The organism is Pseudomonas sp. BN607, assembly GCF_029871175.1.
In the GTDB taxonomy this organism is placed as follows: Bacteria; Pseudomonadota; Gammaproteobacteria; order Pseudomonadales; family Pseudomonadaceae; genus Aquipseudomonas.
In genome coordinates, this window is record NZ_SSOE01000054.1 from 56,168 (window position 1) to 154,069 (window position 97,902).

108 protein-coding genes, 5 tRNA genes and 1 pseudogene (1 of these 114 running past the window's edge) are annotated in these 97,902 nt (G+C 60.8%); 69 read left to right on the forward strand and 45 right to left on the reverse strand.

The features are described from left to right. Together E8E68_RS12925 and E8E68_RS12930 are read right to left on the reverse strand one after the other, a co-directional pair. Positions 1-184: the 5' portion of an SCP2 sterol-binding domain-containing protein gene (locus tag E8E68_RS12925; RefSeq protein WP_046614879.1), read on the reverse strand. 134 nt of this gene lie to the left of the window's left edge; 184 of the gene's 318 nt are visible here — the first part of the coding sequence; it begins with the start codon at positions 182-184; its stop codon lies off the left edge, out of view. Positions 185-240: 56 nt separating this feature from the next. After that, a complete protein-coding gene (locus tag E8E68_RS12930; protein WP_266033879.1) occupies positions 241-951 on the reverse strand; it encodes a histidine phosphatase family protein in 711 nt (236 codons plus the stop codon). A gap of 198 nt (positions 952-1,149) precedes the next feature. Between E8E68_RS12930 and sohB the strand changes: the two genes are divergently transcribed. Both sohB and E8E68_RS12940 read left to right on the forward strand, forming a co-directional pair. Next, positions 1,150-2,175 carry a protease SohB gene (gene sohB / locus E8E68_RS12935; RefSeq protein WP_266033876.1) on the forward strand — a complete coding sequence of 342 codons (1,026 nt, stop codon included), beginning with the start codon at positions 1,150-1,152 and terminating at the stop codon, positions 2,173-2,175. 154 nt (positions 2,176-2,329) lie between these two features. Beyond that, positions 2,330-2,403 (forward strand) — tRNA-Cys (locus E8E68_RS12940). Positions 2,404-2,503: 100 nt separating this feature from the next. On the opposite strand, the pseudogene E8E68_RS12945 reads toward E8E68_RS12940, so the two are convergent. After that, a pseudogene (locus E8E68_RS12945) lies at positions 2,504-3,552 on the reverse strand (tyrosine-type recombinase/integrase). 1 nt (position 3,553) lies between these two features. Then, positions 3,554-3,799 carry a DUF4224 domain-containing protein gene (locus tag E8E68_RS12950; protein ID WP_280341979.1) on the reverse strand — a complete coding sequence of 82 codons (246 nt, stop codon included), beginning with the start codon at positions 3,797-3,799 and terminating at the stop codon, positions 3,554-3,556. A gap of 114 nt (positions 3,800-3,913) precedes the next feature. Between E8E68_RS12950 and E8E68_RS12955 the strand changes: the two genes are divergently transcribed. Continuing rightward, the gene (locus tag E8E68_RS12955; protein WP_280341982.1) at positions 3,914-4,135 is read left to right on the forward strand and encodes a hypothetical protein; all 222 of its coding nucleotides are present in this window, start codon (positions 3,914-3,916) and stop codon (positions 4,133-4,135) included. 30 nt (positions 4,136-4,165) lie between these two features. On the opposite strand, the gene E8E68_RS12960 is transcribed toward E8E68_RS12955, so the two are convergent. The 5 genes from E8E68_RS12960 to E8E68_RS12980 are packed head-to-tail and all read right to left on the reverse strand — an operon-like array spanning position 4,166 to position 5,915. Continuing rightward, positions 4,166-4,642, reverse strand: a complete 477-nt coding sequence (locus tag E8E68_RS12960) for an SAM-dependent methyltransferase (protein ID WP_280341985.1) — start codon at positions 4,640-4,642, stop codon at positions 4,166-4,168. A 43-nt stretch (positions 4,643-4,685) separates the two neighbouring features. Then, entirely contained in the window at positions 4,686-5,090 is a 405-nt protein-coding gene (locus E8E68_RS12965) for a phage protein NinX family protein (protein ID WP_280341988.1), read from the reverse strand. Next, positions 5,087-5,341: a hypothetical protein gene (locus tag E8E68_RS12970; protein WP_280341990.1), complete on the reverse strand. Its 255-nt coding sequence runs from the start codon at positions 5,339-5,341 to the stop codon at positions 5,087-5,089. Before E8E68_RS12970 ends, E8E68_RS12965 begins: the two co-directional genes overlap by 4 nt. Further along, positions 5,338-5,589: a hypothetical protein gene (locus E8E68_RS12975; RefSeq protein WP_280341993.1), complete on the reverse strand. Its 252-nt coding sequence runs from the start codon at positions 5,587-5,589 to the stop codon at positions 5,338-5,340. The genes E8E68_RS12970 and E8E68_RS12975 overlap by 4 nt, the downstream gene beginning before the upstream one ends. Then, positions 5,586-5,915: a hypothetical protein gene (locus E8E68_RS12980; protein ID WP_280342127.1), complete on the reverse strand. Its 330-nt coding sequence runs from the start codon at positions 5,913-5,915 to the stop codon at positions 5,586-5,588. Before E8E68_RS12980 ends, E8E68_RS12975 begins: the two co-directional genes overlap by 4 nt. A gap of 136 nt (positions 5,916-6,051) precedes the next feature. Here E8E68_RS12980 and E8E68_RS12985 point away from each other — a divergent pair, with 136 nt between their 5' ends. Continuing rightward, positions 6,052-6,414, forward strand: a complete 363-nt coding sequence (locus E8E68_RS12985; protein ID WP_280341995.1) for a hypothetical protein — start codon at positions 6,052-6,054, stop codon at positions 6,412-6,414. A gap of 279 nt (positions 6,415-6,693) precedes the next feature. On the opposite strand, the gene E8E68_RS12990 is transcribed toward E8E68_RS12985, so the two are convergent. Next, positions 6,694-7,617: a DNA cytosine methyltransferase gene (locus E8E68_RS12990; RefSeq protein ID WP_280341998.1), complete on the reverse strand. Its 924-nt coding sequence runs from the start codon at positions 7,615-7,617 to the stop codon at positions 6,694-6,696. Between the two features lie 78 nt (positions 7,618-7,695). Between E8E68_RS12990 and E8E68_RS12995 the strand changes: the two genes are divergently transcribed. Together E8E68_RS12995 and E8E68_RS13000 are read left to right on the forward strand one after the other, a co-directional pair. After that, on the forward strand, positions 7,696-8,361 hold the full coding sequence (locus tag E8E68_RS12995; protein ID WP_280342001.1) for a DUF4145 domain-containing protein: 666 nt from the start codon (positions 7,696-7,698) through the stop codon (positions 8,359-8,361). Positions 8,362-8,486: 125 nt separating this feature from the next. Beyond that, positions 8,487-8,660: a hypothetical protein gene (locus E8E68_RS13000; protein WP_280342003.1), complete on the forward strand. Its 174-nt coding sequence runs from the start codon at positions 8,487-8,489 to the stop codon at positions 8,658-8,660. A 358-nt stretch (positions 8,661-9,018) separates the two neighbouring features. Here E8E68_RS13000 and E8E68_RS13005 read toward each other — a convergent pair whose 3' ends face one another. Further along, a complete protein-coding gene (locus E8E68_RS13005) occupies positions 9,019-9,621 on the reverse strand; it encodes an SAM-dependent methyltransferase (RefSeq protein ID WP_280342006.1) in 603 nt (200 codons plus the stop codon). A 304-nt stretch (positions 9,622-9,925) separates the two neighbouring features. Here E8E68_RS13005 and E8E68_RS13010 point away from each other — a divergent pair, with 304 nt between their 5' ends. Further along, positions 9,926-10,333, forward strand: a complete 408-nt coding sequence (locus tag E8E68_RS13010) for a hypothetical protein (protein WP_041166750.1) — start codon at positions 9,926-9,928, stop codon at positions 10,331-10,333. A 345-nt stretch (positions 10,334-10,678) separates the two neighbouring features. On the opposite strand, the gene E8E68_RS13015 is transcribed toward E8E68_RS13010, so the two are convergent. Together E8E68_RS13015 and E8E68_RS13020 are read right to left on the reverse strand one after the other, a co-directional pair. Next, entirely contained in the window at positions 10,679-11,092 is a 414-nt protein-coding gene (locus tag E8E68_RS13015; protein WP_280342009.1) for a hypothetical protein, read from the reverse strand. Further along, positions 11,089-11,301: a hypothetical protein gene (locus tag E8E68_RS13020; RefSeq protein ID WP_266031099.1), complete on the reverse strand. Its 213-nt coding sequence runs from the start codon at positions 11,299-11,301 to the stop codon at positions 11,089-11,091. The genes E8E68_RS13015 and E8E68_RS13020 overlap by 4 nt, the downstream gene beginning before the upstream one ends. A 547-nt stretch (positions 11,302-11,848) precedes the next feature. Between E8E68_RS13020 and E8E68_RS13025 the strand changes: the two genes are divergently transcribed. Together E8E68_RS13025 and E8E68_RS13030 are read left to right on the forward strand one after the other, a co-directional pair. Further along, positions 11,849-12,034, forward strand: coding sequence for a hypothetical protein (locus tag E8E68_RS13025; RefSeq protein ID WP_280342012.1), 186 nt, complete (start codon positions 11,849-11,851; stop codon positions 12,032-12,034). 52 nt (positions 12,035-12,086) lie between these two features. Next, positions 12,087-12,311: a hypothetical protein gene (locus tag E8E68_RS13030; protein ID WP_110743884.1), complete on the forward strand. Its 225-nt coding sequence runs from the start codon at positions 12,087-12,089 to the stop codon at positions 12,309-12,311. Positions 12,312-12,680: 369 nt separating this feature from the next. Here the strand turns inward: E8E68_RS13030 and E8E68_RS13035 are convergent, their stop codons facing one another. The 3 genes from E8E68_RS13035 to adhP form a co-directional block, all read right to left on the reverse strand. Then, positions 12,681-12,917, reverse strand: coding sequence for a hypothetical protein (locus tag E8E68_RS13035; protein ID WP_266031094.1), 237 nt, complete (start codon positions 12,915-12,917; stop codon positions 12,681-12,683). Between the two features lie 333 nt (positions 12,918-13,250). Next, entirely contained in the window at positions 13,251-13,457 is a 207-nt protein-coding gene (locus E8E68_RS13040; protein ID WP_266031093.1) for a DUF6434 domain-containing protein, read from the reverse strand. Between the two features lie 94 nt (positions 13,458-13,551). Continuing rightward, positions 13,552-14,562: an alcohol dehydrogenase AdhP gene (gene adhP / locus E8E68_RS13045; protein WP_266031092.1), complete on the reverse strand. Its 1,011-nt coding sequence runs from the start codon at positions 14,560-14,562 to the stop codon at positions 13,552-13,554. 424 nt (positions 14,563-14,986) lie between these two features. On the opposite strand from adhP, the gene E8E68_RS13050 reads away from it, so the two are divergent. Continuing rightward, positions 14,987-15,184, forward strand: a complete 198-nt coding sequence (locus E8E68_RS13050; protein WP_110743889.1) for a hypothetical protein — start codon at positions 14,987-14,989, stop codon at positions 15,182-15,184. A gap of 1 nt (position 15,185) precedes the next feature. On the opposite strand, the gene E8E68_RS13055 is transcribed toward E8E68_RS13050, so the two are convergent. Together E8E68_RS13055 and E8E68_RS13060 are read right to left on the reverse strand one after the other, a co-directional pair. Continuing rightward, complete coding sequence (locus tag E8E68_RS13055) at positions 15,186-15,599, reverse strand: DoxX family protein (RefSeq protein WP_110743890.1); 414 nt, start codon at positions 15,597-15,599, stop codon at positions 15,186-15,188. A gap of 104 nt (positions 15,600-15,703) precedes the next feature. Continuing rightward, positions 15,704-15,788 (reverse strand) — tRNA-Leu (locus tag E8E68_RS13060). Between the two features lie 341 nt (positions 15,789-16,129). Here E8E68_RS13060 and E8E68_RS13065 point away from each other — a divergent pair. From E8E68_RS13065 to E8E68_RS13075, 3 genes are read left to right on the forward strand one after another with little or no spacing between them, the layout of a single operon-like run. Then, positions 16,130-17,290: a PAS domain-containing sensor histidine kinase gene (locus E8E68_RS13065; RefSeq protein ID WP_266031090.1), complete on the forward strand. Its 1,161-nt coding sequence runs from the start codon at positions 16,130-16,132 to the stop codon at positions 17,288-17,290. A 5-nt stretch (positions 17,291-17,295) separates the two neighbouring features. Next, positions 17,296-18,741 carry an ATPase domain-containing protein gene (locus E8E68_RS13070; RefSeq protein ID WP_266031089.1) on the forward strand — a complete coding sequence of 482 codons (1,446 nt, stop codon included), beginning with the start codon at positions 17,296-17,298 and terminating at the stop codon, positions 18,739-18,741. A gap of 11 nt (positions 18,742-18,752) precedes the next feature. Continuing rightward, positions 18,753-19,106, forward strand: coding sequence for a response regulator (locus tag E8E68_RS13075; RefSeq protein ID WP_110743893.1), 354 nt, complete (start codon positions 18,753-18,755; stop codon positions 19,104-19,106). A gap of 42 nt (positions 19,107-19,148) precedes the next feature. Here E8E68_RS13075 and csrA read toward each other — a convergent pair whose 3' ends face one another. From csrA to E8E68_RS13115, 8 genes are all read right to left on the reverse strand, one after another. Next, positions 19,149-19,346 (reverse strand): carbon storage regulator CsrA, encoded by a 198-nt coding sequence (gene csrA, locus E8E68_RS13080; RefSeq protein ID WP_004375914.1) that lies wholly within the window; start codon positions 19,344-19,346, stop codon positions 19,149-19,151. Between the two features lie 253 nt (positions 19,347-19,599). After that, positions 19,600-20,622, reverse strand: a complete 1,023-nt coding sequence (locus tag E8E68_RS13085) for a DNA topoisomerase IB (RefSeq protein WP_266031086.1) — start codon at positions 20,620-20,622, stop codon at positions 19,600-19,602. 58 nt (positions 20,623-20,680) lie between these two features. Beyond that, on the reverse strand, positions 20,681-21,772 hold the full coding sequence (modC, locus tag E8E68_RS13090) for a molybdenum ABC transporter ATP-binding protein (protein WP_266031084.1): 1,092 nt from the start codon (positions 21,770-21,772) through the stop codon (positions 20,681-20,683). Position 21,773: 1 nt separating this feature from the next. Continuing rightward, on the reverse strand, positions 21,774-22,454 hold the full coding sequence (modB, locus tag E8E68_RS13095; protein WP_280342019.1) for a molybdate ABC transporter permease subunit: 681 nt from the start codon (positions 22,452-22,454) through the stop codon (positions 21,774-21,776). Continuing rightward, positions 22,454-23,212: a molybdate ABC transporter substrate-binding protein gene (gene modA / locus E8E68_RS13100; protein WP_280342022.1), complete on the reverse strand. Its 759-nt coding sequence runs from the start codon at positions 23,210-23,212 to the stop codon at positions 22,454-22,456. The genes modB and modA overlap by 1 nt, the downstream gene beginning before the upstream one ends. Before the next feature lie 102 nt (positions 23,213-23,314). Then, positions 23,315-24,391 carry a nitronate monooxygenase gene (locus tag E8E68_RS13105; RefSeq protein ID WP_266031079.1) on the reverse strand — a complete coding sequence of 359 codons (1,077 nt, stop codon included), beginning with the start codon at positions 24,389-24,391 and terminating at the stop codon, positions 23,315-23,317. Positions 24,392-24,445: 54 nt separating this feature from the next. Further along, positions 24,446-24,616 (reverse strand): hypothetical protein, encoded by a 171-nt coding sequence (locus E8E68_RS13110; protein WP_165944137.1) that lies wholly within the window; start codon positions 24,614-24,616, stop codon positions 24,446-24,448. A 7-nt stretch (positions 24,617-24,623) separates the two neighbouring features. Continuing rightward, positions 24,624-24,926, reverse strand: coding sequence for a DUF1883 domain-containing protein (locus E8E68_RS13115; RefSeq protein WP_003250918.1), 303 nt, complete (start codon positions 24,924-24,926; stop codon positions 24,624-24,626). Positions 24,927-25,085: 159 nt separating this feature from the next. Here E8E68_RS13115 and E8E68_RS13120 point away from each other — a divergent pair, with 159 nt between their 5' ends. The 8 genes from E8E68_RS13120 (at position 25,086) to E8E68_RS13155 (ending at position 32,731) form a co-directional block, all read left to right on the forward strand. Continuing rightward, positions 25,086-25,445, forward strand: coding sequence for a hypothetical protein (locus E8E68_RS13120; RefSeq protein WP_266031076.1), 360 nt, complete (start codon positions 25,086-25,088; stop codon positions 25,443-25,445). Between the two features lie 77 nt (positions 25,446-25,522). Beyond that, on the forward strand, positions 25,523-26,173 hold the full coding sequence (locus E8E68_RS13125; RefSeq protein ID WP_266031074.1) for a c-type cytochrome: 651 nt from the start codon (positions 25,523-25,525) through the stop codon (positions 26,171-26,173). After that, positions 26,170-27,084: a c-type cytochrome gene (locus E8E68_RS13130; protein WP_266031072.1), complete on the forward strand. Its 915-nt coding sequence runs from the start codon at positions 26,170-26,172 to the stop codon at positions 27,082-27,084. The genes E8E68_RS13125 and E8E68_RS13130 overlap by 4 nt, the downstream gene beginning before the upstream one ends. Before the next feature lie 233 nt (positions 27,085-27,317). After that, the gene (gene galU / locus E8E68_RS13135) at positions 27,318-28,157 is read left to right on the forward strand and encodes a UTP--glucose-1-phosphate uridylyltransferase GalU (protein WP_110743902.1); all 840 of its coding nucleotides are present in this window, start codon (positions 27,318-27,320) and stop codon (positions 28,155-28,157) included. A 187-nt stretch (positions 28,158-28,344) separates the two neighbouring features. Further along, entirely contained in the window at positions 28,345-29,700 is a 1,356-nt protein-coding gene (gorA, locus tag E8E68_RS13140; RefSeq protein ID WP_266031069.1) for a glutathione-disulfide reductase, read from the forward strand. Positions 29,701-30,112: 412 nt separating this feature from the next. Beyond that, positions 30,113-30,676, forward strand: coding sequence for an alkyl hydroperoxide reductase subunit C (gene ahpC / locus E8E68_RS13145; protein WP_003250537.1), 564 nt, complete (start codon positions 30,113-30,115; stop codon positions 30,674-30,676). 125 nt (positions 30,677-30,801) lie between these two features. Next, positions 30,802-32,379, forward strand: a complete 1,578-nt coding sequence (gene ahpF, locus E8E68_RS13150) for an alkyl hydroperoxide reductase subunit F (protein ID WP_266031067.1) — start codon at positions 30,802-30,804, stop codon at positions 32,377-32,379. A 163-nt stretch (positions 32,380-32,542) separates the two neighbouring features. After that, the gene (locus E8E68_RS13155; RefSeq protein ID WP_266031066.1) at positions 32,543-32,731 is read left to right on the forward strand and encodes a hypothetical protein; all 189 of its coding nucleotides are present in this window, start codon (positions 32,543-32,545) and stop codon (positions 32,729-32,731) included. Between the two features lie 4 nt (positions 32,732-32,735). Here E8E68_RS13155 and E8E68_RS13160 read toward each other — a convergent pair whose 3' ends face one another. The 3 genes from E8E68_RS13160 to nhaR form a co-directional block, all read right to left on the reverse strand. Further along, positions 32,736-33,383 (reverse strand): DUF480 domain-containing protein, encoded by a 648-nt coding sequence (locus E8E68_RS13160; RefSeq protein ID WP_266031064.1) that lies wholly within the window; start codon positions 33,381-33,383, stop codon positions 32,736-32,738. 162 nt (positions 33,384-33,545) lie between these two features. After that, positions 33,546-34,757, reverse strand: coding sequence for a serine/threonine transporter SstT (gene sstT / locus E8E68_RS13165; RefSeq protein ID WP_266031062.1), 1,212 nt, complete (start codon positions 34,755-34,757; stop codon positions 33,546-33,548). Between the two features lie 79 nt (positions 34,758-34,836). Further along, on the reverse strand, positions 34,837-35,730 hold the full coding sequence (nhaR, locus tag E8E68_RS13170) for a transcriptional activator NhaR (protein WP_266031061.1): 894 nt from the start codon (positions 35,728-35,730) through the stop codon (positions 34,837-34,839). A 134-nt stretch (positions 35,731-35,864) separates the two neighbouring features. On the opposite strand from nhaR, the gene E8E68_RS13175 reads away from it, so the two are divergent. Together E8E68_RS13175 and E8E68_RS13180 are read left to right on the forward strand one after the other, a co-directional pair. After that, positions 35,865-36,104 carry a hypothetical protein gene (locus E8E68_RS13175; protein ID WP_280342032.1) on the forward strand — a complete coding sequence of 80 codons (240 nt, stop codon included), beginning with the start codon at positions 35,865-35,867 and terminating at the stop codon, positions 36,102-36,104. Between the two features lie 28 nt (positions 36,105-36,132). Next, positions 36,133-36,885, forward strand: coding sequence for a TerC family protein (locus E8E68_RS13180; protein WP_110743910.1), 753 nt, complete (start codon positions 36,133-36,135; stop codon positions 36,883-36,885). A gap of 52 nt (positions 36,886-36,937) precedes the next feature. On the opposite strand, the gene E8E68_RS13185 is transcribed toward E8E68_RS13180, so the two are convergent. After that, positions 36,938-37,117 (reverse strand): hypothetical protein, encoded by a 180-nt coding sequence (locus E8E68_RS13185; protein ID WP_280342035.1) that lies wholly within the window; start codon positions 37,115-37,117, stop codon positions 36,938-36,940. 223 nt (positions 37,118-37,340) lie between these two features. Here E8E68_RS13185 and E8E68_RS13190 point away from each other — a divergent pair, with 223 nt between their 5' ends. Further along, a complete protein-coding gene (locus E8E68_RS13190; RefSeq protein ID WP_110743912.1) occupies positions 37,341-38,018 on the forward strand; it encodes a peptidase C39 family protein in 678 nt (225 codons plus the stop codon). 58 nt (positions 38,019-38,076) lie between these two features. Here E8E68_RS13190 and E8E68_RS13195 read toward each other — a convergent pair whose 3' ends face one another. Further along, entirely contained in the window at positions 38,077-39,360 is a 1,284-nt protein-coding gene (locus tag E8E68_RS13195) for an FAD-binding oxidoreductase (protein ID WP_110743913.1), read from the reverse strand. Positions 39,361-39,561: 201 nt separating this feature from the next. Here E8E68_RS13195 and E8E68_RS13200 point away from each other — a divergent pair. The 4 genes from E8E68_RS13200 to E8E68_RS13215 all read left to right on the forward strand — a co-directional run bounded on the left by E8E68_RS13200 (position 39,562) and on the right by E8E68_RS13215 (position 41,153). After that, positions 39,562-39,638, forward strand: a tRNA-Val gene (locus E8E68_RS13200). Between the two features lie 167 nt (positions 39,639-39,805). Continuing rightward, positions 39,806-39,882: transfer RNA gene (locus tag E8E68_RS13205), tRNA-Val, on the forward strand. Positions 39,883-40,014: 132 nt separating this feature from the next. Continuing rightward, positions 40,015-40,584 (forward strand): SPOR domain-containing protein, encoded by a 570-nt coding sequence (locus tag E8E68_RS13210; protein WP_003250559.1) that lies wholly within the window; start codon positions 40,015-40,017, stop codon positions 40,582-40,584. A 143-nt stretch (positions 40,585-40,727) separates the two neighbouring features. Continuing rightward, a complete protein-coding gene (locus E8E68_RS13215; protein ID WP_266031052.1) occupies positions 40,728-41,153 on the forward strand; it encodes a GTP pyrophosphokinase in 426 nt (141 codons plus the stop codon). A gap of 44 nt (positions 41,154-41,197) precedes the next feature. On the opposite strand, the gene E8E68_RS13220 is transcribed toward E8E68_RS13215, so the two are convergent. Further along, positions 41,198-41,560 carry a response regulator gene (locus E8E68_RS13220; RefSeq protein WP_110743914.1) on the reverse strand — a complete coding sequence of 121 codons (363 nt, stop codon included), beginning with the start codon at positions 41,558-41,560 and terminating at the stop codon, positions 41,198-41,200. A gap of 180 nt (positions 41,561-41,740) precedes the next feature. On the opposite strand from E8E68_RS13220, the gene E8E68_RS13225 reads away from it, so the two are divergent. From E8E68_RS13225 to E8E68_RS13235, 3 genes are all read left to right on the forward strand, one after another. Next, positions 41,741-43,291, forward strand: coding sequence for a PAS domain-containing protein (locus tag E8E68_RS13225; protein WP_266031050.1), 1,551 nt, complete (start codon positions 41,741-41,743; stop codon positions 43,289-43,291). 157 nt (positions 43,292-43,448) lie between these two features. Next, positions 43,449-43,973 (forward strand): hypothetical protein, encoded by a 525-nt coding sequence (locus E8E68_RS13230; RefSeq protein WP_266031048.1) that lies wholly within the window; start codon positions 43,449-43,451, stop codon positions 43,971-43,973. Between the two features lie 519 nt (positions 43,974-44,492). After that, on the forward strand, positions 44,493-44,891 hold the full coding sequence (locus E8E68_RS13235; RefSeq protein ID WP_280342047.1) for an NUDIX domain-containing protein: 399 nt from the start codon (positions 44,493-44,495) through the stop codon (positions 44,889-44,891). A 167-nt stretch (positions 44,892-45,058) separates the two neighbouring features. Here the strand turns inward: E8E68_RS13235 and E8E68_RS13240 are convergent, their stop codons facing one another. After that, positions 45,059-47,470, reverse strand: coding sequence for a TonB-dependent siderophore receptor (locus E8E68_RS13240; protein ID WP_280342050.1), 2,412 nt, complete (start codon positions 47,468-47,470; stop codon positions 45,059-45,061). Between the two features lie 374 nt (positions 47,471-47,844). Here E8E68_RS13240 and E8E68_RS13245 point away from each other — a divergent pair, with 374 nt between their 5' ends. After that, positions 47,845-48,117, forward strand: coding sequence for a PepSY domain-containing protein (locus E8E68_RS13245; RefSeq protein ID WP_110743920.1), 273 nt, complete (start codon positions 47,845-47,847; stop codon positions 48,115-48,117). Positions 48,118-48,171: 54 nt separating this feature from the next. Here the strand turns inward: E8E68_RS13245 and E8E68_RS13250 are convergent, their stop codons facing one another. The 3 genes from E8E68_RS13250 to E8E68_RS13260 all read right to left on the reverse strand — a co-directional run bounded on the left by E8E68_RS13250 (position 48,172) and on the right by E8E68_RS13260 (position 50,731). Then, a complete protein-coding gene (locus tag E8E68_RS13250) occupies positions 48,172-49,179 on the reverse strand; it encodes a zinc-binding alcohol dehydrogenase family protein (protein ID WP_266031043.1) in 1,008 nt (335 codons plus the stop codon). Positions 49,180-49,332: 153 nt separating this feature from the next. Continuing rightward, positions 49,333-49,569 carry a DUF1654 domain-containing protein gene (locus E8E68_RS13255; RefSeq protein WP_110743922.1) on the reverse strand — a complete coding sequence of 79 codons (237 nt, stop codon included), beginning with the start codon at positions 49,567-49,569 and terminating at the stop codon, positions 49,333-49,335. Between the two features lie 151 nt (positions 49,570-49,720). Further along, entirely contained in the window at positions 49,721-50,731 is a 1,011-nt protein-coding gene (locus E8E68_RS13260) for a LacI family DNA-binding transcriptional regulator (protein WP_266031041.1), read from the reverse strand. A gap of 139 nt (positions 50,732-50,870) precedes the next feature. Here E8E68_RS13260 and hisD point away from each other — a divergent pair, with 139 nt between their 5' ends. The 4 genes from hisD (at position 50,871) to E8E68_RS13280 (ending at position 55,438) form a co-directional block, all read left to right on the forward strand. After that, positions 50,871-52,184 (forward strand): histidinol dehydrogenase, encoded by a 1,314-nt coding sequence (gene hisD, locus E8E68_RS13265; protein WP_280342055.1) that lies wholly within the window; start codon positions 50,871-50,873, stop codon positions 52,182-52,184. Between the two features lie 64 nt (positions 52,185-52,248). After that, positions 52,249-53,004 (forward strand): SDR family oxidoreductase, encoded by a 756-nt coding sequence (locus tag E8E68_RS13270; protein ID WP_266031037.1) that lies wholly within the window; start codon positions 52,249-52,251, stop codon positions 53,002-53,004. 53 nt (positions 53,005-53,057) lie between these two features. After that, a complete protein-coding gene (locus tag E8E68_RS13275; protein ID WP_266031035.1) occupies positions 53,058-54,395 on the forward strand; it encodes an MFS transporter in 1,338 nt (445 codons plus the stop codon). A gap of 35 nt (positions 54,396-54,430) precedes the next feature. Next, positions 54,431-55,438, forward strand: a complete 1,008-nt coding sequence (locus E8E68_RS13280; RefSeq protein WP_280342058.1) for an alcohol dehydrogenase catalytic domain-containing protein — start codon at positions 54,431-54,433, stop codon at positions 55,436-55,438. 303 nt (positions 55,439-55,741) lie between these two features. Here the strand turns inward: E8E68_RS13280 and E8E68_RS13285 are convergent, their stop codons facing one another. The 4 genes from E8E68_RS13285 to E8E68_RS13300 all read right to left on the reverse strand — a co-directional run bounded on the left by E8E68_RS13285 (position 55,742) and on the right by E8E68_RS13300 (position 59,771). Then, the gene (locus E8E68_RS13285) at positions 55,742-56,731 is read right to left on the reverse strand and encodes an Ldh family oxidoreductase (protein ID WP_280342060.1); all 990 of its coding nucleotides are present in this window, start codon (positions 56,729-56,731) and stop codon (positions 55,742-55,744) included. A gap of 22 nt (positions 56,732-56,753) precedes the next feature. Beyond that, complete coding sequence (gene dctA, locus E8E68_RS13290) at positions 56,754-58,055, reverse strand: C4-dicarboxylate transporter DctA (RefSeq protein ID WP_280342063.1); 1,302 nt, start codon at positions 58,053-58,055, stop codon at positions 56,754-56,756. Between the two features lie 259 nt (positions 58,056-58,314). Then, on the reverse strand, positions 58,315-59,484 hold the full coding sequence (locus E8E68_RS13295; RefSeq protein ID WP_266031028.1) for a UxaA family hydrolase: 1,170 nt from the start codon (positions 59,482-59,484) through the stop codon (positions 58,315-58,317). 2 nt (positions 59,485-59,486) lie between these two features. Then, positions 59,487-59,771, reverse strand: a complete 285-nt coding sequence (locus E8E68_RS13300) for a UxaA family hydrolase (RefSeq protein WP_043199623.1) — start codon at positions 59,769-59,771, stop codon at positions 59,487-59,489. A gap of 135 nt (positions 59,772-59,906) precedes the next feature. On the opposite strand from E8E68_RS13300, the gene E8E68_RS13305 reads away from it, so the two are divergent. Both E8E68_RS13305 and E8E68_RS13310 read left to right on the forward strand, forming a co-directional pair. After that, the gene (locus E8E68_RS13305; protein ID WP_280342071.1) at positions 59,907-60,647 is read left to right on the forward strand and encodes a GntR family transcriptional regulator; all 741 of its coding nucleotides are present in this window, start codon (positions 59,907-59,909) and stop codon (positions 60,645-60,647) included. A 136-nt stretch (positions 60,648-60,783) separates the two neighbouring features. After that, the gene (locus E8E68_RS13310; RefSeq protein ID WP_280342074.1) at positions 60,784-62,892 is read left to right on the forward strand and encodes a TonB-dependent receptor; all 2,109 of its coding nucleotides are present in this window, start codon (positions 60,784-60,786) and stop codon (positions 62,890-62,892) included. A gap of 111 nt (positions 62,893-63,003) precedes the next feature. On the opposite strand, the gene E8E68_RS13315 is transcribed toward E8E68_RS13310, so the two are convergent. Next, the gene (locus tag E8E68_RS13315; RefSeq protein WP_110743924.1) at positions 63,004-64,092 is read right to left on the reverse strand and encodes an asparaginase; all 1,089 of its coding nucleotides are present in this window, start codon (positions 64,090-64,092) and stop codon (positions 63,004-63,006) included. Positions 64,093-64,482: 390 nt separating this feature from the next. On the opposite strand from E8E68_RS13315, the gene E8E68_RS13320 reads away from it, so the two are divergent. From E8E68_RS13320 to E8E68_RS13350, 7 genes are all read left to right on the forward strand, one after another. Then, a complete protein-coding gene (locus E8E68_RS13320; protein ID WP_266031021.1) occupies positions 64,483-65,442 on the forward strand; it encodes a sugar ABC transporter substrate-binding protein in 960 nt (319 codons plus the stop codon). Between the two features lie 20 nt (positions 65,443-65,462). Beyond that, positions 65,463-67,016 carry a sugar ABC transporter ATP-binding protein gene (locus tag E8E68_RS13325; protein ID WP_280342078.1) on the forward strand — a complete coding sequence of 518 codons (1,554 nt, stop codon included), beginning with the start codon at positions 65,463-65,465 and terminating at the stop codon, positions 67,014-67,016. Next, positions 67,013-68,008 (forward strand): ABC transporter permease, encoded by a 996-nt coding sequence (locus tag E8E68_RS13330; protein WP_266031018.1) that lies wholly within the window; start codon positions 67,013-67,015, stop codon positions 68,006-68,008. The genes E8E68_RS13325 and E8E68_RS13330 overlap by 4 nt, the downstream gene beginning before the upstream one ends. A 4-nt stretch (positions 68,009-68,012) precedes the next feature. Continuing rightward, positions 68,013-69,035 (forward strand): LacI family DNA-binding transcriptional regulator, encoded by a 1,023-nt coding sequence (locus E8E68_RS13335; RefSeq protein ID WP_280342087.1) that lies wholly within the window; start codon positions 68,013-68,015, stop codon positions 69,033-69,035. Positions 69,036-69,050: 15 nt separating this feature from the next. Continuing rightward, positions 69,051-69,959: a ribokinase gene (rbsK, locus tag E8E68_RS13340; protein WP_280342089.1), complete on the forward strand. Its 909-nt coding sequence runs from the start codon at positions 69,051-69,053 to the stop codon at positions 69,957-69,959. Next, positions 69,956-70,354 (forward strand): D-ribose pyranase, encoded by a 399-nt coding sequence (rbsD, locus tag E8E68_RS13345; RefSeq protein ID WP_266031012.1) that lies wholly within the window; start codon positions 69,956-69,958, stop codon positions 70,352-70,354. Before rbsK ends, rbsD begins: the two co-directional genes overlap by 4 nt. A gap of 117 nt (positions 70,355-70,471) precedes the next feature. Then, a complete protein-coding gene (locus E8E68_RS13350) occupies positions 70,472-71,470 on the forward strand; it encodes a nucleoside hydrolase (protein ID WP_280342094.1) in 999 nt (332 codons plus the stop codon). On the opposite strand, the gene E8E68_RS13355 is transcribed toward E8E68_RS13350, so the two are convergent. Next, the gene (locus tag E8E68_RS13355; protein WP_110743932.1) at positions 71,442-71,654 is read right to left on the reverse strand and encodes a hypothetical protein; all 213 of its coding nucleotides are present in this window, start codon (positions 71,652-71,654) and stop codon (positions 71,442-71,444) included. The two genes, E8E68_RS13350 and E8E68_RS13355, sit on opposite strands and share 29 nt — an antisense overlap. A gap of 276 nt (positions 71,655-71,930) precedes the next feature. Here E8E68_RS13355 and E8E68_RS13360 point away from each other — a divergent pair, with 276 nt between their 5' ends. Then, positions 71,931-72,251: an I78 family peptidase inhibitor gene (locus tag E8E68_RS13360; RefSeq protein ID WP_110743933.1), complete on the forward strand. Its 321-nt coding sequence runs from the start codon at positions 71,931-71,933 to the stop codon at positions 72,249-72,251. Between the two features lie 146 nt (positions 72,252-72,397). Here the strand turns inward: E8E68_RS13360 and E8E68_RS13365 are convergent, their stop codons facing one another. After that, positions 72,398-72,610, reverse strand: a complete 213-nt coding sequence (locus tag E8E68_RS13365; RefSeq protein ID WP_003250656.1) for a cold-shock protein — start codon at positions 72,608-72,610, stop codon at positions 72,398-72,400. Positions 72,611-72,772: 162 nt separating this feature from the next. Then, complete coding sequence (locus E8E68_RS13370) at positions 72,773-73,078, reverse strand: hypothetical protein (RefSeq protein ID WP_110743934.1); 306 nt, start codon at positions 73,076-73,078, stop codon at positions 72,773-72,775. A gap of 337 nt (positions 73,079-73,415) precedes the next feature. On the opposite strand from E8E68_RS13370, the gene thrS reads away from it, so the two are divergent. The 19 genes from thrS (at position 73,416) to E8E68_RS13465 (ending at position 94,557) form a co-directional block, all read left to right on the forward strand. After that, complete coding sequence (gene thrS / locus E8E68_RS13375; RefSeq protein ID WP_110743935.1) at positions 73,416-75,338, forward strand: threonine--tRNA ligase; 1,923 nt, start codon at positions 73,416-73,418, stop codon at positions 75,336-75,338. Then, positions 75,338-75,889: a translation initiation factor IF-3 gene (gene infC / locus E8E68_RS13380; RefSeq protein WP_016711338.1), complete on the forward strand. Its 552-nt coding sequence runs from the start codon at positions 75,338-75,340 to the stop codon at positions 75,887-75,889. The genes thrS and infC overlap by 1 nt, the downstream gene beginning before the upstream one ends. A gap of 62 nt (positions 75,890-75,951) precedes the next feature. Then, positions 75,952-76,146, forward strand: coding sequence for a 50S ribosomal protein L35 (gene rpmI, locus E8E68_RS13385; RefSeq protein WP_003250667.1), 195 nt, complete (start codon positions 75,952-75,954; stop codon positions 76,144-76,146). A 27-nt stretch (positions 76,147-76,173) separates the two neighbouring features. Continuing rightward, positions 76,174-76,530: a 50S ribosomal protein L20 gene (gene rplT / locus E8E68_RS13390; RefSeq protein WP_003250671.1), complete on the forward strand. Its 357-nt coding sequence runs from the start codon at positions 76,174-76,176 to the stop codon at positions 76,528-76,530. Positions 76,531-76,639: 109 nt separating this feature from the next. Next, complete coding sequence (gene pheS, locus E8E68_RS13395) at positions 76,640-77,656, forward strand: phenylalanine--tRNA ligase subunit alpha (protein WP_110743936.1); 1,017 nt, start codon at positions 76,640-76,642, stop codon at positions 77,654-77,656. 33 nt (positions 77,657-77,689) lie between these two features. Beyond that, positions 77,690-80,071, forward strand: coding sequence for a phenylalanine--tRNA ligase subunit beta (pheT, locus tag E8E68_RS13400; protein WP_266031006.1), 2,382 nt, complete (start codon positions 77,690-77,692; stop codon positions 80,069-80,071). 4 nt (positions 80,072-80,075) lie between these two features. Continuing rightward, complete coding sequence (ihfA, locus tag E8E68_RS13405; protein ID WP_003250679.1) at positions 80,076-80,378, forward strand: integration host factor subunit alpha; 303 nt, start codon at positions 80,076-80,078, stop codon at positions 80,376-80,378. Beyond that, positions 80,359-80,715: a MerR family transcriptional regulator gene (locus tag E8E68_RS13410; RefSeq protein WP_044046958.1), complete on the forward strand. Its 357-nt coding sequence runs from the start codon at positions 80,359-80,361 to the stop codon at positions 80,713-80,715. The genes ihfA and E8E68_RS13410 overlap by 20 nt, the downstream gene beginning before the upstream one ends. A 113-nt stretch (positions 80,716-80,828) precedes the next feature. After that, positions 80,829-80,905: transfer RNA gene (locus E8E68_RS13415), tRNA-Pro, on the forward strand. A 600-nt stretch (positions 80,906-81,505) separates the two neighbouring features. Next, entirely contained in the window at positions 81,506-83,203 is a 1,698-nt protein-coding gene (gene leuA, locus E8E68_RS13420; protein WP_280342108.1) for a 2-isopropylmalate synthase, read from the forward strand. Between the two features lie 12 nt (positions 83,204-83,215). Then, positions 83,216-83,950, forward strand: coding sequence for a helix-turn-helix transcriptional regulator (locus E8E68_RS13425; RefSeq protein WP_266034813.1), 735 nt, complete (start codon positions 83,216-83,218; stop codon positions 83,948-83,950). Positions 83,951-84,100: 150 nt separating this feature from the next. After that, entirely contained in the window at positions 84,101-85,576 is a 1,476-nt protein-coding gene (locus E8E68_RS13430; RefSeq protein ID WP_266034810.1) for a TolC family protein, read from the forward strand. After that, entirely contained in the window at positions 85,573-86,730 is a 1,158-nt protein-coding gene (locus E8E68_RS13435; protein ID WP_266034807.1) for an HlyD family secretion protein, read from the forward strand. The genes E8E68_RS13430 and E8E68_RS13435 overlap by 4 nt, the downstream gene beginning before the upstream one ends. Next, complete coding sequence (locus tag E8E68_RS13440) at positions 86,720-88,234, forward strand: MDR family MFS transporter (protein ID WP_266034804.1); 1,515 nt, start codon at positions 86,720-86,722, stop codon at positions 88,232-88,234. The genes E8E68_RS13435 and E8E68_RS13440 overlap by 11 nt, the downstream gene beginning before the upstream one ends. 279 nt (positions 88,235-88,513) lie before the next feature. Beyond that, positions 88,514-89,290: a DUF3050 domain-containing protein gene (locus E8E68_RS13445; RefSeq protein ID WP_266034802.1), complete on the forward strand. Its 777-nt coding sequence runs from the start codon at positions 88,514-88,516 to the stop codon at positions 89,288-89,290. Then, positions 89,287-89,634, forward strand: a complete 348-nt coding sequence (locus tag E8E68_RS13450) for a DUF4437 domain-containing protein (protein WP_266034799.1) — start codon at positions 89,287-89,289, stop codon at positions 89,632-89,634. Before E8E68_RS13445 ends, E8E68_RS13450 begins: the two co-directional genes overlap by 4 nt. A gap of 18 nt (positions 89,635-89,652) precedes the next feature. Then, positions 89,653-90,582, forward strand: a complete 930-nt coding sequence (locus tag E8E68_RS13455; protein ID WP_266034796.1) for a diiron oxygenase — start codon at positions 89,653-89,655, stop codon at positions 90,580-90,582. A 20-nt stretch (positions 90,583-90,602) separates the two neighbouring features. Then, positions 90,603-94,070 (forward strand): amino acid adenylation domain-containing protein, encoded by a 3,468-nt coding sequence (locus E8E68_RS13460; protein ID WP_266034793.1) that lies wholly within the window; start codon positions 90,603-90,605, stop codon positions 94,068-94,070. Positions 94,071-94,089: 19 nt separating this feature from the next. Further along, positions 94,090-94,557, forward strand: a complete 468-nt coding sequence (locus tag E8E68_RS13465) for an SRPBCC family protein (RefSeq protein ID WP_280342119.1) — start codon at positions 94,090-94,092, stop codon at positions 94,555-94,557. A gap of 63 nt (positions 94,558-94,620) precedes the next feature. Here the strand turns inward: E8E68_RS13465 and E8E68_RS13470 are convergent, their stop codons facing one another. Then, positions 94,621-94,884: an accessory factor UbiK family protein gene (locus E8E68_RS13470; RefSeq protein WP_266034850.1), complete on the reverse strand. Its 264-nt coding sequence runs from the start codon at positions 94,882-94,884 to the stop codon at positions 94,621-94,623. A 276-nt stretch (positions 94,885-95,160) separates the two neighbouring features. On the opposite strand from E8E68_RS13470, the gene E8E68_RS13475 reads away from it, so the two are divergent. The 4 genes from E8E68_RS13475 to E8E68_RS13490 form a co-directional block, all read left to right on the forward strand. Then, the gene (locus E8E68_RS13475; RefSeq protein WP_280342122.1) at positions 95,161-95,442 is read left to right on the forward strand and encodes a hypothetical protein; all 282 of its coding nucleotides are present in this window, start codon (positions 95,161-95,163) and stop codon (positions 95,440-95,442) included. 60 nt (positions 95,443-95,502) lie between these two features. After that, positions 95,503-95,676, forward strand: coding sequence for a hypothetical protein (locus E8E68_RS13480; RefSeq protein ID WP_266034784.1), 174 nt, complete (start codon positions 95,503-95,505; stop codon positions 95,674-95,676). Positions 95,677-95,856: 180 nt separating this feature from the next. After that, positions 95,857-96,573, forward strand: coding sequence for a hypothetical protein (locus tag E8E68_RS13485; protein WP_280342131.1), 717 nt, complete (start codon positions 95,857-95,859; stop codon positions 96,571-96,573). A gap of 339 nt (positions 96,574-96,912) precedes the next feature. Then, the coding region (locus E8E68_RS13490; protein ID WP_266034982.1) for an IS110 family transposase at positions 96,913-97,902 on the forward strand (990 nt) is incomplete at its 3' end.

Consider the following 97,902-nt stretch of genomic DNA (forward strand, 5'->3'; position numbering starts at 1 on the left):
CCAGGGTGCAGTTGGCATCCGGGTTCTCGCCTTCCTGCAGGTCGCAGGTGCCGTCCTTGACGATCAGGGCGTAGTGCTTGCCTTCGTCGGTGATGTTGAAGCCGAACACCAGGTCCAGGCCGGCGGCAGCGGATGGGTTGAACTTCTCTTGCATCTTTTTCACGGCATCAGCTACGGAGGTCATGGCGCATTCCTTATAGAGTGATTTACACGTCCCCGCAGGGACACAACTAGCCGGGCTTATCGGTAAGTGACGAGCTCCGGCGCCCTCAACAACTGCACATGGGCCTGGCTGTTGAAGGAAGCCAGTGCCACGTCGCGGCCGCGGAACTTCAGCTGGCTGAGCGACGTGTTGATGATCTGCCAGTTCAGCGCGAACGCCTGGCCTGGGGTAATGCGGGTAACCAGGTGGAGCAGGGCGGCAATGGTGCCGCCGGAGGTGAAAATGGCGACATTGTCGCCGCTGCCGGCAGTATCCAGCACGCGCTGCAGGGCACCTTGGACCCGGGCAGTGAACGCCTGCCAGGTCTCCAGGCCATCGTCAGCATGCTCGCCATCGTGCCAGCGCTGAACCATCAGCGCGAACAGGCGCTGGAACTCACTGCGGTGCTGGGCGGGATTGCGCAGCACTTGCAGGGCGTCGGGTTCTTCTGGCAACAGGCCGGGCAACAGTGCACGGATCACGCCGTCGGCATCGAACTCATTGAACGCTGCGTCGGTCTCAACAGCCGGCACCGGGCAGCCACTGACATGCAGTGCTTGTAGCGCAATGCGCGCGGTATCCTGCTGGCGCCGAAGGTCGCCGGCCACGCAGCGGTCCAGCCGTACACCAAGCTGGGCCAGGTGTTGACCCAAGGCCTGGCTCTGGCGCACACCCACGGGCGAGAGGACGTCGTAGTCATCGGCACCGAAGGAGGCTTGGCCATGTCGGATCAGGTAGAGGTTGCCCACGGAAGGTTCCGGCCTGTTGGAGGTTGCTGCGAGGTTAGGATGCGGCACACGGGCTGTCAACGAAAAAACATACAAGCGTTTGAAAAGGTCGTTTGAAAGATGTTGCCGGCGTTTGCATCGGCTGGCAGCACTCCAGGCGCAACGGTATGCTTGCAACAAATACGCGCCGCAGTGGCGCAGGCATTTTAAGGAGTCAACGTGGAGTTTCTTGCCGAATACGCAAGCTTTCTCGCCAAAACCGCCACCCTGGTCATCGCTATCCTGGTGGTGCTTTCTGCCATAGCCGGGTTGCGTGGCAAAGGGCGGCGCAAACCGGGTGGGCAATTGCAGGTCACCCGCCTGAACGAATTCTACAAGGACTTGCGCGAGCGCCTGGAGTCCGGCCTGCTCGACAAGGCCCAGCTCAAAGTCCTGCGCAAGCAACAGGCCAAAGCGGAAAAACAGGAAAAGAAAGGCAAGGGCAAGGCCGATGAAAAGGGCCGGGTGTTCGTGCTGGATTTCGATGGTGATATCAAGGCTTCGGCCACCGAAAGCCTGCGCAACGAAATCACCGCGCTGCTGACCCTCGCCACCCCGCGTGACGAAGTGGTGCTGCGCCTGGAGAGCGGCGGTGGCCTGGTGCACAGTTACGGCCTGGCCGCCTCGCAGCTGGCGCGCATTCGCCAGGCAGGCATCCCGCTGACCGTGTGCATCGACAAAGTGGCGGCCAGTGGCGGTTACATGATGGCCTGCATCGGCGAGAAAATCGTCAGTGCCCCGTTTGCCGTGCTCGGTTCGATCGGCGTGGTGGCGCAGTTGCCCAACGTCAACCGCTTGCTGAAGAAGCACGACATCGACTTCGAAGTGCTGACCGCCGGCGAATACAAGCGCACCTTGACTGTATTTGGCGAAAACACCGAAAAGGGCCGGGAGAAATTCCAGGAAGACCTGGACATCACCCACCAGCTGTTCAAGGACTTCGTCGCCCGCTATCGCCCGCAGCTGCATATCGACGAAGTGGCCACCGGTGAAGTATGGCTGGGCGTTGCGGCACTCAACCGCAAACTGGTGGACGCGCTGCAGACCAGCGACGAGTACCTGAGCGAGCGGGCGCGCAACGCCAACCTGTTCCACCTGCACTATGCCGAGCGCAAGAGCCTGCAGGAGCGTATCGGCGTGGCCGCCAGCGGCGCGGTGGAGAACACCGTGGTGGGTTTGTGGAGTAAACTCGGCCGCCTGCGCTAACACCTTGAACCCGTTGAAATTTTTTTTCGTTCAGGGGGTTGCAAGGTTAAAGGAATGAAGACATAATGGCGCCCATCGAAACGCAGCAAACTTTGAAAAAGGTTCAGCGTTTCAAGGAGATAGCAAAGCGAAAGCAGCTAGATCCGACCTTTGAGGCCGAGTAGCAAAGTGGTTATGCTCCGGATTGCAAATCCGTCTACGCCGGTTCGATTCCGACCTCGGCCTCCACCATTCGAAAGCCCCGCAGATCTAGGTCTGCGGGGTTTTTATTTGCGCGCCAGAAAGTACCGAAGTCCCAAAACTAATTGTGACCAGTCCCAAAACTTCCTCATTTGGAAGGCTTGGCGATAGCCCCGACGCGCCGATAAACGCGCTGGTAATTCCCTCTTTCGAGTGGCCCAACAGCACGCTTGCATCGCTCAGGTCGTTGATCTCCGAGGCCGCCTTCGGTCGGATGTCGCGGAACTGGAACTGGGCGATTCGGTTGGCCAGGTCCGGCTTCTTCTCCTGTTCGGCTTTCACCCTGGCAGCTTCGCGAGCCTCCGCCCACCGGTTGCGCAGCATGGGCCAGCTCATGCGCTTGCCGTGCTCGTTGACGATGAAGAACGGCGACAGGTGCTGGCTGGTGTATCGGATGATTCGGTCCAGCAGAAGGCCCAGGCTGTTCCTTACGCCATTCGCTTCCAGGACGATTCTCAGTCGCTTGCCGGTCTTGCCTTGGCTGACCAACAGGTAGATCCCTTCCATATCGTCCTTCCGCATGGACAGCACATCCGACGGCCGCTGGCCAGTCAGGTACGCCAGGTCCATCGCATCCTTCAGCTCCGGTGGAGCCTCCTCATACACCGCCTGCCACACCGTTTCGTTGGCGTAGAAGTCGCGCGGTTTCTCCTTGTTCTTCCTCACGCCCAGGCACGGGTTATCCCAGGTGGTGAGACCCCACTCCCTAGCCGTGTTGAATACGTGGGAGAGCAGGGCAATTTCCCTGTTCGCCCTGGTCTTCGCCGACCGCGAGTCGCGGTACTGCGCGATCATGGCCGGCGTGATGGCGTCGATGGGTGCCGAGTCGAACACGGCGCGCAGCTGCTTGAGCTCGTAGATATTGTCCTTCTGGGTCCTGGCGGCCTTGCCCGGGATAATCTTCAGCAGGTACTCGTCGAAGATTCCCACCATCGTCGTCAGCTCGGCCGGGGTGGCCTTGGCTTCGAAGTCGGCCCACTTCAGCTTGGCCTGAGCCAGGTCGGTACCGAGGGGGATTTCCTTGCCGGCCTGGTCGCGGTAGTAGTACCCAACCCACACTTTTCCGTTCTTTCTGGTGCGCTTGCGCCGGTATATGCCCGGCGGCAAGTCACGGTTCTCGATACTTCTGGGTCGCATTTCACTTTACTCGGGAGAAATCAGGGGGCCAGGCGGGCGCCGGGGGCGGGGCTGCAGCGACAGGCATGGTGTCGATCACCACGCCGCTGAGCTTCTGGCGGGCGTACAGGCGACCCACCAGGGGGCGGCCGCCGCGGCTCTCTACGAAATGCCAGCCTTTTTCTTTCAACCAGCGGCGCTGCCACGCCCGGGGTTTGTAGCCGGTGATCACCACCAGCTCTTCGTCCGAAAGGATCTCGGTTTCCATGCGATGGTCTCCACGCCGCCCATGGCGGCACAGGTGGGGAGGGGGTTTATTTGCGAAGGTCGTGGAAAAAATTAGTATCCTGACTCTTCAATTTGGTCTCAGGGATAAGCACCGATGGCAACTTCCAGTGAAGCTGTTGCGCAATTGATTAAAGTTATGAATTCAAGCCTTGGTGTTTCTGCCGAGCTCAAAATCGCTGCTGCTGAAGGACTTGGTTATGCGGGCGGTGATGTTGCTCGCGCAGCCCTTATCAAGGTCATGAACTCCAGTCTTGGCGTATCCAAGGAGTTGAAAGTCGCTGCTGCAAAAGCTCTAGGGCATGCGTCCCAAGATTGACTCTGACGGCAAACGTGAAGGAGCGGATTTTCAGTTGCGCTTCATGAAGGTGATCCAGTGCGTCTTCTCGCGTTTGCCGGACTTGTGCCCAAACAGGGGCTTTTCTTCGGTAAGGGCCAGCAGATCTCTCACTGGTACCTGAGTTTCGTTCCACTTGAAGATCAGGATGCCTTCGGACTCCAGTACCCGGAAGCATTCGGCAAAGCCTTGGCGAATGTCCTCTCGCCAGTCGCTGGTGAGCAAGCCGTACTTGGCGCGCATCCAGCTGTCCACTCCGGCCCGGGTTAGGTGCGGCGGGTCGAATACGACCATACGGAAGGTTGAGTCCTCGAAGGGCAGTTGGCGGAAATCCATGAGCACGTCGGGCTCAACCTTCAGCACGCGGCCATCGCACAGCAGGTGCTCTTCGTCACGGATGTCGCCGAACAGGGCGCGCTGGTCTTGCTTGTCAAACCACATCATGCGGCTGGCGCTGCAGGGGTCGAGCACCTTGGCTGCAGCACTCATCGCGGCCCCCTGTAGATCAGGTAGGCCATGTAGGCGAGGGCGATCATGGCATCAGCTCCTTGGGCACCTGGACGGTATCGCCAATGTGTAGAGCGACTATCGCCCTGCAGCCTGCGGCAAGGATTGTTGGACCGCCGGCTAAGCGGCTGAATCCAGTGGGCTGGTTGTAGGCGAATGCTCGGTACCGGGAGTTTGTGCCGTCCTGCAGCATGCCGAAGCCCTTGCAGTGCTTATCGAACAGCGGCCCGCCCACCGCCCAGTCTTCCCACGGGTTGTAGCGTTTGGTGTGCTCGGTAGCGGCGCCCTGGTACCGGGCGAACACCCGGCAGGGCACGCCGTTGTATCCGGGCGGTTCAAGGAACAGATCCAGCCCTTCGGCCTTGCCGACGGCCCACCCCAGCGCCTCGCCGGCCAGGTCGGCCGTCTTCACTTCGATCAGGTCGGTCATGCTTCGAACCCTCTGGCGCGCATTGCTACCGACATGCTCTTAACGGTCTGGGCATGCGATACCACTTCATCCCCTCGCATATCGGAAAGCTCGCCAGCGCGGGCGCAGTCCACAAACTGCTCGAGCTCCTGTACCTGGGCCGGGATATGGCCATCGGATGAACAGGTGACCTCGTATTCGTCGCCGTCGACGACTATGCGGCGTGGGTGGCGCCCAAGTCCTCGCACAACGATGGTGGTGAATTCGCTCACAGCTGATACCTCTCATCAATCCAGCGCCCAGGCGCCAGTGCGGGTGTAGGTTCGGGTTGTGTTTCGTGCGGGGAGAGCTGGCGCTGGTTGCCGGCCTGCAACTGGCTGTCGGGGATGCAGCTGATGCCGACCCCGTTGAGCAGGTAGCAGGTGACGCCGCGCTGGCTGTCGTGCTGCACGTCGATGACGTTCTCGGTTGCGCTGGTGCCGGTGGCCAGCAGCAGTAGGCAGAGGGCGAGGCGGGTCATGGCGTCACCACTCGACGACCCCACCAGCAAACCGGGCCGTCGTGGGTGTCATGGATGGCCAGACAGAACCAGCCTTCACCTTCAGGCTTACCAGGTTCCCAGTAGCCGCAGTGCGGCTCATCGGACTGGAAGTAGCGATCTGCGATCTCTTCCGGCGCGTCTGTTTCCAGGTGGACCATGACGAGCTGCAGGCTCTGCTGCGCGATCCAGGCCTTGCACTTCTCGCCGTCGCCCTCGTCGAAGTCGGACAGCTCCGGGTGTTCGTACATTCCGTATTTGTCGCGCACGACCGGCGCCGGCTGGATCAGGTTGATTTCTTCAGGGATGACGAGTCCTTGGCTGCCATATCGCGGCAGTGAGTAAAATAAAATGGTAAAGATTATGGTGCAGCAGTTTACAATCGGCTGTTCTGGCGCGTGATGTAATGCGAATCGGTAGCTGCCATCTTCGTGGAGAATGAAGTTGCGAAATTTTTATCTGGCCCAAAATTTATATCGATACCTCACACTTTTGATGCTACTGCTGTTGGCGCTTAGTGCAACTGTTTGGGTAATAGTAGGATCAGTGGGATATTGGGCCAAGCTAGGATGGATCCCTGCCGACGGAGCCGGCTGGGCGCAAGCGATCGGTGCATTCGTTGCTATCACGGTAGCAATTGCTGTTCCCTATCATCAGAATTATCAGCAGCGCGTCCAGCGTGACGAAGCAGATCGAAAAGCAAGGCTTGACGGTATCAATGCTACGTTAGCGCTTATGAATCATGTTAAAGGAGTTACTGGGCGACTGAGCAAAGTTCTCAGCAATCGCTATCGAGTGAGCGTTTGAGGGGATGCAGGGTCAAACTCGGTCGCTCATGACCTGAAACAAGCAGTGGCGATGCTGAGAGAAATTCCCGTAACCTCGATTTCAAATGAGGTGGTTCATTTTTTGGTGGGGCTTAGGGAGATTGCAAATTATGGGGAGTATGCGGCTGGTGTTGTGCTTCAAGGCGGATATTACGATGAATCTCCCATAATAAAAAGGCGAATGCGAACGTGGCTTTGATAGATCGCTGGATCGAAGAGCTGGATTTGCTAGAGCAAGATATTCGCGACCAATAAGCTCCTATGCAGCTCTGAGGAGAGCCTCAATCACTATCTGCCCTGCAAGTGGAGGCACAGCATTTCCTGCCATGTGCATAGTCAGTCGGTGGTTATCCGGCCTTAGGGTGTCAGCGGGGAACGACATCGCGGCCAGCGCCTCGTTTGCGCTCAGCATCCGCATGCGATCACCGTCGACCAAGGCCCAGCGGTCCAAGGTGGTGATGGTGCCGATTGGCCGGTTGATGTCGCGGCCGGTGGTGCCGGAGCCTTTGCCGTAGTAAGGCATGATGAACCGCTCGCCGAAGCGCTGGCGGCCGTTGCGCACCCGGTCAAGCGTGGCCTGGGCCCGGCTTGGCTTCTCGATCTGCGACCAACGTCCTGCTTCGAAGTCGAGGAAGCTGGCGGCGGGTACATGCCGTTCCTGCGGCAGTTGCAGCATCAGCGGGGCCTTGCTACGCGTCAGCACCATGAACAGGCGCACGCGGTGTTGCGGTACGCCGAGGTCGGCGCAGTCCAGGATGTGCGGCGCGGCCTGATACCCAAGCGCCTGAACGGCTTGCAGCCACGCCGGGTAGAGCACCCAGTCGGTGAACTCCGGCACGTTCTCGATCACTGCTGCCTGCGGCCGGTGGAACTCCAGAGCTGATACCGGCGCCCAAGCCGTCGATCGCGAAGCGTCATGCTCAGGATTGCCCGACTTCTTGCCGCGTGCCTTGGCGTGGCCCTGGCAGCAGGGCGAGGCAAGCAGGATGTCGTGGGCGGGCACCTGCTCCCAGCGCGCCTGGTGCAGGTCTTGGCAGACATGTTGCGTATCGGGATGGTTGGCGCTGTGCCATTCAACGGCCACCGGCCAGTGGTTTGCCGCCCAGAGAACCTGGACGCCTGCGGCGCGCGCGCCGGTGCTCCATCCGCCGAGGCCGGCGAACAGGTCGATTGCTGTATGCATTGATAGCCTGAAGTGGCGATGTGCCATGATTATAGGTTAGATTTGTGCCCCTGTGTTCACTTTCATGAAGAGAGCGATATGTCAGGCCACACTTACTCGACCGGCAATACCACTGGCAGCCAGTACAAAGCGTTGTGTGAAAAGTGCAAGATCGAGCAGCGCCACGTCGTAGAGGCATCTGCACGGAGCAGATGGGATTCTGATGATTGGAGTGGGATAACTGAATACGAGGTAATTCGTTGCTTGAATTGTGACTCGCTATCCTTCAGGAGAGAGTCGTCTGATAGTGAGGGCTATTTCTACGATCACGAGAATGAAGAATACATTAGTGATGTCAGCGTAGACCTTTATCCGAACCGAACCGCCGGTCGGTTCAAGATCGAGGAGCATTGGCAATTGCCGCCCGAGGTGAGGGCAATTTACGATGAGCTGATTACGGCTATGAACAGCGAGCAACCGATTTTGGCGGGTTTAGCTTTCCGGATCCTCATCGAGATGATCTGCAAAGAGCAAGCTGCAATCGGGAAGAATCTTTTCGCCAAAATTGATGACTTAAAAACCAAGGGCGTTCTAACGAATGCTGGCGCGGATATTCTCCATAAACTTCGATCTATGGGTAACGATTCCGCGCATGAAGCGAAGCCTAGTACTTCAAAGCAGCTGATTCTCGCCATGGATGTCGTTGAGAATCTGCTCCAGAGTGTCTACATCCACCCAGCTCAAGCGAAAGCTGCCTTCAAATAGTCACTGGGTTGTCCTTCCCCTTAATCTCTTAGGGGAAGGCGCTGGCGGGCAGCGTGTGGTGTCAGGTTTTGCGGCCGGAATCGTTTTTGGGTATAACGCCCGACCATTTCACAGGAAGGAACCTCATGAAACGCACAATCGTTGGCGCGATCCTGGTCGCTATCACTGCACTTTCTCTCGGCGGTTGCTGGGAGTCCGAAGCAGAGGTCCAGGAAAAGGAAAAGGATCAGCACTCCAAAGATTTCTGGGATATGGGCGGCCCAACTGACCGCAGCAAGAGTGAAGGCTTCAAGCCCTGACTCAACCTTCCCGTTAACGCCGCCGACACAAGGCGGCGTTTTCGTTTGTGCGGAAGGCGCTGGCGGGCAGCGCCGTCTGGGTGAATTTGGCAGGCAGGTGATATGCTTTGCCGCTTACCAAACAAGGAGAGTGGTATGCGGTTTAGAGAAAGGTTCGGAACCATGCAGGAATGGCTCACACCGAAGCGTTTGCGCCGTATCGGCTTTGCGCTGTTGGCGATATGGGGTGGCCTATCTGCGATGTATCCAGGCCAGCACCTTGCCTGGCTGGCTGTGCTCGCGTCATGCATTTTGGCGTCGGCGTATATCCCAAACCCTATCAGGAAGCGCTGAGGCTCTGGCGGGCAGCGCCGGAGGGTCAGGCGGAGATGATCGCGACGCAGGTATTAACCATGGTGCCGGAGGTCTTGAACGAAGCATCGGGCAGGTTGACGATGCTGCCGCTGCGCGATGAGACGATGCCGCGGAAGTCACGGGACAAGGCATCTTCGCGGAAGATCACCCCGGTAGGCATGATTGCCACCAGCAGCCCATGGGACTTGAGGAATTTCAAGGCGTGCATCACGTGGTAAATGTCGCTGCGCTTCTTGTCGAACGGTGGGTTCATCACGATTCGGTCATAGATGGGCTCAGGCTCGATGCTGAGGAAGTCGGCGCAGCGCACTGAGCGGAACGGCAGTTGCTCCAGGTGCTTGGCGTTATCAGACAGTAGCTCAATGCAGTCAACTTTCAGGCCGGCGATGGCCAGGGCGCTCGCGATGGCGCCGCGGCCGGCAGAAGGCTCCAAGGCTGACATGCCTTTTTCCAGCTGGGCGAACTCGAGCAGTCGATCAACCACTGGTCCTGGCGTTGGGAAAAAGCCGAAGTCCTTCGGTACCGCAACCTCTCCGGTAAGGATGATGTTCTCGATCGCCTCGACGGCGTCATCAGCGAACAGGTGGCTTTGGCTTTGGTGTTCCACTTGCCGCCGGCAGCCTTCAGAGTCTTGTCCAGGCGCGCATACAGGCCGCGACCCAGCTGGCCGCTAGTGATGAACAGCTTGTTACCCTCGGTGCGGGAAGCGCTGAGCAGCGCCATGACTTCGGTGTCGACTTTCATGTGTTTCTCCATTGCAGGCGCCGCCCTCGCCGGGGAGGCGTTATCGTTGAATAGGGGAAGGCGCTGGCGGGCAGCTGCTGGTGATATGCTTCGCCGCTCACCAAACAAGGAGGGTGGTAATGGGGTTGCGAGATCGAGGAAGATCGCCAAGATCAAGAGCTGCCGCGATGAAGACCCGAACGGCATCATTCATAGGGCTCGCGATTTGGATAGCGTTTCTTTGGCTGGGAAAGCCATCTGCGTCGTTGATCAGCTATTCCGTGCCGTTTGGAATTGCTCTGATCGCCACAGGCCCCCTCGAACTGATCCCAGATCGTTGGCACAGGCTTAATTTCCTCGTCAATGCCCTGGCAACTGGATTCTTCTTCGTCAGCATCATGTTTGCGATAGTGGCAATCTCTTTCGCCCTGTCATTGAGCAAAAGCGAGCGTTCGATTTTCTGCCTTGCTGGATGGGCAACGCTGTTGATTGTTTACCATTTCGCAATCCCTCGGCTGAAGCGGTCGCCTTTTCACCGACTCAGCGAGGATAGAGGGATGTACAGCCCTCCAACGGATGACGATAAACGGAACTGAGATCAGATAGGTCAATGCCGGAGCAGATTAGTCGCTGGCGGGCAGCGCCGGAGAGTCAGGCGGCGTATCGAGTTCGCAATGCTGCGGCAATACGAGCGTCCGACTGCGTTTCGGCGTATGCAATCGCAATCCGGTGCTTGTGCTCTCGCCACGCCTGATGAGCTTCGAGGGCACTGGCGTGATAGCCGAGAAACTCGTGACGACCAGTGAAAGGGTTCCTGCACTGAGCCACGAATCTCTGCCTAGCCTTGTGCCAAGAAACTCCGCGCCGGCCGTGCCTGACGCGTGCGGTGATGCGTTTCATGCTGCTTTCTGCTGATTCCAGGCGCCGACGGCGGCAAAGATCTAGGAGGCCTCTGCTTCGTCGAGCGTTGTGTCGGTAGGAATGGCGATCCAGCCGGCCGCCACCAGTTGATTTGGATTGGCCGTGGCCCGTAGGCCTAAGTAGGTCGCTTCGATCACGTCGGTCAGGTGCTCGGCGCGGTAGTTGCCTTGCGGCGCGACCTCGATCGACTTGTTGTACCGCTCGCCGAACTCAGTCCGACAAAGGACGCTGAGATAGATGGTCCACCGGTGCGGGATATCGCAGACGGCGTCGACGACCTGGCGCACGCGGATCTGCTTAAGGTTCTTCCAGTTGATCAGCACCTGCTGGCCGCTGGGGTCGATGTTCACCACGGCGGCGTGGTTGGCCGAGACCAGGGCTCGGCACGTCCGCTCCAGGCGTGCCCGCATGTTGTGGGGTTTGCGCTTGGTCATTGCCGCGTGTCTGTCTTGCTTGCCGCCCCGGCCTCGCAGGCATCGACAAAGCGCATCGCTGCCTTGTAGCTGTAGGCGAAGCCTTGCACGGCGCCGGTGGCGATCTCGATCTTGGAGTGTGCCTCGGCCCTCACTGACTTGCTGCGCTCGAGCAGGGCCGCGAGCACGGCAATCTTCTGCTCGAAAGCAGGGTGCATTGCTGTCTGCATGGGGTGATCCTCGGTAGGGTCAGGCGTGGTATTCGAAGGCCTCGGCCTCCCGAGCTTCACGACAAGCGCTGAGGCGCTGGTGGGCAGTGCCGGAGGTTCAGGCCGTAACTCGCTCGCCAATGACCTTGGTGCTGAAGGCGACCTCGTAGTTGAGGGTCAGCTCGAACGGGCCAGTGCACACGTCGCAGCTCATCTTTTTGGCGTCGTAGTCCTCGGTTTCGATGTGTATGACCGCGGCGCAATGCGGACACTTGCATTCGTCCCGAGAGTCGACGTTCGAGTCGTACTCTGCTTTGGCAAACTTGGCCAGGGCCTCTGCTTTGGCAGCAGCGTCGAGACGCTTCTGGCAAGGCTTGCAGGTGACACCATCTCCTGATGATCTGGCGGCAAATGCCGCGCCGCTTGGATTTCTATACAAAAATTGCTGAATTTTGTATTTATTTTGCTGCCAAATTTCAGTATCTCGTCAGAATTGACACGGCTTCTGCCAGTTCCCTGTATAGTGATCGAGTAGCCGCTTTCTGCGGTTCTTCACTAGGTAGCTGTCATGCACCAGGCCATATCCCCCGAGACGCAGCGTGCCCATGAGCGCTTGAATGAACAGACCGAACTGTTCATCAACCAGGGAGGCCTGATTGAAAGCGTTCCTTCCGGCGTCAGCGGAGTGCTCGCGAGTAAGCCGAAGGTCGTTTGGACGAGCCCGCACACCGCCAATCCGATCCACAAACGATAGCGCGCCCAAATGCACTGCTTTGTCGCTCCATAGCGTACGCGAGGGCACAAGTATGTTTCATGCGCCAAGTGATTTGGATATTGCCGCGCGGATTGGCGTCAGTGTGACGGATGTGGCTCTTTACCGGGGTGATACATTTCGATTGAAAGATGGTTCGTGGCTCATCCATTTTTCCTTCGCGATGCCCCGCGAGCTACGCCAGAGCCTTACGGGCAGTTTCACCTTCCTCATGAAAGCTGAAAAGCCAGGCGACCGGCGCTTGAGTGAGTTGGATTGAGCATTTGATCTGGCGACGCACCCTCATCATGAGTTGTGTCCCGGTGGTCCGTTTTAAATTTTCTGGATGAGGTTGAAGCGCATACTCAAAGCGCTCAGGACTTCTGAGCATTGAGAGGTGTGTATGTCCAGAGACAGGTATGGCGTAGATAGTGACAGACAGGTCAGTCAGCCAGCCGGTAACGAGGGACCGCTAGAGCGATCCGTCGATCACGACAAGCGTGGTTGCCACGAGGGCCGTGAAGACAATTTCGACAGCCCTCCCTTTCGAAGGGAGCAGAAGCAGGGCCCGCCGGACCCATCGCGGGTATCCCACGCAGAGCGTTACAGTTACCACAAGCGCCCATTGGAATAACATTCAGCCAGAGCGCTAACCCTCGGGCAGGCTTACCCCACAGATGAACTCATCCGAGCCAAGCCGGTGTGATCCGTACTCGACCACGTAGCCCGCACCGAGGCGCTCGGCTTCCACCTTGGCGGTCTTCTGATCGGCGTATACATCGACAAAATGCCATGGATACCGGTCTCGTAGCACGCCCCAGCCAAGTACCCAACCCTGGTTGTCTGGGTCGGCTGGGAGGTTTCTGGCCAAGCTGCGAATCGTCATGGGCTCCCCCTGGCTAGCGGCAATTCATGCCTATCGGCTTCCGTGGTGATCACTCACCGGCCTGGCCAGGATTCTGCCATCTTCGCTTGAACCTGGCGACCAGCTTGCTGGTCATCAGCATGGAGGGGCACGTGCCTGCTTGGGCTTGCCACTTCCAATTCTGCAATGTTCAAACGCTATGTTTGGGGCGTCGAGCAGAAACCACCAGCGAGGGAGTCGGAAAATGGATTATTTCAGCATGGTTGAATCGTTGGACAGGATGCTGAAAGCAGCGCCCGCAGCGCAAGACGAGAGAGCAGAGCAGCCCTGCAGGCGGCCGTTGGTTGCTGACGGTCATCGGTGTATTCGCAGCCACTCATCCGCCACCTCGCCCATGTTGGACGGTGTGCCGCTCTTGATCCAGGCGATGAAGGCCCGGTCAAACACGAATGCGGCCCCGCACTCGCTGAGCAGAAATTGACGGACCTTCTGCGTGTTGCGGTAGTGCTTGTCCAGCGGGGTTGAACGGGTAATCGGCCCGGCATGCCAGTCGAAGCTCATGGTCTGTTCCTTGACGTGTAAAAGGCAAAACGCCCGCAGAAGATCATCTGTGGGCGTTGTTGTAGTCTTGCGCAATGGCCTGTGTCCAGCCTGATCAACCTTCGAACTGAATCACCATCCGGCCTTTGATCTTGCCCTCCAGCATCTCATCGAAGATCTGGTTGATATCTTCGATCGGCCGCAGCGTCACTTTGGGTACCACCTTGCCTTCGGCGGCAAACTGGAAAGCTTCCTGCAGGTCTTGGCGAGTGCCGACCAGCGAGCCGATCACCTCGATGCCGTCCAGCACCAGGCGGGGGATGTTAAGGTTCATGGCTTCCGATGGCAGACCGACTGCGACGAGGCGGCCGCCAGCGCGCAGGGCATCCACGGCAGAGTCGAATGCTGCTTTGGCGACCGCCGTCACTACGGCAGCGTGCGCCCCGCCGGTTTTTTCCTGAATGACCTTGGCTGCATCCTCAGTGCGCGGATTGATCACCAAGTCGGCGCCCATCTCGCTGGCGAAGCGCAGTTGCTCTTCGTTGACATCGATGGCGATCACTTTGGCATTGAAAACGTTCCTCGCATATTGCAGGGCCAGGTTGCCCAAGCCGCCGAGGCCGTAGATGGCGATCCATTGGCCGGGGCGAATATTGGAGGTTTTCACCGCCTTGTAGGTGGTGACACCGGCGCAGGTCACGCTGCTGGCGGCAGCGGAGTCGAGGCCATCGGGTACCTTGACCGAGTAATCGGCCTTGACGATGCAGGCTTCGGCCATACCGCCGTCGACGGTGTAGCCGGAGTTCTTCACTTCGCGGCACAGGGTTTCGTTGCCACTGGTGCAATATTCACAATGCCCGCAACCCTGGTAGAACCACGCAACGCTGGCGCGGTCGCCCGGCTTGAGCGAAGTGACACCGGGGCCAACTTCCTGCACCACGCCAATGCCTTCATGGCCCAGCACTACACCGGTCTTGTCACCGAAGTCGCCATTTTTCACGTGCAGGTCGGTATGGCACACCCCGCAGCATTGCATCTTCAGCAGCGCTTCGCCGTGCTCGAGAGGGCGCAAGGTTTTCTCTACCACGTCCACGCGACGGCCTGGTGCAACAACAGCAGCTTTCATAAGAGCCTCCGTATCTATCCGATGTGGGCTTGGTTTATTGCTGGGACAGCATAGCCCTTGCCTGGCCAGGCAAAACTGCTTCAGGTCATGGTGGACGCTCTCACGAAATACCAGGGGAGGCCTGGTTGGCATTTGCGGAACAAAGAAAAGCCCGCGGCAAAGATGCGGCGGGCTGCAAAAAACGTACGGAGCAGGGTCAGTGTGCCCAGGTGCATGTCGGCTTTTCGTGAAGGGCAGGTCATGAGGTTGTCATCGTCCGGGCAGAAGTGCCCGATAAAAAAGCCCGCCATGAAGGCGGGCAAACAACGTTTGAAGGGAGAGCCTGCAGACTGGGCCCGCCCCGTTAACCCAGGATTAAGCGATAACGCATTGACCCGGCATGCTCAAGCGCCTATACAGGCCTGCCATCAACCCAGGAGCCAGCATGAACGACGAAGACGACCTGCACGAACCCGAGCACGATCACTTGCTTGATCATGAGTTTTTGTACGATGGCATGGATGCCGAGGCCGATGCACAGGGTGCCGAGGATGAAATAGAGGAAGACGAGGAGACGCTGGATGACCTCGACGAAGAGGAGCGCGATCATCCAGCCTGGTACGATGACTGCGAAGACGATTGACTCAGCGCCCGTCCACCGAGAAACGCCCCGGACCACTCACGGCCAGTAGCAGCAAGCCGCCCATGATGGCCATGTTCTTCATGAATTGGGTCATGTTGGCGCTGCGCTCGGGGTCGATCATGTTCCAGAACGGGTGGCCAAGCAGCGCCGTGCCCAGCACGAACAGTGCGAACAGGAAAGCCAGTGGGCGTGTGTAGAAGCCGAGGATCAGCAGGATGCCGACGATGAACTCCATCAGCACGGCAACCGCTGCGGCCAGCATCGGAGCAGGGGCACCCAGTGAGGTCATGTAGCCGACCGTACCTTCAAAACCGGTGAGCTTGGCCCAGCCAGACAAGACGAACAGGATCATCAGCAGTACGCGAGCAAGCAGGATAATGATGTCGCGTTGACCATCGAACAGAGAGTAGCGCATGGTGGCGTTCCAGTGGACGAGTTCAAGCTCCACTCTAGCAGCTGCGCAAGACATTGCCGGCAGGCAGCAAAAAGGCGCCGCAAGGGCGCCTTTTCAAGGAAGTTTGGTGCGAGTGGCGGGACTCGAACCCGCAAGGCTCACGCCGACAGATTTTAAGTCTGCTGTGTATACCAATTCCACCACACTCGCACGCTTGAAGGGGTCGCAACGACCAGCTCGCTTCTAAGTAGAAGGGCTTCGCAATCAAGCGGGCTTTATAACCCATTGTTATAGTTGAGTCAACCGCAGCGCCTATGATCAACACAGTGAAGGGCCGATCGTAGGGGCAATTGACACCTTGCTGTCATTACGCCACTGTGAGCCTTTTCTTCGATCCAACAGCGCTTGGCGATGACACAGGGAGAGGCGCGCAGCTCAGTCCGGTGCTGGTGGGACTGCACCCCTGAAAGCCTGTTGTCGCAAGCGTGGTCGTTGCCGGGTATGCTGCGCTACGTTCATTTTGTCCCTCCTGCTGTGCCAGTGGAGTCTTCATGGTTTCAGCTGATTGCCTCAACCACCCCATCATGCCTGCCCACCGCTATGAACAGTTGGTTCAGTCGGTGGTGGATTACGCCATCTATATGCTTGACCCAACCGGCCATGTGGTGTCGTGGAACGCGGGCGCGCAACGGATCAAGGGTTACCGCGCCGATGAGGTGATCGGGCAACATTTTTCGTTGTTCTTCACCCCGCAGGATTGTGCCGACGGCCGCCCCGACCACCTGCTGCGCCAGGCCTTGGACCAGGGCGTGGCACAGGACGAAGGCTGGCGGGTACGCAAAGATGGCACGCAGTTCTGGGCCTTGGCCGCGCTGGATGTGATCCGTGATGACAATGGCCAGATCATCGGCCTGGCCAAGGTAACCCGCGACATCACTGACCGCCGTGAGTCAGCGTTGCAACTGGACGCCGTGCGCGCCCAGCTGTTTCAGGCGCAGAAGCTTGAAGCCCTGGGCCAGTTGACCGGTGGCCTGGCACATGACTTCAACAACATGCTGACCATCATCATGAGCTCAGCGCGCCTGGCGCTGGCCACTCAGGATCCGGCGCGCACCCAGCGCATGCTGCAACACATCCTCGAAGCCGGGCAGCGTGGTATCGAACTGACCCAGCAACTGCTCAGCTTTGCCCGCCACCGCAAACTCGATGTCGCCAGCGTTGCCCCGGCAGACCTGGTTGCCGCGACCCGGGGCCTGCTGGAGCATGCGTTGCCAGGTTCGATCAAGCTCAAGGTGCTGCTGCAACCGGACCTGCCACTGATCGAGGTGGATGCCGGGCAGTTGCAGATGGTCTTGCTCAACCTGTTGTTCAATGCCCGTGACGCAATCACAGGGCAAGGCGAGATTGCCTTGACGGTCGATGGGGTTGAGTTGACTGGGGAGGTCGATGGGCTGCTGGGGAGTTTTGTGCGTTTCCAGGTCCAGGACAGCGGCGAGGGTATACCCGCCGATGTAATACCGCGTATCTTCGAGCCATTCTTCACCACAAAGCCCTTCGGTAAAGGCACTGGTCTTGGCCTTAGCCAGGTGTATGGCTTCGCCAGGCAGAGTGGTGGCGCGATTTGTGTCGACAGCGAACCCGGCCGCGGAACTTGCATGCAGCTTTACTTGCCAATGTATCAGGATCAGACAGACAGCCAACCCAACAGGTAGACACCATGGCACAAGTACTCAGGCGGCTGGTGACGGGGATCGACGGGCTCGACGCGTTGCTCAGGGGTGGCCTGGTGGCCGGTGCCTCTTACATCATTCAGGGCCCCCCGGGAGCCGGCAAGACCATCCTCGCCAACCAACTGGCCTGTGGGCATGTGCGTGGCGGTGGCCGGGTGCTGGTGGCCACCTTGCTGAGTGAATCGCACGAGCGCCTGTTCCAGTACCTGGCCACCCTGGATTTCTTCGACCCGGCGTTGGTCGGTGACCAGATCCAGTTCGTCAGCGCTTTCGACACACTGGAGCAGGACGGGCTGGACGCCGTGGTCCGGTTGCTGCGCCAGGAAATCGCCCGGCAGCAGGCCAGCCTGCTGATTGTCGATGGCGTGCTCAATGCCCGAGTGCGCGCGGAAACCGCCCTGGACACCAAGAAATTCGTATCCGAGCTGCAGGGGCATGCGGCTTTCGCAGGCTGCACCGTACTCTTGCTGACCAGCGCCCGGCTGGACGAGGGTAGCCCAGAACATACCATGGTCGACGGGGTTATCGAGCTGGGTGAACAATTGCTCGGCAGCCGCGCGGTGCGTCATATCCAGCTACGCAAGACCCGTGGTAGTGCCGCCTTGTCGGGGCGCCACGAATGCCTCATCGATGAGGCTGGCATGCACGTCTACCCGCGCCTGGAAGCGCTGTTCAGCCACCCCAGCCAGCTGGGCAGCGCCGGCCTCGGACGCATCAGCAGCGGCGTCCCAACCCTTGACGAAATGCTTGACGGCGGCCTGGCCGCGGGGTCGGTAAGCCTGTTGATCGGGCCTTCGGGAATTGGCAAGACCTCACTGGGTTTGGCCTTTCTCGGCGCCAGCACCCAACAGGCACCTGGGCTGCATTTCGGTTTTTACGAAACGCCTGAACGCTTGCGCAGCAAGGCCGCGTCGCTGGGTTACGATTTTGCCGCGATGGAACAGGCCGGCAGCCTGCAGCTGTGCTGGCAGCCCACCACCGAGGGCCTGCTCGACCAAGTCGGTGCGCGGCTGCTCGAACGGGTCGCGGCGCAGGGCACCAAGCGCGTGCTGATCGACAGCCTCGGTGCATTCAGCCGCCTGGCCATTGACCCGGCGCGGCTGAACGCGTTTTTCCGCGCACTGACCGGGGAGTTGCGCGCGCGTGATGTGAGCGTGATGCTGACCTGGGAAATGCGCGATATCTTCGGCTCGGAAATCAGCGCCCCGGCCCCGGACCTGTCGAGCATCGTCGACAACCTGATGCTGATGCGCTTTGTCGAGCTGGATTCGCAACTGCGGCGCATGCTGTCGATCCTCAAGGTGCGCGACAGCCACCATGACCCGGCTTTGCATGAGCTGCTGATCCAGCCGCAGGGCATCGCCTTGCGCAAAGCGTTCGAAGGCGCCTGTGGGGTGCTTTCGGGGACGCCGACGCCGCCAGGGAGCGGGTGACAGGCAGGCCGATGAATACCATCCTGATCGTCGATGACGAGTACCTGATTGCCGACATCCTTGGTTTTGCCCTGGAGGATGAAGGCTATTTGGTGGAAAAGGCCAGCAACGGCAGCAAGGCACTGGAGGTGCTGAAGGAAAAGCGCGTGCAGTTGGTGATTACCGATTACATGATGCCGCTGCTCAATGGCGAAGAGCTGGCGCGGGCCATGCGCGAAGATCCGGCGTTGTGCGAACTGCCGATCATTCTCATGAGCGGCGCCCAGGCCAGCCAAGGATGCCCGGCCCTGTTTGCCGCAATCTTCGACAAGCCGTTCGACATGGACGAGATGATCGCCAAGGTGGGCCAGTTACTGAGCACCTGAGGCTGGCGGTCGAGCGCATCCATGCACTTTGAGGAAGGTGGCTCAGTGCGAGTCGTCGTGCTTCTCCGGGGCTGGGCTGCCGGCCTGGATGCGCTTGAAGATTTCTTCGCGATGTACCTGCACATCCTTGGGTGCGTCGATACCAATCCTCACCTGCATCCCTTTGACGCCCAGAATGGTGACTTTGATGTCATCGTTGATGACGATGCTTTCGCCAACCTTACGGGTGAGTATCAGCATGTAGTTCTCCTTGGTGATATAAAAGACCGCTGGGCTAGTTGCCACGGCGGCGGGAGCTGGTCCCTCTTCCTTCTCATTAAAGACGCTTTCGGCGGATAGTAATTCCCCGACAGAAAAATTCTGTTGCGTGCTTTCACTTGCAGGTGCCGAAGCAAACCGTCAGCGGTTTGTCGGTCAAGGTGCTCGATGGCAAGAATAGGGCGCTTGGCGACCAATGGGAAATTTCTTCGCATCATGGGGTAAATAGACAGGCTTAATGGTCGTCCTGTTCCTCAAGTGCCTGAAGAAATAACAGTAATGCCACTTCTTCTGGGTCCAGGCCTTTGCGAATACGGTTTTTCGGCAGGTCGGCCAGGCGCCCCAGGGCATAGTGCTCAAGCACCGCCGGGTGGATGTAGCAACGCCTGCACACTGCCGGGGTATTGCCCAGCCGCGTAGCCACCTGGCGGACGATGGCGGCGACCTGCCGTTTAGCCTCGGTTTCAGGCTCCCAGGCCAAAGGCCTGAGCAAGTCCAGTGCCAGGCTGCTGCCGGCCCAGGTGCGGTAGTCCTTGGCGGTGAAGTCGGCGCCGGTCAGCTGCTGCAGGAACTGGTTGACCTCGGCAGAGCCTACGCTGTGGCGCTGGCCGTCTTCATCCAGATATTGGAACAGTGCCTGCCCGGGCAGCTCCATGCAGCGCTTGAGCAGGTTGGCCAGGCGTCGGTCGTTGAGGGTGACGTTGTGTTCGACGCCGCGTTTGCCGCGAAACTGAAAGCGAATGGTGCTGCCTTTGACCTGCACGTGGCGGTTGCGCAGGGTGGTCAGGCCGTAGGATTGGTTGTCGCGCAGGTAGCGCTGGTTGCCAATGCGGATCAGGGTATGGTCCAGCAGGCTTACCACCAGCGCCATGACCTTTTCCCGGTCCAGGCCTGGTCGTGCCAGGTGGGCTTCCAGCTGTGCGCGCAGCTTGGGCAGGGCCTGGGCGAAGGCCAGCATGCGCCCGTACTTGTGCTGGTCGCGCAGTTCACGCCATTGAGCGTGGTAGCGGTACTGCTTGCGCCCACGGGCATCGCGGCCTGTGGCTTGCAGGTGACCTTGCGGGTCGGCGCAGATCCATACATCGGTGTAGGCCGGGGGAATGACCAGCGCGGCAATCCGCGCAAGGGTGTCCTTGTCGCGTACCCGTTGGCCATCGGTATCCAGATAGATGAATCGCTCGCGCCAGCGGCGCCGGGTCAGGCCCGGTTGGCTGTCGTCGACGTAGTGCAGGCTGCGTGGTAGGGGGCAGTCGAGCATGGGCGGCTGGCCTCGATCAAGATCACTGATCTATGGACAACACGCGGGCAGAGGATGCTCAGCCCAGCAAGGCCACCGACTTGATCTGGGCGAACAGCGCCTGGCCAGGATGCAGGCCGAGTTGGTCGGCCGAGAAGCGGGTGATGCGTGCAAGCAGGGCATTGCCGCCGGCATCCAGGCTGACCAGCACATGCGCCGGGTTGGCAGCCGGACGGCTCTCGCGCACCCGCACCGGGAGGCGGTTGAGAATGCTTGAAAGGCTGTCTGCCGACAGTGCCAGGCTGACGTCGCGGGCCTGCACCTTGACCCGCAGGCTGCTGCCCATCACATGCGCCGGGTGGGCAATGCGCAGCAGCGGCCCACTGCTGCCGGGCAGGCGCAGGTCAAGCAGGTCGTAGTGGGGGTCGTGGCCCACCACCATGCCCTCGAACACCACCCCGGCGTCGTCGCCCTCGGCCAGAGGCAGGTCGAGGCGGGCCAACGTTTCGCCAATCGGGCCGCTGGCGATCGCCTGGCCTTGCTCAAGCAACACCAGGTGGTCGGCCAGCCGCGCCACTTCATCCTGGGCGTGGCTGACATACACCAGCGGGATGTCCAGCTCGTCGTGCAGGCGCTCCAGATAGGGCAGGATCTCGCGTTTACGCGGCCCATCGAGGGCCGCCAGCGGCTCGTCCATCAACAACAGCCGCGGGCTGCTGAGCAGGGCGCGGGCAATGCCCACGCGCTGCGCTTCGCCACCGGACAACGTCGCGGGGCGACGCGCCAGCAGGTGGCCGATACCCAGCAACTGGCAGGCCTGATCGAGGCTGACCTTGCGTTCGGCGGCGGCCACCCGCCGCCAGCCGAACTCCAGGTTGCCGCGCACCGACAGGTGCGGGAACAGGCTGGCCTCTTGGAACACGTAGCCCACCGGCCGCAGGTGGGGTGCCTGGAAGTAGCCGCGGCTGCTGTCTTCCCAGACCTCGCCGTTCACCTCGATGTAGGCGCTGGCGGCGCGTTCCAGCCCCGCCAGGCAGCGCAGGCAGCTGGTCTTCCCTGAACCGGAATGGCCGAACAGCGCGCTGATACCGCGCCCGGGCAGGTGCAGGTCTACGTCCAGGGTAAAATCGTCGCGCGCCAGCTTCAGGCGGGCCACTATCGATGCAGTCATTTCAGCTCCAGCCAGCTTTGCCACGGCGCCCGGCGTACAGCAGGAGCAGCACCAGGAAAGAGAACACCAGCATGGCACCGGCCAGCCAGTGGGCTTGCGAGTACTCCATGGCTTCGACGTGATCGAAGATCTGCACCGAAACCACGCGGGTCTTGTCGGGGATGTTGCCACCGATCATCAGTACCACACCGAACTCGCCCACGGTGTGGGCGAAGCCAAGGATGCTGGCGGTAATGAAGCCTGGGCGAGCCAACGGCAGCACAACATGGATGAAGGTGTCCCAGGGGCTGGCGCGCAGCGTTGCCGCCACCTCCAGCGGGCGCTGGCCGATGGCGCCGAAGGCGTTCTGCAGCGGCTGGACCACGAAGGGCATGGAATACACGGTCGAACCGATTACCAGGCCGGTGAAGCTGAACACCACAGTCCCCAGGCCCATCGCCTGGGTGGCCTGACCGAGCCAGCCGTGCGGGCCGAGGGCGATCAGCAGATAAAACCCGATCACCGTCGGTGGCAGCACCAGCGGCAGCGCCACCACCGCGCCCACCGGCCCGCGCAGCCATGAGCGCGTGCGCGCCAGCCACCAGGCGATGGGCGTGCCAATGATCAGCAGGATCAGGGTGGTGAGGCTGGCCAGCTTGATGGTCAGCCAGATCGCTCCCAGGTCACTGGCATCCAGGGGCATCAGATTTCATAACCGTAGGACTTGATCACCGCTGCGGCTTTCGGGCCCTTGAGGTATTCGACCAGTGCCTTGGCGGCCGCATTGTCCTTGCCTTTGTTAAGGATTACGGCGTCCTGGCGGATCGGGTCGTGCAGGTTGGACGGCACAATCCAGGCCGAGCCATTGGTCACCTTGCCGTCCTTGTAGATCTGCGAGAGGGCCACGAAGCCCAGTTCGGCGTTGCCGGTGGAGACGAACTGGAAGGCCTGGGTGATGTTCTGGCCCTCGACGATCTTGCCTTTGGTGGCGTCGGTGAGCTTGAGTTTGTCCAGCACCTGCGTGGCGGCCAGGCCGTACGGTGCCGCTTTGGGGTTGGCAATGGACAGGTGGTTGAATGCGTTCTTCTTCAATACTTCACCCTTGGCATCTACATACCCGTCCTTCGCCGACCACAGGGCCAAGGTGCCTACGGCATAGGTGAAGCGCGAGCCGGGGACGATTTCCTTTTCTTCTTCAAGCTTTTTCGGGGTGCTGTCGTCGGCGGCGAGAAACACCTCGAACGGCGCGCCGTTCTTGATCTGGGCATAGAACTGCCCGGTGGCGCCGTAGGCGGCGACCAGCTTGTGGCCGGTGTCCTTCTCGAAGTCCTTGGCAATGGCCTGGATTGGCGCTGTGAAGTTCGCTGCGACCGCGACCTGGACTTCATCGGCCCAGGCAGAGTTGAAGATGAACAGGCTGGCCAGGGCGGTGAAGGCCAGGTGTGAAGGGCGGATACGCATGAAGACAGCTCCTTGGGATTATCGTTATATCTTCAACTATATAGCGATAGGCCAATTGTCGGGAAGGTGCTTGATGATGCCCGGCCTGTTCAAGAACACGGCTTACTGGCCAAGCGAGATCAGTGCGTTTGCAGCAATTTCCCGAGTCAGCGCCTCAGCCGGCATATGCCGCCCCAATCTCAGTGCCTGGCCCGACCACAAGTTGCTGAAATCACTGTTACCCAGCGGATCGGTGATCGCCCGCAATGGCATCAATGCCCCACCCGCCAGCGGGAAACGTGGCGCCAGTGCGCTCATTGGCCCCAGCTCACGCATGATGCGGTTGTTGATGCCACGCGCTGGGCGGCCGGTGAACAGGTTGGTCAGCGCCGTGTCGCTGGCAGGCGCGCTGTCCAGCGCCCGGCGATGGGCTGGCGAAACCTTGGCCTCGGGGCAGAACAGGTACGCCGTACCAATCTGCACGGCAGAGGCGCCCAGGGCCAGTGCGGCCACCAGGCCGCGGTGGTCGCCAATGCCACCTGCAGCAATCACGGGCACACTGACGGCATCGACCACCTGGGGCACCAAGGCGAAGGTGCCGATCTGGCTGGTGATGTCATCGCTAAGGAACATGCCGCGATGGCCACCGGCTTCATAACCCATGGCAATGATTGCGTCGCAGCCGTTGCGTTCCAGCCAGACCGCTTCTTCCACGGTAGTGGCACTGGACAGTACCTTGGCGCCGCTGGCCTTGACCCGCTGCAGCAGCGCGGCTTGGGGCAGGCCAAAGTGGAAGCTCACCACCTGTGGGCGCAGTTCTTCGACCAACTGGCAGCTCTGCTCGTCGAATGGCGCACGGTTGGACACGGGTGTTGGCGCTGCGAAGTCGGCACCCACTTCCTCGTAATAAGGCTCAAGCGCCTGCTTCCAGCGCGCATCACGCTCGGCGTCCGGCGCTGGCGGCTGATGGCAGAAGAAGTTCAGGTTCAGCGGGCGCCCCGGGCAGCCTGCGCGGAACGCTGCGATCTCGGCGCGCACCTGTTCGCCGTTCAGCATGGCGCAGGGCAGGGCGCCCAGCCCACCGGCCAAGCCCACGGCAACGGCCATGGGCGAGCCTGTCGCGCCCGCCATGGGCGCCTGCAGAATGGGCAGTTCGACGCCCAGCAGGTCGAGGATACGGCGGTTGGGCCAGTGGCTCATGCGATACTCCTTGCGTGGGGCGAACGGTGCGGCGACGGGCGCTTGTGGCGGCTGCTACAGGGCCTTGCTGACCTGGATGTCGCTGATCTTGTCGGCGTCTTCGCCGTGAATCTTGCGCAGGGCCTCAAGCGCTTGCGCTTGGGAGGCATCGGGCATCAGTGCGAAATCCCAGCGGCGCTGGCCGTCGAGCTTGTATTTGATGACGTACTTGATGGTCTGGGTCATGGTGGCCTTATCTGAGTTTCGACGACGAACGACGGATGATCTTGATCTTGTGGGTCAGGGTCGGCTTGCGGGTTACCGAGATCGGGCGCGTGGTTACGGTATCGATGGTGATGTTCCAGAAACCGGTGCTGGGCACGGTGATCTTCGCCGGGAACTTTTCGAAATGGCCGCCGTGGTAGGTATGACGGCCGCCGTTCTTGAAGCTGCGGAAATTGGCGTCGTTCATCAGGCGGATATTGCAGCGCTGGGAGCACTCGATGACGACGATGTCGTCCTCGTTGAGGTGCTCGCGCTGGTGTACGAATTTCATGTGATGCTCCGCAAGGTCTGTATCTGCAAACGCAAACGATACCACGATGTGCCGTTACACTGCCGCGCTGTTCGCCAGGCGTAGATAAATCTGCCAAAGCAGGGAGCAAAACCGCCTGGCGGTGGTCGAAGCGTATTCTTGATGGCAGAGGTGCTGCAAATGAAGTGGATGGTGGCGGCGTTGTCGCTAACGCTGGGCGGCTGTGTAAGTGTTGCCGAGCTGGAACAGTCGCATGAAACGATGGACGTGATCTCTGGCAAGAGCCCGCGCGCCTACGCCGATTGCATCAAGCAAAAGCTGGCCGATACCCGTGACCCGCTGGTCGAAGAGCAGCGTGGCGACGGCCTGCGACTGGTCGTGCCGCAGAAACTCACCGCAGGTGCTGGCCCGGCCGCACTGGTGGACATCGACAAGCGTGGTAGCGGCAGCAGTATCAAGCTGCATGAGCGGCTGAACAATTTCCCGCTGCGCCTGGGCGATGTGCGCACTGCCGCTACCCAGTGCATCTCCGGAAGTTGATCTGAGGCAACGGCCCCTCCTTTCTTTGCTTATATGTTTTAAGCCTAAACATATAACAAAAGAAAAGGAGCGTCGTGATGGTACCGTTGAGATGCGCAGTGATCGGCAGTCTGCTGATCCTGGCCTGGCCGGTGGCGCATGCTGCCGATGGCCAGAAAATCTTCACCCAGGGCGGGGCCAACCCCGCTGCCATGGCTTGCCTGGGCTGCCATGGTCCGGACGGCAAGGGCATTGCCGCTGCCGGCTTCCCCCGCTTGGCCGGGCTTCCGGCAGGGTATCTCAGCAAGCAATTGCACGACTGGCGCAGTGGCACCCGCAAGCAGCCGGTGATGGAGCCGCTGGCCAAGGCCCTGAGCGAAGAGGAAATCACCGCCGTCAGTGCCTACCTGGCCAGCCTGCCCGCAGACCCCGCTGGCGATCTGCGCCGGCAGCAGATTGCTGATGACCCCACCACCCGCATGGCCCTTTACGGCGACTGGAACCGGCAGATTCCCGGCTGCGTGCAATGCCACGGCCCCGGTGGCGGCGGGGTGGGCGAGCATTTCCCGCCCTTGACCGGCCAGCCCGCCAGTTACCTGGTGGCGCAGCTTGATGCCTGGCGCAACGGCAGCCGCCGCAATGACCCCAATCAGTTGATGGTCGGCGTGGCCAAGGCCATGACCGAAGACGAGGTCAAGGCCGTTGCCGAGTTCTTCGCCCGCCCCGCCAGCCAGGAGGTCAAGCCATGAGAGCGACGATTCCCGCCTTGTTGCTGCTGGTCGTGAGTTGCCCTCAGGCCGCGCCCATTGCCATGGAAGACCAATCGCAGCTGAGGGTGCCCGGCGTGCAGGCGCCGCCACGGTTCGTGCCGCCCGCTGAGCGCGAGCTGCCTGACAATGCCTTTGGCAAGATGGTGCGCGAAGGGCATGCTCTTTTCGTCGACACCCGCCGGCTGATGCCCGAAGCCGTGGGCAATGGAATGAACTGCAGCAATTGCCACCTCGACCAGGGGCGCCTCGCGCATTCTGCACCGCTGTGGGGTGCTTACCCGATGTACCCGGCGTACCGCAAGAAAAACGACAAGGTCAACACCTTTGCCGAGCGTATCCAGGGCTGCTTCCAGTTCAGTATGAACGGCAGGCCGCCAGCCGCCGACAGCCCGCAAATGACTGCGCTGGCGGTGTATTCATACTGGCTGTCGACCAAGGCGCCGACCGGTGTGGAAATTGCCGGGCGTGGCTACCCCGAGGTGGCGCAGCCCAAGGGCGGTCATGACTTCAAGCGCGGCCAGCAGGTTTACGCTGAGCAGTGTGCGATCTGCCACGGCAACAACGGCGAAGGGCAGAAAGTGGCTGGCGAGTACGTGATGCCACCGCTGTGGGGCAAGGATTCCTACAACTGGGGCGCTGGCATGCACCGTATCAACACCGCCGCTTCGTTCATCAAGCACAACATGCCGTTGGGCAAGCCGGGGAGCCTGAGTGACGAGCAGGCCTGGGACGTGGCGGCGTGGATCAACCGTCATGAGCGCCCACAGGACCCGCGGCTGGTAGAAGGCTCCATCGAGAAGACGCGGGTGAAGTTTCATGCCAACGATGGGGTGAACCTGTATGGTCAAGAGGTCGATGGGGTGCTGATCGGGCAAGGGGCTGGTCACTGATGCGTATCTGTGCCGGCCTCCGCCAGGGCTCACACGCCGCGGGGCCGGCACAGAGGCTTGTGCTGTCATCCACCGGTCATGTATGACAGCAATATTTACGATCCCCCGGAACTATCTACACTGGGTTATCTCTATCTTCCCATCGGTCGGCCACAGGTGAGGCATTGTAAGGTGCGTGCCGCCTGATTAGACTGCGCCGAATTCCACAGGCCTAGCCTTTTGTAAGGACGTATATGATCAAGAAATGCTTGTTCCCGGCAGCCGGTTACGGCACTCGTTTCCTGCCTGCTACCAAAGCCATGCCCAAGGAAATGCTGCCGGTGGTCAACAAGCCACTGATCCAGTATGGCGTTGAAGAAGCATTGGATGCGGGTCTGAGCGAAATTTCCATCGTTACCGGTCGCGGCAAGCGCGCGCTCGAGGACCACTTCGACATCAGCTACGAGCTGGAAAACCAGATCAAGGGCACCGACAAGGAAAAATACCTGGTCGGTATCCGTCGCCTGCTCAATGAGTGCTCGTTCTCCTACACCCGTCAAACCGAAATGAAGGGCTTGGGCCACGCTATCCTCACGGGTCGCCCGCTGATCGGTGACGAGCCGTTTGCCGTGGTGCTGGCGGACGACTTGTGCGTCAATCCGGAAGGTGACGGCGTGCTGACCCAGATGGTCAAGCTGTACAACCAGTTCCGCTGCTCGATCATCGCCATTCAGGAAGTGGATCCGCAGGAAACCAACAAGTACGGCGTCATTGCCGGCGACATGATCCGTGACGACATTTACCGTGTCACCAACATGGTCGAGAAGCCTGCGCCGGAAGATGCACCGTCGAACCTGGCGATCATTGGTCGTTACATCCTGACCCCGGACATTTTCGACATCATCAAGAACACTCCGCCAGGCAAGGGCGGCGAAATCCAGATCACCGATGCGCTGATGCAACAGGCGCAAAACGGCTGCGTAATCGCCTACAAGTTCAAGGGCCAGCGGTTTGACTGCGGTGGTGCCGAAGGCTACATCGATGCGACCAACTTCTGCTTCGAGAACTACTACAAGACTGGTAAGGCTTACTGAGTAAGCCGCTACTCGTATCAGCGTTGATAACTGGGGCCGCGTTGCGGCCCTTCGCGGGCATTCCCGCTCTACAGGTACTGTGCAAGCCTTCAAGGTTGCGTAACCCTGTGAGAGCGGGCGTGCCGGCGAAGGGTCGCAAAGCGGCCCCAGTGCGTTATGCTGGGCGCCTGCCTAGGAGAGTGAATACATGGCCTACGATTTTGATCTGTTCGTGATTGGTGCCGGGTCCGGCGGCGTGCGCGCGGCGCGCTTTGCCGCCGGTTTTGGCGCAAAAGTGGCAGTGGCCGAAAGCCGCTACCTGGGCGGTACCTGTGTCAACGTCGGTTGTGTGCCGAAAAAGCTGCTGGTGTACGGCGCGCATGTTGCCGACGAACTGGAGCAGGCTGCAGGTTTCGGCTGGACCTTGGAAGAAGGGCATTTCGACTGGGGCACCCTGATTGCCAACAAGAACCGCGAGATCGAGCGCCTCAATGGCATTTACCGCAACCTGCTGGTCAACAGCGGGGTGACCCTGCTGCAGGGCCATGCGCGCCTTACCGGCGACCACGAGGTAGAAGTGGACGGCGAGCGCTACAGCGCCGGGCACATCCTCATCGCTACCGGTGGCTGGCCGCAAGTGCCGGACATCCCGGGCAAGGAACTGGCCATTACCTCGAATGAAGCCTTCTACCTCAAGGACCTGCCTCGGCGAGTGTTGGTGGTGGGTGGCGGCTACATCGCCGTCGAGTTCGCCGGTATCTTCCAGGGGCTGGGTGCCGACACCACACTGTTGTACCGTGGCGACCTGTTCCTGCGCGGCTTCGATGGTTCGGTGCGCACACACCTGAAGGAAGAACTGGAAAAGCGTGGCCTCGACCTGCAGTTCAATGCCGATATTCAGCGTATCGACAAGCTGGAGGATGGCAGCCTCAAGGCCACCCTCAAAGACGGCCGCGAGTTGGTCGCCGACTGCGTGTTCTACGCCACTGGGCGACGCCCGATGCTGGACGACCTGGGCCTGGAGAATACCGGTGTCGAGCTGGATGGGCGCGGCTATATCCGGGTTGACGAGCAGTACCAAACCACCGCGCCGTCGATCTTGGCCATTGGTGATGTGATCGGCCGTGTGCAGCTCACCCCGGTGGCCCTGGCCGAGGGCATGGCCGTTGCGCGGCGCCTGTTCAAGCCGGAGCAGTATCGCCCGGTTGACTACCAGAACATCCCGACCGCAGTGTTCAGCCAGCCGCCAATCGGTACCGTTGGCCTGACCGAGGAGCAGGCACTGGAGGCCGGGCACAAGGTGCAGGTGTTTGAAAGCCGCTTCCGCGCCATGAAGCTGACCCTGACCGACATTCAGGAAAAGACCCTGATGAAGCTGGTGGTCGATGCCGAGACCGACAAGGTGTTGGGCTGCCATATGGTCGGCCCTGACGCTGGCGAGATTATCCAGGGCCTGGGCATTGCCCTGAAGGCCGGTGCAACCAAGCAGCAGTTCGACGAAACCATCGGCGTGCACCCCACGGCGGCTGAAGAGTTCGTGACCATGCGCACCGCTACCCGCTGACCGCGAATCTAGCGCGATCCCTGTGGGAGCGGGCTTGTCCCGCGAACACGGGCGAAGCCCGTGCCATCCACCACGCCGTTCGCGCAGCATTCTGGATTTACGTTGTACTTCCAGGCTGCCGTAGCACCAAGTCGCCCTACGATGTGCCCGTTCTGAGCATGACATTCAGACGCACGATGAAAGTCCTCATGCAGGCCACGATAGCGACCACCGTGAGAGGACCTGGGCTTGGCCCTCCTTGTACCGCTACAGACTTCGCAATCCTTTGCTCAGCCCATTCCCTTCTATCAATAAACACCGGTTATAGCCAAAACCAATCACAAGCATGAGCTTTGCCAATGAGCCATCAGCGGGATGATTAGTTAGGATTCTATCCATCAACTGATTCCAACCCCATGAAGGAGCGTCTCTCATGCCAATCATCAACAGCCAGGTCAAACCGTTCAACGCCACCGCCTACCACAAAGGCGAGTTCGTGCAGGTCAGCGAAGCCGACCTGAAAGGCAAGTGGTCCGTCGTGTTCTTCTACCCGGCCGACTTCACCTTTGTCTGCCCGACCGAGCTGGGTGACCTTGCCGACAACTACGCCGAATTCCAGAAACTGGGCGTGGAAATCTACGGTGTGTCCACCGACACCCACTTCACCCACAAAGCCTGGCACGACACTTCCGACACCATCGGCAAGATCGAATACCCTCTGATCGGTGACCCGACTCACGTCATCTCGCGCAACTTCGACGTGCTGATCGAAGAAGCCGGCCTGGCCGATCGCGGTACCTTCGTGATCAACCCGGAAGGCCAGATCAAGATCGTCGAACTGAACGACGGTGGTGTAGGCCGCGATGCTGCCGAACTGCTGCGTAAAGTGAAGGCTGCCCAGTACGTTGCCGCCCACCCAGGCGAAGTTTGCCCGGCCAAGTGGAAAGAAGGCGAAGCCACTCTGGCGCCATCGCTCGACCTCGTAGGCAAGATCTAAGGTCATGCGCACCCCGCGGGCGGTAACCAGCCGCCAAAGCTGAAGTACCTACCGCCCCGTAAAAGCGCCCGGGCGACATCGCCTGGGCGTTTTTGTATCCGAGTTTTGAAAAAGGAATCGCCCGTATGTTGGACGCCACGCTTAAATCGCAACTGAAAACCTACCTGGAGCGGGTCACCCAGCCGATCGAGATCGTTGCCTCCCTCGACGACGGCGCGAAGTCCCGCGAATTGCACGACCTGCTGGTGGAAATCGCCGGCCTGTCGAACCTTATTACCTTCAGCGCGGACGGTACCGATGCCCGTCGCCCATCGTTCTCGCTGAACCGCCCGGGTGCTGACCTGAATGGCAACGGCATCAGCCTGCGCTTCGCCGGCATACCCATGGGCCACGAGTTCACCTCTCTGGTACTGGCGCTGCTGCAAGTCGGTGGCCACCCGTCCAAGGCCAGTGCCGAAGTGATCGAGCAGATCCAGGCGCTGGAAGGCGAGTTCACCTTCGAAACCTACTTCTCGCTGTCGTGCCAGAACTGCCCGGACGTGGTCCAGGCGCTGAACCTGATGGCGGTGCTGAACCCCAACGTGCGTCACGTGGCCATCGACGGTGCGCTGTTCCAGGCTGAAGTGGAAGCGCGCAAGATCATGGCGGTGCCGAGCATTTACCTGAACGGCGAAATCTTTGGCCAGGGCCGTATGGGCCTGGAAGAAATCCTCGCCAAGATCGACACCAGCGCCGGTGCCCGCCAGGCCGAGAAAATCAACGCCAAGGACGCTTTCGACGTGCTGGTGGTCGGCGGTGGCCCCGCTGGCGCGGCAGCTGCCATTTACGCAGCACGCAAAGGCATCCGTACAGGTGTCGCTGCCGAGCGTTTTGGTGGCCAAGTGCTGGACACCTTGGCCATCGAGAACTTCATCTCGGTGCAGGAAACCGAAGGGCCGAAGCTGGCCACGGCATTGGAAGAGCACGTCAAGCAATACGATGTCGACATCATGAACCTGCAGCGTGGCGAAGCGCTGATCCCGGCTATCGATGGCGGTCTGCACGAAGTTCGCCTGGCTGGCGGTGCTTCGCTCAAGGCCAAGACCGTGATCCTGGCCACCGGGGCTCGCTGGCGCGAAATGAACGTGCCGGGTGAGCAGGAATACCGCGCACGCGGCGTGGCCTACTGCCCGCACTGTGACGGCCCGCTGTTCAAGGGCAAACGCGTGGCGGTGATCGGTGGCGGCAATTCGGGCGTGGAAGCGGCCATCGACCTGGCCGGTATCGTTGCCCAAGTGACGCTGATCGAGTTCGACAGCCAGCTGCGTGCCGATGCGGTATTGCAACGCAAGCTGCACAGCCTGCCAAACGTGAAAGTGATCACCAGTGCGCTGACCACGGAGGTGCTGGGCAATGGTGAAAAGGTGACCGGCCTGCGCTACAAGGACCGTTCCACGGACGAGCAGCATGAACTGGCGCTGGAAGGTATCTTCGTGCAGATCGGCCTGTTGCCGAACACAGACTGGCTGAAGGGTACTGTCGAGCTGTCGTCGCGTGGCGAGATCATGGTCGATGCCAAGGGCCAGACCAGCATCCCGGGTGTGTTCGCCGCGGGTGACGTGACGACTGTGCCGTACAAGCAGATCGTGATTGCGGTGGGAGAGGGGGCCAAGGCCTCGCTGGCGGCCTTCGATCACCTGATCCGTACTTCGGCACCGGCATAAGCCTGTACCGGCCTCTTCGCGGCTAAAGCCGCTCCCACAGGTACTGCGCAGTTTTGAATACTGTGTAAATCCCTGTAGGAGCGGCCGCGAAAGGGCGGGTCCAGGCAAAGAAGAACCCGAGGGGTGTCTATGATTAGTGCAGATCCTCTCAGGAATCACACCCATGACCCTGATCAGCCGCGAACCCTGGTGGCTAGTCCCCCCCAAGCCCGGTCAGCAAGAGCAGGACCTGCACTGGGGCTACCTGGAAATCTACGCCGACGGCCGCACCGTGTTCGTCGACCAGCGCCCCAGTGACCGGGAACTGGCCGAGCGCAAGAGCTGCCGCCATTTCCCCGACCCCGAGCCGTGACGGCTCAGCCTTCCAGTTCGGCCAAACGTGCCTCCAGCGCAGCGATGCGGGCTTCGAGGGCTTCGATACGGTCTTCCGACACACTGCCGCCAGCGCTGCGGGCGCCACCTTCGTGCTGACGTGCAGCGAGGATCGCCTCGATCTCTGCCGGGTCGCCCAGGGCATGGGTGTAGCGGTCTTCGCGTTGGCCGGCCTGGCGTGGCAGGTGCAAGGCCAGGTCACGAGAGATCAGGCGCTCCAGCTGGTGCTGGATCTGCTCGGTGTCGTCGAAGTCATGCAGGCGGTTACTGCGGGTCAGCAGTTCGTTGAGGGTCTGTGGGCCGCGCAGGAACATCAGGCCCATCAGCACCAGTTGCGCCGGCACCAGCTCCAGTGCCTTGTCCACCCGTTGCTCCCAGCGATCGGCGCGGCTGCCCATCTGCAGGCGGGTCATGTCCTGCCCTTCAAGGGCGCGCAAGGCCTGGCCGACCTGGCCCTGGGTCAGGTTCATCACCGGCTCGCGGCTGGTCTTCTGGTTACAGGCCAGGACCAGGGCATTGAGGGTCAGCGGGTAGCTTTCGGGGCTGGTGGCCTGCTTTTCGATCAACGCGCCGAGCACGCGAATCTCGATGCTGGTGAAGCGGCCTTCGCCGACGGTTTCGTGTTCTGACATGGCCCTGTCTCATTGCTGGGGAAAGGCCACTAGCCTAGGTAAAGCGCCTGGCTTAAGCAATCATCTGCGTCTTGATAGGGCAAGCCCGCCGCTACAGAGCAATGCGCTCTCCTGTAGGGGCGGGCTGGTGCCGCGATCGGCCGCAAAGCGGCCCCGGCAACCTCAAGCGTTACGCCGCTCTTCAGCCAGGCAGGCCGCTGCGGTGAACAGCACATCGGTCGAGGAATTCAGCGCCGTCTCGGCCGAGTCCTGCAGCACGCCAATGATGAAGCCCACCGCCACCACCTGCATGGCAATTTCGCTGGGGATACCAAACAGGCTGCACGCCAGCGGTATCAGCAGCAGCGAACCACCCGCCACACCCGAAGCACCGCAGGCACACACTGCCGCCACCACGCTGAGCAGCACGGCGGTAGGCAGGTCTACCGGAATACCCAAGGTATGCACTGCCGCCAGGGTCAGCACGGTAATGGTGATCGCCGCGCCGGCCATGTTGATGGTCGCACCCAGCGGGATTGACACCGAGTAGGTGTCTTCATGCAGGCCAAGGCGCTCCGACAGTGCCATGTTGACCGGAATGTTGGCCGCCGAACTGCGGGTGAAGAATGCGGTAATGCCGCTTTCGCGCAGGCACAGCAGGGTCAGCGGGTAAGGGTTGCGGCGAATCTTCCAGTACACGATCAGCGGGTTCATTACCAGTCCCACGAACAGCATGCAGCCAATCAGCACCGCCAGCAGGTGCAGGTAGCCGAGCAGAGCGTCGAGGCCGGATTGCGCCAGGGTAGCGCTGACCAGGCCAAAGATGCCCAGCGGGGCGAAGCGGATGACCACGCGGACAATCAAGGTTACGCCGTTGGACAGGTCGTCGACCACGGTGCGAGTGGTTTCACCGGCATGACGCAGGGCTATGCCCAGGCCGATGGCCCAGGTCAGTATGCCGATGAAATTGGCATTGAGGAGGGCGTTGATCGGGTTGTCGACTGCGCTCAGCAGCAGGTTCAGCAGCACCTCGCTGATACCACCAGGCGCGCTCAGCGCAGCCTCGGAGGCGCTGAGTGCCAGGTTGGACGGAAACAGCATACTGGCGAACACGGCCACTACAGCTGCGGCAAAGGTGCCCAGCAGGTACAGCCAGAGGATCGGGCGAATGTGGGTTTCCTGGCCATGACGGTGGTTGGCGATCGAAGCCATGACCAGGATGAACACCAGCACGGGCGCCACCGCTTTGAGGGCGCTGACGAACACTTTGCCAAAGAAGCCCAGGTCGAGGGCCACGCTGGGCGCCAGCAGGGCCAGGGCGATGCCGGCAAGCAGGCCGATGACAATTTGCGCCACCAGGCTGGTGCGGTTGAGGAAGCGGAAGACAGGGGTCATGTGCAGCAGCGTCTCGAATTCTGGAAAGGGGCGGACTTTACCATAAGCGCAGTGCAGTCCTGCGCCGACCTCTGCGGGGTCACCAGTGAAACAACTCCCGGCGCGCGCCCTCGGTAATGGCCACGATCCCCGGGTGCTTGACCTTGCGCTCCACCGAAATCGCGTAGAACGACTCATGAACGGCTTCCGTCTGCCCGATCAGCCGCACGCCGTACTGGCGGCACACTTCTTCGGCAATGACGCTGGGGGCGACGAATATCCCGCTGCCGGACTGCCCGAACGCCTGCATCAAGGCGCTGTCATCGAATTCGCCGACAATCCGCGGCTGTACGTGTTGCTCCCCCAGCCAGCGCAGCAGACGGCTGCGCACAACGGTTTCCTGGCCGGGAATCAACAGTGGAGCGTCTTGCAAGCAGGCAGGGAAGGCCCCCCCGTGACGCTGGGCCAGCGCCGGGGTGGCAAAGAAGCTCAGCCCGCACTCGCCAAGCTTCTGGCTGTAGCCCTTGATGTCCAGGTTGTTCGGCATGGGGCTGTCGGAAATCACCAGGTCCAGGCGCTGGATCGCCAGGTCGGCAAGCAGCCGCTCAAGCTTGTCTTCGCGGCAATTGATGCGCAGCACATCGTCCAGCTCCATGGTCGGTGCCAGCAAGCGATACACAATGGACTTGGGCACCACGTCGGCAACGCCCACCCGGAACAGGATTTGCTCCTGTGGGCCAGCGCGCAGCATGGCCTCCAGCTCACCGCCCAGCTGGAACATCTGTTCGGCATAAACCAGTGTCTGGCGCCCGGTTTCGGTCAGCTCCAACTGACGGCCCACGCGCTGGAACAATTCCAGGCCGTAGGTTTGTTCGAACAGGCTTATCTGCCCGCTGATGGTTTGCGGGGTCAGGTTCAGTTGCTCGCTGGCGCGGGCGATGCTGCCGGTCTTGGCCACCGCCCAAAAGTAGTGCAGCTGCCGATAGTTGAGCATCAGTGCTTTCCAGGTTCGTAAAAACCGAAGTATAACCGCTGAAAATACGAATTTTCCTGATGTATTGCCTTGTCTAGAATTCACCTCCATCAGGCGCCCTGTGCGCCGCCGGAATATCGACAAGCGAGGAACCCATGCTGCAATTCAAATCCATCGGCACGCCGCTGGTACTGGCCTTGGCCCTGTTCACCCTGGCCGGTTGCGACCAAGCCGAGAAATCCGCCCAGCAAATGCTCGACCAGGCAGCGCAATCGGCCAAGCAGGTCATCGACGACACCAACAAGGCCGCCCAGCAAGCGTTGAGCGATGCCATTGGCACCCAAGGGCAAAAGCCCAAGGATGCCGAAAAGAAAGAAGAAACCCAGGAAATTTGACCTTAACCGCCGCTGCAGGATCTGAACAATGGAATATTTGCTGGAACTCGCCGCTAGCCCTACCGCCTGGATTGCCTTGGCTACGCTGGTCGCCATGGAAGTTGTACTGGGTATCGACAACCTGATCTTCATCTCGATCCTGACCAACAAACTGCCGGTGGCGTACCGATCCAAGGCGCGGCGGATCGGTATCAGCATGGCCTTGATCATGCGCCTGGCCTTGCTGAGTACGGTGGCCTGGATCGTGCAGTTGACCGACCCGGTGTTCGAAGTGTTTGGCAACGCCTTCTCGTGGAAGGATGTGATCCTGATCGCCGGTGGCCTGTTCCTGCTGTGGAAGGCGACCAAAGAGATCCACGAGAACGTCGACCCGCACGGCGCCAAGGAAGAAGCCAAGGTCGGCTCGACAGTTACCCTGGGTTTTGCAGCGGCGATTTTCCAGATTTTGCTGCTGGACATTGTCTTCTCGGTCGACAGCATCATCACCGCCGTGGGCATGACCGAGCACTTGCCGATCATGATCATTGCCGTGATCACTGCCGTGATCGTGATGATGGTGGCCGCCGACCCACTGGCGAACTTCATCAATGACAACCCGACCGTGGTGATGCTGGCCCTGGGCTTCCTGATCATGATCGGCATGACGCTGATCGCCGAAGGCTTTGGCGCCCATGTACCGAAAGGTTATGTGTATGCGGCGATGGCGTTCTCGACGGTGATCGAGATCCTCAACATCTTGGCGCGTCGGGCGCGGTTGAAGCGTGAAGCGACTGAAGGCTGATGTAACGACGGGGCGCCTGGCGCCCCGTTCCCAGTCTTGATCAAATCCAGTGTCAGTGCACCCCGGCATGCCGCCGCGCTCGCCGCACGGGCTCTGGCTTGGGCGGGGCCTGAGGTGGCAGGTGGTTATGGTGTGCATGACGCCGCACGATGCGCAGTACGCCCCAAAGCATGGCGGCTGCGACGCTCAGCCACATGCCTACCAGCATGAGGATTGCCAGGGTCAGGCTCATTTGTGCCTCCATCTCTACGGCAAGCCCTCGATTGGCCAGTGCTTGCCTTCCAGACACTGCTTTAGTCTAGCCCTTCGCCTGTGACGTTCCATCGAACAAAGGTCTATCTCTTGGTCCGATTCGCTCCAAGCCGCTGTCGGACTATACCCGCGCCGCTGTGGGACCTATGATCGTTTGCCAGAGCCGGGCGCTGCCTGCCTGGCGTTGAAGCAAGCGAGTGTCCATGCCGCAACATTCCTTCAAGACCGCTCACCGTCGGTGGCTGGCTGCCGTTGTCGTGGCGGCTTCACTGGCTGGCTGTGCCAGCGCGCCGCCCGCCAACCTCAAGGGCCTGCCGCAGCGGGTCGAAATCAGTAGCGTGCCGTTCTACCGTGGTAACGCCAACCATAGCGGGGCCATGGCCCTGGCGGCAGTGCTGTCGCAACAGGGTGCACCGATCACCCCGGGGCTGCTGGACAAGCCGCTGAACCTGCCGCAGGGGGCAGAGGCGCTGGACACCGGCATCCCGCGCGTGGCGCGGGACTATGGCATGGTGGTGTACCCACTGGACAAACAGTTGGACGCGCTATTGACCCAAGTGGCGGCGGGCAACCCGGTGCTGCTGCGTTACGAAGACGGTTCGGCCTGGTGGGCCGAGCCACGCTATGCGGTCCTGATCGGCTATGACCGCTACAAGCAGCGGGTACTGTTGCGCTCGGGCATGCACCGGCGGCAGGTCATGGCATTCGACGACTTTGCCTCGGCCTGGGCGAAGCAGGGGAGTTGGGCGGTGCTGGTGCAGCCACCCCGGCAATTGCCGGCCCAGGTGGATCGCCAGCGCTGGTTGCAGGCGGCAGATGAGCTGTCGCGGGCGGGGCAGGAGATTGCGGCCAGGCAAGCGGTGAGCAGCCTGGATAAGTAGTGTTGCCTGTGCTGGTCCTGTCGCCGGCATGCCCGCGACAGGACCATACCTGCTGGCATCAGAAGCCCAGGCGATCTCGCAAGCTGTAGTACCAGGCACCGATGGCGCTGAACGGTACACGCAGCATCTGGCCACCCGGGAACGGGTAGTGCGGCAGGCCGGCAAAGGCGTCGAAACGCTCGGCCTGGCCACGCAGGGCTTCGGCCAGTACCTTGCCCGCCAGGTGTGTGTAGGTCACGCCGTGGCCCGAGCAACCCTGCGAATAGTAGATGTTGTCGCCGATACGGCCAACCTGCGGCAAGCGGGAGAGGGTCAGCAGGAAGTTGCCGGTCCAGGCGTAGTCGATCTTCACGTTCTTCAGCTGCGGGAAGGCCTTGAGCATCTTCGGACGGATGATCGCTTCGATGTTGGCCGGGTCACGCGCGCCGTACACCACGCCACCGCCGAAGATCAGGCGCTTGTCGCTGGTCAGGCGGTAGTAGTCGAGCAGGTAGTTGCAGTCTTCGACGCAGTAGTCCTGCGGCAGCAGGGTACGTGCCAGCTCTTCGCCCAACGGTTCGGTGGTGATCACCTGGGTACCGCATGGCATGGACTTGGCCGCCAGTTCTGGCACCAGGTTGCCCAGGTAGGCATTGCCGGCGACGATGATGAACTTGGCGCGGACCTTGCCCTGCGGGGTGTGCACCACTGGGTTGGCACCACGCTCGATGCGGATGGCCGGGGTTTGTTCGTAGATGATGCCGCCCAGCGACTCGACTGCGGCAGCTTCGCCCAGGGCCAGGTTCAGCGGGTGGATGTGGCCGCCGCTCATGTCGAGCATACCGCCGATGTAGCTGTCGCAAGCAACTACCTCACGGATGCGCTTCTGGTCCATCAGCTCCAGCTGGTTGTGCCCAAAGCGTTCCCACAGGCGCTTTTGCGACTCCAGGTGGCCCATTTGCTTGCTGGTCAGGGCAGCGAACACGCCACCGTCTTTCAGGTCGCACTGAATGTTGTACTTGGCCACACGCTCACGAATGATGCGGCCGCCTTCGAAGGCCATGTGGCCCAGCAATTGTGCCTGCTTTGGGCCGACAGTGCGTTCGATGACGTCGATGTCACGGCTGTAGCTGTTGACGATCTGGCCGCCGTTGCGGCCCGACGCGCCGAAGCCGACCTTGGCCGCTTCCACGATGCTCACCTTGAAGCCATTCTCCAGCAGGAACAGGGCGCTGGAGAGGCCGGTGTAGCCGGCGCCGATGATGCACACATCGGTTTCCACCTCACCCTGCAGCGCCGGACGTGGCGGCACCGGGTTGGCCGAGGCGGCGTAGTAGGACTGGGGGTAGGGGGTGTTAGCCATGCTGCAGAAACCTCGTGTTTTATATTTTTAACGAATGTACCGATGCTATCAATAATAATAAACACCCGCTAGTCGTCTGTTGAAAATCCTTTACTGGGCCCCGACCAGCGCTTCTCTATAAAGAGGTTTAGATTCAGTAGCTTAGCGCGAAAAAAAGTGTTGACAGGGTTTTTGGAATGCGTAGAATGCGCACCACACGACAGGCACATAGCTCAGTTGGTTAGAGCACCACCTTGACATGGTGGGGGTCGTTGGTTCGAGTCCAATTGTGCCTACCAAATCGAAGAAGGGGTGATCCGCAAGGGTCGCCCCTTTTTTCATTGGCTTGTTTCGTAGCCCACGATCATCGTCCAGGCATTCCGCAGTACCTTCGAAAGGTTTTGATTTTTCTGAAAAAAACGCTTTACAGGTACGCATCCGGTCACTAATATGCGCACCACACGACAGGCACATAGCTCAGTTGGTTAGAGCACCACCTTGACATGGTGGGGGTCGTTGGTTCGAGTCCAATTGTGCCTACCAAATCCCAAAAAGGGCGATCAGCAATGATCGCCCTTTTTGCATTTGCCCACGAAGCAGCCTGTAACCTTTGGTCGCGCTTCGGCCATGGCCCGGCATGCTAGAATCCGCACCTTCGAATCTGGAGGTACACGCGTGCGCAAACTGGCTGTGGTAATGGCAGTGCTCGCCCTGGCGGGCTGTGAGAACGAGGTCGAAGGCGTGCACAAGCAGGTGGCCGAGCACCTGCACAACCCCAAGACGGCCAAGTTCGGCAACGTGCGGATCGACACCCAGGGCACCATCTGCGGCCAGGTCCGCGGCAAGGACGATGCCGGGCAGTACGAGGCCTATCGCAGCTACGTGGCGATCAAGCGCGATGGCCAGTACGACATCATTGTCGACGACACCGGCAACAACCTGCGCATCCGCGAGCTGTGCGGCGGCGCTGACCTGCAGCGCCGCGCAGAAGCGCTGGCCGACCAACCGGCACCCCAGGGCTGGGATGTTGAAGTGGTTCAGGGGGCCAACATGGGTGCCCTCAGCGATATGACTGCACGCCTGATCGAAAAGGGCATCCCGTCTTCGGTGGAGTACCGCGACGGCAAACCGGTGGTGCTGATGGGGCCGTTCCCCACCCGTGAAGAAGCGCAGGCGCGCCGGGATGAAGTAATGGCCAAGTTAGGAACTGACTCGGTGGTTATCCAGCACGGGGCAGCACGCTAAGCCCCACGCCCGCAATTCGAAACGGTCCCGGGCCGCGCTTGGCCGTGGAGGTCGGGCAAACCGGCGTACCAGAGCACGTGATAGACCCTGTTCACACATCTTGGCTATGCTTGGGTTGGGTGATGCTGAACGGGGAGCGCCGCATGTCTACACTGGAACGGGCCATTGCCGTGGCCGCCAGGGCGCATGAAGGGCAATACGACAAGGGTGGGGCGGCGTATATCCTTCACCCGCTACGCGTGATGATGCGGGTTGCCACACCAGAGCAACGAATTGTCGCGGTGCTTCACGATGTGATCGAAGATACCCCGCTGACCCTTTCGGATCTGGCGCGTGAGGGCTTCGCACTAAAGATTCTTGCCGCCTTGCTGGCGCTTAGCCGCCGCGAGGGTGAAGCCTACCAGGACTTCGTGGTGCGCTTGGGCGATGACCCATTGGCGCGCACCGTCAAGTTAGCTGACCTTGCCGACAACAGCGATCTTTCGCGCATCGCATGCCCAGGCCCCGCCGATCTGGCCCGTTTGGCCCGTTACCGGGAGGCCAGCGCCTACCTGCAGGGATTGACCTGAGGCTCAGCCACACGCCTTTCTGGGCTCGCATTGCCAGTGGGTGATCAGGCATGCAGCAGCTTTTCAATTTCCTCCGCCACCTGCTCAAAAGTCCAGGGCTTGGGCAAAAATGCAGCCTTGCAGGGTAAGGACTCGGGCGGAATCACTGCATCGCCCGAGGTGAGCAGTACGGGAACAGCGGGCCACCTGCGCCAGACCTCCCGAGCCAGTTGCAAACCGTCCACCTTCCCTGGCATGTGGATGTCGGTGAATACCAGCTTGACGGCCGGCCCGTTGCACAGAAACGCCAACGCCTCGTCACCATTTGCGCAACATGTAATCTGAAGGGCGTACAGTGACGAAAGGCTTTCGGCAGTCAGCTCTCTTAGTAATTCATCGTCTTCGACTAGCAAAATATGGCTGGGCATGGGGCGAACTCGTGTCTCATACCCATTGGGCTTTAGCGCCTATGCTTCGTTGCTGCCGGCCGATGAGTGGCATAGCACCTGCTTGCCTCGATTAACGTCTATGGTTTCAGGGCGATAAGCGAAACGCTGGCACGGCAGATGACACACTCTGTTGTCACTGCGCATCTGGATGGAGAGGTTATGCAACAGCTACCGCCGGAAGAGACTATTCGGGCTGCCTTGAAGAAATCCCATGCCAGGCTACACCGACAGCATGAGCTGGTTGTGGAGTTCGGCGTCATGTCCCTCAAGGTGGACGACGTTGATGCTTTGCTCACCCAGGCCTGCGCCGTGGTCGCGGAAGGCATGAACACGCGTTTCGCCAAAATCCTTCAGCCGCTTGCGGACAGTGATGACTATGTCCTGTCCCATGGGGTGGGCTGGGATGAGTCTGACATCGGGCATGCGACCGTTGGCGGCGACATAGCCAGCCCGGCAGGGTATGCACTTTCCACCTACCGCCCCGTCCTGTCCAACCACCTGGGCCTGGAGGAGCGCTTTCGTACCCCGGATCTGCTGAAAAAGTACGGGATCGAGCGGGCCATTAATGTCCCCATACGGGGCCCGCTGGGGCCGTTCGGTGTGCTTGAAGCGGACAGCAGCAATGGCGATGATTTCGTTGAAAGCGACCTGGTCTTCCTGGAGGGGATTTCCAACGTCATCTCCCTGGCTGTTGACCGCATTGCAACAGGCGTTGATGCACCGCATCCCGATCCGTATTCAGAAAGCTTTCTGAATGCCAGCCCTGACTGCGTGAAGATTCTGTCGCCCGATGGCGTGATTGAGTTCATGAATGAAAAAGGTCTGGAGCTCATGCACCTCGCCGCTTTACCTGACGTCAAAGGCCAGGCCTGGTCTGAGTTTTGGCCTGAGGAGTCCAAGCCGCTGGTGCAGGATGCGCTGTCCAAGGTCGCTTCAGGCGAGACGGCGAGGTTCGAAGCGTTTTTCCCGACTGCGCCGAACGAGCCCAAATGGTGGGATGTAACGGTGGCACCGATCCTCGCCGCAGACGGTCAGCTGGAAAGGCTCATCGCGGTGTCCCGAGACATTACCGAGCGTCATCAGTACGAAGATCAATTGCTATCGCTGATTGAAGCCCAGAATTCCCGGCAGAATGCCAGTGACCTTTACCTGGAGGAGATAGACCACCGGGTGAAGAACAGCCTGCATCTGGTGAATACATTGCTGTTGCTGCAGGCGAATCTCACGCCGGATACGGCGGTGAAGCAACAGTTGGAGACGGCGGCAGGCCGGGTGGTCACCATAGCCAGCGTGCATGAGCGTCTTTATCACTCTGCAGCAGACAAAGGCGTCATGGCAGCGGTGTACCTGAATGCATTGCTGGGCGATCTTGGCCGCGCTCTGGCTGATCGAGAAATTGTGCTGCAGGCTGACGACTTCCTGTTGCCGCCCGAGCGAATGGCACCTCTGGGCCTGGTGCTCTCTGAGCTCATCACCAATGCACTGAAGTATGGCAAAGGTACCGTTGAGGTCGTGGTCAAGCACGCTGGGGATCATGCCCGCCTGACGGTGAAGGACGAAGGCCAGGGATTTCCTGATACCTATCCGAAACCCACGGGCACAGGCCTGGGAATGCGGCTGGTCAGAAGCTATTCCGGGTACGGAAGCTCAGCGGTGACGGTGGAGCGACTGGACGGCAAGAGCTGCATTCATGTGCGTTTCAAACTCTAGGCTGCGGGTGAATGTGGCAATGGCGGCGGGATTCGGGATGTGACCTATGGGGGCGCCACTGCATCTCGCAATGAATTTTCAGGCGCGGCTCCGTTCTACTGCAGACAGTTGGTCATCACTCATGCCCCAGGCGTGAACGACGTTCAGGAGCAGTGCAGTGCCTCAAATCATCACGCCGGAAACCCCAGAACATGAGGTCGCCGAGCGCAATGCCAGAATGTTCGGTTCACCCAAGGAGCGCCTGGATTTTTACCGCAGAGAGATTCAATACGAAACCAGTATTCTGGCCAACCGAACGGACGCCTACCTGGCTGCGCAGTCCTTTCTGGTCATCGCGTTCGTTTCGTCAATGGGTAACCTGAACCAGAGTTGGGGAGAGATGTTCACCCTGATGGTGCCGGCCTTTCTGGCGTTATTGGGCATCCTCAGTTCTCTGAATGCCTGGCCAGGCATTCGTGCAGCTTATCGAATCATCGAGCATTGGCAGCTGAAACAGAGCCATCTGCTGCGCAGCGAACCGATGATGGGCTTGGCCTATGATGAGTCGCCGCTGTTCTGCGAGGCTGAGACATCGCTGGCGGGGCATCGCAAGTCCTTGCTGTTTTCCCTCCGCACGCCATGGATCTTCCTTGTATTCTGGGTGCTGCTTGGGAGTTACTCGGTTTACATTCAGCTGGCATGATCGGCTGCTTGCGCCTGCGCAGCGACCTACTGACCGACACCCAGGTGGATCCAGCTGCTGTAGCCCGAGATCAGTGCCGGGGGAAGGTGAGGCAACCCGCGCCTGATTTCCCTCAACGCATCTGGGCTTCGAACCCACTCCGTCAACCACGCTATCAGCAACGGCTTAGTCATGGGGCAGGGCGCTACTTGCTGTTCAAGCTCGTCAGCTATCTGGGCGAGGAGTGCCAGGTATCCGTCAAGCTCGGCAATCTGATTTACCATGTTTTTCGACCTCGTTCAGGTTCTGATGTGAGCGTTTGTGTCTTCCGGCCCGCAGAAAGGGTTACAGGTTGTCGGCACTCTGTCGGCCCCTTCAACCTCTATCTGACTCAGACAGCTAGTGCCGGCTTCGATATCCCCAGATGTGGACTGTGCCTATCAGGTTGAACGAGTCGTCATTAAGGTGAGTCTTCAGGGAGTCAGTCTCCAGTCGCTACAACGAGACGGATATGAACCTATTGACGAGCTGAGTGTGTGCATGCGGGACAAAAAGGCGCGTAAGGTCAAGATCAAGGCCAGGGCAACAATCATCTGTCTTCGAAGTGGCAGAATTCTCTTGGTCAGGAAAAAGAGCCGGAAATGGAATTTTCCTGGCGGTCTCATCGAGCCGGGAGAGTCGCCTCTTGCAGCCGCTGCCCGGGAACTCCATGAAGAAACGTCCATTGCAGGCCATGGCTTGCTTCCTCTGTGCACTGTTCAGGTCGGGTTGACTGTGCACCACGTGTTCACCACGCATTTCGATGATGAAGAAAGGCCCATGGCTCGCAACGAGATCGTGGCTTGCAAATGGGTGCTCAGAGACAAGCTAAATCCATCGATGCTGAATGCAACAGCCGCTGGGCTGCTATCGACTCAATTGCCAGCGTTGACTGCATAGAACTCTCAAGCCCCTGGCCAGGACGTTTGCCAGGGTCCTGGAACAGGTCAGTTGGCGGTTTTAGCCGCTTGCAGCCAACGCCCTCACCTAGAGCATGCATCAGCGCTGGCTGATCAATTGCGCGATGAGGGGCCCACCCGTGGGGCCCCATTTCAGCAGGCGATGACTTAGAACGCGTATACCAATGTGGCGGTGGCACTACGCGGCGATCCATACCATCCACGTGCGCCGATGGCGGTGTAGTAGGTCTTGTCGAAGACGTTGTTGAGGTTCAACGAGACGCTGGTTTGAGGGGTGAACGCGTATTGCGCCATCAAGTCGACGATGCTGTAGGGATCTTGGGTGAACGTCTCGTCGTTTGGCCCAGCCCCCTTGTAGTACTCGCGCCCCTGCCAGCGCACACCGCCGCCCACCTTCACCTGCGGCAGCGCCTGCAGACGGTAGGTAGTGAACACTTTAAGTGTGTCTCGCGGTACCTCAGTGTTCAGGCGGTCGCCATCGGAATCCTTGCTGACGGCATAGGTGTAGCTGGCCGATACCTGCCAATCGGGAAGGATCTCGCCGGCCACTTCCATTTCGAAACCGCGCGTCTTGGTACCCGATTCGGCACGGTAGGCCTGGTCGCCGTCTGGCGCCAAGTTGCTGCCATCGGCCACTGCCAGGTTGTCTTGGTGCACCTCGAAAACGCTGAAAGCAGTGGTCAGACGCTTGTCCCAGAACTCGCTTTTCAGGCCCAGCTCGTAGTTCACACCCTCCAATGGGTCGATGTAACTGCCAGAGACGGTCTGTTTGCTCTGTGGTTTGAAAATGGTGGTGTAGCTGGCGTAAGCCGACCAGTTTTCGTCGAGGTCGTACACCAGGCCAAGGTACGGCGTGACAACCCCCGTCTCGCTTCGCGAGGTGCGGCTGGTGTCGCCGCTGGATAGGGTGGTCGAGGTTTCATCACGTTTCCAGTCGATTACCCGTGCCCCGGTGATGAGCGACAGATCGTCGGCCAGGCTCCAGCGCACCGAGGCGACCAAACCATCCTGGGTTTCATCCAGGGCGTCTTCCGACGACTTGGTGTAAATGGCGTCCGGGATCGCCAGCGATCCGTCCCAGCTGTTGATGTCGTCGATGGTCTGGTATGACCACAGCGGGTAGCCGTCGTTACGGTAATAGGCCCTGTAGTGACTGGCCCCAAGATAAGCCTGGTGCTCGCGGGCGAACAGTTCAAAAGGGCCTGCGGCTGACAGGTCGAACGAGGTCTGACGCGGCTCGCCCGCCCAGCGCCCTGTCCAGGTAGTGATGCCACTGCCGTCGGGGTTGACGGTGCCGCTGGCTGCGGTGGCGAAGGCGTCGTCATAGCTGCGGCGGTTGTGCTCGGCGTTGAGCTTCAACTGCCAGCCGTTGTCCAGCTGATGCTCCAGTGTGGTGAATACCGTCTTGGTGCGACGCTTGTGATAACTCCAGTCCGAGGCGGAGTTGAACGAGCGGGACGGGCTGAAGTGACTGCCGTCGGAGTTGTACATCGGGAAACCGTGGTTACCGGCACCGTCGTTGTCCATCTCCTGGTATTCCGCGCCCACTGTAAGCATCGTGCTCTCAGTGATGTCCCATTCCAGTACCCCGTAGAACGCTTGCTTTTCCAAGGATTGGCGGTCGACGTAGCTCTGGCTGTTGGTGTTCGACGCGACGATCCGCCCGCGTAAGTTGCCGCTTTCCGACAACTTGCCAGACATGTCCAATTCCTGGCGATAGTCGTCCCAGGAGCCAGCCTTGAGGGTCAGTTTTCGTTGCGTTTCCAACGTCGGCTTCTTGCGAATCAGGTTGACTGTCGCACCAGGATCGCCTGTGCCGGACATCAGCCCTGTGGCACCCCGTACCACTTCTACCCGGTCATAGGACACCATGTCGGCGAGGTCGTCCCGGAATCCGTAGGTATCGGGCCTGTTGATACCATCCACCTGGATGCTGCCTACCTCGAAACCGCGCACGTAGATATGGTTTGCATCACTACCAGCAGGGCCCATGCTGTCGACGACCACACCCGGGGTTTGTTCAAGCACCTGGGCAACACTGTTGAGGTTCTGATCTTCGATCTGCTGGCGTGTAATCACACTGACGGATTGTGGCGTTTCACGTTGCGAGAGTCGCAGCCCGGTCGCGGTATTGGCCGAGCCAGTGGTGTAACTGCCGGTGCCTTCAGTGGTGGCACCCAGCCCGGCGCTGGAAATCGTCGTGGCGGAAAGCTCCATCAAGCCGTGCTGGCTTGGGCGAACCACGCTGTAGCAGTCGTCACCCACCTGTTGTACCTGCAGGCCGCTACCTTCCAGTAGTTGAGCGAAACCTTGTTGCAGGTCGTAATTGCCTCGCAACCCCTCGCTGCGCAACCCCGCTATTTCCTCACTGCTGAAGCTGACCGTCACTCCGCTGGCACTCGCAAATTGGTTCAGGGCATTGGCCAGAGACCCTGCCGGAATGCTGTAACTGACAGCGTCCGCGTGGACACTGGTAGCCGCTAGCAAAGACCCCGAGAGACTGAACGCCAGTGCAGCTCGGCGAATGCTGATAGCGGTAGACGACAAACAAGCGGACATCCATTGACTCCAGTTCGTAAGGAAAGGCAGGCCTCCAATAGGAAGCGTAATGCTAACAAGAATATTTCCCATAAAGCGGCGTGATATTCTTTCCTTGAAGTCGCAGTGTCAATTAATGTTTTTCGGTTTTGATGGCTCGCCACACGTTTAGAGCACGAGCCCAAGAGGCCCCTCTACATTAACGAGGGCTAAACGAGGGTCTTCACGTGCATCAAGATCTGGCCGGGCTTGCGCTGGATTGCCCGGGCGTGAGCGCCGTTGGCGCCCTTGAGGTGAGCAACGTCCTGCACTACATCGTCGCTGCGCACATAAACTGAACAACGAGATTAGCGGGCGGGTCGGATCGTTAACTGTCACCAGAAAGGATGTTAGCGATGAAAGCGATGACCCGACTGTTCACTGGCCTTGCCATTGTTGGCGCACTGGCAAGCACTTCAGCCTGGGCAGACCAGCCTGGCGCTGACTGGAAGGTAACCAAGGACCAGGCTGAGGCCACTTTGAAAGGCGCCGGCTACACACAGATCACCAAGATCGAGGCCGATGATGGTCATTGGGAAGGTGAGGGGTTGAAAGCTGACGGCAAACAATATGAGTTCCAGGTCGATCCACACGATGGCAAAGTCATCAAGGACGAACTGGATAACTGATCACTCTCCATGCAAAAGAGCCCGCGCGATCACGCGGGCTTTTTTGAGTATTGATCAAAAACCTTCCAGGACAATCTTGCCTCGGGCCTTGCCGCTTTCGATCAAAGCATGGGCACGTTTGAGGTTGTCGGCGCAAATGCGTCCGAGATGCTCTCCAACAGTCGTTTTCAGCACCCCTTCATCGACCAGTTGCGAGACCCGTTCGAGAAGCTGGTGCTGCTTGACCATGTCGTCGGTTTTGTACAGCGAGCGGGTGAACATGAGCTCCCAGTGCAATGACAGCGATTTGCGCTTGAGTGGCATGACATCCAACTGCGCCGGGTCATCGATCAGCGCGAGCTTGCCTTGTGGGCGAAGCACTTCCACCAACTGCGGCAAGTAGGTGTCGGTGTGGGTCAGGCTGATCACGTAATCGACAGGCGTCAGCGCGAGCTCTTCGAGCTGAAGCGGGATCGACTCAGAGTGATCGATCACATGATGGGCGCCCAGCGCTTTCACCCAGGTTTGCGTCTCGGGCCTTGACGCGGTGCCTATGACGGTAAGCTGCGTCAACTGCCTTGCCAGTTGTACCAGGATCGAGCCCACCCCACCCGCAGCCCCGATGACGAGAAGGCTTTGGCCTGCGCCGCCATTTTCTGCTATTGCCAAACGGTCGAACAGCAATTCCCATGCAGTGATGGAGGTGAGTGGCAAAGCGGCAGCACCGGCATTGTCCAGGCTGCGAGGCTTGTGGCCGACGATGCGCTCGTCCACCACATGGAGTTCGCTGTAGCTGCCAGGTCGGTCGATGGCTCCGGCGTAGAACACCTCGTCCCCAGGCCTGAAAAGCGTTACCTCCGAGCCCGTCTCGCGGACAACACCGACAGCATCCCAGCCAAGAACCTGCGGTTGCTCACCACCACGGCTGGCCCGGATTTTCGTATCGACCGGGTTGACGGCAATAGCCCGGACTTCGACGAGCAGATCACGGGCGCCGAGGATTGGCTGCGGGAGTTCCGCGTCATACAGAGACTGGGCGTGCTGGATAGGTAACCCGGGTTGGGAGTAAACGATAGCCTTCATGGCACTACCTCTATCTGATTCGAAAGTGGGCCTAGGCTATTCGCTTCTATTCACTCGAAAAACAGCCTCAAAGCAGTAAGACTTTGTCGCTTGAAGTGAAAGTCGAGGCAGTGCACGGATGCCACTGGCAGACCGGCGACTGCGCATGCGTGGTCAGTCTTCCTTTGGCACGGTCCAGAAAATCTGGACGCCGCCATCGTCACGGTGGGCGAGGGTGACATTGTCGTTCTCGGCGATTTCTTCGAGCAAGGTTTCCCAGTCGTCCGGGCTTTCCTGTTCCAGGCGGAAGATCAGCGCCGCGCGGCTGCGCTGGGCGGTGGGGCTGTTGATGATCTTCTGGATGCGTACACCCAGCTGTTCATAGCTGCTCGGGGTGGCGGTGCTGGACACAGGAGTTTCCTTGTTGTGCTGTATGTGCGTACAGTATTTGAGTGTAAGTAATTTCGCAACAGCTTGTCAGGTGAAAGCTGCGTTCAGGCCTGCGTGGAGCCATGCGCGGTTGTGTCCAGCGTACGCCACCGCTTACACCGGCGAAGCGCCGTCACCCAGGCTGCGGCGGTGCAGTGGTGCCGCGCACGACCAGTTCGATCGGCAGGCATTCGCTTTGCGGCGGTTGCCCGCTGCGGATCCACTGCAACAAAGTCTCTGCTGCCCGCTGGCCCAGCTCGTAGGTGGGCAACAGCACCGTCGTGACACCCGGGGTGACCTGCGCAGTAAGCGGCAGGTTGTCACAACCGACGATGGACAGTTCGGCCGGCACGTTCAAGCCCAACGCCTGAGCTTCGAACAGGCAGCCTACGCTGAGCACGTCATTGCCGCAGAACACCGCTGTTGGCCGTTCGTTCAACCGCAGCAACTGGTTGAGCCCGGCACGGCCGCCTTCAAATCCGAACGGTTGCTCGACGATAGTGGCGTCTGGCAGCGCGCAACCAGCGCCGGCCAGGGTTTCACGAAAGCCGGCCAGGCGCGCCCGCGCCCGGTCGTTATGGCGGAAAAAGCCAGAGATGACGCCCATGCGCCGATGCCCCAGGCGCAGCAGGTGTTCAGCGGCCAGCTGGCCGATGCGGTAGTTGTCGAATGCCAGCGACGGCTGGGTAGGGTGGCTGGCCCAGGTCACCAGCAGCCGCACATCGTGCGCCCGCACCATTTCCCATACCTGCGGCGAATGTTCGGCGCCTACCAGTACCAGGCCATCGATGGCCTGGCCTAGCAGGGCGCGCACCAGTTCCAGTTCGGCACTGGGGTTGTACTCGTGGGTGGCCAGCAGCAGCTGGTAGCCGTGGTTGGCCAACGTGGTCTGCAGGCCTTGCACGGCGCGGGCGAAAATCGCGTTGTCGAGCGTCGGCATGATTGCGCCAATGGTGCGCGCACGCCCCGACGCCAGCGCCCGGGCCGAGCCGTCGGGCAGGTAGCCAAGGCGCTCGATAGCCTGCTGGATCTTGTCCCGGGTGTCGGCGCGCACCAGCTGCGGGTTGGACAACGCACGGGACACTGTGGCGGGGGACACCCCGGCCAGGGCGGCTACATCATGCAAGCGTGGACGTGAAGTCATGGCGGTCTGGCATCGGAGCGGTTCCTGACAATACAACCATTCGGCACTTTTTTCCCAGCATTCTTGACCTGCTTCCGGTGGCGACTACTTTGAATGAAAGCGCTTTCATTTCTTTGCATGAAAACTTGCCGGAGACGCCATGACCATCACCTACCTCAAGCAGGCCAGCAAAACCGCCGACTCCAACACCGCCGAAGCACAGCGCGTGGCCACTGACATGCTCGACGACATCCAGCGCCGCGGCGAGGACGCTGTGCGCGACTATGCACGCACGCTGGACAAGTGGCAGGGCGATATCGTGCTCAGTGACGCCGAGATCGACCGACGTACCGCGCAGGTGCCCAAGCGGGTGCGTGACGACATCGATTTCGCTGCGCGCCAGGTATACGAATTCGCCTGCGCCCAGCGCCGCTCCATCGAAGACCTGCAAGTGACCTTGCCATCCGGGGTGATTGCCGGGCAGCGGGTGGTGCCGGTGAACGTGGTGGGATGCTACGCACCGGCCGGGCGTTACGCGCATATCGCCTCGGCCTACATGGGTGTCGCCACGGCCAAGGCGGCCGGGGTAAAGACCATTCTGGCCTGCTCCAGCCCGTTCCTCGGCGAGAGCATCCACCCCTACGTGCTGTATGCCTTCAAGTCGGCCGGTGCTGACGTGATCATGACCCTTGGCGGGGTGCAGGCCATCGCCACAATGGCCTATGGCCTGTTCAGCGGCAAACCGGCCGATGTGGTGGTGGGGCCTGGCAACAAGTTCGTTGCCGAGGCCAAGCGCAGCTTGTTCGGGAAGGTGGGCATCGATGTATTCGCCGGGCCGTCGGAAGTGGCGGTCATCGCCGATGACAGTGCCGATGCGGCGATTGTGGCCAGTGACCTGGTGGGCCAGGCCGAGCATGGCCACGAGTCGCCGGCCTGGTTGTTCACCACCTCGCGCAGCCTGGCCCAGGCGGTGATGGCCAAGGTCCCGCAGCTGATCGAAGCACTGCCGCCGGTAGCCCGCGATGCCGCTTTCTGCGCCTGGCGCGACTATGGCGAAGTGATTGTGTGCGACAGCCGCGAGGAGGTGGTGGAGGTGTCCGATCGCTATGCCAGCGAGCATCTGGAAGTGCACGCGCACGACCTGGGCTGGTGGCTGGACAACCTGACCTGCTACGGCTCGCTGTTCCTCGGTGAAGAAACCACCGTGGCTTTCGGCGACAAATGCAGCGGGCCGAACCATGTGCTGCCGACCAAGGGCGCGGCCCGCTACTCTGGAGGGCTGTCGGTGCACAAGTTCCTCAAGACCCTGACTTGGCAGCGCATGCCCCGCGAGGCGGTGCGCCAGATCGGCCAGGTGACCGCGCGCATCTCCCGCCTGGAAGGCATGGAGGCCCACGCCCGCACGGCCGATGACCGGCTGGCCAAGTACTTCCCCGACGAGCGCTTCGACTGCGGTGAGCCTGTGACCCGTTGAGGCTATCGAACATGTCTTTGACCCAGACTTGCCCGGGCGCTGGCCCGGGCGACAGGAGTGTTTCATGAACCCGGCAACACTGTTTGACCTGCACGGCCGGACCGCGCTGGTGACGGGGGGTGGCAGCGGCATCGGTGCCGTGATGGCTGAGGCCCTAGGCGCCGCAGGTGCGCGTGTGGTGTTGATGGCGCGTGGCGAAGCGGCCTTGCAGGAACAGGTCGAGCACTTGCAACAGCAGGACATCGAGGCGAGTTACCGCTGCTGTGACCTGACCTGCGTTGACAGCTTGCAGGCGGCGGCGCGGGCGCTCGGCACGGTGGACATCCTGGTCAACGCCGCAGGGGTCAACCACCGTGAACCGTTCGAGGAGGTGAGCCCGCAAACCTGGGACGAGCAGCTGGCGCTGCACCTGAAAGCGCCGTTCTTCCTGGTACAGGCCCTGGCCCCGGGCATGGCCGAGGCGGGTTGGGGGCGCATCATCAATATCGCCTCGTTGCAATCCAGCCGGGCCTTTGCCGACAGCGCGCCCTATGGCGCCGGCAAGGGCGGCATCGTCCAGCTCACCCGGGCGATTGCCCAGCGTTGGTCGCGCCACGGCATCACCTGCAATGCCATCGGCCCAGGCTTCTTCCCCACCGCCTTGACCGCCCAGGTGTTCGCCGACCAAGGGTTGGCCCAGCGACATGCCGAGCGCACCTGCATCGGGCGCAACGGCCAACTCGAAGACCTGGCCGGTGCCACGTTGTTCTTCGCCAGCAATGCCAGCAGCTATGTCACCGGCCAGACGTTGATGGTCGATGGCGGCTACACCGCCAACTAACCCGGCCCGCCCAGGGGGCGGCCACAACCGGTTCGACCGTGGAGATAACAACAATGACTTCCACTGCGCCTGCCTCATCCAACCTGCGACGTGCCACGATTTCGAGCGTGCTTGGCTCGGTGATCGAATGGTATGACTTTTTCCTTTACGGCGTCGTCGCCGGCCTGGTGTTGAACAAACTGTATTTTCCCGCCGACGATCCGTTGATTTCGGTGTTGCTGTCGTATGGCGTGTTCGCCGTGGGCTTTATCGCAAGGCCGGTGGGCGGCATCGTCTTCGGCCACTTCGGTGACACCCTGGGCCGCAAGAGAATGCTGATCATCACCCTGGCCCTGATGGGTGGGGCGACGGTGGTTATCGGCCTGGTCCCGACCTATGAACAAATCGGTGTGCTGGCGCCGATCCTGCTGCTGGCCTGCCGTGTCCTCCAGGGCATCGGCCTGGGCGGCGAGTGGGGCGGTTCGGTGCTGATGACCTACGAGTCGGCGCCTCCGGCGCGGCGCGGCTTCTACGCCAGCCTGCCGCAGATCGGCATGTCACTGGGCCTGGTGAGCGCCTCGGGAGTGATTGGCCTGCTGTCCTGGCTGCTGACCGACGAGCAGTTCATGAGCTGGGGCTGGCGCTGCGCCTTCCTGTTAAGCGGTGTATTCGTGCTGCTGGGCAGCTACATTCGGACGCATGTCAGCGAAACCCAGGACTTCAAGCAGGCCCGGCCCGAGGCCGCAGTGCAGACACGGCAGCCACTGCCGATCGTGCTCATGCTGCGCCGCTACCCGCGGATGATCTTCGCCTGCATGGGCGCGCGCATGATCGATGGGGTGTTCTTCAATGTGTTCGGCGTCTATTCGCTCAACTACCTTACGCAATCGCTGAACCTGCCGCGCACCAGTGCACTGGTCGGGATCATGCTGAGTGCCTTGCTGATGAGCTGCTTCATCCCGTTCTGGGGGCATGTGGCCGATCGCGTTGGCAAAGCCCGGGTGTATGGCAGCGGGGCGCTGCTGTCGGCACTGTCGGTGTTCCCGGCGTTCTGGGTGATGCACAGTTTCCCGGGGCAGCTGGCGCTGGTGTGGCTGGCGATCATCATACCCTTCGGGGTTTTCCATGCCGCCGTGTTCGGCACCATGTCGTCGCTCTTTTCCGAATGCTTCGACGCCTCGGTGCGCTACACCGGCATTTCGTTCGTGTACCAGGTGGCGGGAGTGTTCGCCGGGGGCATGACGCCGATCATCGCTGCGCTGCTGACTGGCCTGAATGCCGGAAACCCGTGGTTGCTGTGCAGCTATGTGCTGGGTATCGGCCTGCTGAGTGCCTGGTGCGCCCGCTGGATAGGCCGGCACCAGGCCGTGGGCATGGCCGAGCCCGCTTTTGAACCTGCCACGGCGCGTTGAGGCGCCGGCTGCAAGCACGATAACAAGGAGATGCCATGAAAGCGCTTGTCTATACCCAGCCGTTGCACATGCAGTTGCAGGAGCGGCCTTACCCCGAGCTACACGACGGGGAAGTGATCATCAAGGTGGCGGCTGCCGGTATCTGCGGTTCGGACCTGCATGCGTACCACGGGCATGATCCGCGGCGCCAGCCGGGCCTGGTGCTGGGCCATGAACTGGCCGGTGTGGTGGCGGAAAGTGCCGCCCCGCGCTTGCAGGCCGGCCAGCGGGTAACGGTGAACCCGCTGATTACCTGTGGCGAATGCGAGTATTGCCGTGGCGGGCGCGATAACCTGTGCGCCAACCGCAGCATGATCGGCATGAGCCGGCCGGGGGCTTTTGCCGAGTACCTGGCGATACCGGCAGCCTCGGTGATTTCCCTTCCTGATGGACTGTCGCTGGTCCAGGCGGCGATCAGCGAGCCTGCGGCGACCGCGCTGCACGCCATCAACCTGTCCATGCGGGTGTTGGCACGGCCGCTGCCGGAGCTGCGCACCCTGGTGATTGGCGGCGGGGCGGTAGGGCTGCTGGCGGCCTTGCTGCTGCGCAGCTATGGCTGCCGGCGGGTGAGCATGGCCGAGGTCAACCCGCTGCGCCGGGAGTCGGCTCGCGAGCACGCCGGCTGCGAGGCGTTCAACCCGCTGGAAACCCCAGCAGTCGCCAATACTTTCGATTATGTCATCGATGCGGTGGGGGCGAAGGCTACCCGGGATGCTGCATTGGAAGCGGTGAAGCCCGGCGGGGTGATCATGCACATCGGCTTGCAGGACTGGGCCAGTGAGATCGACATGCGCAAGCTGACCCTGGCGGAGGTCTCATTGCTTGGTACGTACACCTACAGCATGGCCGACATGCATGCCACGGTGCGGGCGCTGGAGGAGGGGGCGTTTGGTGAGCTGGGTTGGGTCGAGACGCGAGGAATGAGCGAGGGTGCGCGGGCGTTCAGTGATCTGCATGAACAGCGCACGGCGGCTGGCAAGCTGGTGTTGTTGCCGGATGCCTGACCTTGCTTCGCCTGATTGATGCCGGGGCTGCTGTGCAGCCCTCTCGCGACACGGCCGCGCCCACAGCCTGAGGCCTGTACAGTACGTGGCTTTAGCCTGTAAACCATGTCCCCGGTTTGAAATGTAAACGATGTCTCCGGTTTGTACCCGGGGCAAGCCCGCTCCCACAGATACCCCGCAGGCTTGAGGCTGAAGCAGTACCTGGGCAAACAACTGGCTTGCTCGATTTCTAGAATCTAGCGCAATCCTGTGGAAGCGGGCGTGTCCCGCGAAAGGGGCGCAAAGCACCGTCAGGGTGTCTACTCAAACGCAACTTTGCAAGCTGTCCAGCAACGCCTGGGGTACTTCGATGACATCACTATGGACCTGACGCTCACGTATCCGCCGCTGCCCCGGCAACCGCACCCCGGGTTGCTCCAGCATTGCCGCAAACAGTGCCTCGACATGTGCCTGATACCCCACTGCGAAACGCTGCGGGTCCATGAGTAACAGCAAATGCGCTACCCCCGGCGCCTCCCCTTGGGCATCGAAGAACGAACTGGCCTGGAAGCCGAAATGGCTGCCTGTCAGGCCCGCCGTCAGCAGCTCGACCATCAATGCCAGTGCGGCACCCTTGGCATCGCCCATCGGAACCATGCTGCCCGCCAAAGCCGCAGCCGGGTCCGTGGTGTCATTACCGTGGCGATCAATGGCCCAACCCGCCGGGATCGCGGTGCCGGCCTGCCTGGCCAGCATCACCTTGCCGCGGGCAACCTTGGACAGCGACAGGTCGATGATCACCGGGTCGGCATTCAGCCGTGGCGAGGCGAAGGCGACCGGGTTGGTACCGAACAGTGGCGTGTGCCCGCCCCACGGCGCCATCGCGGCCGGTGCGTTGCTCAGTGCCAGTGCCAGCAAGCCCTCGCGTGCCGCCCGCTCCACCGGCTGCCCAGCCACGCCAAAATGGTGCGAACGGCCGATGGCCAGCGCCGCGATACCCAGCTGGCGTGCCGTGGTCATCGCCGGCCCGAGGCCGGCATCGATCGCCGCGAATGCCAGGCCGTGGCGGGCGTCGACCCGTACCAGTGCTCCATCGACCTGCACATCGGGCACAGCCGTTGCGTCGACTTTGCCCGTGGCCATCTGTTCCAGGTAGAACGGCAGGCGCGACAGACCATGGGAGGGCAGGCCTTCGCGCTCGGCCTGCAACAGTGCTTGCGCACAGCTGACTGCCGTGGTGTGTGGCATGCCGGCGGCAAGTAAGGCCCGCATGGCCAGTTCATGGGCCTGGCGAACGCTGATTTGCACAGTCATGGGGGCTCCTTGCAAACTGGCTTCAGGATTTTTTCTGCGAAAGGTTCAGCGGGGGCTGCTCTAGCGTCCGGGAACGCACAGGCGTGGTCAGCTCGGCGCGGGCCTGGGCCAGGTCGAGCTTGCCTTCCCAGCGGGCGATCGCCAGGGTGCCAACCACGTTGCCCATCATGTTGGTCAGCGCGCGCACCTCGTTGAGAATACGGTCGATGCCAAGTATCAGCGTAATCGCCGCCACCGGGATGATGTCATGGCTGGCCAGCGTCGCCGTCAGCACGATCAGTGCCGCACCGGCGACCCCGGCGCCGCCCTTGGAGGTGATCAGCAGAATCACCAGCAGGCTCAGTTGCTGGCCCCATGACAAGTCAATGTTCAATGCCTGGGCGAGGAACAGCGACGACAGGGTCAGGTAGATGGCTGCGCCGTCGAGGTTGAATGAGTAACCGGTTGGCAGTACCAGGCCGACCACTGACTTGTCGCAACCCAGACGTTCCATTTTCTGCATCAGCCGCGGCAGCACCGACTCGGTGGTGGAGGTGCCGAGCACGATCAGCAACTCCTCGCGGAAGTACTTGATCAACGACCAGATGTTCACGCCGCAGGCAAAACTGATCGAGCCGAGGACAATGCCGATGAACAGCAGGCTGGTGACGTACAGGCAGACGATCAGCAAGCCCATCTGCTGCAGGGCACCAATGCCGTACTTGCCGATGGTGAAGGCCATGGCCCCGAAAGCGCCGATCGGTGCCAGCCACATGATCATGCCGACGATGCGCATCAGCGTTTCGCCAAACTGCTCGATCACTCGCGCGGCCAGGCGGCTGCGCCTGGACATGCCGGACAGCGCCACGCCGAACAGTACCGAGAACAGCAGCACCTGCAGCAAGTTGCCGCTGGCGAACGCCCCGACCACCGAATTGGGAATCAGCTGAGTCAGCAGGCTGGACGATTCCTGAGCATGTACCTGGTCCAGGTACTGCGACATGGCGCCACCGTCGAGGCTGGCAGGGTCGATGTTCATACCGGCACCGGGCTGAACCAGGTTGGCGATGACCATGCCCAGCAGCAGCGCCAGGGTGGTCACGATCTCGAAGTACATGAAGGTCTTGAAGCCGACCTTGCCCAGTTCCTTGAGGCTTTCCATGCGGGCGATACCGATGGCAACGGTGCAGAAAATCACCAGGGTGATGAGCATCTTGATCAGGCGGATGAAGGTATCGCCCAAAGGTTTCATCTCCACCCCCAGTGCGGGCCAGCAGTAGCCGAGGGCGATGCCGGCGATCAGGCCGATGACCACCTGGACATACAGGTTCTTGAGGATTTTCACGGTTGTTTCTCCATGAGCGGATACCCCACGCCAATCACGCTGATCAGGGCAGGGGAGCAGGTTCGGTTCGTGGGCGTGACACGCGGCGGTCAGGACGATCGTCGGCGCTGCATGGGCTTGGGGAGAAACAACGCTGGGGATGCAGGGGCAGGGCAGAGCGGTTTCATGAAGGTCTCCATTTATGGTTGTTGTGAGACGTACTTCTTGAACGCAGGCAGGGAAGCGCGCCGTTGCCCTTGGCAGGCAACGGCGCGGCAGGTCAGGCGCTTTCGAACAGGCGGGTCAGCACGAACTCGCGGTGCCCCAGTGCTTCGGCGGCCGTGTAGCGGCCGTTGGCGGTGCGCATCAGCATGTCGAGCAAGCGGTCGCCGGCATCGTCCATGTTGATTTCGCGTCGCAGCAGGCCGGAAACATCCACGTCGATGTGCTCACCCATGGTACGGAAGGTGCGCGGGTTGGCGCAGATCTTGATCACCGGCAGGATCGGGTTGCCGATGACGTTGCCCTGGCCGGTGGGGAAAAAGTGCGCCACATACCCGGAGGCTGCGCACAGAGTGACCATTTCGGCGGCGGCAGATGATGAGTCCATGAACCATAGCCCCGGCCCGGTGGGCGCCTCGGCCTTGTCCAGCACGCCATCCACCCGGCATTTGCGGCCAATCTTCTGGATGTTGCCCAGGGCCTTTTCCTCGATGGTGGTCAGGCCGCCTTCGATGTTGCCCTTGGTCGGCTGCGACTCAGACAGGTCACTGGTTTTCCAGCGGTCGATCATGGCGCTGTAGCGGTCGAACATGAACTGGAACCGCTCGCGTACTGCCGGGGTGCTGCAGCGCTCGGCCACCAGGTGTTCACCACCGGTCAGCTCGGAGGTTTCCCCGAAAACCAGGGTGCAGCCTTGTGCATACAGCTTGTCGAAGGCGTTGCCGACAGTGGGGTTGGCGCCGCAGCCGGAGGTGGTATCGGACTCGCCGCACTTGGTCGACACCCACAACTCGCTGATGTCGCATTCTTCGCGTCGCAGCTCGGTGGCGTACTGCACGAACTCACGGGCTTTGCGGGAGGCGGCGCAGATGGTGTTGTGGTCGCCGTTCTGTTCGATCCAGAAGCCTTCGGCCGGCTTGCCGCTGGCACGGATGCCTTCGACCACCCGCCGGGTCCAGCCGGGTTCGATACCGATCACCACCACCGCTGCCACGTTGGGGTTGCAGCCCGTGCCGATCAGGGTGCGGAAGTGCAGCTCTAGGTCCTCGCCGAATTGCAGACGGCCATATGGATGTGGCAGCCCGAGGGTGCCCTTGATGTTGTTGGCCACGGCTTCGGCAGCCGCATTGGAGATATCGTCCACCGGCAGGATGATCACGTGGTTGCGAATGCCCACGCGGCCATTGTCGCGGCGGTAGCCCAGGAAAGTGCGCCCATTGGATTGCATGCTTACCACCTCTTGGTCTTGACGTTGTGAACGTGCAGGTGCTCGCCTTCACGGATGGGTTTGATCACCCGGCCGATGTCGACGCCGTACTTGATCACCGTATCGCCTTCCTGCAGGTCACGGATGGCCAGCTTGTGGCCGATCGGGATGGCGTCGCGTACCACGAATTCCAGGGTCTGGTCCTGGTCCATGACCCAGCCTGTCAACTTCTGGCCCGCCTGCACGCCTTCGACTACTACGACGCCGACGGCGTCATCAGCATCGTGGACGACAAAATCAATGCTCATTGTTGTTCTCCTGTGACGGACATTCATATGCCGTAAGTCATGTATAGGACATGGGTTATAGGATAGTCAAGGTGAGTTGTTTTTTTCTCGTCCGGGTTATACTTGGGCAACACCCGCCAGTGATGACCGATGACCATGAACGAAGCACTGCAAAACCCGCAGAAGGCCCCGACCTTCCAGCCGCTGTACATGCAGATCAAGGACTTGCTGATGGAGCGCATCAATTCGGGGGAGTGGTCGCCTGGCACGTTCATTCCAAGTGAGGCGGCACTGGCGACCACTTACCAGGTCAGCGTCGGCACCTTGCGCAAGGCCCTCAATGAGCTGGTGGCCGAGAATGTCGTAGTGCGCCAGCAGGGCAAGGGCACATCGGTTGCCACCCATGATGGTGACCATGCCTTGTTCCGCTTCTTCAACATCTGCCGCCCGGACGGCGAACGCTGCCTGCCGGTGTCAATGGTGCTCGGTCGCAAGGTGCGCAAGGCCACTGCACAGGAAGCACAGGAGCTGGGGCTGGCACCAGGCGGCAAGGTGATCCACATTTCGCGCACGCGCGAACTGGACGGCAAGCCGGTCATCTACGAGGACATCATCCTCTGTGCCGACCGCTTCATTGGCCTCGAGCGGCAGCCCGAGGTGTTGCCCAACACCCTGTACCGGTTGTACCAGCAGCGCTTTGGCGCGACGGTCGCCCATGCCCAGGAGCGGATCTTTGCCATCAGCGCCGATGCCAGCCAGGCGCAGGCGCTGGGTATCGCAACTGGGGCGCCGCTGCTGCAGATCGTGCGTACCGCCCTGGATTACCAGGGCAGGGCGATCGAAAAGCGGGTGTCTGTGGTCAGCACTCAAGGGCATTGCTACATCAATAGAATTTAGTGCCCGTCCCCGGCAAGCCGGGCGCCCAAGGGTGCAGCGCAGCTGAGAAGTTTCGCGCTGTACGTGTGGGCGCCTGACCTGCCGACGACGAGCTGCGAAGCGGCCCTGAAGGCTGCTGGGTTTATGGAAGTTTTGAATGTATCCGCTTGTTTTACGCATACCCGCCCATTGTGGGCGGTTGGTTTTTCTGACATTGGGCATCAGTGCCCCATGCCATGCCGCTGCCGAGGGTTCCAATGCACTGTTGATCGACCCAGTGGTAGTCACCGGCGTCTACGCGCCTACCAGCTCCTTCGACCTGCCGTTTTCGGTCGACACCGTCGACCTGTCCAGTGGCACCGATGGCCAGCTTGGCGTCAACCTGTCGGAAGTGCTGACCAAGGTGCCAGGGCTGGTGGTGCAAAACCGCCAGAACTATGCCCAGGACCTGCAGGTTTCCTCGCGAGGTTATGGCGCACGCTCGGCATTCGGTGTGCGCGGCATCAAGCTGATCAGTGATGGCATCCCGGCCAGTACCCCCGACGGCCAAGGGCAGGCGGCTACGCTGAACCTGGACGTGGCCGAGCGCATCGAAGTGTTGCGCGGCCCGGCCGCCACGCTTTATGGCAGCAACGCTGGCGGGGTGGTCCAGATGTTCAGCCGCGATGGCCAGGGCCCAGCCCGTGTGGGGGCCGAAACCACGTTCGGCAGCGACGGCTTCAACAAGAACCACCTGTCCGCCGAGGGCGGCAACGACGCTGCCGGGTTCGTGCTGGATGGCTCGCGCATGGACACCGATGGCTACCGCGACCACAGTGCCGCGCGCCGTGACCAGACCTTCGCCAAGGTCAACTTCAAGCCTGATGACGATTCGCGCATGGCGCTGATCTACAGCAGCCTTGAGCAGAACAACACCCAGGACCCGCTAGGGCAGACCTGGGAGGCCTACAAGCACGACCCGCGTTCCACCGCCGCAGCGGCGCAAACCTACAACACGCGCAAAAGCATCGACCACCAGCAGGTGGGCATGAACTACGAGCGCTACTTCGGCGACGCTACCTTGCAGTTCAACCTGTACGCGGGGCAACGCAGCGTCGTGCAGTATCTGTCCATTCCAAGGTCGGTGGCCTCCAACAGCCAGCGTGGCGGCGGCGTGGTCGACTTCGACCGTGAGTTCCATGGCGGCACCCTGCGCTGGATCCAGCCGGTTGCCAATGTGCCCGGCGACCTGACCTTCACTGTGGGCGCCGATTATGACCAGAGCAAGGACGACCGCCGCGGCTACCAGAACTTCAGCGGTGGCCAGCTGGGCGTGAAAGGCGAACTGCGGCGTGACGAGCAGGACACCGCCACCAGCCTGGACCCCTACCTGCAGGCGCATTGGGAAATCGGCAACTGGACCAGCGAACTGGGGCTGCGCTACAGCACCATGAACATGCGCGTCGATGACCATTACCTGGTAAACGGCGATTCCAGCGGCTCGAAAAAGTATCAGCAGGCCACGCCTTCGCTGTCGGTGATGTACGCGTTCACGCCAGACCTGCGTGGCTACGTTAGCGTTGGCAAGGGCTTCGAGACGCCCACCCAGGCCGAGATGGCCTACGCGCCGGGTGAAGTCGAAAGCTTCAACTTCGGGCTCAAGCCCGCTACCAGCCTGCAGTATGAAATGGGTGTGAAGTATCGGCTGAGCGAACGTACGCGGCTGAATGCGGCGCTGTATGAGATTCATACCGATGACGAAATCGTCGTGGCCAGCGCTACCGATGGCCGCACCAGCTATCGCAATGCCGGGCGTACCCTACGGCGAGGCTTCGAGGCGAGCCTGCAGAGCGACTTGAATGAGCAGTGGCAGGCTACCGTGGTGTACACCCGCACCGATGCACGCTACGCCGAGGATGTCAGCCAGGCCATCCAAAGTGGCAACCGGCTGCCAGGTGTGCCGCTGGACAACCTTTACGGCGAGCTGGTGTGGAGGCCTGTTGCGTCGGTCAGCATGGGGGTTGAAGGGCAGTACCGCAGCAAGGTGTATGTGGACGACAGCAACGACGCCAAGGCAGCACCGGCATACGCGGTGTTCAACTGGCGTACACGCTTTGAACAGCATGTGGGGGCATGGACGTTCCACCAGCTGGTGCGGCTGGACAACCTGTTTGACCGGCAATATGTGGGGTCGGTGATTGTCGGGGATAGCAACGGGCGTTACTACGAGGCTGCGCCTGGGCGTTCGTGGTATGCGGGGGCTGGGCTGGCGTACCAGTTCAGGTAGCCGCCAACGTGCTGGATGCTTTGCCCACACCCAGGTGTCAGCGGCGCAGCTCGCTACCTGGGGGTTAAGGGTTGGCCGGTGCAAAGGGGCGCCGGCCAACCCATTTGGCAATCAGTATTCCCAGAAGATCCGCTGCAGCTCTTTGCTGTCCTGGGTCTTGGTCATCGCCACCATCGCCAGGATCCGCGCCTTCTGCGGGTTCAGGTCATGGGCCACGACCCAGTCGTTCTTGTCGTCCGGCTGTTCGGCGTTACGCAGCACGAAACCACCCTGGTTGACGTGCGACGAGCGAATGATCTGCACACCGTTCTTGCGCAGTTCCTGCAGCGCCGGTACCACCCGCGACGACACCGAACCGTTGCCGGTGCCGGCATGGATCAGCGCTTTGGCGCCGTTCTGTGCCAATGCCTTGTAGGCGGTGTCGGTGACGTTGCCATAGCCATAGGCGATGTCCACCTGCGGCAAGCTGCTGATCTGCTTGATGTCGAACTCGGAGTTGACCGTGTGGCGCTTGGCCGGCAGGCGGAACCAGTACGACTTGCCTTCCACGACCATGCCCATCGGGCCCCAGGCGCTCTTGAACGCTTCGGTCTTGATGTTGACCGACTTGCTGACGTCACGGCCGGACTGGATCTCGTCGTTCATGGTCACCAGCACGCCCTTGCCCCGCGACTGCTTGTCGCCTGCCACGGCCACGGCATTGTAAAGGTTGAGCATGCCGTCGGCGGACATGGCGGTGCCCGGGCGCATCGAGCCAACCACCACGATCGGCTTGTCGGTCTTCTCGACCAGGTTGAGGAAGTAGGCTGTTTCTTCCAGGGTGTCGGTGCCGTGGGTAATGACGATGCCGTCGACATCCTTGCTATCGGCCAGCTCGGCGACGCGTTTGCCCAGTTTCAGCAGGTCGTCGTTGCTGATGCTTTCCGAGGCGATCTGCATGACCTGCTCGCCGCGCACGTTGGCAATGTCGGCCAGTTCCGGGACGCCGGCAATCAGTTTGTCTACGCCCAGCTTGGCAGCCTGGTAGGTGGCGCTGTTGGCGGCGCTGGCGCCGGCACCGGCAATGGTGCCGCCGGTGGCGAGGATGACCACGTTGGCCAGCTTTTGCTGGTTTTCGGCTTCCTTGGCGGAGGCGGTGGCGGGCAGGATCAGCAGCAGCGCGAGCGCGCTGGGGGCGAAGGTTTTAAGTGCGGCATTCATCGTTATTGTTCTCTCTCTTTCCGGTGAGATGATTATTGAGTCGCCCAGGCTTCAAGGCATCTTTCGTACCAAGCCGGTATGCGCTGCTTGCACAGTGGCAGCCTGCCATCGGTAAAGGGGGGCATTGCCCCGGGAAATCGGCGCTTCGGCACAGGCTGTTGGGTGTGTTACGCGGCCCATTACGACGGCAGGCTGCTTCTGCGACGTTCGTAAATCCGAACAAGCATAGGAAAAGGTGTTCGGTTTTTCGGAAAAATCTGGATAATCAGCAGCAGAAGTCGTTGGCCTCCGACAGCCAAACGGATTTGACAAACCACGGTCCTGTTTCCATAGTTAGGTACCGCAAACGTTTGCGATCCGATAAAAAAACAAGATTCGGAGTCATCGTCCATGAAACTGCCGTTCCCCGGTCGTCTGCTCGCCCTCGCTGTCCTTTCCTCGTTGTCATTCGCCCTGCCTGTGTCGGCCGCCCACGCCGAAGAAAAGCCCAAGGTCGCTCTGGTCATGAAATCGCTGGCCAACGAGTTTTTCCGCACCATGGAAGACGGCGCCAAGGATTACCAAAAAGCCCACGCTGATGATTTCGACCTGATCGCCAACGGCATCAAGAACGAAACCGACACATCCGAGCAGATCCGCATCGTCGAGCAAATGGTCAACTCCGGCGCCAAGGCCCTGGTGATCGCCCCGGCCGATTCCAAAGCATTGGTATCGGCAGTGAAGAAGGCCATGGACAAAGGTGTGGTGGTGGTCAATATCGACAACCGCCTGGACCCTGAATTGCTCAAGAGCAAGGGCATCAGCGTGCCCTTTGTCGGCCCCGACAACCGCAAGGGCGCGCGTCTGGTCGGTGATTACCTGGCCAGCCAGAAGCTCAAGCCCGGCGACCAGGTCGGCATCATCGAAGGCGTGCCGACCACCACCAACGCCCAGCAGCGCACCGCCGGCTTCAAAGACGCCATGAACGCTGCGCAGATGAAAATCGTGTCGGTGCAAAGCGGCAACTGGGAAATCGACAAAGGCAACGCCGTCGCCGCCTCCATGCTCAACGAGTACCCCGACCTGAAGGCCCTGCTGGCCGGTAACGACAGCATGGCGTTGGGCGCCGTGTCGGCCGTTCGTGCTGCCGGCAAGGCTGGTCAGGTGCAAGTGGTGGGCTACGACAACATCAACGCCATCAAGCCGATGCTCGCCGACGGCCGTGTGCTCGCCACCCTCGACCAGGCTGCCAGCCAACAAGCCGTATTCGGTATTCAGGCGGCATTGAAAATGGTTAATGGCGAAAAACCTGACGTGGATGCCGACAACGTGATCCAGACCCCGGTCGAACTTATCACCAAGAAGCCCTGACACTGCCTGGAGAAACGGCCATGCCTGCATCGGCCAATGAAGTAGTGCTAGCCGCCAGCGGTTTGGGCAAGACCTACGCCCAGCCGGTGCTGGGCGAGGTCAGCCTGACCCTGCGGGCCGGCGAAGTGCTGGCCCTGACCGGCGAAAACGGTGCGGGCAAGAGCACGTTGTCCAAGCTGATCAGCGGCCTGGAAACCCCCACCACTGGGCAGATGGTCTATCGCGGGCAGGCCTACGCGCCGGCCAGCCGGCGAGACGCCGAGCGCCTTGGGGTGCGCATGGTCATGCAGGAGCTGAACCTGCTGCCTACGCTGACGGTGGCTGAGAACTTGTTCCTCGACAACCTGCCCAGCCGCTTCGGCTGGATCAGCCACAAGCGCCTGCGCCAACTGGCGACGGCCGCCATGGCCCAGGTCGGCCTCGACGCCATCGACCCGGATACACCGGTTGGTGAGCTGGGCATCGGCCATCAGCAAATGGTCGAAATCGCCCGCAACCTGATCGGCGACTGCCATGTGCTGATCTTTGACGAACCCACCGCCATGCTCACCGCACGTGAGGTGGAGCTGCTGTTCACCCAGATCGAGCGCCTGCGCGAGCGTGGCGTGGCCATCGTCTACATCTCCCACCGCCTGGAAGAGCTGCAACGCGTGGCCCAGCGCATCGTCGTGCTGCGCGACGGCAAGTTGGTGTGCGACGAACCTATCCAGCGCTACAGCAGCGCCGAGCTGGTCAACCTGATGGTTGGCCGCGAGCTGGGCGAGCATATTGACCTCGGCCGCCGGCAGATCGGCGCACCATTGCTCAAGGTCGACAGGCTCAGCCGTGGTGACAAGGTGCGTGAGGTCTCGTTCGAGGTCAGGGCAGGGGAGATTTTTGGTATTTCTGGCCTGATCGGTGCCGGGCGCACCGAGCTGTTGCGCCTGATCTACGGCGCTGACCGTGCCGAAAGCGGCAGCATTGCACTGGGCCAGCCCCCGCAGCCCGTCTCCATCGATTCCCCCAGGGCTGCGGTCCGGGCCGGTATCGCGCTGATTACGGAAGACCGCAAGGGCGAAGGCCTGCTGCTGACCCAGTCGATCAGCGCCAATATCGCCCTGGGCAACCTTGGTGCCGTGTCGCGGGCCGGCATACTCGATGGCGAGGCGGAAAAGGCCCTGGCCGAGCGCCAGGTCCGGGCCATGCGCATTCGCAGTGCTGGCACGCAGCAAATCGTCGGCGAGCTGTCTGGCGGCAACCAGCAGAAGGTGGTGATCGGCCGCTGGCTGGAGCGCGACTGCCAGGTGCTGCTGTTCGACGAACCCACCCGTGGTATCGACGTCGGCGCCAAGTTCGACATCTACGGCCTGCTGGCCGAACTGGCACGCCAGGGCAAGGCGCTGGTAGTGGTGTCCAGCGACCTGCGCGAGCTGATGCTGATCTGCGACCGCATTGCGGTGCTGTCTGCCGGCCGCCTGATCGACACCTTCGACCGTGACCACTGGAGCCAGGACCAGCTGCTTGCCGCTGCCTTTGCTGGTTACCAGAAACGTGACGCACTGCTGCATGAGGCAGCCCCCAGGATGAACGCATGAAAACCACCCCGCTCGACAGCCAAGGCGCCGCCCCCGTGCGCCGCAGTGGCACCTATTTTGGCCTGGGCACTTACTTGGGCCTGGCCGGCGCCTTGCTGGCGATGATCGTGCTGTTCTCGTTCCTCAGCACCCACTTCTGGTCGTACAACACCTTCAGCACCCTGGCCAACCAGATCCCCGACCTGATGGTGCTGGCGGTGGGCATGACCTTCGTGCTCATCATCGGCGGCATCGACCTGTCGGTAGGTTCGGTGCTGGCCTTGGCCGCCTCTACGGTGAGTGTGGCGATTCTCGGCTGGGGCTGGGGCGTGCTGCCTTCGGCGCTGTTGGGCATGGCCGTGGCGGCGCTGGCGGGCAGCATCACCGGTGGCGTTACCGTGGCCTGGCGCATCCCGTCGTTCATCGTTTCACTCGGTGTGCTGGAAATGGCCCGCGGCCTGGCCTACCAGTTCACCGACTCGCGTACCGCCTATATCGGCGATGCCTATGCCTGGTTCTCAAACCCGGTGGCCTTTGGCATCTCGCCGGCGTTCGTGATCGCCTTGCTGGTAATCGTGCTGGCCCATCTGGTCCTGACCCGCACGGTGTTTGGCCGCTACCTGATCGGCATCGGCACCAACGAAGAGGCCGTTCGCCTCGCGGGTATCGACCCGCGCCCATACAAAGTGCTGGTGTTCGCCCTGATGGGCCTGCTCGCCGGCCTGGCCGCGCTGTTTCAGATTTCCCGGCTGGAAGCGGCCGACCCCAATGCCGGCTCCGGCCTGGAGCTGCAGGTGATCGCCGCCGTGGTGATCGGCGGCACCAGCCTGATGGGCGGGCGCGGCTCGGTCATCAGCACGTTCTTTGGGGTACTGATCATTTCGGTCCTGGCCGCCGGGCTGGCCCAGATCGGTGCCAGCGAACCGACCAAACGCATCATCACCGGGGCGGTGATCGTCATCGCCGTGGTGCTCGACACTTACCGTAGCCGGCGTGCAGGCCGGCGGAACTGAAAACATGGCAACCATCAAAGACGTCGCGGCACTGGCCGGTATTTCGTACACCACCGTGTCCCATGTATTGAACAAGACCCGGCCCGTCAGCGAGCAGGTGCGGCTGAAAGTGGAAGCCGCCATCATCGAGCTCGATTACGTGCCCAGCGCGGTGGCGCGTTCGTTGAAAGCGCGCAGCACTGCCACCATCGGCCTGCTGGTGCCCAACAGCGTCAACCCGTACTTCGCCGAACTGGCCCGTGGGATCGAGGACGCCTGCGAGCGCAACGGCTACTGCGTGATTTTGTGCAACTCCGACGACAACCCTCAAAAGCAGCGCAGCTACCTGCGCGTGCTGCTGGAAAAGCGCATCGATGGCTTGGTGGTGGCTTCGGTGGGGCAGGACAGCGACCTGCTGCAAAGCCTGGCCAGCGTGCGCACGCCCATGGTCATCGTCGACCGTGAACTGGAAGGCGTCGATGCCGACCTGGTGCGCATCGACCATGAGCAGGGCGCCTACCTTGCCACCCAGCACCTGCTGGCGCTGGGCCATCGCGATATCGCCTATATCGGCGGCCCTGCAGAAACCGGGGTGACCCAGCTGCGCCTGAGCGGTTTTCGCCGGGCCATGGCCGAGGTGGGGGCGCCAGTGCTGGGCAACCGCGTGCGGCATTGTGATTTCACCAGCCCGGGCGGCCATGCGACAGCAGCGCAGGTGCTGGACGGCAAGCGGCCCACGGCGATTTTTGCCGGTAACGACATGATCGGTTTCGGCGTGCTGCGTGCCGCCGCCGAGCGCAACATCAACGTGCCTGGTGAATTGTCGGTGATCGGCTTCGACGACATCGAACTCAGCCGCTACGTGTACCCGCCGCTGACCACGGTCGGCCAGTCGATCCGCGAACTGGGCGAGAGCGCCGCCTCGCTGCTGCTGACGCGTATCGGCACCCCCCGGCAAGGGGCGGCGGAGCAACGCATTGTTGCACCGCGCATTGTGCTGCGTGAGTCCACCGGGCCGCGCCCGGACCTGTTCAACGATTACCGCTAACGCTAAGGAAATGTCATGAATGCCAAGGTCGTGGTGGTCGGCAGCCTCAATATGGACCTGGTCGTCCGCGCCCAGCGCCTGCCCCGTGCAGGCGAAACAGTCCCCGGCGAAAGTTTTTTCACCGTGCCGGGCGGCAAGGGCGCCAACCAGGCCGTAGCGGTGGCGCGGCTGGGTGGCAGTGTGGCGATGATCGGCAATGTCGGCGACGATGATTACGGTCGGCAGTTGCACCGGGCGCTGTATGTCGAGGGCATCGACTGCCAGGGCGTCAGCACCTGCCCTGGGGTGTCCAGCGGGGTTGCTTTGATTACCGTGGATGCCACCAGCCAGAACTGCATTGTCATCATTCCGGGTGGCAATGGCCTGCTGACGCCGGAATCGGTCCAGCGCTTCGATGCGCTGTTGCAGGCAGCCGAGGTGGTCATCTGCCAGCTGGAAGTGCCGGAAGAAACCGTGGCCTGGACCCTGGCCAGGGGGCGTCAGCTGGGTAAGCAGGTGATCCTGAACCCGGCGCCCGCTACCGGCCCGTTGCCGGCGGACTGGTTCGCCCACATTGATTACCTCACCCCTAACGAAAGCGAGGCCGAAGCCCTGACTGGCATCCCTGTCACCGACCAGCGCAGCGCCTTGCTTGCCGGTGAGCGTTTGCTGCAGCTTGGGGCGGGTAAAGTGATCATCACCCTGGGCGCACAGGGGGCGTTGCTGGTTACTGCCAATGGGCATCAGCACTATCCGGCGCCTGTGGTGCAGCCGCTGGACACTACCGCTGCTGGCGACACCTTCATCGGCGGTTTTGCTGCTGGGCTGGTCCGAGGGTGGGAAGAGGGCGAGGCTATCGCCTTCGGCCAGCGTGCTGCCGCGCTGTCGGTCACCCGCGCTGGCGCGCAACCGTCGATCCCTTACCTTGCGGAGTTGACGCCATGAAGAAAACGCAACTGCTGAACGTTGCCCTGTCGCGGACCATCGCCGGCATGGGGCATGGCGATATTCTGGTGATCGGCGATGCCGGGCTGCCGGTGCCGCCCGGTGTCGAGCTGATCGACCTGGCAATTACTCCGGGCCTGCCGGATTTCGCCAGTGTGTTGCGGGTGGTGTTGAGCGAGTTGCAGGTAGAGCGGCATGTGCTGGCTGAAGAAATGCAGAAAGTGGTGCCGCCAGCGTTGGTCGAGATTGAGCGCCTGAAGGGCAAGCTGGGCAAGCGCGAATGGTTGAGCCATGAGGATTTCAAAGTGCTGTCGCGCAGTGCCCGCGCGGTGGTGCGTACGGGGGAGTGCCAACCGTACAGCAACATCGCCCTGGTCTCCGGCGTCACGTTCTAACAGCCGAAGCGGTACCTTGAAGCTCGCGCAATTCCCATGGGCGCGGGCAAACCCGCTCCCATATGAGATTTCGGTTCGCCTGCATGATCCGCTCTGGCAACAAGGAGTGCCTGACTTATGCTGAAGCCCTTGCTACAAGGAATCGCCTTCATGGCCACAGCCACCACCCTCCAGGCCGCCCCTATCGACCTGATCATCGACACCGACCCCGGCGCCGACGACGTGGTCGCGCTGTTCCTGGCCATGGCCTCGCCCGAAGACCTCAACATCCGCGCCATCACCACCGTTGCTGGCAATGTGCGCCTGGATAAAACTTCGCGCAACGCCCGCCTGGCCCGTGAGTGGGCCGGCCGCGAAGACATTCCATACGCAGGCGCTGGCCGCCCGCTGGTACGCGCACCCATCTACGCCGCCGAGGTCCACGGTGAAGAAGGCCTCACCGGCGTGCAGGTGCACGAGCCCAAAGCGCCACTGGCCCAAGGCAACGCTGTGCAATACCTGGTCGACACCCTCGGTACTGCCAAGCCCCACAGCATCACCCTGGCCATGCTCGGTCCGCAGACCAACCTGGCCCTGGCGCTGATCCAGCGCCCGGACATCGTCAAAGGCATCAAGCAGGTGGTGGTCATGGGCGGCGCCCACTTCAATGGCGGCAACATCACCCCGGCGGCGGAATTCAACCTCTACGCCGACCCGCATGCGGCCGAAGTGGTGCTGGCCAGTGGCGTGCCGCTCACCTACCTGCCGCTGGACGTTACCCACAAGCTGCTGACCAGCGACGCGCGCCTCAAGCAACTGGCCGCCGTGAACAACCAGGCCAGCAAGCGTGTGGTCGATATCCTCAACGCCTACATCACCCACGACATGGACCTGTACGGCATGCCCGGCGGCCCGGTGCACGACGCCAGTGTCATCGCCTACCTGTTGAAGCCCGAACTGTTCAGTGGTCGGCGCATCCATGTAAGCATCGACAGCCGCGAAGGCCCGACTTTCGGGCAGACCATCGCCGACTGGTACGGTGTGCTCAAGCAGCCGGCCAACGTGCTGTGGGTGGAGCAGGGCGATGCCCAGGGCCTGTTCGACCTGCTCAGCGCCCGGTTGGCGCGATTGGAATAGCCGCGTGCGGTGCATAGCGCTCCAGCACTTGTTCGATGAAGCTGCGCGCCGCCTCGGCGCCGCGATCGCGCACCAGCAGGTCGATGCCAATCAGCAGCAACTCCTCTGGTGTGCCTGGGCTGTACGCACTCTGGCCCTCGGCCCACTTGACCTTGATATCGGCATCGATGCTGTGGCTGCTCATGAAAAGCTCTCGCTAGGGGCCCGGAACGAAGGAATGAACACCTGACCCTGGTGCTCGATGGAGGCGGGATGCGCTCCACTTCTTGCAGCAAATCATGGCCTTGCGCCAGTGACCGTGCGAGCTAAGCATATGGCAAACGCAGCGGGTTGTGCAAAATCCAGTCACGATTGCGTTTCGCCTTCGGTGCTAGAGTTCAGGCAGACTTGATCGGTTTTGCAACAAACGATGAGCGGAACTGTCGGATCAGACAGTTCCCAGACCGATTTAGGAGGCTTCATGTTCCGTACCCGTGCTTACCTGGCAACCCTGGCGGTGGCTGCTGTCCTGGCTGGTTGCAGCACTGGTGGTGATGCTGGTGGGGGGGCTGCACCGGCCACCCCAGCTGGCAACGATGGCCGCTGCGAAGCCAGCGGCGCAGACTTCGCCATTGGCAAGCAGGGCAGTGCCGAGCTTTTGGAGCAGGCACGCAAGGCCAGTGGTTCGCAGATGGCGCGCATTCTCAAACCGCACGATGTGGTAACCCTGGAATACCGCTCCGAGCGCTTGAACCTGAACGTGGACGAGCAGGGCAAGGTAACCCGCGTCAACTGCGGTTGATGCACGGGCAGGCGTGGTCACTGCGGGCGAAGCCTGTGCCATCCACCCTGCAGTCTGTTTCACGGGCAATCCCGTCCCTGCTCAGATGATGCAATCGGCCATAAAAAAACCCGCCACAAGGGCGGGTTTTTTTACAGCTATCCGAATTACTCCGGACGAACCTGTGCAGCCTGCATGCCCTTCTGGCCGCGCTCGGCGACGAAGGAAACAGTCTGGCCTTCTTTCAGGCTCTTGAAGCCGTCGGATTCGATGGCTTTGAAGTGAACGAACAGGTCGTCGCCGCCGCCTGCTGGGGTGATGAAGCCGTAGCCTTTCTCATCATTGAACCATTTGACGGTGCCTTGTTGGCGATTGGACATGGGTGAATCTCCAGAACATTTAGTTTTTTCAGTGGTGCAATGCGGCCGAGGCTACGGAGCACGGGACACATCATAGTCTAATTCTGCGCATCTAGCGCCTTTTACCTTCGCAGGATATTGATCCAGCTCAAAGAATCGGCGGCCAGGCCTGGCTTTAAGGTTTCAGCTCTTCGGCGCGCAGGCCTGTTTTACAACGGTTTGCGCCTTTTGCATCAGTTTCGCGTCCACGCCATCCTGGCTGTCCAGGTCGGCAATTTCAGCGTCGGTGAAATTCTTCTTGATGGCTTGAGCGCCACAGTCGCAGTGTTTTTTCGCGGTCGCAGCGTCAACGCCCTGGCCGCTGGCCACTTGCGTGCACTGAGCCATGTAACCGGCCTCTTTCCCCGGTGGGAAGTTGCCAGCGTTCGCAGCCACCGGCAGCAGCAGGGCGCCAGCGGCCGCCAGGGCCAGAAGAGACGGAACTCGCATAACCAGTTACTCCTTGGGTTAAGGTCTCATCAAGAGTAGGTTGCTTCCCAAGGTCTGATAGGACTTTTTCCGCGTTAGTTCACCCGAAAGATGTAATTGCCAAATATTTCTGCCTGGGGTGCAACCCGCGTGCTAGCATGCTCGGCTTGTGGTCGCCCCGTTGCCGGCCGCAGCTATCTTTTTTCTTTCCAGTCACTCTGGTTCGTCCCTCGCAAGCCGAAAGGCTTCTGCCACTGTGAGGCAGGCTTCCTTTTAAGGAAGGCAGGTCGGATCTTGTACTGGCTCATCCCAACCCACGTGACCTTTGGTAGGGGTCACCACTAGGAGAGGAGGCGCCATGCCCGTTATTACTCTTCCCGATGGCAGTCAACGTTCGTTTGATCACGCCGTATCCGTAGCCGACGTTGCCGCATCCATCGGTGCTGGCCTGGCCAAGGCCACCGTGGCCGGCAAGGTCGATGGCAAACTGGTCGACGCGTGCGACCTGATCAGCCAAGACGCCACCCTGCAGATCATCACCCCTAAAGATGCAGAGGGACTGGAGATCATCCGTCACTCGTGCGCCCACTTGGTTGGCCACGCAGTGAAGCAGCTGTACCCGACCGCCAAGATGGTCATCGGCCCGGTCATTGACGAAGGCTTCTATTACGACATCGCCTACGAGCGCCCCTTCACCCCAGAAGACATGGCCGCCATCGAAAAGCGCATGATGGAGCTGATCGAAAAAGACTACGACGTCGTCAAGAAAGTCACCCCGCGCGCCGAAGTCATCGACGTGTTCACCGCCCGTGGCGAAGACTACAAGCTGCGCCTGGTCGAAGACATGCCGGATGAGCAGGCCATGGGTCTGTACTACCACGAAGAATACGTCGACATGTGCCGTGGCCCGCACGTGCCGAATACCCGCTTCCTCAAGGCATTCAAGCTGACCAAGCTGTCCGGCGCCTACTGGCGTGGCGATGCCAAGAACGAGCAGCTGCAGCGCGTGTACGGCACCGCCTGGGCTGACAAGAAGCAGCTGGCTGCCTACATCCAGCGCATCGAAGAAGCTGAAAAACGCGACCACCGCAAGATCGGCAAGCAGCTCGATCTGTTCCACCTTCAGGAAGAAGCCCCGGGCATGGTGTTCTGGCACGCCAACGGCTGGACCGTGTACCAGGTACTCGAGCAGTACATGCGTCAGGTCCAGCGCGTAAACGGCTACCAGGAAATCAAGACCCCGCAGGTTGTCGACCGCATTCTCTGGGAGCGTTCCGGCCACTGGTCCAACTATGCCGAGAACATGTTCACCACTTCGTCGGAAAGCCGTGACTACGCGGTAAAACCGATGAACTGCCCGTGCCACGTGCAGGTGTTCAACCAGGGCCTGAAAAGCTACCGCGACCTGCCGCTGCGCCTGGCCGAGTTCGGTGCCTGCCACCGTAACGAGCCGTCCGGCGCCTTGCACGGCATCATGCGCGTGCGTGGCTTCGTGCAAGACGACGCGCACATCTTCTGCACCGAAGAACAGGTGAAGAAAGAAGCCGCCGACTTCATCAAGCTGACCCTGGATGTGTACAAGGACTTCGGCTTCACCGACATTGCCATGAAGCTGTCGACCCGCCCGGCCAAGCGCGTGGGCTCCGAAGAGCTGTGGGACCGCGCCGAAGGTGCACTGGCCGACGCCCTGAACGAATCGGGCCTGGAGTGGGAATACCAGCCAGGCGAGGGCGCCTTCTACGGCCCGAAAATCGAGTTCACCCTGCGCGACTGCCTCGGCCGTAACTGGCAGTGTGGTACCCTGCAGTACGACCCGAACCTGCCAGAGCGCCTGGATGCCAGCTATATCGCCGAAGATAACAGCCGAGTGCGCCCGGTCATGCTGCACCGCGCCATCCTCGGTTCGTTCGAACGCTTCATCGGCATGCTGATCGAGCACTACGCGGGCGTGTTCCCGGCGTGGCTGGCACCGACCCAGGCGGTGATCATGAACATCACCGACAAACAGGCCGATTTTGCCCTCGAGGTGGAAAATACCCTGAACGGTAGCGGTTTCCGTGCCAAGTCGGACTTGAGAAATGAGAAGATCGGCTTTAAAATCCGCGAGCATACTTTGCTCAAGGTCCCGTACCTTTTGGTTATAGGGGATCGCGAAGTCGAAACGCAAACCGTCGCTGTGCGCACTCGCGAAGGCGCTGACCTGGGCTCCATGCCCGTCGCCCAGTTCGCTGAGCTGCTGACACATGCGGTTTCCCGGCGTGGTCGCCAAGAATCGGAGTAATGACTATTAAGCGTGAAATGAGAAACGATAAGCGTGCTGTACCGAAGGCCCCGATCAACGAGAATATCTCGGCCCGCGAGGTTCGGTTAATTGGCGCAGACGGCGAGCAGGTTGGCATCGTCTCGATTGATGAAGCGCTTCGTATCGCTGAAGAAGCGAAGCTGGATCTGGTGGAAATCTCTGCAGACGCAGTACCGCCTGTCTGCAAGGTGATGGACTACGGCAAGCACCTCTTCGAAAAGAAGAAGCAGGCCAACGAAGCCAAGAAAAACCAGAAGCAGATCCAGATCAAAGAAATCAAGTTTCGTCCAGGGACGGAAGAAGGGGATTACCAGGTAAAACTACGCAACCTGGTACGTTTCCTTACCGATGGGGACAAGGCCAAGATCTCTCTGAGATTCCGTGGTCGTGAGATGGCCCACCAGGAGCTGGGCATGGAGCTGTTGAAGCGGGTTGAAGCTGACCTGGCTGAATACGGCGCCGTTGAGCAGCATCCTAAGATGGAAGGACGCCAGCTTATGATGGTCATCGCCCCCAAAAAGAAGAAGTAATCTCCCGGGCACGGCAGGCCTGATGATTATTGTGTAATTTTTATCGAATGCGGAGTTCCAACATGCCAAAAATGAAAACCAAGAGCGGTGCTGCGAAGCGCTTCCTGAAGACCGCTTCCGGCTTCAAGCACAAGCACGCTTTCAAGAGCCACATCCTGACCAAAATGTCGACCAAGCGTAAGCGTCAACTGCGCGGTGCCAGCCTGCTGCACCCGTCTGACGTGGCAAAAGTCGAGCGCATGCTGCGCGTACGTTAATTCTGGTTTAGATAGAGGAAGTTACTCATGGCTCGTGTTAAGCGTGGCGTCATCGCTCGTAAGCGTCACAAGAAAATTCTGAAACTGGCTAAAGGCTACTACGGTGCACGCTCGCGCGTATTCCGCGTTGCCAAGCAGGCTGTCATCAAGGCTGGTCAATATGCCTACCGTGACCGTCGTCAGAAAAAGCGTCAGTTCCGCGCACTGTGGATCGCTCGTATCAACGCCGGTGCCCGCACCAACGGTCTGTCCTACAGCCGTCTGATTGCTGGCCTGAAAAAGGCTTCGATCGAAATCGACCGTAAGGTTCTGGCCGATCTGGCAGTGAACGAAAAAGCGGCGTTTGCTGCGATTGTCGAGAAAGCTAAAGCCGTTCTGGCTTAAGTACCCGCGACAATCACCCGGCGGTGCTAGCGCCGTCGGGCATTGAACGTCATCGATAGGGGAAGAGCCTTCAAAGCTCTTCCCCTATTTTCGTATCTGGAGTCTGTACATGGAAAACCTGGATGCGCTGGTCTCCCAAGCCCTAGAGGCCGTGGAGCGCGCTGAAGACATCAATGCCCTGGAACAGATCCGGGTTAATTATCTCGGCAAGAAGGGCGAGCTGACCCAGGTGATGAAGACCCTGGGCAACCTGCCAGCCGAAGAGCGGCCGAAAGTCGGCGCGCTGATCAACGACGCCAAAGAGCGCGTTACCGTTGTGCTCAATGCCCGCAAGGCCGCCTTTGAAGAGGCCGAGCTCAGCGCTCGCCTGGCTGCCGAATGCATTGACGTCACCCTGCCAGGCCGCGGCCAGGCCACCGGTGGCCTGCACCCGATCACCCGTACCCTCGAGCGCATCGAGCAGTTCTTCACCCACATTGGCTATGGCATTGCCGAAGGCCCAGAGGTGGAAGACGACTACCACAACTTCGAAGCGCTCAACATCCCCGGCCACCACCCGGCCCGGGCGATGCACGATACCTTCTATTTCAATGCCAACATGCTGCTGCGTACCCACACCTCGCCGGTGCAGGTGCGGACCATGGAGTCCACCCAGCCGCCCATTCGCATTGTCTGCCCAGGCCGCGTGTACCGTTGCGACTCGGATATCACCCACTCGCCGATGTTCCACCAGGTCGAAGGCCTGCTGATCGATCGCGATATCAACTTCGCCGACCTCAAGGGCACCATCGAAGAATTCCTGCGCGTGTTCTTCGAAAAAGAACTGGCGGTGCGTTTCCGCCCATCGTTCTTCCCCTTCACAGAGCCGTCCGCTGAAGTCGACATCCAGTGTGTGATGTGTTCCGGCAAAGGCTGCCGCGTGTGCAAGCAGACCGGCTGGCTGGAGGTGATGGGCTGCGGCATGGTGCACCCGAACGTGCTGCGCATGTCCGGCATTGACCCTGAAGAGTTCCAGGGCTTCGCCTTCGGCATGGGTGCCGAGCGCCTGGCCATGCTGCGCTATGGCGTCAACGATTTGCGTCTGTTCTTCGACAACGACCTGCGCTTCCTCGCGCAATTCCGCTAGGTCAATGCCCGACGCAACTTTCAGGAGAACAGCATGAAATTCAGTGAACAGTGGCTGCGCGGTTGGGTAAACCCGCAAGTCTCTCGTGACGAACTGGTCGCCCGCCTGTCCATGGCCGGCCTCGAAGTCGACAGCGTTACCCCCGCTGCCGGCCAGTTCAGCGGCATCGTGGTGGGCGAGATCCTCGCCACCGAACAACACCCGGACGCCGACAAGCTGCGCGTGTGCCAGGTGACCAACGGCCAGGAAACCTTCCAGGTCGTGTGCGGCGCCCCTAACGCCCGCCCAGGCATCAAGGTGCCGTTCGCCATGATCGGCGCCGAGCTGTCGGGCGACTTCAAGATCAAGAAGGCCAAGCTGCGCGGCGTCGAGTCCTTTGGCATGCTGTGCTCGGCAGCCGAGCTGGAAATCAGCGAAGAGAACGACGGCCTGCTGGAACTGGCAGCCGACGCCCCGGTCGGCGAAAACATTCGTACCTACCTGAGCCTGGATGACGCCAGCATCGAAATCGGCCTCACGCCGAACCGCGGTGACTGTCTGTCCATCGCCGGCCTGGCCCGCGACGTCAGCGCCCTGTACGACACCCCGGTCACTCGCCCGGTAGTGCCGGCCGTAGCCGCTGCCCACGACGAAGTACGCCCGGTTGAAGTCAGCGCCCCGGCTGCCTGCCCGCGCTACCTCGGCCGCGTTATCCGTAACGTCGACCTGAGCAAGCCAACCCCACTGTGGATGGTCGAGCGCCTGCGCCGCAGCGATGTTCGCAGCATCGACGCCGCCGTCGACATCACCAACTACGTGATGCTCGAACTCGGCCAGCCGATGCACGCCTTCGACCTGGCAGAAATCAACGGCGGCATTCGCGTACGCATGGCCGAAGAGGGTGAAAAACTCGTCCTGCTCGACGGCCAGGAAGTGGCCCTGCGCGCCGACACCCTGGTCATCGCCGACCACACCCGCGCCCTGGCCATCGCCGGCGTCATGGGTGGCGAGCACAGCGGTGTGAACACCGAAAAAACCCGCGACCTGTTCCTGGAAAGCGCCTTCTTCGAGCCGATTTCCGTCGCCGGTAAAGCCCGTTCCTACGGCCTGCACACCGATGCCTCGCACCGTTACGAGCGCGGCGTCGACTCGCAACTGGCCCGCGAAGCCATGGAGCGTGCCACCCAGCTGCTGCTGGACACCGTTGGCGGCGAAGCCGGCCCGATCGTCGAAGCCGTCAGCCAACAGCACCTGCCGCAAGTAGCTCCGGTCACCCTGCGCGCCGAACGCATCACCCAGATGCTCGGCATGGAAATGGACCCAGCTCAGGTCGAGCAACTGCTCAACGCCCTGGAACTGACCACGGTAAAAAGTGCAGAAGGGCAGTGGACCGTCACCGTTCCAAGCCACCGTTTCGACATCAGCCTGGAAGTGGACCTGATCGAAGAGCTGGCCCGCCTGTACGGCTACAACAACCTGCCGGTTCGTTACCCGCAAGCCCGCCTGGCCCCACAGGGCAAGCCGGAAACCCGCGGTGACCTGCCGACCCTGCGCCGCCTGCTGGTTGCCCGCGGCTACCAGGAAGCCATCACCTACAGCTTCATCGATCCGAAACTGTTCGAACTGTTCAGCCCTGGCGTAGAGCCGCTGCTGCTGGCCAACCCCATCTCCAGCGACATGGCCGCCATGCGCGCCTCGCTGTGGCCGGGCCTGGTCAAGGCACTGCAGCACAACCTGAATCGCCAGCAAGACCGCGTGCGCCTGTTCGAAAGCGGCCTGCGCTTTGTCGGCCAACTGGGTGACCTGCAGCAGCAGCCAATGATTGCCGGCGTCATCACCGGCAGCCGCCTGCCAGAAGGCTGGGCCAACGGCCGCGACGGCGTCGACTTCTTCGACGTCAAAGCCGACGTCGAAGCCCTGCTGGGTTACTCCGGCGCCCTGAGCGACTTCACCTTCAGCGCCGGCAAACACCCAGCCCTGCACCCAGGCCAGACCGCCGCCATCGAGCGCGACGGCAAACTGGTCGGCTACCTCGGCGCCATCCACCCAGAGCTGGCCAAGGCCCTGGGCCTGGACCGCCCTGTGTTCCTGTTCGAGCTGGTGCTGGGTGACGTGGTCGAAGGCCGCCTGCCGAAATTCAGCGAACTGTCCAAGTTCCCGGAAACCCGCCGCGACCTGGCTTTGATCGCAGGACGTGACGTCGCTTCTAGCGCGGTGCTTGAATTAATTCGTGACAATGCAGGCGAATGGCTCACAGACCTCAGGCTGTTTGATGTGTACCAAGGTAAAGGCATTGATCCTGATAGAAAAAGCCTTGCCGTTGGCTTGACCTGGCAGCATCCATCGCGCACTCTTAACGACGATGAGGTGAACACTACCCTGCAAAACATCCTCACCTCGCTCGAACAAAGGTTGAACACCACGTTAAGGAAATAACGGCATGGGTGCTCTGACGAAAGCTGAGATGGCCGAAAGGCTGTACGAGGAGCTGGGGCTTAACAAGCGTGAGGCCAAGGAGCTGGTCGAGCTGTTTTTTGAAGAAATTCGGCACGCACTTGAAGAGAACGAGCAGGTCAAGCTGTCCGGATTCGGCAACTTCGACCTTCGCGACAAACGCCAGCGGCCGGGCCGCAACCCCAAAACAGGGGAAGAGATCCCGATCACCGCACGGCGCGTCGTCACCTTTCGTCCAGGGCAGAAGTTGAAGGCCCGGGTTGAGGCCTATGCTGGAACCAAGCCATAACGACGAACTGCCCCCCATACCGGGCAAACGCTACTTCACCATTGGTGAAGTGAGCGAGTTGTGTGCCGTAAAGCCACACGTGCTGCGGTATTGGGAGCAGGAGTTCGACCAGCTGAACCCTGTGAAGCGGCGGGGGAACCGGCGGTATTATCAGCGGCAGGATGTGCTGATGATCCGCCAGATTCGTGCGCTGCTTTATGAGCAGGGGTTTACCATTGGCGGGGCGCGGTTACGGCTCTCCAGTGATGAGGCTAAAGATGAATCTAGCCAGTACAAGCAGCTGATTCGGCAGATGATTGTTGAATTGGAGGATGTGTTGGTGGTTTTGAAGAAGTAAACCGGGTTTCTGATGAATGGAAATTTTTTTGAGAAAAAGCTTCCATTTATCAGAGGGTTAGGGTAAATTCTTCAACGTTCTCGGCAAGATTGAGAACATGCTTCAAGCCCAGTCGGGGCGTAGCGCAGCCCGGTAGCGCACTTGCATGGGGTGCAAGGGGTCGAGTGTTCGAATCACTCCGTCCCGACCATAAAACTCCAAAGAATCCAGTCACTTAGCGGTGACTGGATTTTTTTATGCTTGTGCGTTTTTTCTGGTTGGCAATTTTGCCCCACTTTTTGCCCCGCCGGATTTCAACGACCCTCTACGCAAGAAATTCGGAATCAGAGAATCTCGAGCGCTTACACCCGCTCTTGCAGATGGCAAGGGACGCTCCGTTGTCGCTTAAGAGGAGCCGCTTCTTGCGGCTTGCTGAAGTCTAGTGAGCAGCGCCCGGGCTGCTGGAGAAAAGTGCTTCGATGTTTTTCTATGGACTGTAAAGCCCTGCGGAGCGGGTATCGGGTCTGTTTGTACGAACATGCGGGAGCTTGAGCAGCAGAATGCCGGAATGTGAATCGCCCGAATTGCAAATTTCATGAAAAGTTAGCCAAAGATTTCCTGTGCCAGGTGCAAGAAATCTCTGTTGCTAGGCGATTTCGTGCAATTTAGTAAATCTCTGTTGGCGTCTTCGCGAAAAAAACGCAATCCAGACAAACCACAACGGGTTTAAATTGGATCCAATGCTTTGATTAAACGGTCGCCGCATCCAGCGGCCCATTACAGTCATCGATAGGCCAAGGAGAACGCCGCCATGATGTTGAAGGATCCTTCCACGAAATACCGCCATTTCAACGTGGTCGACCTGCCGGACCGCACCTGGCCGAGTCAGGTACAGCAAAAGGCACCTGTCTGGTGCAGCGTTGATATGCGTGACGGTAACCAGGCGCTGATCGAGCCGATGAACGCCGAGCGCAAGAGGCGCTTCTTCGACCTGCTGGTCAAGGTCGGCTTCAAGGAAATCGAGGTTGGCTTCCCGGCCGCTTCGCAGACTGATTTCGATTACGTGCGTGAACTGATCGAAAGCGGCGCCATCCCCGACGATGTCACCATTCAGGTAATGACCCAGGCGCGCACGCATCTGATCGAGCGCACCTTCGAAGCGCTCAAAGGCGTGCCGCGGGCGATCGTGCATGTCTACAACGCCACTGCACCGGCATTCCGCGAGGTGGTGTTCGGTGTTGATCGCGCTGGCTGTATCGACATCGCCACCCAAGCCACCCGTGAGATCAAGGCGCTGATGCAGGCCAATCCCCAAACCCAGTGGACCTATCAGTATTCGCCTGAAACGTTCTGTTTCACCGAGCTGGATTTCGGGCTGGAAATCTGTGATGCGGTGATCGCCGAGTACAAGCCGACGCCATCCAACAAGATGATCCTCAACCTGCCCACCACTGTCGAAGTGTCTACCGCAAACGTGTTCGCCGACCAGATCGAATGGTTCTGCAGGCATGTGAGCCATCGTGACAGCGTGATCATCAGCGTGCACCCGCACAATGATCGTGGAACCGGGGTTTCCACTGCCGAGCAGGCCTGCCTGGCCGGTGCGGAACGGGTCGAAGGCACCTTGTTCGGTAATGGCGAGCGCACTGGCAACGTCGATATCCTGACCTTGGCCATGAACCTGTACACCAGTGGTATCAGCCCTGAGCTGGACTTCTCGGACATCATCCATGTCCAGCGTGAGGTCGAGTATTGCAACCAGCTGCCCACGCACCCTCGCCATCCCTATGCCGGTGAACTGGTGTTCACCGCTTTCTCCGGCTCCCACCAGGACGCGATCAAGAAAGGCTTCGCGCACCGTCGCGACAACCCTGATGGCTACTGGGAAATCCCCTATCTGCCGATCGACCCCGCCGACATGGGGCGCAGCTACGAGGCCGTTATCCGGGTCAACAGCCAGTCGGGCAAGGGCGGGGTGGCGTACCTGCTGGAACAGCAGGGCATCGTGCTGCCGCGTCGCCTGCAGATGGAGTTCAGCGGCCTGGTGCAGCGTGTTGCCGATGCCAAGGGCCAGGAAGTGACCAGCGACATGATCCTGTCCTGTTTCAACGAGAATTATCTGCAGCAGGGCAAGCCCTACATACTGACCCAGCCCATGCTCACCAGTGACGAAGCCACTACCTACGTGAATGCGCAATTGCTCTTCGACGGCGGCCGTTTGCCATTGAGCGGTGAGGGTAACGGGCCGCTGGCCGCGCTGGTCAACGCCTTCGCCGCGCACGGCCTGCATTTCGACATCGCTGACTACCATGAGCATGCGGTACGTGATGGCGCCCAGGCCGAAGCGATTGCCTACGTGGAGATCCGCGTCAACAGTCAACTGCTGTTCGGAGTCGGCAGAGACAACAGCATTCTCCAGGCCTCGCTGCAGGCACTGGTCAGTGCCGTTTGCAGGGCAACTCGCCAGGGCCTGCTCAAGCCTTTGGGCAACGCTGTCGTCACGGCCTGAGGCACTAGCGGCATGGAAGCGTTAGGAATGGACTACGGGCACGGTGAGGTGGTGGCCAGCCACTGCCACGCCGATGATCAGCTGATCTACGCCGCCAGGGGTGTGATGCGAGTGAGCAGCGACGGTGGCAGCTGGGTGATCCCCTACGGCCACGCGCTGTGGGTGCCAGCGGGGGTAAGCCACGAGATCCGCATGGAAGGCGATGTCTCCATGCGCACCTTGCTGCTGAGCTCGCGGGTCGACCACTGCCAGGTAATCGTGGTTTCCGGCTTGTTGCGCGAGCTGATTCTGGCGGCTTCACGCATGCTCGGGCAGCGCGACGAGTCGCTGGGCGAACACGTTCGGGCGCTGATCCAGCGCGAGCTGGAAGCGGCGCAGCGGATCAACGCGTTCGTACCGGTGCCACACCATGCGAGGCTGCGCGCCTGGTGTGAACACTTCTTCGATGACCCCGCGCAGGACGTGACGCTCGAGCAGTGCGGCGAGCAACTGAACATGAGTTCCCGCAGTGTGGCCAGGCTGTTCCAGCGGGAAGTGGGGATGTCTTACGGCGAATGGCGTGCGCGCACGCGGATGATGCTCAGCCAGCGTTGCCTGGCTGATGGCATGCCGATCATCAACGTCGCCCTGGAGCATGGCTACCAGAGTGCAAGCGCATTTTCCGCGGTGTTCAAGCGCATCTTGGGCTACACGCCCAGTGACTGGCAGGTCAGCGTTCAGGAGACCAGCGCTGCACGCGCTCATTGAACCCAAGGGCTGAGGGGAGCCGGGCGCAACACCCGGTTCGCCGCCTGGCAAAGGTTGTCCCGATTGCGTGTGTGGTTGTCCGGCTTACGGCAGAAGTGCCTAGCCTCGCTCGTTAATCTGGCATCACTCTCCCAGACGTGACATCCCGTGATGCCTGTATCGCGTTTATTGCCGTTTCCGGCACTTACCTGCTCCCTTGTCCTCTTGGCGGCTTGCACTGCGCATGCTCCGCTGGCCCCGCCTGCGCAGACGCTGCAGGCCGACGCACTCAGCGGGCTGCCCGCCGGGGTGAGCCGGCAAGCCTTGTCTGAGGGCTGGTGGATGCTGTACCGCGATCCGCAGCTCAATGACTGGGTGCAGCGGGCACTGGCGCGCAATCAGGACTTGGCGCAAGCCGAGGCAAACGTTCGCGCCCTGCTGGCTGGTATCGATGAATTCGACGCACAGCGCTGGCCATCCACTTCCACCACCTTTGCCGCGACTTACGGCAAGAGCGCCGACGACCAGACGCTGGCCGAGGCGACTGACAGCCATGCGCCGTCCCAGTGGACGTTCAATCCTGGCATCGAGCTGGCCTACCAGGTCGACCTATGGGGGCAAGTACGAAACGAAATCGAACGGGCCAAGGCTCAGGCCGATGCGTCGCGTGAGGCCTGGGGGTTGATGCGCCTGGAGGTCGTGGCGCAAACCAGCCGCGCCTATATCGATCAATGTGTCTACGGTGCGCGCATTCAGGAGGCCCAGCAGTCCATGCAGACGCTGGACAGGAGCCTGCAACTGAGCGAGCGGCAGCTACAGGGCGGGGTTGCCACCGAGCTCGATAGCCAGCGCCTGCTGAGCCTGCGTGAGCAGGTCAAGGCGAGCTTGCCGATGCTTGAGGCGCGCCGGCGTATGGCGTTGTACGAACTGGCCATGCTCAGTGGTCAGGACCCCGCAGCGGCTGCTGCTGAATCGGCAACTTGCCGGACGATCCCTTCGCTGGATGCACCGCTGCCGGCGGGCGATGGCTGGCATCTGCTGGAACGCCGCCCGGATGTGCGCAAGGCTGAGCGTGAGCTTCAGGCCGCGGCGCTGGATGTGAGCATCGTGAGGGCCGATCTGTATCCCAAGGTGAGTTTCGGCGCTTCGCTGACGTCGTCCGATCATCACCTTTCCAATCTGGGGGACAGCCGTGCGGTGGTGTTCGCCATCGGGCCGCTGATCCGTTGGGAGTTTCCCAACATCAAGGCCAACCGTGCACGGGTGAGCAAGGCACAAGCCCTGCGGGAAGCTGCCGTTGCGAAGTACCGGGGGGCGGCCCTGGCGGCGCTCAAGGACGTTCGCCAGGCGTTGGCCCACTTCGACGGCGAGCGGCAACGTGCGTTGGCGCTGCAGTCAGCACTGGCACACAGCCAGCGAGGCTTTGACCTGGCTTTGGTGAATTACCGGGCCGGGGCCCTCGATGCTTTGGAATTGCTCGATGCCGAGCGTGATTTGATCAGCGTACGCGATCGCCATGTGCAAGCCCTGGGTGGGCTTGCACGTGCCCAGATCAACGTGTTCCGGGCCCTGGGCGGAGGCTGGCAGGACACCGCAGCACCGACCACGGCCCAAGGGTTAGCTGCCGAGAGTGAAAAACGACCATGAATGTTGCCGTGGATGAACAGACGCTCGCTAACGACGGGCGCCAGGATGATGCTGTATCTCGCAAGCAGGCCCAGCGCAGGCTGGCGTTATACGGCGGGGGCGGCTTGCTGCTGGTTGCAGTGATGGTATTCGGCATTTACTGGTACAGCGTCGGGCGCTATCTACAGACCACCGATGACGCTTATGTGCGCGCTGACTGGGTGACGTCGAGTTCGCGCGTGGCGGGTTACGTCGCCAAGGTCGAGGTGGAAGACGATCAGCCAGTTAAAGCAGGTGATGTGCTGGTACGCCTGCAGGACCGCGACTACCGCGCGCGCCTGGAGCAGGCCAAGGCCGACGTGGCTGAAGCAGGCGCCGCCTTCACGGCGGCCCAGGCGCTTTCTCAGGTGGCTGGCGAACGCATCGCGCAACAGCGGCAGGCGATCGTGCAGGCGCAGTCGATGCTGCAAAGCGCTGCTGCCGAGCGCCGTCGCAGCGAACTGGATGTGGCGCGTTACAAGGGCTTGGTGCGCGACAGTGCGGCGACCTTGCAGCGCCTGGAAAAAGCCAACGCCAGCGCTGCGCAGGCGCAGGCAGCGTGGCAGGGCGCCCAGGCGCAGTTGCGCGAGCGTCGTTCGCAGCTGTTGATGGCCAAGGCCCAGGCGGCGTATGCCGACGCCCAAGTCAAGCGCCGTCAGGCTGGGCAGGCCAGTGCCGAGGCCCGTCTGGTGCTGGCCGAGCAGGATGAACAGGACACGTTGATTCGTGCGCCGATCGAGGGCGTTGTCGGGCAGCGTCGGGTACGTGCCGGCCAGCATGTGGTGGCCGGCCAGCCGCTGCTGGCGGTGGTGCCATTGCAGCAGACCTACATCGTGGCCAACTACAAGGAAACCCAGCTGGCCCGCATGCAACCGGGCCAACCAGTGCGGATCAGCGTCGACAGCTTTTCGGAGCGCGAGCTGCGCGGGCGAGTGGCGAGTTTCTCGCCCGCGTCGGGCAATGTGTTCGCACTGCTGCCTTCGGACAATGCCACGGGCAACTTCACCAAGATCGTTCAGCGTTTTCCCGTGCGGATCCTGCTGGACCAACCTGTGAGCGGGCAGCCGATCCTGCCGGGCATGTCGGTGGTGACCACCGTCGATACGCGGCCAACGGAGTCTGCTGATGAGCAGTGAGCAAGCGGTCTCGTTGCGCGCCTGGGTAGCGGTGCTGGGCGGCTTGTTCGGCTGCTTCATGGCGGGCATGAATGTGCACGTGACCAGCGCAGCGCTACCGGAAATCCGCGGCTCGCTGGGCGCCAGTTTCGAAGAAGGCTCATGGATCTCCACCGCTTACCTGGTCGCCGAGATTGTCATGATTCCCTTAACGGCGTGGCTGGTCGAAGTCTTTTCGATGCGCCGGGTGATGTGGACGGGGTCGTTCATCTTTCTGCTGGCCTCCATCGCCTGCTCGTGGGCGCCAAACCTTGAGGCGATGATCATCATCCGCGTCGTCCAGGGGGCTGCCGGCGCCGTCCTCATCCCGCTCTCATTCCAGCTGATCATCACCGAACTGCCAGCGAGTAAGATGGCCATGGGGATGGCGTTGTTCAGCCTGGCGAACAGCGTCGCCCAGGCGGCGGGGCCTTCGATCGGGGGCTTGCTGACGGACGCCTATTCCTGGCGATGGATCTTCTACCTGCAGCTGGTACCTGGCATCGCGCTGCTGGCAGCCATATCTTGGTCGATCGAAGCCAGGCCCATGAAGCTCGAACTGTTGCGCAAGGGCGACTGGCTGGGTATCACGGCCATGGTGCTGGGCCTGGGTGGGCTGCAGATCGTCCTGGAAGAAGGCGGGCGCCTGGACTGGTTCAGTTCGCGCTACATCCTGGCCATGGCTGTGGTCGCAGCCATCGCGCTGGTGGTGTTCGTGGGCACGCAGCTCTACGGTAAGCAGCCGTTCATCAACCTGCGGCTGCTTGGACATTACAACTTCGGCGTTGCCAGCGTTGCCATGTTCGTTTTCGGTGCTGCGACATTCGGGCTGGTCTTTCTGGTTCCCAACTATCTGTCCCAGTTGCAGGGTTTCAGCGCCAGCGATGTGGGTGTTGCACTGATTGCCTACGGCGTGGTGCAGCTGTTATTGGCACCGCTCATGCCACGCCTGATGGCCTGGACCAGCGCCAAATTCATGGTAGCCAGCGGCTTTCTGATCATGGCGCTGGGCTGCTGGCTGGGCGCAGGCCTGACCGCGGACAGCGCGGACAACGTCATCATTCCGTCCACGGTGGTGCGGGGTATCGGACAGCCTTTCATCATGGTGGCGCTTTCGGTGCTGGCGGTGGCCGGGCTGGACAAGCGTGAGGCGGGTTCGGCGTCGGCGGTTTTCTCGATGTTGCGCAACCTTGGCGGAGCGATTGGCACCGCGGCCCTTACCCAGGTGGTAGCAACGCGTGAACGTTTTCACAGCGAGCGCGTTTACGAGCATGTATCGGCGTTTTCGCCAGGGCTGCAGGAGCGGCTGGGGCAGACGTTGCAGACGTGGTTGCCGGCGCAGCAAAAGATACTCGAAGTGCTGGCAGCCACGGTGCGTCGTGAAGCCTACCTGATGGCTTACAGCGATGCCTTTTATGTTTCTTCCCTGGCGCTGATCGGGTGCGCAGTCGCAGCGCTCATATTGCGCACGCAGCGGGCCAAGTAGCTGCGATCAACGTGATTACAAGTGCTAACCAAGGAGCGACTGCAATGGATTGCCCATGCATTACTGATTAATAATAGTTTGATATGGCGACAGATTATGATGCAGGTAGCTTATGATTAAGTTGCCTTTTTGTCGTGCTTGGTGGTTTAAGAAAGTTTGAAATTTTCATTTATTTGTAGTTGATTTGTAACTTGTGATGGCATAGTTTTTCGGTGCCTGCAGAGGTCGGCGAAATAAAAAACAGCTTCAGTTACAAATAACCTGTTGAGCGAGGTAATCATGTACGATCAGAAAGCCGTTCTTGAGAACAAGAAGTCCGAACTGGGAAACCATCCGATCTTCGCTGAAATCGGTTCACTGCCGGTATTGCGGACTTTCATGGAGACACATGTTTTCGCAGTTTGGGATTTCATGTCGCTGACCAAGCGCCTGCAACAGGAGCTGACCTGCACTTCGCTACCGTGGTTGCCGCCAGTGGACCCGGCCGCAGCGCACCTGATAAACGAAATCGTTCTGGGTGAGGAGTCCGACCAGAACCTCAGCGGTGGGCACTACAGCCACTTCGAGCTGTACCTGCATGCCATGCATGAGATTGGTGCCAGTACCGCGTGCGTCGAGCAATTCGTCCAGCTGATGCGCGACGGCGAAAACCTGCAGGATGCCCTGCACCGTTGCCAGGCTTCTCCGGCGGCAGTGCGCTTTGTCTCCAACACCATCGAAACGGCCGTCAATGCCAAGCCTCACGAGGTAGCCGCGGCCTTCCTGCACGGGCGCGAAAGCGTAATCCCCCGCATGTTCCAGACCATTCTCGATGACTGGGACATCGGCATCGATCAGGCACCGACCTTCCGGTATTACCTGCAACGGCATATCGACGTGGACTCCGATGATCACGGCCCGGCAGCCGAAAAACTGCTCGAGCGCCTAGTCAAGGGCGATGCCCAGCGTCAACAGGAAATGTATGCGGCTGCCATTGCCGCAGTGGACAGCCGTCGTGTGCTGTGGGACGAGCTGCGCGCGGAAATGGCGGAGCAAGCGGTCGAGTGTGTCGCATGAAGTTCGCGGTCATCGAGCAGGACCAGGCGGTATGGCAAGCGGTCCCCAGCGAACGCGGCATCACCCTGACGGTATTCAAGGACACACTGGATGCAACAACCCGTACGGGCGTGCGCACGCGCCTGGTGCGTTTCGCGCCAGGTGGCGGAACGCGCGAAATATATACCCATGATTACCATGAAGAAGTGTATTTGATCGAAGGCGACCAAGTTGAACAGGCGGCTCCCGGTCGTCCGCTCAAGGCCTACGGTGAGGGCAGTTACTTCTACCGCGAAGCGGACACCGAGCACGGGCCATTTCATTCGGAAACGGGCTGTCTGTTGTTTGAGGTTCATTACTACTGAATGCCGGGACGCAAGCAGATGAATGCACAGGAATATCAATCCTTCGCCGAAATATGGGAGCGTCGCGCGACCATTCGTACGCGGCCAAGGCGAACAGTGGAAGATGACGGAAAGTTGATCTACCCGACCAGCCGTCAGCCGCTGGTAACCAGCGAAGTGTTTTTGCAGAAGTGCCCACAGCTCAGGGATTTCGCCCTCGTACAAAGTTTGTATAAGTTTATTAATGACGTAGTGATTTTCGAAACGGAGATTGTCGACAAGACGGCGCGCAGTATCGCCAAAGACAACTTCCCGATCCGCTTTCCGTTTGCCTGTCGCTATGACGCCATGACCGTTGTCGTCGACGAGGATTACCACGCGCTGGTGGCAATGGACTACTTGCAGCAAACCATCGAGCTTACCGGGATCGAGCCCATTTCCTTGCCTCAGGAAATCGAGCTGAGCCGTTCGATCCCCAAAGCGATGGAAATGGCGCCGGACCACCTGAAAGCTGCGGTCGAGCTGATTTGCGTGGCCGTCGCCGAAAATACCCTTACCAATGATGTGGCCGCATTCGCTCGCGACGACACCGTCAAGGAGTCGGTGAAAGGCCTGATGGCCGATCACCTGTCCGATGAGGGGCGACACTCCAGTTTCTGGGCGCGTCTGACGCGTATCTACTGGAGCACTGCATCGGCAGATGACCGTGCCACCATCGCCTCTATCTTGCCGGTGTTTATGCAGCATTACCTGACCAACGACATCCAGAAGCATTTCGACCTGCTGCTGGTCGATAGCCTGGACACCACCGAGCAGGTCAAGGTGGCCTTGCGCGAAGAGGTTGAGGCCATGGCTTTCCCCATCACTGCCGGGCACCCCCTGGTGGGCAACATCATGCGGTTTTTCCAGACGAGCACGATGCTCGAAGATCCAGCCGTACAGGCTGCCCTGGCCGCGTACCGGCGCTGACTTCAACGCAAGGAACTCCGATGAGACGTTTAGAGATTCTGCTGTGCGGAAGCAGCCGGGGGCTCGCCCGCCTGGCCGGCGAATTGCGCCAGATGGGCCATCAGGTCCATCTGCTGGAAACCCCCGCCAGCTTCGACCATTGGCAATTGCACGCCTCGGATCTGATTATCGACGACGCGACCCTGGCCGCCTGGCCAGAGCAGGGCAGCACTCGGCAGATCTCCCTGCGGGTGGCCGACGAGGGGCCTGGCAACCCCATGGCGAGCCTGCAGATGCACCTGATCACCCGTGAAGGCAACCGGCCCTGGCGGTCCCTGGAGGTGCTGGAGGTCGCTGGTGAAGCATCTGGAAACGGCGCCGACCTGGTGGCCAATGCCTTGCGGGAGCTGATCGAGGCGACGGCAGCGCATGTCGGCGGCTACTCGCGCAATGAAGACTATTTTAGCCAGGCGCGCCTGCGGCCTTTGCCGTCCGAAGCGTTGGTTGGGCTTGATAGGCTGGACGCTCTGGCCTTTGCTCACCGCTGCAACATGACGGCCGTACCGCCTATCCGTGAGGCGGCCGCCGTCTCGTTCATCCAGCGCCTGGCTGGCAGCCTGGTGACGCATCGAGACGCGCCGGCCCTGCTGGTCGAGGGGCGTTACATCAGTTACCGCGAACTGCATGCCATGAGTGTCGCGATCCAGGAACGGTTGTTGCCGCTGCTGGATGAACACGACGGCCAGGCGGTGGTAGCCGTCGCCCTGGGCAAGGGCCTGGCACTGTACGCTTCGATTCTGGCCGTGTTGGGTTGCGGGGCGGTCTATCTGCCGCTCGACCCGCAGCACCCCGCCGAGCGGCGCTCCATGATCGTCGAGCACGCCCAGGCAAAAGTCATCATCCACGAGGGTAACGTGGTAGCGCTCGATGCCTGCCAGGGGCTGGATGTCAGCCAGCTGAGCACGGTCCATCGAGGTGTCGGCGGCCATGATGCCATTGCCCTGGCAGCCGATCAGTCGCTGATGCGGGGCCTATGGGATGATCAGCGCGCCTGCGTGGCCATCTATACCTCAGGCACGACCGGAACGCCCAAAGGGGTGCTTCTTTCGGTGGCCAACCTCAGCCATTTCTGTGCCTGGTATGGCGAGCACGTCCAGGTCGGTCCGCAGACCCGCGCGTTGCAGTTTTCGACGATCAACTTCGATGCCTCCATGCTGGACATCTTCCCGACCTTGATCGCTGGCGGTTGCCTGGTCGTGCCCAGCGAAGATCAACGCCGCGATCCCGCTGCCCTGGCGTTGTTGATCGGGCAGGCTGAAGTCAGCCATGCCTTCCTTCCGCCTGCCTTGCTCAGCATCATGCCGCTGGAAAGCCTGCACGGCATACGTCACCTGGTGACCGGCGGTGATGTGTGCGAGCCGCATGTCATCGATGGCCTGGGTGCGCATTGCCACTTGCACAACATCTACGGGCCTACTGAGACGACGGTGCTGGCGACCAGCAGAGAGATGCGCCCAGGCGATTCCAATCGCCTGCTGGGCATGCCGATCGCCAATACCCGGCTCTACCTGCTGGACGAGCAGGGTATACCGGTAGCCCAAGGCGAAAGCGGTGAGGTCTACATCGCCGGGCCAGGGGTGGGGCTGGGCTACCTGAACAACCCCGGTGCGACCTTGGAGCGCTATTTGCCTGGTGCTGGCGGGTTGCAGGGTGAGCGGCTGTATCGCACCGGCGATCTGGCGCGTTGGGGCAGGGAAGGCCTGGAAATCATCGGGCGGCTGGATAACCAGGTGAAGATCCGCGGTTTTCGCGTCGAGCCCGAAGAGGTCGAGCACGTTCTGCGCGGCAGCAACCTGTTTGCGCAGCTGGCCGTGGTCATCGATGAGCAGCGCCGCATCGTGGCGTTTTTCGCCGAGCCGCGAACGCTGGATGCACAGCGTGCCCAACTGGCATTGCAGGCCCATGCCGAAAAGCACCTGCCCGATTACATGCGCCCGTCGCGGTGGCGTCTGCTGGACACCTTCCCGGCAACCGCTAACGGCAAGGTCGACCGCAAGGCATTACGCCTATTGCCCGACGACAGCCGCCCACGGCAGGTGCGCGAGCAGCCCCTGAGCGCGGGTCTGCAGCAGCTGTTGTCCATCTGGGCGAGCTTGCTGGAAATCGATGCCGACGAGATCGGCCTGGATGACAGCTTCTTCAACCTGGGTGGGCACTCGATCCTGCTTTCGCGCATGCTCATGGACATCCGCGATTCGTTCGGCAAAGGGGTGTCGATCAACCGTTTCATCGAACTGCCCACCCTTGCCAACCTGGACCGCCTGCTCGCCGAGGAGGATATCGCTGATGCCATTGTCAGCCCCAGGGCGCTGGCCGATGCCAATCTCAGTGTCGCGCTCGATATTCTGCCGCTCAGCCAGATGGGCGACCTGCACAAGGTCATTGTCACCGGGGCCAATGGCTTCCTCGGCGTGCATATCGTCGAAGCGTTGCTGGAGCTGGGGTCCACTGAAGTGGCCTGCCTGGTGCGTGCCAGCGCGGGTCAATCGGCGCAAGAGCGTTTCGATCAGGCATTGGTCGACAACCGCCTGGAACACTTGGACATGAGCCGCGTGCGCGTTCTGGCAGCCGATATCAGTCAACCGATGCTGGGGCTGGGCGCCGAAGAGTACGAGCGGCTTGATCGGGAGTACGGCGTACTGATCTACAACGCTGCCAATGTCAACCACGTGCTCGACTATGAGTCATTGGTCAAAGACAACGTCGCGCCCGTGATCGAGTGCCTGAAATTGTGCGAAGGGCGGCGCAAGAAAATCTTCAACTTCATCTCGACCCTGTCGGCGTCCAGTAGCGTCGACAGCGATGGTCGCGTGTTGGAGACCCCCCCTGCGGCGACCCCCCCGATCTATATCCGTAACGGGTACAACCTTTCCAAATGGGTAGGCGAACGCATCCTGTGGAATGCCAGCGAACGGGGGGTGAAAGTAAACCTGTACCGCCCCGGCAACATCGCCTTCAATACCCGTACCGGCGTCTGTCAGCCACACCAGAACCGTTTGATGCTGATGCTCAAGGGGTCTTTGCAACTCAAGGAGGTGCCGCAGCTGTCGCTGAACTTCGACCTGATGCCGGTCGACTTCCTGGCTCGGTTCATCGGTTTCCATGCCAGCCGCCACACCAGCAACCGGGCTGTGTTCAACCTGCACAACCCGCAACCCTTGAGCTGGGACACCTACGTGGAAGCGTTTCGCCCCATGGGCCACGACTTCAAATGGGTCACGATCAGCGATTGGCAGCGGCGTCTATCGACCATTGAAAGTGACAACGCGCTGTTTGGCGTGGTCGGCTTCTACCTCAATGGGTTCGAAGAAGACATCGGTGACATTTCGTTGATCGAACACGGCAACGCCCGCCAAGGCATCGGCATCATGGGCGAGGAATACCCGGCAAAGAGCCCGACGCTATTGCGTCTAGGGTGCGAGTTCTTGAAAGAAATCGACTTCATCTGACTAATCAAAGGAGCTGAACATGCAACATTGCGAACCCGATACCCTGATCCAGAACCCTGTTGGCGAGCCCGTGGTGGCCTCTATTTCGGTGAATGCCGATGCCCGAAGCGTGTGGAATATCGTGGGCAACTTTGCCGGTTTCCCGGTCTTCATTCCGGCACTTTCACATATCGAAATGACCGGTACCGGCGTGCGTTCGGTACGCAAGAAGCTGTTCAAGGACGGCAACGTGGTGATCGAGCAGCTCAACACCCACGACGACCAGCGCATGGTCATGACCTGGTCGCTGATCTATACCTCGCTGAATATCGGTAACCTCTGGGCCCGCATGGAGGTTCAAGAGCAGGGCCCGGGCCAGTCGGCGGCGACCTGGACCATCATCGGTGAGCCTTATACCGGCGGCCCGCAGGACCAGCCCGCATTCCAGGCGTTCTTGCAGGGGTTTGCAGACGGGGCGATGAACAACGTCAAACAGATGTTTGCCTGACTGTAACGGCGTTGCACCGAGGCCCGCGTGTTCATTGAAGGCGCGGGCCTTTTTTTGGCAGTGTTATTCCTGCGCCGTCGGCGCCATCCGCGCTTCCAGCTCGGCGACTTGCTTCTCCAGGGCTTCGAGGCGCGCGCGAGTGCGCGCCAGAACGACCATCTGGTTATCGAATTCTTCACGGCTGACCAGGTCCAGCTTGCTGAAGGCACCTTGCATAAGCACCTTGAATTGGCTTTCCAGTTCGGCTCGGGGCTGGGGGGTATCGCCGCTGAGCAGGCGTGAAGCCTGGTCGCTGAGGGCGTCAAGAAGGGCTTTGGGCGCAAGCATGTTCGACTGTCCACTGAAACTGGGAAATGGCCCGCAATGTAGCTCGCAGCCATTTGGCGTTTGGCCGTGGCCGGTGCCGGTGCCGGGGCAGCGTCCTCCGTGCTGGTCGGCGCGGGTGCCGTGTTGAGCCTGGCCGGAATCATCAACTCTGACGCGTTGAAGAACCTGTAAAACAGCCTGGCTGAACAGGTTATCGATCGTTACTTCAAGAACACGCCAGATGCGGCTTACCCGGAACATTGGCTGGCGCCTGATCTGCAATTAGTACCCTTCGAAATGATTACTAGCGTCTATTCGGGCAACGTAGCTGCCGTGCACTGGACCCTCTCCATCAACAGCGTTACTGCCAGCCAGGCGGAGTTCGTCGAAGACCCCGACAGCGGCGCGAGCGCGGGTTCGGGCGCAGGTGTCTGGTATGGCGGTGGCGGCACCGTGCCTGTGATTATCACGCTTCCCGACGGGCCGGTTGCAAGGATCGATATCGGCCCGCTGGAATTCCCCGATCCTAACCAAGACAGCTATGGTTGCTGCTCCGGAAGCCAGGACGGCTACTTCTGAAAAAAGCCTGATACGCTTCCTGGCGTCAACGGTTTGCTCCGAAATGAGTCAGGAAGAGTCATGCTGCATCTGATCGCTGAACACGCAAAGTTACCAGGCAGGACCAAGGCGCTCGTCTGCTGGTCTTTCGCCTTGACCAGCCTGCTTGTAGCGGGCGTGCTATGGCGCAATGCAGCGCTGCGCTCCAATTATTCGACGAGCTGTCGACCAGCAGGCTGCAAATGGCTCGGGTGAACATGCAGTTCACCCAGCGGAAAGGTCGCGATCTTAGCAAATCCGGTTGCGGCATGGTGGTCACATCCAGAGCGGTTGCAAGGTGTGCTGTCTGTCTCGCGATAATGGCAAAGGGTCAGCATGGACTTGCGCGACCCAGCCCTCGAAACTGATCCATTCGCATCTGGACCAGGGCCGGTCATGAATAACCTGCAACGCACACTCTCTCTCATGCTGCTGCTGGCCGCAGCTTCGTTGACCGCCTGCGTCCCCTGGAAACGCGAACGCGCCGCCTACGCGGACCTTTGCGAATCCGAGTTCCAGTTCAAAGTGCCAGGGCCGCAGGGGGAGACCACCCTCTACCTGGAAACCTACCTCTACGACCACGCCGCCCTATGGGGCGAAAAGCGCTATGAGCAAAGCCTGTACGTGCAGTACCCGGGCGAGAAGTACTCGCGGCAGGAATTCTTTGTGCAAATGATCGCCTACAACGAAGACCGCCAACGGCCATCGACCGATTCCAAGCGTGGCGAACCGCCGATACCGGTGCTGTATGACAGCCGTCAGGCTTACATCACCTTTGAAGACGGCTCGCGCCTGAATGCGCGGCCCGAGGTGTACTTGGGCCTCAACGAGACCTACGACTTTCCGTTGGTGAATGTGAAGACCGCCCGGCCATCGCCATATGACATCAACAGCGATGAAGTGCACCGGATGATTCCCAGGATGACCAACAACAAGCGCTATGGCTCGGCTTACGTGATCTTTCAGACGGACAAGTTCGAGGCAGATTCCAAGTGGACGATTCATCTGGGGGCACTGGATGTGCAGGGCCGCAAGGTGCAGATTCCGCCGCTGAAGCTCTGCTATCACCCCGTTAAGAAATGGATCGGGATCGAGCCGCTCATGCGGCCTTGAGTGGAAGGTGTCCGCCATGGGAGGTTGGGTGGCGGTGAGATCGCGCGCCGCCCGCGCGGCGCATCGCGAGCTGCGCTCGCTCCTTGTATGTTGTGTCTGACCTGGCCAGAGAGGTTATTCTCGTCAGGTTCAAGAAGCACTTCCGGGGAGACCGATCGCTCCTGAAGGCAGGGATTGCCCTGACCTTGTACGTAGAGAGGTCCCCCGCCTCATTGCCCACCACGAAGAGTATCGAGAAGCCGACAAGTCGGACTTCGCATTACAAGGTTGCAGCGGCATGAAGTTCGAGGTCGGGGAACCGGAGGCCATTGTTACCTATGTTGCTGGGGAGTGGGAAGGATGAGTGTCTTCGTTGGCCTGGATATCGGTTCGCGCACTTCAATCGCCGGGGTGCGCAAAGATGGGCGCCCTGCTGGTCAGTGGGAGATCGCCCAGACACCAGCCGGACGTAAAGCTGCGGTTAAGAAGCTCCAATCGCTCAAGCCCAAAGCCATCGTGATGGAAGCGACCGGTATCTATTACCTGGATTTGGCCATCGACCTGCACGCCGCTGACCTCCCTGTCTCGGTAATCAACCCCAAGAGCTTTCACAATTTCGCCAAGCTAATGCTGGTGAACAGCAAAACTGATGCGATTGATGCCCAGCTGCTTTCCGAGTATGCCGAGCGAATGACACCACGCTTATGGACCCCTCCAAGCCCTGCCCAGCTTGAGCTCCGGGCTATCGGGCGGCATATCAATCGTCTGGTTGGCCACCGAACAAGGGCGAAAAATGAGTTGCATGCGTTGCGGGCGACCAACACGACCATCGCCATGCTGATCGAAGACGAAGAAGAGGCGATAGCCTCATTGGACAAGCGTATTGAGCGATTTCGTAAGGCTGGCCATGACTTGATTGCTCAATGCCAAATGCTTAGTCGGCAGTACCAACAACTAATTGCCGCTCCTGGCATGGGAGAGGTGTCTGTATTAGCCATTTTGGCTGAGCTCACGACATTACCTGAAATGCTCAAGTCTTCGCAGGTAAGCCGCCATGCCGGTCTCGACGTTCGACAGACGCAGTCAGGTACAAGCATTGATAAGCCTGGTCGACTCGGAAAAAGTGGAAATGCCTACCTGCGAGCAGCGATGTATATGCCAGCGTTGACGGCGATCCGCTATGACCCCTACGCGAAGGGCTTTTACGAATCGTTGCTCAGCAGAGGGAAGAAGAAAATGCAGGCTATCGCCGCCGTCATGCGTAAATACCTGACAGGTGCCTGGGCATGCATGCGTGGCGATGAGCCCTTTGATACGGCCAAGCTGTTCAGCGCTGAGCACCTCAAAAAA

Excerpts from the sequence above, each read along its gene's own strand:
- E8E68_RS13280 (WP_280342058.1), top strand. The coding sequence starts at position 54,431 with ATGAAAGCGCTTGTCTATACCCAGCCGTTGCACATGCAGTTGCAGGAG.
- E8E68_RS13440 (WP_266034804.1), top strand. The coding sequence starts at position 86,720 with ATGAGCAGTGAGCAAGCGGTCTCGTTGCGCGCCTGGGTAGCGGTGCTG.
- modB (WP_280342019.1), bottom strand. The coding sequence starts at position 22,454 with ATGCCCCTGGATGCCAGTGACCTGGGAGCGATCTGGCTGACCATCAAG.
- E8E68_RS12965 (WP_280341988.1), bottom strand. The coding sequence starts at position 5,090 with ATGACCGACCTGATCGAAGTGAAGACGGCCGACCTGGCCGGCGAGGCG.
- E8E68_RS13460 (WP_266034793.1), top strand. The coding sequence starts at position 90,603 with ATGAGACGTTTAGAGATTCTGCTGTGCGGAAGCAGCCGGGGGCTCGCC.
- E8E68_RS13295 (WP_266031028.1), bottom strand. The coding sequence starts at position 59,484 with ATGCAATCCAATGGGCGCACTTTCCTGGGCTACCGCCGCGACAATGGC.
- modC (WP_266031084.1), bottom strand. The coding sequence starts at position 21,772 with ATGACTGCATCGATAGTGGCCCGCCTGAAGCTGGCGCGCGACGATTTT.
- E8E68_RS13365 (WP_003250656.1), bottom strand. The coding sequence starts at position 72,610 with ATGTCCAATCGCCAACAAGGCACCGTCAAATGGTTCAATGATGAGAAA.
- csrA (WP_004375914.1), bottom strand. The coding sequence starts at position 19,346 with ATGCTGATACTCACCCGTAAGGTTGGCGAAAGCATCGTCATCAACGAT.
- E8E68_RS13315 (WP_110743924.1), bottom strand. The coding sequence starts at position 64,092 with ATGAATGCCGCACTTAAAACCTTCGCCCCCAGCGCGCTCGCGCTGCTG.
- E8E68_RS13175 (WP_280342032.1), top strand. The coding sequence starts at position 35,865 with ATGCTGCAATTCAAATCCATCGGCACGCCGCTGGTACTGGCCTTGGCC.
- E8E68_RS13180 (WP_110743910.1), top strand. The coding sequence starts at position 36,133 with ATGGAATATTTGCTGGAACTCGCCGCTAGCCCTACCGCCTGGATTGCC.
- E8E68_RS13285 (WP_280342060.1), bottom strand. The coding sequence starts at position 56,731 with ATGACTGTGCAAATCAGCGTTCGCCAGGCCCATGAACTGGCCATGCGG.
- E8E68_RS13190 (WP_110743912.1), top strand. The coding sequence starts at position 37,341 with ATGCCGCAACATTCCTTCAAGACCGCTCACCGTCGGTGGCTGGCTGCC.
- E8E68_RS12955 (WP_280341982.1), top strand. The coding sequence starts at position 3,914 with ATGGCAACTTCCAGTGAAGCTGTTGCGCAATTGATTAAAGTTATGAAT.
- E8E68_RS13370 (WP_110743934.1), bottom strand. The coding sequence starts at position 73,078 with ATGCGAGTTCCGTCTCTTCTGGCCCTGGCGGCCGCTGGCGCCCTGCTG.
- E8E68_RS13435 (WP_266034807.1), top strand. The coding sequence starts at position 85,573 with ATGAATGTTGCCGTGGATGAACAGACGCTCGCTAACGACGGGCGCCAG.
- E8E68_RS13260 (WP_266031041.1), bottom strand. The coding sequence starts at position 50,731 with ATGACTTCACGTCCACGCTTGCATGATGTAGCCGCCCTGGCCGGGGTG.
- E8E68_RS13020 (WP_266031099.1), bottom strand. The coding sequence starts at position 11,301 with ATGCAGACAGCAATGCACCCTGCTTTCGAGCAGAAGATTGCCGTGCTC.
- E8E68_RS13025 (WP_280342012.1), top strand. The coding sequence starts at position 11,849 with ATGCACCAGGCCATATCCCCCGAGACGCAGCGTGCCCATGAGCGCTTG.
- E8E68_RS13185 (WP_280342035.1), bottom strand. The coding sequence starts at position 37,117 with ATGAGCCTGACCCTGGCAATCCTCATGCTGGTAGGCATGTGGCTGAGC.
- E8E68_RS12960 (WP_280341985.1), bottom strand. The coding sequence starts at position 4,642 with ATGAGTGCTGCAGCCAAGGTGCTCGACCCCTGCAGCGCCAGCCGCATG.
- E8E68_RS13240 (WP_280342050.1), bottom strand. The coding sequence starts at position 47,470 with ATGTCCGCTTGTTTGTCGTCTACCGCTATCAGCATTCGCCGAGCTGCA.
- E8E68_RS13040 (WP_266031093.1), bottom strand. The coding sequence starts at position 13,457 with ATGAGCTTCGACTGGCATGCCGGGCCGATTACCCGTTCAACCCCGCTG.
- galU (WP_110743902.1), top strand. The coding sequence starts at position 27,318 with ATGATCAAGAAATGCTTGTTCCCGGCAGCCGGTTACGGCACTCGTTTC.
- E8E68_RS13105 (WP_266031079.1), bottom strand. The coding sequence starts at position 24,391 with ATGAGCCACTGGCCCAACCGCCGTATCCTCGACCTGCTGGGCGTCGAA.
- E8E68_RS13110 (WP_165944137.1), bottom strand. The coding sequence starts at position 24,616 with ATGACCCAGACCATCAAGTACGTCATCAAATACAAGCTCGACGGCCAG.
- E8E68_RS12950 (WP_280341979.1), bottom strand. The coding sequence starts at position 3,799 with ATGGAAACCGAGATCCTTTCGGACGAAGAGCTGGTGGTGATCACCGGC.
- E8E68_RS13300 (WP_043199623.1), bottom strand. The coding sequence starts at position 59,771 with ATGAGCATTGATTTTGTCGTCCACGATGCTGATGACGCCGTCGGCGTC.
- rplT (WP_003250671.1), top strand. The coding sequence starts at position 76,174 with ATGGCTCGTGTTAAGCGTGGCGTCATCGCTCGTAAGCGTCACAAGAAA.
- E8E68_RS13010 (WP_041166750.1), top strand. The coding sequence starts at position 9,926 with ATGAAGACCCGAACGGCATCATTCATAGGGCTCGCGATTTGGATAGCG.
- E8E68_RS13055 (WP_110743890.1), bottom strand. The coding sequence starts at position 15,599 with ATGCGCTACTCTCTGTTCGATGGTCAACGCGACATCATTATCCTGCTT.
- E8E68_RS13410 (WP_044046958.1), top strand. The coding sequence starts at position 80,359 with ATGCTGGAACCAAGCCATAACGACGAACTGCCCCCCATACCGGGCAAA.
- E8E68_RS13270 (WP_266031037.1), top strand. The coding sequence starts at position 52,249 with ATGAACCCGGCAACACTGTTTGACCTGCACGGCCGGACCGCGCTGGTG.
- E8E68_RS13330 (WP_266031018.1), top strand. The coding sequence starts at position 67,013 with ATGAAAACCACCCCGCTCGACAGCCAAGGCGCCGCCCCCGTGCGCCGC.
- E8E68_RS13000 (WP_280342003.1), top strand. The coding sequence starts at position 8,487 with ATGAAACGCACAATCGTTGGCGCGATCCTGGTCGCTATCACTGCACTT.
- E8E68_RS13430 (WP_266034810.1), top strand. The coding sequence starts at position 84,101 with ATGCCTGTATCGCGTTTATTGCCGTTTCCGGCACTTACCTGCTCCCTT.
- infC (WP_016711338.1), top strand. The coding sequence starts at position 75,338 with ATGACTATTAAGCGTGAAATGAGAAACGATAAGCGTGCTGTACCGAAG.
- E8E68_RS13085 (WP_266031086.1), bottom strand. The coding sequence starts at position 20,622 with ATGCTCGACTGCCCCCTACCACGCAGCCTGCACTACGTCGACGACAGC.
- E8E68_RS13245 (WP_110743920.1), top strand. The coding sequence starts at position 47,845 with ATGAAAGCGATGACCCGACTGTTCACTGGCCTTGCCATTGTTGGCGCA.
- E8E68_RS13220 (WP_110743914.1), bottom strand. The coding sequence starts at position 41,560 with ATGCCCAGCCATATTTTGCTAGTCGAAGACGATGAATTACTAAGAGAG.
- E8E68_RS13335 (WP_280342087.1), top strand. The coding sequence starts at position 68,013 with ATGGCAACCATCAAAGACGTCGCGGCACTGGCCGGTATTTCGTACACC.
- E8E68_RS13480 (WP_266034784.1), top strand. The coding sequence starts at position 95,503 with ATGCTGCATCTGATCGCTGAACACGCAAAGTTACCAGGCAGGACCAAG.
- rbsD (WP_266031012.1), top strand. The coding sequence starts at position 69,956 with ATGAAGAAAACGCAACTGCTGAACGTTGCCCTGTCGCGGACCATCGCC.
- E8E68_RS13465 (WP_280342119.1), top strand. The coding sequence starts at position 94,090 with ATGCAACATTGCGAACCCGATACCCTGATCCAGAACCCTGTTGGCGAG.
- gorA (WP_266031069.1), top strand. The coding sequence starts at position 28,345 with ATGGCCTACGATTTTGATCTGTTCGTGATTGGTGCCGGGTCCGGCGGC.
- E8E68_RS13215 (WP_266031052.1), top strand. The coding sequence starts at position 40,728 with ATGTCTACACTGGAACGGGCCATTGCCGTGGCCGCCAGGGCGCATGAA.
- E8E68_RS13155 (WP_266031066.1), top strand. The coding sequence starts at position 32,543 with ATGACCCTGATCAGCCGCGAACCCTGGTGGCTAGTCCCCCCCAAGCCC.
- E8E68_RS13160 (WP_266031064.1), bottom strand. The coding sequence starts at position 33,383 with ATGTCAGAACACGAAACCGTCGGCGAAGGCCGCTTCACCAGCATCGAG.
- rbsK (WP_280342089.1), top strand. The coding sequence starts at position 69,051 with ATGAATGCCAAGGTCGTGGTGGTCGGCAGCCTCAATATGGACCTGGTC.
- E8E68_RS13470 (WP_266034850.1), bottom strand. The coding sequence starts at position 94,884 with ATGCTTGCGCCCAAAGCCCTTCTTGACGCCCTCAGCGACCAGGCTTCA.
- ahpF (WP_266031067.1), top strand. The coding sequence starts at position 30,802 with ATGTTGGACGCCACGCTTAAATCGCAACTGAAAACCTACCTGGAGCGG.
- E8E68_RS13445 (WP_266034802.1), top strand. The coding sequence starts at position 88,514 with ATGTACGATCAGAAAGCCGTTCTTGAGAACAAGAAGTCCGAACTGGGA.
- nhaR (WP_266031061.1), bottom strand. The coding sequence starts at position 35,730 with ATGCTCAACTATCGGCAGCTGCACTACTTTTGGGCGGTGGCCAAGACC.
- thrS (WP_110743935.1), top strand. The coding sequence starts at position 73,416 with ATGCCCGTTATTACTCTTCCCGATGGCAGTCAACGTTCGTTTGATCAC.
- E8E68_RS13310 (WP_280342074.1), top strand. The coding sequence starts at position 60,784 with ATGTATCCGCTTGTTTTACGCATACCCGCCCATTGTGGGCGGTTGGTT.
- E8E68_RS13065 (WP_266031090.1), top strand. The coding sequence starts at position 16,130 with ATGGTTTCAGCTGATTGCCTCAACCACCCCATCATGCCTGCCCACCGC.
- E8E68_RS13015 (WP_280342009.1), bottom strand. The coding sequence starts at position 11,092 with ATGACCAAGCGCAAACCCCACAACATGCGGGCACGCCTGGAGCGGACG.
- E8E68_RS13450 (WP_266034799.1), top strand. The coding sequence starts at position 89,287 with ATGAAGTTCGCGGTCATCGAGCAGGACCAGGCGGTATGGCAAGCGGTC.
- E8E68_RS13305 (WP_280342071.1), top strand. The coding sequence starts at position 59,907 with ATGAACGAAGCACTGCAAAACCCGCAGAAGGCCCCGACCTTCCAGCCG.
- E8E68_RS12975 (WP_280341993.1), bottom strand. The coding sequence starts at position 5,589 with ATGACCCGCCTCGCCCTCTGCCTACTGCTGCTGGCCACCGGCACCAGC.
- E8E68_RS13360 (WP_110743933.1), top strand. The coding sequence starts at position 71,931 with ATGTTCCGTACCCGTGCTTACCTGGCAACCCTGGCGGTGGCTGCTGTC.
- E8E68_RS13325 (WP_280342078.1), top strand. The coding sequence starts at position 65,463 with ATGCCTGCATCGGCCAATGAAGTAGTGCTAGCCGCCAGCGGTTTGGGC.
- E8E68_RS13125 (WP_266031074.1), top strand. The coding sequence starts at position 25,523 with ATGGTACCGTTGAGATGCGCAGTGATCGGCAGTCTGCTGATCCTGGCC.
- E8E68_RS12990 (WP_280341998.1), bottom strand. The coding sequence starts at position 7,617 with ATGCATACAGCAATCGACCTGTTCGCCGGCCTCGGCGGATGGAGCACC.
- E8E68_RS13275 (WP_266031035.1), top strand. The coding sequence starts at position 53,058 with ATGACTTCCACTGCGCCTGCCTCATCCAACCTGCGACGTGCCACGATT.
- E8E68_RS13320 (WP_266031021.1), top strand. The coding sequence starts at position 64,483 with ATGAAACTGCCGTTCCCCGGTCGTCTGCTCGCCCTCGCTGTCCTTTCC.
- E8E68_RS13130 (WP_266031072.1), top strand. The coding sequence starts at position 26,170 with ATGAGAGCGACGATTCCCGCCTTGTTGCTGCTGGTCGTGAGTTGCCCT.
- E8E68_RS13475 (WP_280342122.1), top strand. The coding sequence starts at position 95,161 with ATGATTACTAGCGTCTATTCGGGCAACGTAGCTGCCGTGCACTGGACC.
- E8E68_RS13485 (WP_280342131.1), top strand. The coding sequence starts at position 95,857 with ATGAATAACCTGCAACGCACACTCTCTCTCATGCTGCTGCTGGCCGCA.
- ahpC (WP_003250537.1), top strand. The coding sequence starts at position 30,113 with ATGCCAATCATCAACAGCCAGGTCAAACCGTTCAACGCCACCGCCTAC.
- rpmI (WP_003250667.1), top strand. The coding sequence starts at position 75,952 with ATGCCAAAAATGAAAACCAAGAGCGGTGCTGCGAAGCGCTTCCTGAAG.
- adhP (WP_266031092.1), bottom strand. The coding sequence starts at position 14,562 with ATGAAAGCTGCTGTTGTTGCACCAGGCCGTCGCGTGGACGTGGTAGAG.
- E8E68_RS13050 (WP_110743889.1), top strand. The coding sequence starts at position 14,987 with ATGAACGACGAAGACGACCTGCACGAACCCGAGCACGATCACTTGCTT.
- E8E68_RS13120 (WP_266031076.1), top strand. The coding sequence starts at position 25,086 with ATGAAGTGGATGGTGGCGGCGTTGTCGCTAACGCTGGGCGGCTGTGTA.
- modA (WP_280342022.1), bottom strand. The coding sequence starts at position 23,212 with ATGCGTATCCGCCCTTCACACCTGGCCTTCACCGCCCTGGCCAGCCTG.
- ihfA (WP_003250679.1), top strand. The coding sequence starts at position 80,076 with ATGGGTGCTCTGACGAAAGCTGAGATGGCCGAAAGGCTGTACGAGGAG.
- E8E68_RS13225 (WP_266031050.1), top strand. The coding sequence starts at position 41,741 with ATGCAACAGCTACCGCCGGAAGAGACTATTCGGGCTGCCTTGAAGAAA.
- E8E68_RS13070 (WP_266031089.1), top strand. The coding sequence starts at position 17,296 with ATGGCACAAGTACTCAGGCGGCTGGTGACGGGGATCGACGGGCTCGAC.
- E8E68_RS13425 (WP_266034813.1), top strand. The coding sequence starts at position 83,216 with ATGGAAGCGTTAGGAATGGACTACGGGCACGGTGAGGTGGTGGCCAGC.
- E8E68_RS13235 (WP_280342047.1), top strand. The coding sequence starts at position 44,493 with ATGCGGGACAAAAAGGCGCGTAAGGTCAAGATCAAGGCCAGGGCAACA.
- pheS (WP_110743936.1), top strand. The coding sequence starts at position 76,640 with ATGGAAAACCTGGATGCGCTGGTCTCCCAAGCCCTAGAGGCCGTGGAG.
- hisD (WP_280342055.1), top strand. The coding sequence starts at position 50,871 with ATGACCATCACCTACCTCAAGCAGGCCAGCAAAACCGCCGACTCCAAC.
- leuA (WP_280342108.1), top strand. The coding sequence starts at position 81,506 with ATGATGTTGAAGGATCCTTCCACGAAATACCGCCATTTCAACGTGGTC.
- E8E68_RS13035 (WP_266031094.1), bottom strand. The coding sequence starts at position 12,917 with ATGACGATTCGCAGCTTGGCCAGAAACCTCCCAGCCGACCCAGACAAC.
- pheT (WP_266031006.1), top strand. The coding sequence starts at position 77,690 with ATGAAATTCAGTGAACAGTGGCTGCGCGGTTGGGTAAACCCGCAAGTC.
- E8E68_RS13195 (WP_110743913.1), bottom strand. The coding sequence starts at position 39,360 with ATGGCTAACACCCCCTACCCCCAGTCCTACTACGCCGCCTCGGCCAAC.
- E8E68_RS13250 (WP_266031043.1), bottom strand. The coding sequence starts at position 49,179 with ATGAAGGCTATCGTTTACTCCCAACCCGGGTTACCTATCCAGCACGCC.
- E8E68_RS13075 (WP_110743893.1), top strand. The coding sequence starts at position 18,753 with ATGAATACCATCCTGATCGTCGATGACGAGTACCTGATTGCCGACATC.
- E8E68_RS13350 (WP_280342094.1), top strand. The coding sequence starts at position 70,472 with ATGCTGAAGCCCTTGCTACAAGGAATCGCCTTCATGGCCACAGCCACC.
- E8E68_RS13355 (WP_110743932.1), bottom strand. The coding sequence starts at position 71,654 with ATGAGCAGCCACAGCATCGATGCCGATATCAAGGTCAAGTGGGCCGAG.
- E8E68_RS13455 (WP_266034796.1), top strand. The coding sequence starts at position 89,653 with ATGAATGCACAGGAATATCAATCCTTCGCCGAAATATGGGAGCGTCGC.
- E8E68_RS13030 (WP_110743884.1), top strand. The coding sequence starts at position 12,087 with ATGTTTCATGCGCCAAGTGATTTGGATATTGCCGCGCGGATTGGCGTC.
- sstT (WP_266031062.1), bottom strand. The coding sequence starts at position 34,757 with ATGACCCCTGTCTTCCGCTTCCTCAACCGCACCAGCCTGGTGGCGCAA.
- E8E68_RS12995 (WP_280342001.1), top strand. The coding sequence starts at position 7,696 with ATGTCAGGCCACACTTACTCGACCGGCAATACCACTGGCAGCCAGTAC.
- E8E68_RS13115 (WP_003250918.1), bottom strand. The coding sequence starts at position 24,926 with ATGAAATTCGTACACCAGCGCGAGCACCTCAACGAGGACGACATCGTC.